Consider the following 115,343-nt stretch of genomic DNA (forward strand, 5'->3'; position numbering starts at 1 on the left):
CCCAAGCTCACTTTGAAAGGCTGGCGAGCGTAAAATATCAATCACGGTGGCGATCCATTGCTCATGCTCCGGTTTCTTAAGCATCACTAGATCGTAAGACTCCTGAATCAGGGGAATGAAATCAATGCCATCGACAATCTTAGCAGCTTTCTCGGTACCGATGGCCACATCAGCTTCCCCTCGTGCCACTTTACCGGCGACCGCTAAATGGCTATTCTCCACCTGCTCATATCCAGATAGGCTTGCAGCAGGAATGCCGTGCAATCGGAGTTGCTCATCCAATAACACACGTGCACCAGCGCCACGTTCTCTATTAATCAGTGTAAGTCCAACCTGTTGCAGATGAGACCATTCATGAAGACCTCTAGGATTTCCCTTTTGAACATACAATCCTGCACTTCGGGTCAACAGACGGACTACAACATAAGAGAAGCCTACAAGGATTTTACGAATATAAGGAAGGTTATATTCTCCAGTATCCCCATCGAGCAGATGCGTACTGACGATGTCCGATTCGCCCTGATACATGGCTATCAGACTATCTAGACTGCCAGCGTAAGAACGAAGAGGACGCTCAGTGGGCAGGCAACGCTCCAAATAGGTGGCTAGAATATCGAGTGACATATCCTGACCCGTAATCACGAGGCTGTGTCCTGTAGCTTTACTATTAAATTGGCCAGAATGTGTGGCAACTTGTGTTAGATTTGCTCCAGTAAAAGTCAGCGGCGATGTCGATTGGGTCATGCCACTTCGAGCATTCTGTTTGTAGGCTTCTAAATCGGATTGATCCACACGCATCTGTTTTCCTACACGGTAGGAGGGAAGCTCCCCTTTTTTAATCAGATCATATACTTTTAATTTCGAGATCTTCAGTAAACGGGCAATTTCCTCAGTCGTATAGGATGTGTTATCAGACATGACAAAAGCCTCCAGAACTTCATAATAGGACAAGACTACCTTATTTTGAAGTCCTGTGCAATTAGGCTATTGTGCTTTACCTGCCTGCTGTGTATTGGATAATTTGATTAATTCTGAAACAGTGACAAATCGAAAACCTTGCTTTTCTAATTCCGGCAAAATAATTTTGAGCGCTTCTCTGGTTTGAGATTGTCCATGCACATGATCATGAAACAGGACGATATCACCATTATGTGCATTTCGAATAACCTTGTTCGCGATACTCTGCACGCCAGGGCGATTCCAGTCGCGTGTATCCTGATGCCAGGACCATAAAATAGGCTTTAGGCCCATATTGTTTGAAGTATCAACTAGTGTCTCGTCATACATGCCACCCGGGGGTCTGAACAAAGCACTATGCTTTCCAGAAACCTTTATGATTTCTTCTTCGGTTAAATTAAGCTCCCGCTCAAACTGGGCTTTATTAATAGGTTTTCTAAAATAGACGTGATTGTAGGTATGGTTAGCTAATTCATGTCCTTCGGAAATGACTCGTTTCGCCACATCTGGATACGCTGCAATTCTTTTTCCTATGGCAAAGAAGGTGCATTTCGCATGATATTGACTCAATACCTTTAATATTTGATCGGTTTCAGAAGGGTCAGGACCATCATCAAACGTTAATGCAATCACTTTTTGGTTAGTATGTACTTCCCAAATCATGTCTCCTCTTTTTTCGTAGTAGTCGCGGTTCTTACTCGGGCTACCAAGAGCGGAGTTCGTGAAGCATAACAAGAGAGAGAGGGTAGTCATCATAATTTTGCTGCTAGTTTTCATGAATTCACCTGTTTTTTTTATTTTAGAATGCTCCTTTGAAGGGTCAAAATATTCATAGTTTTAGTTTTGTAAAAAATGATCAGTCTTTTTCCTGCGAGTTTGAGTCAGTACAACTGGCAGTGGTTATAGTGATGAATGTTAAGATTAATGAATGTTAAGATTAATGAATGTATCCATTTTCAGAAGCCGAAGAAGCAACGGATAGCATTAAGCAAGTTGATAGAAGTGCTACGGACAATTTCTTCATTATCATTTAGTAGATTCCTCCTAGATGTTTTTTCCCTACGAAGATTAATATCTCCATTTCAATTGCTTTTAGATTGGTGGATTGCTTCCATTGCAGTTTGGGATTGGGATAACGTTGTATTTTGATGTGAAAATTGTTATGAAAATGCCTTATAATGAAGTTCAATATATAGACATTTGGTTAGGGGTGGGAATATGACACTTATTGAAAAAAGAGAACACCGGCAATATCCGGAAATTACCCGCCTAGAAACGTCGAGAGCTGCTTATGAGCGTGATTATTCACGCTTGATTCATTCGCCTACTTTTCGTAGGCTGCAAGGCAAATCTCAAGTGTTCGGGGCTGGCACGGGTGATTATTACCGGACGCGTCTAACTCATTCACTTGAAGTCGCTCAGATTGCACGTGAGGCAGCGAAAAGTCTGCTTAGATCTTATCCAGAGGTGGAGACAAGTAAAGCTGAGAACCCAGGACTTGTAATAGATCCAGAGGTTGTAGAATGCGCGGCCATTGCTCATGATTTTGGTCATCCTCCTTTCGGGCATAAAGGGGAAGAGGTACTGGATAACATTCTGGACCAGCTTATTGAAAAGAAGACGAATGAGGCTGCCCTGCAATCAGGAGCAACGGGAGCAGATAGGCTGCTCATTCATGAGCAGATGAAGCAGCGCTATGAGCATTTTGAAGGCAATGCTCATAATTATCGGCTGATTATGTTTCTGGAGAAGCGTGAGAACATTGATGGACTAAATCTGTCGGATGCAGTGCTTCTCGGAATAAATAAATATCCGTTTCCCGGTACCTCACTTAAGAAGGGAATGTACCTTCACGAATGGGCATATATTTCGGAGATTCGCAAAGAGTGGGGAATACCAGCAGGTAAGAAAACGTTGGAAGCTCAGCTGATGGACCTTTGCGACGATATCGCTTATTCTGCACATGATTTGGAGGATGGAATTAAGGCTGGAAAGATTGAAGTGCATGAACACTTTATGCATGATTCTTATATTCAGCGGCTGATCGTAGAGAAAATTACAACGTTAGAGGATTTCTTCTGGAAGGGTTGGGAGGAGGAAGGTATCCGCGCTAAGGTCGAAGAGGTGCTTAGTTCATTTCTTCGAGTATGGATGGAAAAAATGCCAACCTGCGAGAACGACTATTCCAGAACTCGGCGTGAAGTTAAGGCTTATTGGGTTAGCACCTTTGTCGCAAGTCTTGGGGTGATTCCTGATGGAGACTGGAAGAAGGTCACCTTTATAAAGGAAGGAAAAGAAGATGAGGATATGCTACGGACCGTAAGTGTGCTGAAAAGCTTCGCTTGGGTCACGATGATTCGTGATTTACGAGTACAGCGGCTTCAGAAACGTAGTGAATGGATTCTGCGCCGTCTATGGGGAGCTTTTCTTGATCCGCAGACATCCAAAGCCATTATTCCATCGGACTGGCTGCAACGCTTTGAGAAGGATCAGAAACAAGCGAATCCTATTTGGACGTGGGAACATATGGTGATTGATTATATCGCAGGGATGACGGATGCCTTTGCTGAGAAAATATACAATGAGCTATACGGGTTGAAAGTCGGATCGATTTATGACTTGGATTAGATAAAAGAGAAGATTAAGTTAAGGCCAGCCTCCAATTCATTGGAGACTGGCCTTTTGTTTGTTTTTTATAGAACGGGGAATGTTTTGTTAGTATTTCGTTATTAATTATTCGACTATATTTATGCTTGTTAACCCTGATATTCAGTGTTTTTTCTAACAAAATAGCTATTTATTAAAATAAGTTATTGTTTGTATGCCACTTTAGTGCTAATATAATAACTAAATTGTTATTGGTAATAAATGGGGAGGTTGATAAAGAAGTCGAATCTTCTGCTTGAGTAATAATGAAAACCTTTACAAAACGGGAGGGTAAAACGAATGAAGAGGTTCAAAAAAAGCTTTGCTCTATTTCTTACAGCAGTAATGCTCGTTACAATGGCTGTGCCTGCGCTAGCTAACGGAAAAACAAATGAAAACCTCAAGGCGCACTGGGCTGGAGAAAGTGTAGAGAAGTGGCAGGGTAATGGTGTTATTCAAGGTTATCCGGACGGCTCTTTTAAGCCGGATCATAAAGTAACGCGTGCTGAGCTTGTAAGTATTATTAATAAGCTATTTGGATTTAGCACTCTTTCGGAAATGTCATTCTCGGATGTACCTGCTAAAGCTTGGTATGCAAGCGCTTTATCTATAGCGAAGCAAGCTGGCTATTACAAAGGTTTTCCTGATAATAAAGCGAAAGCGGATACTGAAGTAACTCGTCAAGATGCTGCAACATTAATTGCTTCTGTTTTTTCACTGGAGCCAGGCACTAAAGCGAGTGCCTTTACAGACCAAGCATCCATCAGCGCTTACGCTAAAGAGGCTACCCTAGCATTGAGTGGAATTCTATCCGGCTATCCAGATGGTACATTTCGTCCGAACGAACCAATTACAAGGGCAGAGGTAGTCACTATCGTTGACAGATTGGTTAGCGGCTACTACAACACAGCCGGTACATTCACTGGGGGAGATATCCATGGGAATATTGTCATTAACCAAAGTGGGGTTGAACTAAAGAATGTAGCTGCATCAGGCAACCTTTATCTTACCTCCGGTATTGGTGATGGTGAGGGTGTCTTGGAGAATGTAACAGTACAAGGTAATGTACTTATATCTGGTGGTGGCGAGCATTCGATTCATTTAAAAAATTCTAAATTGGCTGTTGTAAAAGTGAATCGTCCTGAAGGAAAAGTTCGGGTCGTTATAGAGGATCGTACGGTCATCACTCAACTGACTATTGATAGTGCTTCTATTATAGAAGTAGGCTCAGGTTCTACAATCGATCAGCTTGTGATTGGTAACGGTGCAACGGGAACGTTGATTACAACAAAAGGTACCATTAGCAAGCTTGTAGTAAGTGCTTCCTCTGTAGTCTTAAATGGAGTGACTATAGTAGAAGGAACATACACTGTGAAGGATGGAGTTCTTGTAGGACAGGGAACAAGCACACCGGCGCCTGGGGGCTCAGGTGGAACTAGTGTAGAGCCTACAGCAACGCCAGTACCGACGGCTACTCCGGAACCTACAGCAACGGCTGCTCCAACGGCAACACCAGAAGCTGGGGTTCATATCGTTGACGTAGATGCATCGACTGCTACCAAATCATTATTTGCTTATCTGGATAGCATGAGCGGTAAACAAGTTATGTTCGGTCATCAGCATGATACTACCGTCTCTTTTGCCGGAAAGGATAAGAACGGAAATGTTATTTCTGACGTATACAGCTCCACTGGTGATTATCCTGGGGTTTTTGGTTGGGACACCCTTAGTTTAGATGGATATGAGAATCCTCCTGGAGTTAGCGGAGATTATGAAGCGAGTAGATTAGGATTATCTGCTGCCATGAAGCAGGCTCATGATTTGGGTGGTATTGTAACGCTAAGTACACATCCGTACAATTTTGTTACGGGTGGAAGCTTTAACGATACAGGGAATTCCAAAGGAGCAACGCGCTCGGTAGTATCACGTATTTTGCCGGGCGGAGATAAGAATGGAGAGTTTAATAAATATCTGGATCGCATCTCTGATTTTGCGAACAATCTTAAGGATGACGATGGCAACCTGATTCCAGTTCTGTTCCGTCCTTTCCACGAACAAAATGGAGGTTGGTTCTGGTGGGGTGCGGCTACAACGACAAAGAGTGAATACGCGGAACTGTACAGATATACAGTTGAATACCTACGTGATGTTAAAGGCGTTCATAACTTCCTTTATGTATTCTCACCAAACGGATCTTTTAATGGAAATGAAAGTGAATATTTAACGACTTATCCAGGTGATCAATTTGTTGATATTCTTGGAATGGATCAGTATGACAACAAGGAGAATGCGGGTTCGGAGGCTTTCCTCAATGGTCTTGTTAAAGACCTTAAGATGATTTCTCAGCTTGCTCAAGACAAAGGTAAGATTGTTACCCTATCTGAGTATGGTTATAGTGCTGCTGGTATGAAAACAACAGGAAATAATGAGCTGGAATGGTTCACTAAAGTATTGAATGCGATCAAGGCTGACCCTGATGCGGCAAAAATATCTTATATGCTGACTTGGGCGAACTTTGGTGAAGGTAATAATCTGTATGTTCCTTATAAGAATGTTCCTAACAAAGCAAATCATGAGTTGCTTCCTGATTTCGTGAATTTCTATAAAGATGATTTCACGGCTTTTGCGAGCGATGTGAAAGATGATAATAAGTACAATCTCGAGGTTGAAGTGGCAGGAAAGAAACCTTTCCTCCACATCGTAACTCCGAATAATATCAGTACAATAACAGATGCCGTAACCGTTATTCGGGCCAAGGTATTAAATGCAGTGCCTAGCAAAGTGACTTATACTGTGGGTGATTCTGGAGTAGAGGTGGAAATGACGCTCGGTGCGGACGGTTACTATAGCGCTTCATGGCAGCCAGACGCTAGTCTGAATGGCAGTTCAGCAGAGATTACAGTGAGGGCATATGGAACTGGAGATGCTACACTTACACAGACTAATTCTGTATTCTTAAAAATCAATGAAGCGCCAATAAAGGTACTTAATTTTGATACTGACAAGGATTTGGAGCAAATCCAAAACAATGGTACTTGGTCAGGGCTCGCCAATAACGCAGAGATGATCAAGACGGTCTTGCAGCATGCGTCACTAGATGCTAACGGTAAGCTTGTTATTAACATTACTGAAGGGCTGTCTGCTGAGGATACTTGGCAGGAACTGAAGCTGCAATTGAATGATCTTGCACTGGATGGAGTGGATCTGACTCAAGTTACACGTGTGAAGTTCTCCGTGTTAATTCCGGAGGCTGCTCAGAATGAGGCTAACAATGCTGCGGTACGCAGTGTGATTCAGTTGCCACCAGTTTGGGATACAAAGTATGGCATGGACTCATCCTATAAATCTTTGTCCGATCTTGAGAAAGTTAACGTGGGTGGTGGATCACAGTATTATAAATTTGATGTTTCGATTGATCTGGATAATGCCGCTAAATCAGCCGAAGCCACTGGTCTAGCGATATCTCTGGTTGGCAGTGGTTTGGAAGTGGAAGGTGAATTGCCAATCTATGTAGATAATATCGGTCTTTATAATACGTATACTGCACCTGTTGCTGACAAAGCACTGGTAGATAATTTTGAATCTTATGGCTCAAGCGATGAAGCACTGGTAGCCAAATATCCTAAGGCTGGCGGAGATGATGTGAGCGTATCTTTAAGCTCCGAACATAAGGCATCCGGGGATTACGGAATGAAACTGCACTATACGATTAATAATGCAGGTTATACCGGAGTAGGTAAAAGTCTGGGTTCGATGGACTGGTCCGACTATAATGCACTCAGTATGTGGGTAGCTTCCGATGGAGACAACGCTTATGCTGAGAAAGGTGAGCCGCTTAAGCTAGTGGTGCAGCTTGTCATTGATGGAGGATATTTCGAAGCCTATCCGGTCATTAATCCAGACAAGAACGGTAAAATAGTATTAAGTTTGAAGAATTTGACGGAGATGAGCTGGGGAAAAGCCGGAGAACTTACACAGGAAAGATTGAAGCAAGTTCAGAGCTTTAATTTGTATGTGAATGCGATGGACGGACAGAGCCACGAAGGTTCGCTCTACTTTGACGATATTCAAGCGGTCTATGACGGGACACTTCCGGATATGTCGGAAGAAGGAAATGGAGGTTCGCAGGGACATGCGCCTGGCGTGTTGTACGCCTTCGCTACAGAAGCTGATATTGCAGGATGGGCTGCAACAAACGGTTCGTCTGCCAACGCTCAACCTCCAGCATTTGATGCCAATGAAGAAGCGGCAAGTGTACAATTTGATTTGATTAATACTGGCAATGATGCAAATGGCAGCTCCAAAGAATCCTTTGAACTTGCTATTAATCCTGAGAAGCTGAATATTATAGGGCTGGATACGATCAGCGCTAAGGTTAAGCTCTCGAGTGGTGCAGCTAAAGCGCGTCTATTCATCAAGACAGGTGCGGACTGGAAATGGAGCGACAGCGGTGATCCTGTGCCTGTAGATTCTAAGGGTTATATGACCTTATCTATTTCACTGCCGACTGCAGCAGCAGGGGTGGGCGTAGATTTGGCTGCTGTAAAGACGATTGGGATTAAAATTGAGGATGTTTCCAATGATGGAGGAACTGCGAAGCTTTATTTGAAGGAAGTATCCCTGGAGAAAGCTGTCCCGGATGTTCACTATGGCTTCGAGACGGGTAACGACGGTTGGGCTATCAATTCTGGTACAGCCACAGTAACTTCTGATGTATATGCTGAAGGTAATCAATCTTTGAAGCTTGATTTCGCATGGAATGGAGAGGATAAAGATCCTTTTATAGCAGCATCAAAAGTAGCTGCACTTGATCTGAGCTCATTCTCCAAGCTTACTGCTAAAGTTAGAATCGTCTCTGACCAGCCTGATGTTCAAGCGAAGCTGTTTCTTCAATTAGGTGGCTATGCAGTATGGGTAGATTCGGGTGCGAAGATAGCTGCTCAGGATGGATTCACGGAGTTCACGATTGATCTCAGCAACAATTCCAATCTATCACCTGAGAATTTGAAGAAAGTGGATGCCATTGGCATTCAGTTTGTTACACCTTCTACGGCTGGAACCGCTACAGCTTATATTGACGAGATTATAGCTTCTAATTAAGAGCGCTGCGATCCAGGTGTGAAATAAGGGTCCCTGCATGTCCATTAGGATTGTCTAATAGACATGCAGGGACTATTTTGTATGATCAGTTTATAGTTAAAGTTGAATAGTATTCAAGCGCTGTTCTTTCTAGTTCGGTGACAAATGCTTCTTTCCCACCCATATAAGCTTCAATGTCCTTCGGAAATTGATTCGCAAGATCCTCTTTTAGATTACCGTATTGTTCTGCTGCCTCGCCACTCATACCGAACTCGCCCATACATTCGTAACCGAGCTCTGTCGTTTGCGCGTTGAAGTCATCAATGACTTCGATATTTCGTACAACAGGCATCATATCAATGATTGGTTTAGCTTTTAGCCCAGGAACAGAAGTGCTGCCAATATGGTGAATATCAATAAGTGCCTCAGCGAAGATCTCTTTAATCTTACGAGATTCTTCTTGGAAGATAAGATTCCATTTCTCATTGTATTGTGTGACAGTAACATCCATTTCGCTAACCTCTCTTTATGTTTGATTCCTGGATTTTTTATTATAGAACAAGTGTTCTTAATAATCAAATGCTAAATTTAATATTGGCGGGCATAATCAACGAGATTTAGGGATGGAGTGCCAGTAGATAAATAGGAATTTATATTTTCGGTAAAAATATTTACGATTCGATTAGCGTATTGATCGGTTATGCCAGCAGAATGAGGAGTGATGACTACCTGCTCCATAGTCCAAAGTGGATGATCCTGCGGGAGGGGTTCGGTTTCGAATACATCCAATCCCGCACCACGAAGCTGACCGCGATTCAGTGCATGGATTAGAGCCTCAGTATCAGTAGTCGCTCCACGTCCAACGTTAATGTAATAAGAGCCTTGTTTAAAGGCAGAGAAGATAGCAGTATTAAATAATTGCTTAGTTTCATCGGTGATAGGGAGAATATTGATGATGAAGTCGCCTTGGCTCACAGCTTCTGGCAGATGGTCAGTGGTATATACTTGATCAAAATCAGCGAGTGGCTTGCCTGAGCGACTTACTCCGATCGTCTTCATCCGGAAAGCTTTAGCGATTCTGGCAGTTTCGCTGCCGATGGCTCCAGTTCCAACAATAACGGCTGTCTTTCCGAACAATTCACTCTCACTTCCGTCAGAATTCCAGTAGCGGTTCATCTGATTGCGAACGGCTGTATGCAAATTACGTGTGAAGAGAAGCATGAAGCCAAAGATTACCGCAGAAATAGGCTCGGCATGCACTCCGCTCCCACTAGTCAATAGGATTCCACGTTCCTTAAAACGCTCTAACGGGAGCTTCTCAATTCCAGCAGACCAGGATTGGACCCAGCGAAGGGGCGAATCTGGACGAAGAAGCGTATCGGCGATACCTTTAGCCCAGCCAATTACGATTTCAGCATCAGCTAGCAGCTGTAAATCTGGATTTTTGCCGTCACCTTGTATGAATGTATAACCGGGGGCTGCTGCTTTGATCCTTTCTTGTTGCTCGGCTGTAAGTGGTTGTAGACATACTATGGACTTAGTCATGATGTATTCCTCCTGCTCTAAGGTTTGATGGAAATGGATAATGTTATAGGATAAGGATACCAAATCTATAGGAGAAGGTGAAATTGATATGGATGCTAACGTGTCAGAAAAAGATTCAGAACGATTATTTATTGCTGTGAAATTACCCTCAGAACTTGGGCAAGTTGTGGCGGAAGAGTGCTCTAACCTATCTCAAAAGTTTCATTTTGCAAAATGGACTCATCCAGAGGATTATCATATTACCCTGCAATTTTTAGGAGACACCCCAAAGACGAAAATCCCGGATTTAATCATGTCGTTGAAGCAGATGTCAGAGCAATGCCGCCCCTTCAAACTATCCTTAGACAAATGGAATACATTTGGTCTGCCAAAGGCTCCAAAAGTTTTATGGGTAGGGGTTTCTGGCGAACTAGAAGAGCTGAATTTACTGGCTGCGAGAGTACACACTGCTACACTTCCTTTAGGTTTTTCGGCCGAATCCAGGGAGTACAAACCACATCTCACAGTGGCTCGAAAGTACCTTGGAAAAATTTCATTTGATGATAAATTGCTGGAAAATTTACTGAAATTGGATGATGAAAAAAGATCAAAAATCTTTCATAGAGACTGGACGATTGATAGTTTTGTGTTGTATGCTACCAGAATGTATGCCATTCCTATGTATGAAATGATTGAAAATATTACATTTTAAAATCGGTATTTAAGTTTTCAAAGCTTCCGTTTTCGGTTACATACAATAGGAATGTGCCGTGAAATAGGAGGAATATCATGTTAATCTTTAAACAAAACCGCTGTATCGCGTTGCTTGTTGGCGTTATACTAGTGTGTTTCTCTGCCATAAGCTTAATGCAGCCTAATCAGGTTGCCGAGGGGAAAATAGATAATCTGCAGATGGATAAGCTGCAATCCACCAGCCGAGCATCGGTAATTAATTATTTGCAAGAAGAATCAAAATCTAGTAAGACGAGGGGCACTACAAAAGTTTCACAAACGAATAAGCTTTACAGCACAGTTAACCTGTTCAGTTCCACTTGGAAACCAGAGCAGAGTGTAGAATGGCTTAGTAAGAATAAAATAAAGCCACAAAATACATCGCAGGCTTCCATAGTTCGGGTAAAGGCTGATGTAGCACAATCTAATTCAGCTGCGCAGAAAGCGACAGCGAAAAAGAGCGCTCAGACTGTAGTTAAGACAGTCTCGGCATCTCAGAAAAATCCCCTCACAACATTATACTTCTCTCGGACCGAGCTATTAAGCCAGGAGCAGCAAAGTAAAGCAACCCGGCGCTACGCAGTATCCGAAGAAGAACTGCTTCTGCTACAAAAAATTGTAATGGCAGAGGCGGAAGGTGAACCGTACCAGGGCAAGGTGGCAGTTGCCAACGTTGTTCTGAATAGGCTACGGTCAGCCAATTTCCCCGACACGATATATAAGGTCATTTATCAAAAGCATCAATTCAGTCCTGTAGCTAACGGGCGTCTTAAACGTGTCAAGCCTAATGATGATAGTATTAAAGCGGTGAACGCGGCGCTCTCTGGGGTGAAGGAAGTTCCCGATAGTACTTATTTTTTCCTATCGCTTAAGCTTGCGCAGGATCTTACCGTACATCATTCGCAGGAGTATGTGAAGACCATTGGTAATCATACGTTTTATAAATAATTGACCTTATCTGTGAACCTCAGCTATTTATAGGGTAAACTAGACTATATAACCCTGGAGGTGGAAGAATTGTCATGAAGATCACTTATTACGGACACTCAGCGCTGCTGGTAGAAACAGAGCAAGCGAAAGTTATTATTGACCCTTTTTTGTCAGGAAATCCGAACTCCGGTATTTCACCTGATGACATTACTGTAGATGCTGTCCTGCTGACTCACGGTCACTCGGATCATTTAGGTGATGCTGTGCAAATTGCCAAACAGAATGATTGTCCGATCTTTGCAGTTTTTGAGCTTGCAGAATACTGCCGAATGAAGGGTGCCAAGGTTAAACATATGAATATAGGCGGCAGTCATATTTATGATGCCATTACCGTTAAATATACTCAGGCGTTTCATTCCTCATCGATTCAGGAAGGCGACGTTTGGATTTATGCTGGACAACCCGCAGGTATTTTATTGACGATTGAGGGGAAGACGTTATTCCATGCAGGTGATACCGCACTATTCAGCGATCTGCGTCTGATTGGTGAAAGAACTGCGATTGATTTGGCGGCTCTGCCAATTGGCGATATGCTGACCATGGGACCGGATGATGCGCTCCTTGCTGCGCGCTGGCTTCAAGCGGACAAGGTCATACCACTTCATTACAATACATTTCCGGATATTGCTCAGGATGCTATGGATTTCTGTGATCGTCTGCGACAAGAGGGGATAGAGGGATTCCCGCTTAAAGCTGGTGAAAGTATAGAAATTTAATAAATCCTGATTACATGTCTATACAAAAAAAGCAGATAGCCGGGAATTTCCCTGGCTACCTGCTTTTCTTTATGGTGTAATGCACACAGGCTCTTCGCCTCGGGCTTGAGATCTTGCTCCTCTGATATCAGCTGTTTTGTCTGCGGGGTTGCCTAACATCTGCAGAACGGTAGTCGCGCAACTTTGCGGTTGATGTTTATCAGGGGCTAGACGGCGTTTACGCTGCTCTTCGAGAACAGAATACTCACGAAGCATCATAGAGAACCATTTGTTCACTACCTCACAGTCAAGTACCTCTGCTAGTCCTAGCTCTACGAAATATTGGCAGTTTTTCTCTTCCTGACCTGGAATAGCTTTATAGAAGAGCATTGGAATTCCCTTAGCCTGACCTTCGGTACAGGTCATACCGCCAGGCTTTGTGATTAGAAGGTCGGAAGCATCCATCAGTTTATTGATTTCACTGGTGTATCCAAGAATCCTGACGTTAGGATGATTAAGCCTTGGATTGGACTTCATTTTGGCTATAAGCTTCTCGTTACTGCCCATACAGAAGATGAGTTGGATGTTATCCATTCTGGCTGTGAGTGAATTCATAATCTCTTTGCCGAACATCAGTCCCCAGCCTCCACCCATTATGAGAACAGTAGGGATATCGGCTAGACCTAGTTCCTTGCGGAGCAGCGTCTTGTTGGATCGTTCCCAGAACTTCGGATGCACAGGAATGCCTGTGACCGTTACAAGCTCAGGAGCAATCCCTCGGCCTGTTAGAATTGATTTGACGCGTGGGGTAGAGACGAGATATCGATTGACCTCGGAATTTACCCAGCTACCATGTGCATCATAATCTGTAATTAACGTATACAGCGGAACCTCCAATCCACGACGCTTTAGTCTGGAAATGACAGCGGCCGGAATGGGGTGTGTGCAAATAATCAAATCAGGCTTTAGCTGTTCGATCACTTGAGAGGCATGTGTATAAAAAATCCGGTGAAGTGCCATCTTAGTCAACGGGTTCAATGATTTATGATATTGTGTCTTATACATCATGCCGACCAGCTTAGGCTGGCTGCTAACTGTTTTTCGGTAAGCGGAAAGAATCCATGGGGCGACCATCGGGTTAAGAAATTTACCTAGCTCGATGACTCGGCACTGGACATCCGGATTCAGCAGCTTTATTCCTTCGGCCAGAGCATAGGCTGCTCCTGTGTGGCCCGTACCGAAGCCTTCCGAAAACAGCAGTACTCTTTTCTTTCGCATAAGTTCACCTGCTACTTTCCTTTTCAATAGAAATGCGGAATTTCTTCTTAAATAGATGAGGGAAAACTGTTCTCTACTCACATTATACAAATAAGACGTAAATAGAAAGTTAAAACCCTGCAATAAATAAAAAAATAAAAGATTTTCTAAAGTATTGCAAACTGCAAAGCTACATGTTAAAGTAATGAATGACCAATTGACCGGATTAGTAAAGTGGTCAGATAGTCAGCGGTAATGATATTTTCTGGAGAAAGGAAGTGGGCACAGGTGGCAGTGGTGGATCGAAGACAGCAGGTGCTTCAGGCCGCAGCAAAATCATTTTCATTATTCGGATATAAGGCGACTACCATGGATCAGGTTGCTAAGATCGCAAATGTCGGGAAAGGAACCATCTACACCTTTTTTACAAACAAAGAGCAATTGTTTGATGAGATCCTGCGCGATATGATGGTAGAAATGAAGATGATTGCTGATCGCGAGATCAGGCGAGACAGACCTTTCTTTGATAACCTGCATCGTGTGCTGGATGCCCTGCTGGAATTTCGAAGTGAGCAGGAGCTATTCATCAAGCTTTCCCAGGAGAGTCGCGAATTCGGAACGCCGCAGGCAGGAGAAGGGCTCGAGAAGATCGAGAACTTAGTTTTAGAATATTTAGAACGGGAGGTGCAACAAGCCCTTGAAAAGGGAGAAATCAAACCTTGCGATCCTAAAATCGTATCTGTAGTCATGTTCAGGCTATATATTGTATTGACTGCTGAACTGAATAAAACACATACTCCCTTGGACAAGGAACAGATCAAGATGTACTTTCATTTGTTTCTCGCCGAAGGACTGGCACAGTAAGCGTTGATTCAGGATAGGGATGGCGTGATTAGATTGCTTTCCCTTAACAATTTCCAAGCTGTTTTAGGCATTGAAGAAGAGCCGAAAGGCGTTTTTTTATCCCCTAAATTGACCGAATGGGGAAAACGGTCACCTAGTGTTACGTAATATTTCGCAAACAAAGCATTTTAAAGAGAGCATAAGCTCATAAGGAGAGAACCAGAATGAAATCATTATCCGTATTTACCAAGGATCTTGGCGCAGCACTGAGAAATCCAAAGGTGCTGATTCCGATGATTGCCATCCTATTTATTCCGGTGATGTATAGCGGATTCTTCCTAAAGGCATTCTGGGATCCGTATGGCAAGATGAATGAGTTACCGGTTGCTGTGGTCAACCAAGACGTCGGTGCTAATTATGAAGGAAAACAACTTCAGGCCGGAGATGATCTGGTTGAGGAGCTTAAGGTAACCGATGGCTTTCAATGGAACTTTGTTTCACTAGAAGAAGCGCAAGCAGGAATGGAGGACAATACCTATTATATGGCGATTATTGTTCCAGAAGACTTCTCTGCTAAAGCAACAACGCTTTTGGATGATGAACCACAACCGGCAAAAATTATTTATGAGCCAAATGAAGGCTACAACTTCCTGGCCGGACAGATCGGTGGAACGGCTGTATCAGAAATTAAATCTAAAGTATCCGCTAAGGTAACAGAGGCTTATGTGGAGTCTGTATTCAATCAGATTACAGAAGTTTCTGATGGATTGGGCGAGGCGGGAGATGGAGCTTCCAAGATCGCAGATGGCGCTGGTAAGCTAGATGACGGAGCCTTGAAGCTGAAAGATAATCTTCTTGTACTGACAGATGGTACAGGTAAACTTCAAAATGGTGTAGAACCACTTACTAAAGGTGTGTCTGATTTAAATTCAGGTGCTACTGCAATTCAAACGGGTTCTAGCACTTTGGCAGGCGGTTTGCAACAATTGTCGGCTGCTCATACACAGCTTCAAGATGGCGTTGCACAAAGCGCTGCCGGCAGTAAACAGCTTAGTGACGGCTTGAAGCAAGCTGTAACAGGTGCCACACAGCTTCAAGCAGGTACGAAGTCTGCTGTAGATGGTACTACTAAATTACAAGCAGGAACACAATCTTTAGTTGACGGCAGCGCGAAGCTGGAAGCAGGTTTAACCTCTTCCGTGGATGGCAGCGCGAAGCTAGAGGCAGGCTTGCAGGCTTCCGCAGAAGGTAGCACAAAGGTTACTGAGGGCGCTAAAGCGGTCGCTCAAGGCTTGCAGCAATTGGCACAGGCTAGTCCTGAGTTGGCACAGAATCCGGCCGTACAGAAGCTCCTAGCAGCTAGTGCAGCTGTTGCACAAGGTAGTGAGCAACTGCAACAAAGTCAAGAGCAGCTGGCACAGGGTGCTACTGCACTCCACAGTGGGCAAGAGCAACTGGCACAAGGTGCAACTCAACTGCACTCAGGTTCACAGCAGGTAGCTGCTGGTGTAACTCAGTTGCATGATGGAGCGCAACAATTAAATGCTGGTAGCACACAGCTTTTGACAGGACAGCAAAAACTGGCACAAGGCGCATCTGCACTTGTAACAGGTGGCAATAAGCTGAATGCAGGGATGCAACAATTTGGTGCGAAGCTTAAAGAAGCTGCAGCTGGAGGCAGCAAGCTGGCTGAAGGCGGTAAAGCGCTTGGCGATGGTACCTCAAAACTGCTAAGTGGTGTAGGCGAACTAGGTTCCGGTATCAGTGCTGTAGCAGATGGTTCGAAAAAACTGGCTGACGGTGCAGGCGAGCTGAAAGATGGTATGGATGATCTGAAATCTGGATCAACAGAACTGGCAACTAAGCTTAGCGATGCTGCTGAAAAAACAGGCAGCGTGAATAAGTCAGATAAAATGATGGAAATGTTCGCACAACCGGTTGTGATTGAGGATCAAGTTGTAAATCATGTACCGAACTACGGCACAGGGTTTGCTCCTTACTTCTTATCTCTTGGTTTGTTCGTAGGTGCACTGATTTCTACAATTGTTATTCCAATGCGTGAATCAGCTGTAATAGGCGCAAGCCGTATGAATCGTTTTATCAGCCGTACGCTTACGTTCTCAATCATGAGCTTTATCCAGTCTATGCTGGCTGCTGTGGTTGTATTGTACGGACTTGGACTAGAAGTACAAAGTGTACCGCTATTCTTCCTATTTACATTCTTGACTAGTCTAGTTTACACATGGGTAGTTCAATCCATTGTTACTTGGTTGGATCAACCGGGACGTTTTGTTGTTATCGTTATTCTTATTTTCCAATTAACAACTAGTGCCGGAACATTCCCACTTGAATTGATCCCGAACTGGATGAAATTCTTTAACCCACTGCTTCCTATGACTTACACAGTTAGTGGTCTTAAATCAGTAATTTCTACAGGGGACTTCAGTGCAATGTGGAGTGACGTAGGTGTGCTTGCAATCTTCGGTCTTGGGTTCCTTGCTCTTACTTTCGCTTACTTCATGACCCGCAGTCGGGACAATGAAGCTGGAATGAACAGTGAACAAGCTATGACTGTATAATTTGAAAAAAAGTAATTAAAAAGCGTCTCCTCCGGGAGGCGCTTTTTTTTGAGTTTAAATCATAGAACCCTTTTTCTTGCAAACATTCAAGGGTGATGAAAATTCTTGAAACGCTTTCATTGCATAAGTTCTTATGCGTCATTTATGCATAATTATACATAGATGAGTTTTTTTAAACTTTTGTCCACTAAAGCTGTGTCGCAAAAAGAAATGTTAATCAGCATCATAAAAAAGTTTAAATTGCGCTGTTGTCACCCCGGTGATAAAATAATAGCACTAATCTGGCTTGAATAATTATTAAAATTTTAATCTGAAAAATTTTCCAAAGATTACGCCATACTTTATAATAGAAAGGTTGCGTTCGATGAGACACACTGAACTGCCCGGAAAACAGGGCCTGTATGATCCCCAGTTCGAAAAAGATGCTTGCGGCATGGGATTTGTAGCCCATATTAAAGGCAAACCGTCCCATGATATTGTTAGTAACGCTTTAACAATGCTCTTTAATATGGAGCATCGTGGCGGACAAGGTAGCGAACCCAACTCTGGTGACGGAGCAGGTATCATGCTTCAAATTCCGCACCGTTTCTTTGCTAGTGAAGCCCAGAAGCTTGGCTTTGCTTTGCCGGAACAAGGCCATTATGGTGTAGGTATGATTTTTCTATCTCATAACGAGAAAGTTCGGGCTCAACATGAGGCTCTCTTAAGCAAAATTATTGCTGAAGAAGGTCAGGAAGTACTCGGCTATCGTGATGTACCTACCTATGATGAAATGCTTGGCAAAACTGCGAAGGCTGCAAAGCCTTTTGTGCGCCAAGTGTTTATCGGTCGCTCGGCCTCGGTTACGAACGAATTGTCTTTTGAGCGTAAGCTTTATGTCATCCGCAAACGTGCAGAGCTTGCGATTCGCTACGGTGGTGTAGAAGAGGCTGAAGCCTTCTATATCCCAAGCTTGTCATGTCGTAAGATCGTGTACAAAGGCATGCTGACTACAGAACAAGTCGGACAATTCTACCTGGATTTGCAGAACGAAGAGCTGGAATCAGCAATCGCGTTAGTTCACTCCCGTTTCAGTACGAATACCTTCCCAAGCTGGGAACGTGCGCATCCCTACCGCTTTATGATCCACAATGGTGAGATCAATACCTTGCGCGGAAATGTGAACTGGATGCATGCTCGCCAGTCGCTGTTCAAGAGTGAAGTGTTCGGCGAAGATCTGAGTAAGATCAAACCTGTTATAAACCCGGATGGATCGGACACTGCAATGTTCGATAATACCTTTGAGTTTCTTTATTTGAGCGGACGCTCCTTGACACAAGTAGCCATGATGATGGTTCCTGAACCATGGAGCAATCATGACAGTATGGACGCCGACAAGAAAGCTTTTTACGAATACCACAGCACTTTGATGGAGCCATGGGACGGACCTGCTGCAATGGGCTTTACAGATGGTGTGCAAATCGGCGCTATTCTGGACCGTAATGGCTTGCGACCTGCTCGTTATTATGTAACAAAGGACGACATGATTATTCTATCCTCCGAAGCGGGTGTACTGGACATTCCAGCAGAGGACATCTTATATAAAGACCGCCTGAAGCCTGGACGCATGCTGCTCGTGGATACGAAGGAAGGCCGTATTATCTCCGATGAGGAAGTCAAATCGGCTATCGCCACTGAGAAGCCTTACCGCCAGTGGCTGGATGAGCATTTGATTAGTCTCGAAGAGCTTCCAGATGCTCCTGAGCTACCAAATCCTAAGCATGACAATGTTCAGCAGCTGCAGCAAGCGTTCGGCTATACTTTTGAGGACTTGCGCAAGGTGCTTGAACCAATGGCATCTACTGGCGCTGAAGCTGTAGGTTCCATGGGGTATGATGCGCCGCTCGCTGTGCTTTCAGACCGTCCGCAGCGTCTATATAATTATTTCAAACAAATGTTTGCTCAGGTAACGAATCCACCAATCGATGCTATTCGCGAAGAGCTGGTTACCTCTACTACGACTACAATTGGACCAGAGCGTAACTTGCTTAAACCAGAACCAGAAAGCTGTCGCCAAATCTCGCTGCACACACCGATTCTTTCGAATGAAGATTTTGCTAAAATTCGTCATGTTCGTCGTGCAGGCTTCAAGTCGATGTCTATTCCGATTCTTTTCCCGGCTGAGCTCGGAGCAGAAGGAATGCGTATCGCGCTTGACCGTATGAACGAGGCTGCTGATCGCGTTATGGCTAAAGGTCATAACATTCTGATTCTGACGGACCGCGGTGTGGACCGTGAGAATGCTGCGATTCCTGCTCTACTTGCGGTATCGAGTTTGCATCACCATCTGATCCGGCAAGGAACACGGACAAAAGTTAGTATTTTGCTTGAATCCGGTGAACCTCGTGAAGTCCATCATTATGCACTTCTGCTTGGTTATGGTGTGAGTGCAGTCAATCCGTATCTGGCCTTTGAAAGCTTGGATGATATGATCGGCCAAGGCTTACTGCGGGGAATCTCGCATGAGAAGGCTGTGAAGAACTATATTAAAGCTGCCACTAAGAGCGTAGTTAAGATTCTTTCCAAAATGGGGATTTCGACTATTCAATCCTACCGGGGCGCGCAGATCTTTGAAGCTGTGGGTCTGAACTCGGAATTCGTGGATCGTTACTTTACTTGGACACCTTCCCGCATTGGCGGTATTGGTCTGGAGGAAGTAGCAACCGAGGCACTTATCCATCATAACCGTGCTTTCACGGAAAAAGACGGAAATGATAAAGTGCTTGATTCCGGTGGTGATTATCAATGGCGAAACGATGGGGAAGATCATTTGTTCAACCCACAGACCATTCATCTGCTTCAGCACTCCGTGCGTAGTGGAGATTATAAGATGTACAAGAAATATGCTGCACTTGTTCAAGGTGAAAGTGAGAAGCATCTGACGATTCGTTCCTTATTACAGTTCAAGTCAGCTTATGAACCGATTCCATTAGAGGAAGTAGAGCCAGTGGAGTCCATTATGAAACGGTTCAAGACGGGTGCGATGTCCTTTGGTTCCATTAGTAAGGAAGCGCATGAGACCCTCGCTATTGCAATGAACCGGATCGGTGGTAAGAGTAATACTGGTGAGGGTGGAGAAGATCCAGCCCGCTATATCCCGGACAGCAACGGCGATTCCCGTCGCAGTGCGATTAAACAAGTAGCTTCCGGACGTTTTGGAGTTACATCTAACTACCTTGTTAACGCTGATGAGATCCAGATTAAGATGGCTCAGGGTGCTAAACCAGGGGAAGGCGGACAGCTTCCAGGACGTAAAGTTTATCCATGGGTGGCTGAAGTGCGCGGTTCAACAGCTGGTGTAGGCTTGATTTCACCTCCGCCGCATCATGATATTTATTCGATTGAGGATTTGGCAGAGCTGATCTACGATCTGAAGAATGCCAATCCACGTGCAAACATTAATGTTAAGCTCGTCTCTGAAGTCGGAGTAGGTACGATTGCTGCTGGCGTAGCCAAAGGGCGCGCTGATATTATCCTGGTAAGTGGCTATGACGGGGGGACAGGTGCATCTCCGATGAACTCCATTCGTCATGCAGGTCTTCCATGGGAACTTGGCTTGGCCGAAACGCATCAGACGTTGATGCTGAACAATCTGCGTGACCGCGTTGTACTGGAAACAGACGGAAAAATGCTTAGCGGACGCGATCTAGCCGTAGCTGTATTACTGGGTGCTGAAGAGTATGGTTTCGCTACTGCTCCGTTAGTAGCTGTGGGTTGTATCATGATGCGTGTCTGCCAAATGGATACTTGTCCGGTTGGTGTAGCGACACAAAATCCAGATCTTCGTAAGAACTTTACGGGTGATCCACAGCATGTAGTTAACTTTATGACCTTTGTGGCACAGGATTTACGCGAAATTATGGCGAGTCTTGGCTTCCGTACGATTCAAGAGATGGTTGGCCGTACAGATTGCTTAGACGCTGCTCAAGCTTCGCAGCATTGGAAGAAGAAGGGCGTAGATTTGAGTAGTCTGCTGCATGTACCGGAAATGCCAGAGGGAAGCACACGCTTCTGCAGTAAACGTCAGAATCATGGTCTGGAAGAGACGCTTGATGTCTCTAAACTGCTGGATCTGGCTGCACCTGCACTGGAATCTGGAACGGCTGTAGAAGCATCGTTACCGATTACGAACGTTAATCGTGCCGTTGGAACCATCCTTGGTAGCGAACTGACACGTAAATACGGGGCAGCCGGCTTGCCTGATGATACAATTCGTCTTCATTTCACCGGTTCTGCTGGTCAAAGCTTGGGTGCATTCGTTCCTAAGGGGATCACACTTACGGTGGAAGGCGATTCCAATGACTACGTTGGTAAGGGACTGTCGGGTGGTAAGATTATTATCAAACCATCTCCAAAAGCTACCTTTGCAGCTGAGGACAATATCATTATCGGAAATACTGCATTCTACGGAGCAACAGCTGGAGAAGCTTATATCAACGGTATCGCCGGTGAACGCTTTGCCGTTCGTAATTCTGGAGCGAAGGTTGTTGTAGAAGGTGTGGGTGACCACGGTTGTGAATACATGACTGGAGGCCGTGTGGTTGTTCTTGGTGAAACAGGCCGTAACTTTGCGGCAGGGATGTCAGGTGGTATCGCTTATGTTTACGATCCAGAGAGATCCTTCATCGGCCGCTGCAATCTCGAGATGGTACTTCTCGAGAGAGTGGAAGAGCCAGAAGAGATCGAAGAGCTGCGCGAGCTGATTAGCCGTCATGTAGAGCTTACAGGCAGTAAGGCGGGAGCGCGGGTATTGGATCAGTGGGCAGATAGCTTGCCGAAGTTTGTTCGTGTCATTCCGAAGGATTACAAACGGATGATGGAGCAGATTCGCAAAGTGGAGCAAACCGGATTGACCGGCGAGGCTGCTTTGATGGCCGCATTTGAAGCGAATATGCGGGAGCTTGCACGTGTAGGTGGCTAAATACCTGCATTCTGAAAAAAACAGGTAATATTGAATGAAGTGATATAAGGGACTTGGACTCTTTCGTTTGCGGGAGGCCAGGTCCCTTTTTGTTCAAATCGAATCGAATCCTCGGTCTAAACAACGTTAGACTGTTTCTTTTTTGTAATTTTCTGAAAAAAACGGTATGGTAAACTTGTTTGTAAATGAAAGGGAGTGATACTGTGTCAAATACAGAAATACTGTCTGAACCTGTTGCCCGTCTGCAGGGAGTTACCAAGAAAATAGGCTCTAAGACGCTGGTGAGCGATTTAACGCTGGATATCCCACCGGGTCAAATATTCGGGTTTTTGGGACCAAACGGAGCAGGGAAGACGACAACAATACGAATGATGGTGGGATTAATTTCCATTAGCAGTGGGGACGTCCTGATTAGTGGTCATAGTATTAAAAATAATTATAAAGAGGCTATTGCAAGTGTTGGGGCTATTGTTGAGAATCCTGAAATGTACAAGTTTCTGTCCGGGTATCAGAATCTTAGACAATTTGCACGGATGGTACCGGGAGTCAATAAGCAACGGATTGATGAGGTTGTGGAGCTGGTCGGGCTTGGTCAAAGAATTCATGACAAAGTGAAGACTTATTCGCTAGGTATGCGTCAGAGACTTGGAGTAGCTCAGGCGCTACTAAACCGACCAAAGCTACTGGTTCTTGATGAGCCAACCAATGGGCTTGATCCACAAGGCATACGTGAGCTTCGTGACTATCTGCGCCTACTCTGTCGTGAAGAAGGAACAACCGTATTTGTCTCCAGCCATTTACTTTCCGAAATGGAGCTCATGTGTGACAGTGTAGCCATTATTCAGAATGGGCAACTGCTTGAGGTAAAACAGCTAAAAGAGGTAGGCAATGTTACAATGCCTATCGGAGAAACCTTGTTTGAGGTTGACGATGCCGAAGCTGCACTTGCTCTCATTGGACAAGGAACATTAAAGAGCGGTGGGCTTGTAGTTGAGGCGGCACGTGAAGAAATTGCTGAGTTTAATGCCAGACTAGTGGCTGGTGGGATTAAAGTGTACAGTATCAAATCACTTGCCCGTACGCTAGAGGATCAATTCTTAGAGGTTACAGGAGGTGAAGGAATTGAGTAATTTTACAGCGTTGATACATAATGAGAACATCAAGATATATAGTCGTGCTCGCACATGGATTATGCTGATTATTCTAGCAGTGTTTAGTGCGTTTCTTCCGGCTCTTATGTATTTCACAACGGATAACCCTGCATCACGCTTAGGCGTTTGGGACAGCTTCCAAATGATAGTGAGTGTTGTATTCTTCCTGAATACGATCTTCGTTGTTGTTATAGCTGCTGACTCCGTAGCGGGCGAATTTACCTGGGGAACCATCAAAATGCTGCTGATTCGCCCGTGGAGCCGTTCCCAGATCTTGCTCTCGAAATACATTAGCATTGTGTTGTTTAGCTTGCTTTGTACTGCAGTATTGATTGTTTTTGGTTTAGCTTCATCGTTTATTTTCGCCTCTCCAACTGGAGACACACTGTCTTCCATTACAGCTTGGAGTCCTGCTGAGTATTCCTTTATAGATCTCCTATGCCGCTATGTCACTCTTTTCTTGACGGTTACGCTTGCTTTTATGATCTCTTCCGTATTCCGTGCAAGTGGATTGGCGATAGGGTTATCTATGTTTATCATGTTTGCCCAAGGTATTTTCGCTGCTTTGCTTAATCCGGATGTGTTCGAATGGGCCAGATATTTAATTTTCACTCATATGGATCTAAGGCTCTACATGGGATCTGATATTGGTCCAGGTGGTGCTACACTAGGCTTCTCCATTGCTGTGCTGGCAGTGTATTATGTTATATTCTTAGCAGTTTCCTGGTTTGTCTTCCGTAAACGGGACGTTGCTGGATAAAAATAGGATTAACCGGCTTCAAGCGTTTCTTCTGCTTTGGAGGAACGTTTTGCTGTCTTGTCCTTTTTCGTATTACTTTTGAGCTCACCTGCTTGTTCAGAGGTGGGCTGTTCTTGCATGGCGATGGACCCATTAAGCAGGCTGCCTTCCATAATACTGAGTGCTCCTGCAGAAATATTACCGTGCAGCTCGCCAGTACCAGTCATAATGAGCCTACGGTCTGCGGTAACATCTCCATATACTTTACCAGCGATAACGATCTCTTCTGCTCTAATACTGGAGCGCACCGTGCCTTCCTCACCTACAGTGACTACACCACTGCATATAATTTCTCCGCTAAAGGTACCTTCAATCCTCAGGTTCGTATCGCAATGTACTTTACCCTCGAGCGTACCCCCATGCCCAATCAGAGAGTCAGTAGACTTGATAGAGGCACGCTGCTGCCGCTTATTCCACATGTATAAATTCCTCCTATTTCATATATTTTTACATTAACGTTTAGGGTTTAACATAATCCAATGGATCCACAGTTTTATTCTGCTTTACTACCTGGAAATGAAGATGAGGTCCTGTGCTTCGACCAGTGTTTCCAAGCAAACCGATCTTCTGCCCCTTATTAACCATGTCTCCCGCAGATACATTCATTGCCTGCAGATGCATATACCAGGTTTCAAGCCCGTTCGAATGCTTGATCACGACATACTTGCCTCTCGCACCCATCTGCTCGGAGGTAACGACCTCCCCGTCTAAGGCGGCATATACAGGATCGCCTAAGTTCCCGGCAATATCGACACCTGAATGGAACGCGGATAAGCCTTTGAAAGGATCTGTTCGGTAGCCGAAGCTTGAGGAGATGACCCTAGAATCTGTAGGCCAGAGTACCGCTGCATTTAGTCTGGCTTTTTCAGCTTGAGCTTTTTTTGCCTGTTGATTTGCTTGAACGTTATTCGCATGCTCCGCCAGAGTGATAGTTTGAGTAATACTTTCCACCATTTCATCGAGCATACCGTGGATCTCTTCGAAATCGTCTTTTGTTTCCTCCACTAGATTCAGCGATTCGTTCTGATAAGACGCGATATATTCTCCGCCTACCTGTGATGTGATTGTAGCTTTAAAAGATGTCTCATTTGGGATTGGCACAGCGTTACGGCTCGATAAGCCTAAGGTTGAGTTTGAAGCGGTTGATCCCGTTTTTGATTCTTTTGTTTCAGCGGCGGAGCCTTTGCTTTTGTTAATCAAAGACTGCAACTCCTGTTCCAGCGCATTTACACTCTTCAGCTTGTCTTTAATATTATCTGCCTCTTCTGATAGCTCGCTGACTTGAGTACGAAGCTGCATTAGATCCTTATCCTTGTCAGCGACCTTCATTTCCATGCGGAGATTGGTTAGTGATAGTGCGGCTGCCTCAGCTTCCAGTTGTGAGATCGACTGCGAGGCATGGAAATGCATAGAGGTGACCAGACTGGAGAGGGACAGGGCTGCTGCTGCCGGCAGGGCGAACGCAAGTGGCTTGGAGATCTGGAGTTGTTTGACTGGGCGTCCGGCATCCCTTACGACGAGCAGCGTAATCCGGTTATGATCTGGCTGACTCTTCATGGCTTCTCCTTTCTGCGGCATATGGCAGCCGCCTTACGATACACGAAGCTAACGACCTTACTTGCATTAGGCTCATCCCGAATTGTCTTACTACTCTATGTATTCCATATCTTTCAGGAACATGACAACGGTTTGTTTGAATAAAGAAAGAGAGTTACGGCAAAACCAGTAATAGAATCGTCGCAGCGAGTCTATTGGTAACTGTTTTATTAATGAAGGGGGTAGGGAATTGAAGATTTTTGCGATAATTCTAAGTCTTTTTATTATTCAGGTCGCAGTAATTGTATTTATGGAGTTTCGTCGCCCGCAAAGGGCTTTGGCGTGGTTGTTCATTTCATTCTGTTGTCCGCCGCTGGGTCTGGCATTCTATTATTTTCTGGGCCGTGATTATAGACAGAATCGAAAATTAAACAAAAGATGTACTACACTATTTCGTGAAATTCGTTCGCATGTCTCTGGCAATATTAAGGTAGTAAAGGATGTTACTGAGAGTGGGAACACTCAGTTTGAGAATAATAAGGGTCTATTGGATTTGCTTTCTAAGATCGCAGAAGGACCAATTACTGGTCATAACAAGAGCAGGGTATTATCATCTGCGAGAGAAGCGTATGATGCTATGCTGGAAGCTATGGAAGAAGCGAAAGAACATATACATATGGAATTTTATATTTATCGTGATGATGAGATCGGTGAGCAATTTCAAGATGTTATGATTCGGAAGGCGCGACAGGGCGTTAAGGTACGCTTGCTTTGTGATGGTCTGGGCAGTCATAAATTAAGTCGTAGGTTTATTCGAACGATGAGAAATGCTGGGGTGGAGTTCCACTTTTTTTTACCTCCGATTAGTTCTCTGTTAGACCGTCGTTTTAATTTCCGTAATCATCGGAAGATCCTGGTGGTAGATGGCCTCGTTGGCTTCACGGGTGGAATGAATATAGGGGATGATTATTTGGGGAAGGATCTCAAAATGGGATACTGGCGTGATACCCATCTGCGTCTCGAAGGAGACTCAGTATATTATATTCAGTATGTCTTCTTAAAGGATTGGAGATTGGCCTCTGGCGAAAGCACAAGCCATCCGCGTCTGTTCCCAAAACATAATTGTGAGTCACAAGAAGCAGTGCAGATTGTAGGGAGTGGTCCGGATGCTGCAATGGACGCCTCTCAAGAGATGTATTTTGCCGCCTTATGTGCAGCTAAACAGCGGATTTGGATTACTTCACCGTATTTTATTCCTGATCCTGCCATCTGCCGGGCCTTGAAAAGTGCAGTACTTCGTGGAGTGGATGTAAGAATTATCATTCCGGCGAAGCCTGATAATGTGCTTGTCTATCATGCTTCTTTGTCTTATTTAGAAAATTTACAAGACGCTGGAGTTAAATTCTACCGCTATACTAAAGGATTTATGCATGCCAAAATCATGATTATCGATAATCTGCTCGCTACAGTGGGGAGTGCAAATCTGGATATGCGCAGCTTTTATTCTAACTTTGAATTGACTGCTGTGCTGATACATCCTGATGCTATATCCCCTCTAGTCACAGGGTTTGAGAAGGATCAAAAGCACAGTGAATTTATTGATCCTGTAAAGTTTAAGGAGAGAGGGAGAATTGTCAAACTCGGTGAAGGGCTGTGTCAGTTGTTATCTCCGCTATTATGAGCGGAAAGAGGACTAAATCTGAATTTTTCGAAGGATATAACGTGTTCCATTCATTATTAGGGCTTATTTTGTGATATAATAATTGTATAAGAAGAAATGTAAGAAAGTATAGATTATAATTATACTTCCGAATGTTTCAACACTATACTGTTAAATTGTAGGGGGAGTTCTATGAATGTGAGTCCACAAATGATTGCCAAAGAGGAAAAGAACAAGCTGCAGAAGACCGGAACACATAAAATGGCTAAGTTCGCGCAGCGAATGATCATGTTATCCATTGGGGCAGCAATGATGGCTGTTGCACTTGAGATATTCCTCGTACCGAATCAAATGATTGATGGTGGGATTACCGGTATCTCCATTATTTTATCACATCTATTCGACATTCCTCTGGGGATTTTATTGACGCTGTTAAACCTTCCGTTCTTGTTAATCGGTTATAAGCAAATCGGTAAGACCTTTGCCTTATCTACCTTATATGCAATTGTGCTTATGTCTATTGGTACTTCAATGTTGCATCATGTGAATGCCTTTACGGTTGAGCCTATGCTTGCTGCCGTTTTTGGGGGGATCATTCTTGGTGTAGGTGTAGGGCTAGTTGTACGTTTTGGCGGATCTCTAGATGGTACAGAAATTGTTGCGATTCTTGTAGCCAAGAAGCTTCCCTTCTCTGTAGGTGAAGTTGTTATGTTCTTCAACCTATTCATCTTATCCGGAGCTGGATTTGTGTTCGGTTGGAATAATGCGATGTTCTCACTAATTGCTTATTACATTGCATTCAAGGTAATTGACATTACACTTGAGGGTCTGGATCAGTCGAAATCGGTATGGATTATTAGTGATAAATTCCGTGATATCGGTGAAGCCTTGACGGAACGTCTTGGACGTGGTGTTACTTATTTAGATGGAGAAGGCGGATTTTCCGGGGAGAATAAGAAAGTGATCTTCGTGGTTATTACCCGTTTGGAAGAAGCTAAGCTTAAATCCATTGTTGAGGATTGGGATACTGGTGCATTCATCGCAATAGGTAACATTCATGATGTTAAAGGTGGCCGTTTCAAGAAGAAAGCAATTCATTAGCTTACCATCCTAAAAGGACGCCGCAGGCGTTTTAGCTTGGCACTTTAGTACTATTAACTGAAAGAAGGTATTTTTACGAATAATGGAGCAATAAATACGGTGAACAAGACTCGATATGCCGTATTCTTATACAATATACCTTCTGTCCTTGAGTGGGACGCCTGATAAGCCCGTAGCATGAAATGATGCTGCGGGCTTATTGCTGTTTTTGGGCTCATTATTCGTGGCATTCCATCCCTATGGAAGCTTAGCAATGAGTTGTTTGACGGGCTGCGGTGGCACTTTTTCCAAAAGATCTCCCATCTGTTGCAGGCGTTCCTCAATATTGAGCAGATGAAAATCAGTAGGAGATACGTTTTGCTGAACCTCTTTCCAGAGCAATGGTGTGGATACTGTAGCAAGCGGCCTGGCACGTGGTGTGTAAGGTGCAGCTAATGTTTTGCCACTGTAATGCTGGAGGTAGTCAAAATAGATTTTCTCTCCCCGATTCTTCTTCAGACGCTCCAAGGTGAATAAATCGGGGTGCTTTTCAGTGACATAACGACCCACAAAGTGTCCGATTTTTCGCAATCCATCAAAAGTAACGCCAGTCTCGATAGGAACGATGATCTGCACCCCGGTAGCCCCGGAGGTTTTGGGCACAGAGGATAAACCAAGGGAGGTTAGGACCGTCCCTACGATTGCAGTTGCTTCCATGATACGGGGCTCGACCTCACGCGACGGATCTAGATCAATCATCCATTCACAAGGCAGCTCGCTACCTACATAATGCAAAGAAGGATGAAACTCCAAAGCAGCCAGATTACCCAGCCAGATCAGCTCAGGTAAACCTTGCAGCTTGATATAGTTAATATTCTCGTGAACAGCGGTCTGGACAAAGGCTGGAAGAGGATCAGGTGCATTTTTCTGATAAAAGGACATTCCAGAGATACCATGCGGATAACGTATTACGGTTAGCAGCCGATCTCGACAATAACGCAGCAGGTAGGGAGAGAGGGCGGCGAGCTTTTCCAGATAGATCCGCTTCGTAATCCCGCAATTCGGCCATAGCAGCTTCTCTGGGTTGGTGATGGTTATCTCTTGGCCGTCTACAGTAATTGTGCCTTTGATGGCTGCTGGCATCCTGAACCTCCTCTCTGTTATAGGAATGAGGGTATTATGTGCCAGTCTGTTCCTTTTCATGAAAAAAATATTTCCAAAGTGTCCCTTTTGGATGATCATAAGAGTTATAAGGTTATACGGTTATGTGAAAGGGGAGTTTGCTGATTTTGGACGGGATCGAACACACCGTCGTTCGGGTACAGGCAGGCGAGGTAGAGTCCTATGCCCTTATCGTCGAAGCTTTTCAAAAGCCGATTTACCGCTATTGCTGCCGGCTGCTTGGGAGCCGTACGGAAGCGGAGGATGCGGTACAGGATATTCTAGTGAAGGCATATCAGCATATAGGCACATATCGCCCTATCGCGAGCTTTTCTTCCTGGCTATATAAAATTGCCTATCATCATTGCCTCAGTCTGATCCGCAAACGCCAAAGACATTTGAAGATTATGGCGCTTTTTCAACCGGATCCGCCTGCAGAAAGCCCGGAACAGTTGATGGACCGTTACATATTTAACGAGCATCTGACTTTTGCCCTCGCGAAGCTGAAGACAGAGGAGCGAAACTTGTTAGTGCTGCGAATTTTTGAGGAACAGAGCTTCCCGGAAATTGCGGAGATCCTCGATAAGAATACTGATGCTGTGAAGAAGAAATACAGGCGTACGATTACGAAGCTTGGCAAAATGATGAATGCTCAGAAAGGGGGGACGGAATGGTGGGGCAACGAAGCTGTGTTGAAGAGAAAATGATAAAGAAAATGGACGCATTGGGGAACTGCGACGAACTAGATGTAAAAGCAGTAGTTATGAAGCGGGTAAGGGCGATTCATGAACAACAGAAAACGATGGACGGAGAAATGGCGAATCTCAGAGACGAGCTGGAGTCATTCTCAGAGCCGAGAGATCCTGTTATGCAGAAGCAAGAGAAGACAATCCCGCATCCATCTAAATTTAGAAAGAGACTTCTCTCAGGAGTCTCCGCAGCTATATTGCTGGGGATGATCGGGTTTGGTGCCCTTCAGCTGTCTGGCCTTGGAAGTTTAACGGAACTTGATAGCCAGTCTGCAATTGATATCACCAAGCCTTCGGATGGAGCTATTACACTAGTGAACAGCGGAGGGAAGGCTGTTGTGAAGACGGTGCACTATAATACCCCTGTTCCTTCGACCTCTCCTGCGATAGAGAAGTATCTGAGTTTATTAGCGACTTATAAAGAGCAGGCGCTTGTTCACTTGAATGCTGGAGAAATGGCTGCTTATTATGTGAATGATGCTGAGTTTACAAAGTTAGCCAAAGGTTTAGGCTATGGAAATCAATTGCAGTTCGCTTTCAGTTCTCCGGTGTATTCTAAATATCAAGAATTCGTAAAAGAATTAAAAGGGACTGGCGATTTCTGGCCCGAGCTGCCTTCCATACTTGCTAATGGTTATGAATTTGAGCAAGCCACTTTTAAGGCCGCTTCTCCTTACATGTCGATAAGCACAGAATATAAAGAAATGCTTGAACAATTTCAAAAAAAAGCAAAGGTCGATAAAACAGGCCAAAAGCTGTTTATGGAGAAGATCGCTGTGAATGCCATAGAGAGTGCTGAGGTTACCTACCATAAGGGGGATCAAAGAATTACACTATCCTTAATGCAGAGCGCTTTTAGGGGTTATCCAACGCAAGTGTCTATCTTGGAAGGTCAGACTGCCGAAAAATGGTCTATGACAGGTACTGGTAAAGAAGCAGTTTTTATCGCAGCGAGTACAGAGAAGGGGGAGCAGACTTGGTCTTCCCAGAATCGTTTGTATTGGTATGATGAATCCAGCCAGACGATTCGTAGTCTAAATGATGGATTGAATAACAGTTTAACCCGTGAACAATGGCAAGTGATTGCCAATAGTTTTATTCGCTAGCTACTGTTGTTCTATCCGTACAATATGAGAAGCTGTCTCAAAAGTAGTGAAATCTACTTGGGAGGCAGCTTTTTTTTATGGAATAGGAAAAGTAATGGATTTTACTGTGCCATGTGACGATATGCCACGCGTAGTGTTCTATGCTACTGGTTGGGGCGGTGGGCGATGTGCTATGTGTGATTTACGTGCTTTAAACTAATTAGGGAAAAACTCCCTAAAAATAACCGATATTCGCTCTAAATGAACGAAATCAGGGAATTCCTCCCTAATAATCATAGGAATTTCTTTATTCATTGCCGAATAGGCCAAATTTCAGGGAAGTTTTCCCTAATTATAAGTCCGATGAACAGAAATCGCTGAATTTTAGGGAGAAATTCCCCAATTACTCTATAGGTGCTTCACATATTGCATCACTTGGCGCGTCATTTGTAATGTTAAGAACAAAAAAGAGGCTGTCCCAAAAGCCATGATGGTTGCTTGGGGCGGCCTCTTTTTTTGTGAGAAAAAGTCCCTTTTTCTCATGCTGGAGTGTTATAGAAGTGTAGTTGAAAACAGGGTGAGCTTACATTCACCCTATTAGAAGGAGAGGATGTTAGAAATTGAAGCTAAATGATGAACTCAAAAAAACACTGATCGCGCTCTCGGCAGCAACCTTGTTAGGAACAGGAGTAGTTGTAAGTGGGGTTGCGCCTGGCTTGTTTCTTTCGGTCGCAGCTGCATCTGGGCAGCAGACTGCAGTACCAACCGATCAGAAGCTCCAGAAGGAACTGCAGGCCCTGGTAGCGGGATTGAAGGAAGGTACGAACTTGGCCTACTACGTACGTGACAAAGTCTCTAACCCTCAGGATACGATCAGCTTCTCTGGCAAAGGATTTGTTTTTAAAGACTACAAATCCTTTGCTGCTAAATTCAAAGCGTTGAAGGGTCCAGCTACACCACAGCCTGGAAATCTTCCTAAGGGCTTTGCTCTGGCGACAGCCATCATTTATCCACCGTCTGTAGCAAACGATTCAGAGCTGTATTTACAATTAGAGCAGGAACTAAAGGCAGCAGCGGCGGCAGGTGATCCCAACAAACAGTTGTTTAGTAAGATCATCAGCTGGAGCCAGACGAACTTGTCTATGCAGCTGTATGCCAAAGGAAAAGCCAATTTTAGCATTGTAACTGGAGTGCCGCCCGCCAAACTTCCCGAAGGAGCGGTGCCTTTTGTACGAGCTTCGGAAACTAAGAAAGAACTGACGGTCAACGGTAGGAAAGTAATTCTTACAACCGATTCGGCTAAAGAAGCAAGTTTCAACACTAAGCTAGTGTGGCTGGATAAATCAGGCGCAATACAATATACCCTTTCAGACAATCGGGTCAGTAAGCTGACGACAAATGAAATGTTGGCTGTAGCTAAAAGCATGATCAAATAACCAAGGGTTAAGGGAGGATATTATAATGATGATTAAAAAAAGTGCGGCCATCACGGCTTTGAGCCTGATAGTGTTAATGAGTGCGGTAAGTGGAACAGCAGGCGCAGTGCCTGCGGGGAGTAATAATAAAAGCAAAGGTACGGTTCCGGTTGAGCAGAAATCACCACCGGTATCGCCAACGATTAAGGATTTGATTGCCAAAGAATATGCTGTTCCCCTACAAGCGGGAGAAATTAAGGCTCTCTATGTTAATGACAAAAAATCTAATCCAGAGGAAGATTTGAGTGTAAGCTATATGCCATACAGATTCAGTTCTACAAATGAAGCAGCGCAGAAGTTATCTTCATTAAGCGGAAAGTCACTCTTGATACCAGCTTCTCTCCCGGAGGATTATAAGCTGCAGGATGTCGTTTTAAATCCAGCGCTTCCGAAGTTTTTCAGTACAGAGTATAAAACCCTCAGAGATCAGGTAAAAGCTAAAGCACAAGCTGCTGGTAAAAAGGTGATCTCACAAAGCTTAAAGTGGAGCGATACAGAAACTTCTATCACTTATCTGCGAAATGGGGAGAGATTGAATCTAAAATCAGCTCCAGCATATACGCTTCCGGAAGGGGTTACTTTAGCGCAGCTGCCTGGTGACCAGGATGAAAATTTGACCATCAACGGGGTTGAAGCAGTTTACACGGTGTTTGGTCCTCACCATGGAGATCTAAAAGTCCAGCTTGTATGGTCCAGTGCGGATGGAAGTATTGATTATACGCTTACGAATACGAAAAATACTGCGCAGACAAAAGCAGAGCTGGAGACCATTGTAACGAGTCTTACAGCGCAATAAGAAACGTCCTCTCGATAAATTCGGGAGGACGTTTTTTTGGAAAGAGTTTATCCTTTTTGCTCCATAGTACATGATTCGGGAGGAAGATCTACCCTAGCTTGAGTAACCGGCTGACGAAGAGTGCCTGAGGTATTCCATTCCAAAAAATGAACTTTGAAGACAAGCTTCGGTTTTATCCAAAAAGCACCCTTCCCTCGCTGGGGATCAGCTGTAAAGGGCATTTGATCTATTTTTAAATGCTGTACCTCTGCAGTTAAGTCGCGTTTATCCTGTACAGTCAATTTTCCTGGCCCGGCATGTCCGATATAATGCAAATTCCCTTTATCATCATACAGCCCAAGAAGTAACGCATTGACGATGCCGTCTCGGAACGTTACACCCCCGGCTACTGCCGTAAGATCAGAAATGATTTTGCGTTTCTGCCAGCGTTTATCTTTTCCACCGGGAGCATAAGTACTGTTGATATCCTTGCAGACGATTCCCTCTAAGCTCTGAATCTGAGCGGCGGCGAATAATTCTGTGGGATCGGTATAACTGGGTACGGCCTGTACGTGGGGATGCGGCAGCAGAATATCGTTTAGCAGCTGCTGCCGTGAGAATAAAGGCTGATCCATCGTCGATTGGCCATTATAAAACAGAATATCAAAAATCATATAAATGACAGGAACCTGATACCTAACGACGGAAATGGTGGAGCCATTCTTTAAGCTATCCCTCCGCATAACTTCGTGAAATGAGGGCTTGCCGTCCCCCAGTGCAATGATCTCACCATCAAGAATAACGGAATCAGCCTTGCAATAAGTATTTACATCAGTAAGCTCAGGGTATTGCGCTGTACGGTAATTTCCACGTCTGTTAATAAGCTGAGTAGTGCTTCCGTCGTAATAGGACAACATGCGAACGCCATCCCATTTAATCTGTGCAATCCACTGGTTGCCTGCTGGAAGCTGCCCAGCCAGTATAGGTTCAAAAGGAATAATAGGCTGAAGCTTCATCAGCAGAGCCTCCTAAGATACGGTTGTTTTGCTTTTTGCGCTGCGGCGTTTCGGTTTTGGTGCGATGACTGGAATCGGCCCGGAAGCTTCGTTTTGCTGATCGGCAGGCTCAGCTGCTGCTTTAGACTTGGCTGTTTTTCTTTTGGCAGCCGGAGCCGCTTTAGTTTTTGTTTTCTTAGTACCTGTTAATGAAGGACCCGGATCTGTAGGAATATGCTGTACAGCCTGAATACTGGCCTGCAATGCTGCCATTAGATCAATTACATTGCTCTCCTGTTTGGCAGGAGCGATATGAAATTCCTCGCCTGCAATTTTATGTGAGATTAGATCAAGCATACGCTGGCGATAATCATCGGTATATTTTGCCGGATCAAAAGGCGTGGATAGCTGTGAAATGAGCAGCTTGGCCATATCCAGCTCTTTATCATTCACCGTCCCTGCTTCGGGCAGGCCAGGCACTTGCGAGACCGGTCGCACTTCATCAGGATAAAAAATAGTCTCGATGGCGAGGCAATCCTCCAGCACACGAATAGCAGCCAGACTGCTTTTGGAACGAATCGATATTTTGGCGATGCCAATTTTTCCAGTTTGACGCATGGCCTCCATAAGAAGCCGATATGCATTTGTCCCAGCCTGATCCGGAGATAAGTAATAGGTTTTTTGAAAATAAATTGGATCGATCTCCGTCAGATCAACAAAGTCGAGTATGGTAATGCTTTTGCTGCTTTCGTCGGTCAATTGATCCAGTTCCTCTTTGTCGAATAGAACAAACTTCCCTTTTTCATATTCATAACCCTTGCCGATTTCTTCCCAAGCCACCTCTTTGTCACACACCGGACATTTACGTACATACGACAGTGGGCTGCCGCATTCCTTATGGATATAACGCAGAGAAATGTCCTTGTCTTCCGTAGCGGAGAACATTTTAACCGGAACATGCACTAGCCCGAAGCTGATGGCTCCTTTCCAAACGGTATGCATGAGAAACGCCTCCTGATCTAAGTTATTTGCTTTGGGTTAGTATGAGGCAGGAAAGGCTTTTCTAGCCGGGTGCATTTTTTGTGAAGCATGGGAAAATATAAAATCAGGCTAATAAAGCTGAGGAGGAGAATACTAAGTCATGGAACCGCGTGGAAACGAGTGGATCGATGCGCTGAGCGAGCAGGATATCCCAGCGACAGTTGTGGATTGGGACAGCATTATAGCTCCACCGGAAGCAAGTCAGGTCTCGGACTCGGAGAAGCTTGATGCGGAATCAACCCTCGAAGAAACTTCGCCATTAGAATCGTGAGATTTAGGTAAAATAAAGGAGGAGAACAGTGGTGGACGTCAAACGAGCACAGGATATTTATGCTTCTAAAGAGACGGTAAGTGTACATTTGGATGGAGAACCTGTATGGATTGAGCATGTGGATGCACAGAACGGAATGGCTACGGTTCAAGTGGGCTCTCGACCAACGAATACGCATACGGTAGGCGTTGAACGGTTAGAAGAGCAAGATCATTAACAAGGTTTGTTCAAAAAGCTGAGATAAGCTAAATTACACTTTTATAAAAGAGACTCTTTATGCTTATTTTTGCGTAGAGGTCTCTTTTTCTATTGTTGGCATACTGGCATGGGAGATTGAATTGGGACAGTTGTTGCGATGGATGGAGCATACCGATATAATTAATAGTAATGGTTTTTGGCAGGTATATTTTAAAAGGTGGTAGTTGTAGTTGGACAATACAGACGAAACGGTGTTCACTTACCGTTCTTACAGCCTCCAGGATACGGAGTTGCTTGCAGCTGCTCTAGCTACTGCTTCAACGCCAGGGATGATTATCGGCTTGGACGGCGATCTGGGCGCAGGAAAAACAGCATTCTCGCAAGGGTACGCTCGGCATCTCGGCGTAAAGGGGATCGTAAACAGTCCTACTTTTACAATTATTAAAGAGTACGAGGGCCGTCTGCCCCTATATCATATGGATGTATATCGGATTTCGCTTCAGGAAGCGGACGAGCTTGGACTTGATGAGTATTTCTACGGGCAAGGGGTCTGCTTGGTGGAATGGAGCAGTATTATTACGGATTTAATGCCGCCGCGGCATATGCATATATACATGGAAACAGTGGGGCCAGATGAAAGAATGATTACGGTGACCGGAATCGGGGAGCCGTATGGTGAGCTTTGCCGGCAGCTGATCCAGAAGTGGGGTTAAGGAATATGACGAATCAGAATACAGAGCCGCGCAAGCGGCTTTTAGCGCTGGATACATCAACTGCAGTATTAGGCGTGGCAGTTACAGAGAATGGGGAACTACTGCATGAAATAAATGCTTCCGGAGAACGGAATCATTCGGTGCATTTACTCCCGATCATTGAGCAGGCGCTGCAAGCAACAGGAACTACTGCTGCAATGCTGGGCGGGATTTCTGTTGGTGTGGGTCCTGGATCGTATACGGGGACACGTATCGCAGTTACCGCTGCCAAAACGCTGGCATGGGCATGGGATGTCCCAGTTGTCGGTATTTCGAGTCTACATGCAGTGGCGTGGGGCGGATATCAAACAGCCCTCAAGAATAACGTGATGACCAAAGCGTCGGAACAAACTACCGAGAATAACAGCTACGGGCCTGATTGGATCATTCCACTAATGGATGCGCGCCGAGGACAGGTGTATACAGGATTATTCGCAGCTGAGGGAAATAATGCTCCTAGCCGTCTTGAACCTGATGCCATCCGCCTGATGGCAGATTGGGTGGAGTACTTAACTGAACGTTTAGGACAGGCTTCAGTCGAAGGCAATAAGCCCGCTGTTCTTTGGTTTGTTGGGGAGACTGCAGTTCATGGCAGTGAGGATTCGCTTCGTCCATTGAAGGATCTTGGTGTTCCTATTGCAGTTCCTTATGAAATGGAAGGCCGCTGGACAGGATTTCTTGGAGAAGCGCGGCTTCAGGTAGAGAAAGATGATATCCATAGCTTGATCCCTAACTATACTCAGATCTCAGAAGCGGAGGCCAATCTGCGGTTAAGCAGAGAAGGGGGCTTAAAGAAACCATGACGGAAGCGGAATCAATGATAGCTCAAGAGGCTGAACTTGTTTTTCGTTTGATGAAGCTTACGGATATTCCTGACATTCTTATCATTGAACGGGAAGCCTTCACGATGCCTTGGACAGAGGAAGCTTTTCGCAACGAGCTGACGCATAATCATTTTGCAAAATATATGGTTATGGAGCTGGCTGGTCATATTATCGGTTATGCCGGTATGTGGGCCATCGTGGATGAGGCGCATGTGACGAATATAGCCCTGCTTGAAGCCTATCGTGGACGTAAATGGGGCGAGCGTTTGCTCGAAGAGCTGATGAAGACGGCATCTTATGTGGGGATGAAGTCTATTACACTTGAGGTACGGGTATCGAACGAGGTAGCACAGAATTTATATCGTAAAAAAGGCTTTCGATCTGCTGGCACACGCAAAGGATATTATTCCGATAATCGCGAGGATGCGCTCATTATGTGGGCGGATCTGCCAGAGTACGAGGAGCATGGGAATATGGAAGGAAGCGTGGACTTGAAATGAAGACAGAAACGGGCGCAGCTCAGCCTGTACTAATACTTGCTATTGAGACGAGTTGTGATGAAACGTCGGTCGCTGTAGTCAAAGATGGCTCTGAAGTGTTATCCAATATCATCTCGAGTCAGATTGAGACACATCGCGCCTTCGGCGGCGTGGTACCAGAAGTAGCTTCCCGTAAGCATGTGGAAGTAATTACACTGGTGATAGAAGAAGCACTCGCTACAGCAGGGGTTACACCAGATCAGTTGTCGGCGGTGGCGGTTACACAAGGCCCAGGTTTGGTGGGGGCTTTACTTGTCGGGGTAGTAGCTGCCAAGAGCCTTGCCCTCGCATGGGGTAAGCCGCTAATTGGCACACATCATATTGCAGGACATATTTATGCTAACCGTTTAGTGGCAGAGTTACAGTATCCATGCATGACACTAGTGGTGTCCGGCGGACATACTGAACTGGTTCATATGGAGCGGGAGGGTGAGTTCCTAATTATCGGACGCACCCGTGATGATGCCGTAGGCGAAGCATATGATAAAGTGGCACGAGCACTAGGATTCCCTTATCCCGGTGGACCTCATGTGGATCGTCTGGCCCGCGGGGCGACTGAGGTTGTACCGTTACCAAGAGTATGGCTGGAGCCGGGTTCTTATGATTTCAGCTTCAGTGGCTTAAAGTCGGCTGTGCTGAACGTTGTGAATCAGAGCAAGATGAAGGGTCTCACGCCAGATGTCGCAGGCATTGCCCGCGGGTTCCAAGAATCTGTGGTTGAGGTGCTGGTGGAAAAAGCGGTACGCGCTGTTAAAGCTACTAGCTCCAAGCAGTTATTGCTGTGTGGAGGTGTTGCTGCTAATGCTGGCCTGCGCTCGGCTTTGATCTCACGCTGTGAAGCGGAGGGCATTGAGCTTATTATTCCACCTCCGGTATACTGCACGGATAATGCAGCTATGATTGGAGCTGCTGCATACGTGAAGTGGCAGCATGATGGCGGTACTCCGCTGGATATGGTAGCAGACCCTGGATTCTCATTGGAACAATGGTCTGTATCCGCCTATTGACATCATTTGGAGCTAACGAGTATAATCAGTTCAATTATACAAGGAAACGCGATGAGCGGAAGTAGTAAGGATACTCTGGGATAAGAGAGCTGCGGGTAGGTGCGACGCAGTCGAAGGGGACCTGAACTCGTCTGGGAGCGGAACGGTGGAAGCATTACCGGCAATTGTCGCCGGAACGTTCGTACACCGTCTACGGGTAACCTCCGTGAAAGGGTGGTCGAGTATCTAACATACTGGACCGTAGAGTGGATGTTCAATTGGAATCGGCAGTAACTTAACCGGTACAGAGCATCAACAAGAGTGGTACCGCGAAGGTTAACAGCCTGTCGTCTCTTGAATGAGATGGCAGGCTTTTTTGTATGGATTTTGAGTAGTGAGAATGTATATAATACACGCTAAGAACGGGAGTAGTAGGGAATGACGGTGAACAGAGAGCTGCGGGGTGGTGCGACGCAGTCACCGAAAGTCTTGAATCTCGCCCGGGAGCGGAGCGGCGGAAATAAGAGTACGCTGCCTACGGCTGTCCCCGTTATCGGACCTTTCCAGATATCCTGACTCCCTCAGGATGGACCGGGAAGAAGAGCTGGACGCAGCTTAACGGCTTGATTATATGAATAGCCTATGCGTCAAAAAGAGTGGTACCGCGGAGGGGTAACCCGCCGTCTCTTTATTAGAGACGGCGGGTTTTTGCGTTCTTATTGCAAGCGACTCAGGTTATGGACTCAGGCGCTATATAAGACGCCAAGAGTGAACCTTCTGCACATTCCAAATTGTGCAGAGGATTCATTCGTATCAGCTGCCGGCAGCAGTGGGTGGGGAATTTAGCAGGGCCACAAGTCGACGTGTGGATCTGCACTGAAGCATAGGTTAGGGTAAGGAATCCAATAAGAGGAAAACAGGAGGAATTCAGATGATTATTCCAGTAAAGAAACGTATACAAATTTTCGATACGACTCTGCGAGATGGTGAACAGGCTCCGGGTGCAAGTCTAACCCCAGAGCAAAAAATACTGCTGGCCTATAAGCTTGCGGATCTGGGTGTTGATGTGATGGAGCCTGGATTTCCGATATCGAGCCCTGGTGATTTTGCAGCAGTACAGACGATTTCTCGTAAGGTGCGAAATGTGGAAATTTGCGGTTTTGCACGGGCGGTTAAAGGGGATATTGACGCGGCAGTCCGGGCAACCCAAGATGCTGAACGCCGGCGGATCCACCTGTTCATCTCCTCTTCTGATATTCATTTGCAGCATCAATTGCGTATGAGCAGAGCTGAAGTCGTAGCCAAAGCCCGCGAGATGACGGCTTATGCGCGTCAATTCTCTGATGTCGTTGAATTCACGGCGATGGATGCTGCGCGAACAGGAATCGATGATCTGATTGAAATGATTGAAGCTGTTATTGAGGAAGGCGCTTCTATTATCAATCTGCCCGATACGGTCGGTTACGCATTGCCACATGAATATGGGGAAATGTTCCGACGTGTGCGGCTAGGAGCAAGAGGTGGAGAAACGGTAAGCTACAGTGCCCACTGTCACAATGATTTGGGGCTGGCTGTAGCCAACAGTCTGGCAGCAATTGATGGAGGTGCGACGCAGATCGAAGTCACTGTGAACGGAGTCGGCGAGCGTACCGGGAACTGCGCACTGGAAGAGCTTGTGATGGCGCTCGAAACCCGCGGGGATGCGATTGGAGCAGAAACAGGCATTGTGCTTGATAAGCTGTATGATACTTCGCGGCTGATCAGCGGAGCGATGCATTTTCCAATCGCCTATAACAAACCAGTCGTCGGAAGAAATGCCTTCCAGCATGAGTCAGGGATTCATCAGGATGGTTTGCTGAAGGATCGTAGCACCTATGAGATTATGGACCCAGAGCGGCTGGGTATCCCGCGTAGCATGATCATTCTGGGCAAGCATTCTGGCAGACATGCGCTGAAGGACCGGGCGGCGAAGTATGGTATTACGCTGGAGCCTGCGGAGCTGGATGCACTTTATGAATCGTTTAAAGAGACCGCTGACCGCCAAAAGGTAGTCAGTGATGACCAGTTGCTGCAAATGGTGAGCAGTACAACTGGACAGCAAGCTCAGGTCTATGAACTGGGTGAGGTTCAGGTATTGGCAGGCAGTGCCCAGCGCCGGGTAGCCGCGGTTACGGTTCGCCATTTGAAATCTGGACAGGAAACTTCTCATACTAGTACTGGAGATGGTCCGCTTGAAGCCATTATCGCTGCTATTGGGCAAGGCATCTCAGAGGACATCGATTTTGCGGGACTTGAGCTGCATTCACTTGGAAGTGGAGAGAACGCCCAGGCGGAGGCGGCTGTGATGGTAGAGTGGGAAGGTCTTAAATTTAGAGGCACAGCTACGCATCAAGATATTATCATGGCAGCAGGGATTGCCTATATTGCAGCCTGTAACGCTGCCTTGCTCTCTACACAAATCGTTTAATATACATCGACCCGCTGTCTGATTTAGAGATAGCGGGTTCTTTTTTAGCTTATGATGACAGGTTTTAGGTGGGGTTATGTCTTTTGTCAAGTTGTGGACAACGTTATCCACATATTCTCTACGAATTGTGTAAAAAGTGCGTAAAATCAGCAATGTCAGCTCTTTTTAAAATGGCCTTATAACCATTTTTGTTAGCAATGAAACCTTGTGAGAATTGTGGATAATGTGGATAATTCGGTGGATAATAATTCCTGTAATTCGAAAATACCGATTTAACGCATAAAAAAAGCCCCTAAGGGGCTTTTTTAGTAGGGAGTTATACACGAAACCTGTGCATAGAGCTGTGGATAACTCTTTATGAACAAAATAAGAAATATGAAAAAATATTTATGAAGCGGATTTTACATTATTCGTCAGCAAGGATTTCCCATTCGTTAAATAAATCGGTAAGCTGAGTTTTTTTGTTCTTCAGATCCTCTTCATGACCTTGAAGTGCTAAATAATCCTGATAAACTTCAGGTTTAGTCATTTCATTCTCTATAAAAGCGATCGACTCTTCTAGTGAGGCAATGCCTTCCTCTAGCTCAGCAATGCGCCGCTTCCGGTTACGCTCTTCACGCTTGGCTTGCTTGTCCGCTTCGAAGGAGGAAACAGCGTTTTTTTCAGGAACTGCAGCATCCTTGTTGACGTTTTTGGCGGCTAATTCGGCGGCATCTTTCGCAATCTCTTCTAATTCTCGTTTTTTCTCGATATAGTCATCGTAGTTGCCAAGGTATTGATCGATCCCCTCGGGATGAAGCTCAAGCACCCGTTCAGCCATTTTATTGAGGAAATAACGGTCATGAGAAATGAAGAGTAATGTGCCCTCGAAATCAATTAAAGCTGATTCTAAAACCTCACGACTGACTAAATCCAAATGGTTGGTTGGCTCATCTAGGATGAGCATATTTGCGCCGCGCAGCATGAGCTTTGATAATGCAACGCGTGCTTTTTCGCCGCCGCTCAGCGCGGATATCTTCTTAAGAACATCTTCACCGCTGAAGAGGAAGTTGCCAAGGATCGTACGGATTCTGGCTTCCTCAATCATTGGATATTCACTCCATAGCTCTTCCATTACTGTGTTCTTTGGATTGAGGCGGGTCTGTTCCTGATCATAATAAGCGACCTTTACCTTAGTCCCCCAATTCACAGTTCCAGTTGAAGGCTCGCGGGTTCCGGTCATACACTGCAGCAGTGTAGATTTGCCGATACCATTGGGACCGATGAGTGCAGCAGTTTCTCCCCGGCGCAGTTCGAAAGAAGCGTCCTTGAACAAAGGTGGACCATCATTAAAGGCAACCGCAACATTACGGACTTGCAGCACTTCTTTACCAGACATGAAGTCCGGCTCGAAGGAGAAGCTGGCTTTCTTCAGATCGCCCATCGGTCGATCAATACGGTCCATCTTCTCAAGCGCTTTGCGTCTGCTCTGCGCACGTTTCGTGGTAGATGCTCGCACAATATTTTTCTGAACGAAATCTTCCATTCTTGTGATTTCATCTTGCTGTTTCTCATACTGCTTCATCCGTGCTTCATATTCGGCAGCCTTCAAATCTACATATCGGCTGTAATTGCCTGTATAACGCCGAGATTGATGACGCTCGATCTCTACAATAGTAGTTACAAGCCGATCAAGGAAATAACGGTCATGAGATACGACCAGAATTCCGCCAGCATAACTGCGAAGATAATCCTCAAGCCATGTTAATGTTTCGATATCCAGATGGTTCGTCGGCTCATCCAGCATTAGAAGATCGGGAGCCTGAAGCAAAATGCGGGCTAATGCGAGTCTAGTCTTCTGGCCACCACTAAGTGTGGAGATAGGTGTATCCGGTGGGAACTCGCCGAAGCCCATGCCGTGCAGGACACTGCGGATTCGTGTATTCATTTCATAACCGCCGTGGTCCTTGAACCAATCTGATCGGCGGGCATATCTTTCGAGCAGTTCTTCGTACCGTTTTGGGTCCTCTGCCAGCTTAGGATCGGCAATGCTTACTTCCATCTCTCTTAGCTCAGCCTCGGCTTCGATCAAAGGTGCGAAAACTGCCATCATTTCTTCATGAATGGTTTTGTCAGATTGAAGTCCGCTATTTTGAGCTAAATACCCGATAGTAGTTTCTTTTGATTTATGAATTTGACCGCTGTCATAGGACATTTCACCAGCCAGAATTTGCAGAAAAGTTGATTTGCCGGCACCATTAACACCCACGAGTCCGACACGTTCCTTTTCATTTACCTGAAGGCTTATGCCGTCTAGTACGTTCTGTATACCATATGATTTTGTAATTCCTGTCGCTTGAAGAAGCATAACGATGAAACCTCCACCCTTGCATATTTCGCCTTGGCATTTATACCTCAGCCGTATGAACAACTTATTCTATAGTTTACATGAAAAGCGTTTCCCAAGCGAGAGCTCGATATATCGGAAGCAGAGAATAACGACCTGGCCCAGAAACACAGTCCTATCCACCTTGGCGAACCGGGGAGAAGAGTGGTAAACTGGATTTACAAACAAGGATAAGCTTGGGATAAATATATGGGGGTGGCCGACGATGTCAAGCAAGGAGTCGGTGATCTCCAAAGCAAAGCAACAACTAAGAACTGAGAAGACCATCGCCCGAAACGAGCTCTCCTCGGACCAGAGAAGGGAATTGTCTTTTCTGGTCTGCAAGCATGCATCAGAGTGGCTGAAGACGAAAGACATAGCCTCACTGATGGCCTATGTATCTTTCCGTTCTGAACTCGATACCAACGCGCTTCTTACACAGGCGTGGAAGGACCAGCGCAGGGTACTGCTGCCGCGTGTCATTCCGGCAAGTGGTGCAATGAGTGTCCATATGGTAAACGCTTGGAGTGAGCTTGAGCCGGGGGCGTATGGTATCCATGAACCTATTGTATCCGGCAAAGATTCACAAGAGATTGAAGTTGTTACACTACCGGATGTTGTGTTTGTTCCGGGGCTGGCTTTTGATCTTCAGGGAGGCAGGCTTGGTTACGGCCGAGGATACTATGATCGATTGCGTGCGTCATGGGAGACGGAAGAGTATGCTGCTGCGAAGCCCCCTGTCTGGATCGGGCTAGCCTTTGGTATGCAACTGGTTCCGAAAGTGCCCATGGATGAGCATGATGCCTTTATGGACATGCTGATTACTGAAAATGGCATAGTGCACTGCCGAAAAGGAGAGTGAGCCGTGGAATTGACCCATTTTAACGAGCAGGGAAGAGCTCGTATGGTGGATGTGAGCGAAAAGGAGATTACGAAGCGGACAGCTGTCGCGCGGAGTAAGATCAAGATGGCAACTGAGACGCTTAGTGCCATCAAGGAAGGCAAGATCAGTAAAGGAGACGTACTTGCCGTTGCGCAGATCGCTGGAATTATGGCGGCCAAGAAGACGTCTGACTGGATTCCGATGTGCCATCCGCTCCCACTTACCGGTATTGACATCCGCTTCTCCGATAACAGCGAAGATGAACTTTATATAGAAGCAACAGTCCATACTACCGGAAAGACCGGAGTTGAAATGGAGGCATTGACCGCTGTTTCTGCCTCAGCACTAACGGTGTACGACATGTGCAAGGCTCTTCAGAAGGACATGATTATCGGACCAACGCTCTTAGTGACTAAAAGTGGGGGCAAGAATGGAGATTACGCGCTTGAACCATGATCAGAGCTGACGTTCGATGCGCTGAAGCAAGTGGGCTGCACTGTACAGCCAATTATACATAGAGAGGGAGGACAAACCTATGGCGTGGAAAACAGCAATCCTAACGGCCAGCGATAAAGGGGCCAGGGGCGAACGGGAAGACACGAGCGCCCAGGTTATTCGGGAGCTGGTGGAAGAGGAACTTGGAGGCGAGATCGTTGAATATCGGATCGTGCCCGATGAACAAGATGAGATTATCGCAGCTTTGATAGAACTCACAGATTATTTTCAAGCAGATCTGGTATTGACTACCGGAGGTACGGATTTAGCGATACGTGATGTGACTCCAGAGGCAACCCGGCGTGTAATCGAACGGGAAGTGCCTGGACTTTCTGAGGCGATGCGAAGTACGGTGATGCAAAAAAACCGTGCGGTGATGCTGTTCCGCGGGATATGCGGCATTCGTGGACGCACGTTGATTGTCAACTTACCGGGCACACCGAAGGGTGTTCATGAGAATTTAGCAGCCATTATGGATCAACTACCTGAAGCGTTACTCATGGTAACTGGCCAATACCGCCAATAACATTGTCATATTCTTGTCACGTCACAAGGATAAACTATTTATAGAAGATAGTGGATGTAACTGTGACATAAGTTATGGTATTATTAGATTATCGTAATCGATACCATGATCGGATAGACGGACAAGGAGGAATAATAATGTTTAGTGGAATTGGTACTCCGGGTATTATCTTGTTGGTTATACTGGCACTGCTCCTCTTTGGACCGAATAAACTGCCAGAGTTAGGCCGCGCAGTTGGACGAACCTTCCGTGAATTTAAGGAAGGCGCACGTGAAATCATTGGTGATGGTGATCCGGTGAAGAAGAGCGAAGCTCCTGTGCCGACGGCCCCGCAGACGGTCGCTGCAGATATTCCTCAGGACAAACGCCTGCCGGAATAATAAATGATTTAACAATGGGGCAATCTCTCAAGTCTAATAGACTTAGGAGATGTCCCTTTTTCAATTTGGTTGCTGCTTTCTGCAGAAACGGGCACAGCTATACATAAAGTCGGTGTGGCGTTTCTATTCTTGTCATGGGATGGTGTCAGGATGTCTCTCGAATCGGAAGAAATGTCGGTGGTGGATCATCTCACCGAGCTGCGTAAACGGATTATTTATGTGCTGATTGTATTTGTTTTGGGATTGGTAGGGGGGCTGTTCTGTGCCAAGCCAATCTACGATTATTTAATTAGTACAGATCTAGCGCAAGGGTTTGTTCTGCATGCGTTCTCATTCTGGGATGGTATCGGAATGTATATGAAGATCGCAATGGCGGTTTCATTAGTCATTTCAGTTCCTTTTATTGCTTATCAGTTGTGGGCGTTTATTAGTCCGGGCTTACGACCGGAAGAGCGTAGTGCAACACTACGTTATGTACCCTATGTTTTTGTTCTTTTTCTAATCGGACTTTCTTTTGCTTATTATGTTGTATTTCCAATGGCGCTTTCGTTCACAATCTCTATCACCCGGAGTATGGGACTGGAAGAGACCTACGGAATTGCGCAATATTTCAACTTCATGTTCAGTCTGGTGCTACCTTTAGCGCTGTTGTTTGAGCTACCGCTGTTGGTGATGTTTCTGACCAAACTGAGGGTTCTTAACCCGATACGCTTGCGTAAAATGCGTCGATACGCTTATTTCACGCTTGTCTTTATTGCTGTAGTCATCACTCCTCCGGACTTCATCTCAGACTTTCTGGTGACGATTCCACTGCTTGTGTTGTATGAGTTTAGCGTATTCCTGTCCGCCTTCGTCTATCGCAAACAGCTTGCTGCGGATGCGGCAAGGGAAGCTCAGTACACCAAGAGTGAGGAATGATGATAAGAGGGCTGTCACTAAGTAGATTTTTCTACGAAAGAGACAGTTCTTTTGTTTTAAACCCCCGTTTTTTGAAATGTTCGGGCGTAGGTGGTACAGTTGAGACTACTGAAATCATACGCATATTTTCACACCCTGTGGATAGAATGTATAGAGTGTGTGCCTAGGACAACCAGTGAAACGTTATTTTTTACGAAAACAAATGCGAATTTGTGTAAAAGGACTTGAAATCCGGGCTCAAGTTGAGTATCATAAAAATTGTTGTTAGCACTACAAGCTGTCGAGTGCTAATGCTTATGGAAAATATGAGATGGACCAGATATTCATAGCGTCCAATTGATATTTTTCATAAACACCAGAGATTTTGAAGTAAGACAGGTAAGTTCTAAACTATGTTTTGAAGCAAAATAACATAATTTTAAAGGAGGCTATTTTTTCATGATCAAACCTTTAGGTGAACGCGTATTGGTGCTACCGAGCGAGCAGGAGGAAACCACTTCATTCGGGATTGTGCTTCCGGACTCCTCGAAAGAAAAGCCACAAGAAGGAACTATTATTGCAGTAGGTAGCGGAGCTTTGAAAGATGGAGTACGTGTAGCGCTCGAAGTAAAAGAAGGCGACCGTGTTCTTTTCTCTAAATATGCAGGAACAGAAATCAAATACGAAGGTAAAGAATATTTGATTATGAAAGAAAGCGACATTCACGCGATTCTTGACTAAGCGAGAGTCGATTATAAGCTAAATCTAAACTACTTAAAGTAACGTGATATACAAAAAATTCTAGGAGGTAATTACACAATGGCTAAAGAAATTAAATTTAGTGAAGAAGCACGCCGCTCTATGTTGCGCGGTGTAGATGCTTTGGCAAATGCGGTAAAAGTTACACTTGGACCAAAAGGTCGCAACGTGGTACTTGAGAAGAAATTTGGTAGCCCGCTTATCACTAACGATGGTGTAACTATCGCTAAAGAAATCGAACTTGAAGATGCATTCGAGAACATGGGTGCTCAACTGGTTAAAGAAGTTGCTACTAAGACTAACGATGTAGCCGGTGACGGTACTACAACTGCAACGGTTCTGGCACAAGCTATGATCCGTGAAGGTCTGAAGAACGTAACTGCAGGCGCTAACCCAATGGTTATTCGCAAAGGGATCGACAAAGCAGTTCGTGCAGCAGTTGAAGAATTGCAAAAAATCGCTAAGCCAATCGAAGATTCCCAAGCTATCGCTCAAGTAGCTGCTATCTCTGCTGCTGACGAAGAAGTGGGCCAATTGATTGCTGAAGCTATGGAAAAAGTAGGTAAAGACGGTGTTATCACTGTTGAAGAATCCCGTGGATTCGCTACTGAACTTGAAGTCGTAGAAGGTATGCAGTTCGACCGCGGTTACATTTCCCCGTACATGATTACTGATACGGACAAAATGGAAGCTGTTCTGGAGAACCCATACATCTTGATCACTGATAAAAAAATCAGCAGCACTCAAGAAATCCTTCCATTGCTTGAAAAAATCGTTCAACAAGCTAGACCGCTTGTTATTATCGCTGAAGATATCGAAGGCGAAGCACAAGCAATGTTGATCGTGAACAAACTGCGTGGAACATTCAACGCTGTCGCTGTTAAAGCTCCTGGCTTTGGCGACCGTCGCGAAGCTATGCTGCAAGATATCGCTGCCCTGACTGGTGGTCAAGTGATCACTGAGAAGCTCGGTCTTGATCTGAAGAGCACTTCCATTGAACAACTGGGTAACGCACGTCAAGTACGCGTAACTAAAGAAAACACAACAATCGTAGACGGAAGCGGCGACAAAGCGGACATCAATGCTCGTGTAAGCCAAATTCGTGCTCAACTGGAAGAAACAACTTCCGAGTTCGACAAAGAAAAATTGCAAGAGCGTTTGGCTAAATTGGCTGGCGGCGTAGCCGTTGTCAAAGTTGGCGCTGCAACTGAAACTGAATTGAAAGAGCGTAAACTTCGCATCGAAGACGCCCTGAACGCAACTCGCGCTGCGGTTGAAGAAGGTATCGTTTCTGGTGGTGGTACAGCTCTTGTGAACGTATATAATGCTGTTGCTGCTGTAGATGTAACAGGCGACGAGAAAACAGGTGTTAACATCGTGCTTCGCGCGCTCGAAGAACCAGTTCGTACCATTGCAGCTAACGCTGGTCAAGAAGGATCCGTTATCGTGGATCGCTTGAAAAAAGAAGCTATCGGCATCGGCTACAACGCTGCTACTGGCGAGTGGGTGAACATGTTCGAAGCAGGTATCGTTGACCCTGCTAAAGTAACTCGTTCCGCGCTTCAAAATGCTGCATCCGTAGCTGCTATGTTCTTGACTACTGAAGCAGTAATTGCTGACAAGCCAGAACCAGAAAAACCAGGTATGCCTGATATGGGCGGCATGGGTGGTATGGGCGGCATGATGTAATAAGGCTGATTAAGCCTTGAAATAGGATTGATTAGAAGCCTTTCGTGAGTTCATTGAACTCATGAGAGGCTTCTTTTTGTGGTGTATCCAAATGCACGCACTAGCTGGTGATATTAAGATAGAGAACAGATAAATTTAAGGAAGTTAAATAAATACACTTGAACGTTCACTACAGTGAATATATAATAAATTCAAGAGGTCAGTGCTGACCTGATTTTTTTGATTAATTATTTAACTTCATTTATTAATTATATTAATAATATTAATAATATAACGAGGAGGACATATGAAATCATTTTTGCCCAATGATATTAAAGATGAGAATAGAAAAATAGTCTTCGATATTTTGCTTCAATATCCTGAACTGGCGAAAGTCGAGATCACAGAAAAAACGGCAATGAGCTTTGTTACTGTAAGCAAGATAGTTACCTTTTTTGAACAGATTGGTTTATTGACCGTCACTGGTGAAAGTCGAGAAGGATCTGGCGGCTTGGGAAGAAAGCGTACGGTTTACAGATTTAATGAAAACAGCTATACGACAATCGGGATACAGATTATTGGCAACACGATTACAGCGGTACTTATTAATCTGCACGGCAAGGTCATAGATTCGTATTCGATTGAAACAGATATTCCGTTCTATAGCCAGCAGTTCACTTCGATATTTATAGAGATTGTAGAACATTTGAAGAGTAAAGCGAAGGAAACGGATAGTGTTGTATTGGGGATTGGTATTGGCGTTGATGGTGCGATCAATACAAGAAAGAAAACGATCCGGATGAGAACGCATCACAATAAAGAAAACGACTTTAAGTATGAAACGATTATTGAAACTCTCAAGAGCGAAGTGAACTTGCCCATTCTTCTGGAGAATGATGTGAACGCAGCGACTGTGGCGGAATTTCGGAATCTTGAAAACTCGGATCAAGCACTGACGAGTCTCGTTCATGTTGCTGCAGGTGATGGGGTCGGGGGCGGCTTGATTATTAACAAAGAGCTTCACCGCGGCGTTAATGCAAGTGCGGGTGAGCTGGAGTATATGTGCTTTGATTCAGAATATAAAAGGACTCCATCTTCAGTCGGTTGGCTGGAAAGCAAATTAGCTATTAAGTATTTGTTAAGCAAATATGATTTGAATTCAACGAATGACGTAGAAGCTTGCATTGATTATGTTTCGAAGAATCTGGCATTAACGATTACCAATATGATCAGCATCTTGGATATCGACCAGGTCATTATTAGCGGTAAAACGGTAGCGCTGTTTCCGGAACGTATATTGGACCGCACGAAAAGCTATGTCGAGCAATATACGGAGTGGACTCCTCAAATTTCGGTGAGTAAGTTACATCAATCAACAGCAATGGGAGCAGCTATACTTATTCTCCAGCAAGAGATGATTAATGTCATTTCGGAGTAAACAAGAAGGAAGTGAACAACATGATCAAAATCTTTGAGAATGAAGAGGAAGTAGCAAACGAAATTGCCAGAGAGATGAAAGATCATTTATTTACCGATCAGCATCCCGTGTTCTGCCTGGCTTCAGGGAGTACTCCACAAAAAAGCTATCAGAAATTTTCCAATGATGCGGACCTCCAATTGAAAATCAAGAGGCTTAACATCGTTAGCTTGGATGAGTGGGTTGGCATTGACAAAAGCTCTGAAGGAAGCTGCTATCAGATGTTGAATCAAGATCTGTTCTCGCAGATTTCACTGGATAGCAGACAGATTGTGTTTTTTGATGGAACATCGCCGGATATGAAGCAGGAATGCTTGCGAATTGATCACTTTATCGAGCAACACCCAATTACATTCAGCTTGATGGGCGTAGGTATGAATGGGCATATCGGATTAAATGAACCGGGTAGCCCAGTATTAAATTACAGCAGTGTTGTGGAGCTGTCGGAAACAACAAAGACTGTCGCTCAAAAATATTTTCATGAGCAGACTGAATTAAAGCAAGGCATTACATTAGGTTTGGAACAGATTGCAAGTAGTAAAAGAGTGGTTGTCGTCATAACTGGAGAACGCAAAGCTGAAATCGTGAAGGAGATTTTCACAAACTCTGACGCACGGCTGCCTGCTCAGCAATTGCTCGGCTATGATCATATAGATTTCTTTTTAGATGCTGCAGCCGCCAAATATATGGATCAGTCATCATAGTTGAGGAGCGTAATATGGGTAACTTCGTTATTGGTGTTGATATTGGAGGTACAAATATAAGGGTTGGATTAGTGAATGAGCACCTTGAACTTGTTCGGAAGGAGTCGGCATTAACAAGAGATTTCCAAAATGCTGACGAAATTTTCAAAACCGTCAAGGAAATGACAGCGAAAGTCGATCATGAACAGCTAGCAAGCAAGATAGGTATTGTATTGCCGATTCCTTGGAATGATCAAACACAGTTTATTCGAGATATAACCAATATCCCTTGCCTAGAGAATGTTAGTATCGAAACTATCAGGGCGTTTTTTCCGAATTATGAAGTGTTTTTTGAGAATGATGTAAACGTGATCACAGTGCTTGAATCGGATCATGGAGCTGCCAAGCCGTATAATCAATCCATTTATATAACGGTTAGTTCAGGAATTGGATGCGGTATCATACTTGATAAGAAAATTATTCAAGGGGCTCATGGATATGCGGGCGAGATCGGAAGCATGATTATTTCCGACAGCAAAAGAAACCACTCAACGTTGTATAACGGCACTTTGGAATCCCTATGCAGCGGCATTGCTCTTGAAGCGGAAAGTAAGTTTTTATATGGCATTGATGCCACGTCGGGTTTGTTGTTTGAAAGATATCATATGGGAGATCGGCAAGCAATTGAAGTGATCGACAGGTGGGTTGAGTACTTTTCCAACGCAATTGTTTCTTTGATGCAAACAATTGATCCGAATATTTTTGTTATCGGAGGAGCGGTCATTCATCACAACCAGTGGCTGATTGATAGAGTGATAGAAAGCGCTAAAAAGAAAGTCCTTCCACATTTAAAAGAGAACATTAAAATCGTGTTAACTGAATTTGGCCCTGATGCTGGAATTATTGGTGCTGGATATAACATATACAAAAAGACAAAAGGAGCTTGAAGATCATGAAAAAGTTGAAGGTTGCGTTAATCGGAGCAGGAAGTGTTTCCTTTGGACTAGGAGCACTTCAAGATCTCGTGTTATCAGAACGTTTGAGAAATCAAGTAGAACTCGAAATCGCGCTTATGGACATTGTAGAAGAAAACGTGAATAGAACATACAAGTATGCAACCGAAATGTTTACGGCATTTTCTCATCCTGCGAAGATTTGGCAAACGACGAATTTGGATGATGCATTAAGAGATGCTGATTTCTCTATCGTTGCGATTGAGGTAGAGAGATATCACTACTGGTCACAAGACTTTCACATTCCACGGCGTTATGGTAGCAAACAGCTATATGGTGAGAACGGCGGTCCAGGATCTATGTTCCATACATTGAGAAATCTAGGTCCAATGCTGGAAATTGCAAAGACGATGGAAAAGGTCTGTTCAAATGCCTGGCTAATTAACTATACGAATCCGGAAGCAAAGCTAGTGGAAGCCATTTCCAAATTAACTTCAATCAAAGTGGTGGGCTTGTGCCATGGTTTAGACATGGGTATTCATCAGCTAGCTGAATTTCTGGAGATGGATAGTAAAGATATAGCGATTGAAGGCGGCGGATTGAACCACTTTGGCTTCTTCACGAAGATATGGAACAAGAACACGGGAGAAGATTTATATCCTCTATTCCACGAGAAAGAAAAGCTAGCTAACCGTTTGGCACATTTCGATCATATTGGATTATCCAGAACGTTGTACCATACGTACGGATACTATCCTTACCCAGGTACTAACCATTGCGGTGAGTATATCTCATGGGCTGAAGATTTCTATGCTGGACTACCCTTGCAGTTCCGTTACGACCCAATGAGTGAGCAGCTGTGGAAGAAGGACTCCAGAACACCTGAATTTGTATACTGTGCAAGTGGCAGTACTTTGGATAAAGGCTTATTCGAGAATACGCTGAATCAAGAGCAGTGGTCTGAGCAGGCTTATCTATTTGATAAAGATAAGGTTCAAATCAGTAATGAATATGCAGTGCCAATTATCGAAGCGATCTTCTTCGACGATGAAATCGAGCTGAATGCTGTTAATATGCCAAACCATGGTGCGATTAAAGGACTTCCAGAGGATATGGTCGTTGAAACACAAGCGATCGTTAACAAAAACGGTATCGCATTTAAACCAATGACGGTAGAACTGCCAACTGCCATTCTCGGCATGATCCATATCCAAGGTACAATCCATAAGCTGTTACTTGAGGCGTTTGTTGAAGAGTCGAGAACAAAATTGCTGCAAGCGATTCTGCTTGATCCGCAAGCTCCAACCTATTATCAAGCTTGTGCGATGATCGATGAGATGTGTGAGCTGCAAAAAGAATTGCTGCCAAAGCTTGAGTGGAATTAGGTTATCTTTAATAAAAAAGGCCTCCGTCTGATGAAATTTAGAACTGAGGCCATTATTTTTTATTACGAATTACTCTAATTCTTTATCTAAGAAAGGTTGCACCAATCGCCGCACCTCATCGGTTGAATTCGTCTCCATCAATTGATTTCTTAGTTCGTCGGCACCATCAAATCCACGAATATAGATTTTGAAGAAGCTCCGAAGTGGATTAAATAGACGTGGTTCATGTTCTTTTGAATATTTATCGTGAAGATCTAAATGAAAAAGTAGTAAATGAAGAAGTTCCTCCACACTATGTTCTTTAGATTCTAGTTCAAAAGCGTATGGATTCTTGAAAATACCTCGGCCAATCATGACACCATCCACGCCGTATTGTTCGACTAATTTCAAGCCTGTTGCACGGTCAGGAATATCTCCGTTAATCGTTAACAACGTATTTGGAGCAATTTCATCGCGTAATTGTTTGATTTCAGGGATAAGCTCCCAGTGTGCATCTACTTTACTCATCTCTTTTTTTGTACGAAGGTGAATGGAAAGATTCGCAATATCTTGTTTGAATATATGTGTTAGCCACTCGCGCCACTCATCAATCTCAGTGTAACCTAATCTTGTTTTCACACTAACCGGCAATCCACCAACTTTTGCTGCCTGGATAATTTCTGCCGCTACTTTAGGATGTCGAATTAATCCAGCACCTTTTCCATTGGTTGCGACGTTTTTTACTGGGCATCCCATGTTAATATCGATACCACGAAAACCAAGCTTTTTCATATCCATGCACATCTGTTCAAAATACTCCGGTTTATTACCCCAAATATGAGCGACCATCGGTTGTTCATCTTCTGTGAACTTTAATCGACTAAGTACACTTTCTTTTACTTTTACTTTAGGGTGACAGTAATATTCTGTATTTGCGAATTCCGTGAAAAACACATCTGGTTTTGCAGCTGCACTAACCACGTGACGAAATACAACATCTGTGACATCTTCCATAGGTGCCAATATAAAAAACGGCTTTGGTAAATCAAGCCAAAAATTTTGTTCGTTACTCATTAAGTTCTCCTTCTTTTACAACATTTTGCCCATCATACATAGTATCATTTTTTTTCGCTTGCTGCACAAAATTGTAGAGGATCTCTTTTTTTTCTATAATCGCTCGGGGTTATACCAGTACTGTTCTTAAATAAACGATAAAAATACGAACTACTAGTAAATCCAGTTTTTTCTGCGATATCAACAATGGTACATTCAGAGGTCTTTAGTAGCTCTTTGGCTTTATTCAACCGCATTTCACTAATTATATCGGGTAGTGCTTTTGTAGTTAATTGTTTATATAACCGGCTCAAATAGATTGGAGACATCGAGAGCTCGTCTGCAATTGAATTTATGCACAGGTTGGAATTGCTATAATCTCGCTCAATAATTTGATGTACTTTTCTAATGAGATCTTCTTGTTTTGTACTTCTTTTTTCTTCGAGTTTTTCACTTATTTCTTCAAACATCTTGAAATATGGAGTGTTGATTTCTTCCATGGTTTCAACATGATTTGGTAGTAAGAACGTTGTATCGAATTCGGGTAATGTTAAAATCGCATTGTTCTTTTTTAATGTTCGCAAGACGTTATTAACAGTAAGTGCTAAATGCGATACGACAAGTTGAACAACGGTAAAAGAATATTCTGATATTTCTCCTACGATATCAATATAGATGCTCCGTGCCTTTTCCGCATTTCCTGACATCAAGGATTCAATGAACTGTTTTTCTTTGTGAACTGGAAACATATATTCTTTGGTTTTTAAGTTCATAATGTCAACCGAAAAGAGGATGCTGCCGTATCCTTTGAATAATCGATGGTAAGAAGCCTCAAGTACTTGCTTGTAGACTAAGATGCATTGCTCAATGGATTCCTTCACAGGACTAAAGGTAATCGTGATGGATAATTTTAAATGTTTGGTGATTGACAATTGCATAAGCTCTGCCATTTCAATCAGCGAATCCCGTTCCGTTATATAAAGCGGATCATGAAAGTTTAGCAAAAGTAAAAGACTATCATCCCCCATATCAATGGCTTCGACTTGAAAGATCGGTGAGGAAATTTCTGTACAAATGTTCATTATGGCATATTTGAGCAATTTTATATCTTCTTTGTATTTCTCGAGGACTGTGGGGAATTGATCGATCCTTATCAAAACAATCAGTGATTTATTATTAACCATAAGCTCTGAATTGAAGTAATGTAATTTCTGTTGTAACACCTCAGCATTATTCGTTTCTCTACCTAAAATCGTATTTCTAAGGAAATCCTGCTTGAGAATATGTTGATGGTTACGTCTTTCTGTTTCCAGGGTTTTGAACTTGCGTATGACTTTGTCAATCGGGCGATATACGCTATGGGATAAAGTTAACGAAATCAACAATCCTAAGAGAAGAATGCCAATACAGATAAATAATATTCGATACCTCATTTCATTTATTTCTTGAGTGATATTGCTATAAGGGGTAATCCGAACATATTTCCAGCCTAATGAATCGGGTGTAGTAAACGTTATTAAAGATTTAACTCCATCCACAGTGTCTACAAAATATGTAGATTCTGAAGTATCCTGAATAATTTTCTGTATATAGGTTTTATCAGATATATCAGTTAGCATCTCTTGCTTATCACTACTGGAATATAATATTCCATCCTGATTAATGATAAACGTGTTATTCTCCGAGATCTCTTTCTCCGACTGATCCATTCGCAGGCCTAACCATGATGCCGAGATATTGACAACAACAGCTGTATTTAAATCTTTATTATCATCAATGACGCTATAACATAAGTAAGTGTAGCTTGATACTGGAGTGGTCTGAACCGAACCAATGTTATAGGTTCTGGGAATCGGTTGAAAGGGACGATGTTCTTTGAATTTCATAAAAAGGTCTAGAATTCCATCATCATCCAGTTCGGACTTCGGTTGAATTCCGCTTCGTGAATTATTGGAACTAATATAGAACTGATTGGATTTCGCATTATATACATAAATGGATTCAATGAATGGTAAGGATGCGCGATAGTTATCAAGTTGTTGCTGTGCAAAAATGACATCATAGATATTCAAGTCCGCATAATACAACAACTTAGATACCGCAGAATCATAGTAAATCTGGGAGGACAGTGAGGTAACAGTCTCTGTCATAGTAGATAATTGCGTTTTAATTTGATTTAGACTATTTGAATCGGAACGATAAACTTGTTTAAGTGCGATGCTTGTAAAGTTCATATAAAGAATAGTTGAAGTTATCAAAAGGGTAATAACAACACATCCAATAGAGCCAAGGAGTATTCGGCTGTAAACTTTTTTATGCTCTTTAGACCAATGTTTTATCATTTGTTGAAACCCCTTTCATCGCTGGTCTGAGTATAAATCATCAGTCTGGTGCTTTCAATCAAATTTATAAATCCAGCAGCCGAAATTAGGTTAAATGTAGTGAATATTCACAAAAGTACAGAAATTTCATACTTCACAAATACCGAGATTACAGCAATGTGTGTCATTGTACAGTATATTATCGAATCCGCTTCTTCTATGATTTGGAAGTAAGATTCACGAGCAATTCTATTCAGGAGGAGGTCAGTCATGTTTAAGAAGAAAGGTTTTTTTTATGAATTAAATAAGAATAAAATCATGTTTTTGATGATAGCACCGACACTGCTTTTTTTCTTAATAAATTCTTATGCTCCAATGGTCGGCATCTATTATGCATTCACAAGTTATGATTTTGCAGGTGGTTTATTTGGAAGTCCGTTTGTAGGATTAGACAATTTTAAATTTTTAACGCAATCTGGAATTCTGTTGAAGTTGACAATCAATACGCTTGGATACAACGTGGTTTTTATCATATTAGGTAACGTGGTATCTATAGGGGCAGCAATCCTATTAAGTGAAGTCCGAGGGAAGCTATTTAAAAAGTTATCACAATCCATTATGTTTCTACCCTACTTCGTTTCGTTTGTTCTGATTAGTGTTTTAGCGTTTAACATGTTTAATGCTGATTCCGGTTTTGTTAATCAGTTACTCAAATCGTTCGGATTGGATCCAGTAGACATATACAATACACCATGGCTCTGGCCATTTCTGATTACAGCATTTTATTTATGGAAGAACCTGGGGTATTCCATGGTCATTTATCTTGCATCCATCATGGGAATTAGCGATGAGTATTACGAAGCTGCCAAAATTGATGGTGCAAATATTTTTCAGCGAATCTGGTATATTACCATACCTATGCTGAAGTCAACATTTATCATTCTGCTCTTATTTGCACTCGGAAGCATTATGAAAGGTCAATTCGATCTGTTCTATCAGCTTGTCGGGAACAACGGAGTGCTCTTCAACGTTACGGATATTGTAGATACTTACGTTTATCGATCTTTGAAAGTTAATTTTGATATTGGTATGGCAACTGCTGCTGGTTTGTATCAGTCTATCTTCGGATTTGTAATGATTATGACAGTGAATTATATCATCAAGAAAATTAATGATGACTACGCATTGTTCTAAAGTAGGGAGGAGGGATTACATTGGATGACAACATTCTAAGTTCTAGAGTTTTCCGCATGATGGCTTACCTGATTATTATGATTTTTTCTTTGCTCTGTCTCTTTCCTTTCCTTCTGATCATTTCTGGCTCATTGACAGCCAATGAATCCATTATTCGCGACGGTTTTCACTTGATTCCTAAAGTGTTCTCGCTGGAAGGTTATGAAATGGTATTTATCTTTCCAACTCAGCTAATCAAGGCTTATGGTGTAACGATTTTTGTAACTGTGATTGGAACGTTGGTGGGATTGTTTCTTATTACGATGGCGGGTTACGTTCTGCAGAGGAAAGATTTCAAGTATCGCAATCATTTGTCCTTCTTCATTTATTTCACAACGCTGTTTGGAGGGGGGCTTGTGCCCTGGTACATCATGCTGACTACATACTTTGGGCTGGCAGACACCTATGCCGTACTGATATTACCTGGTCTTATGACACCTTTTCTCATTATTTTAATGAAAAACTTTATCAAATCTGCGATTCCGGAAGAATTATTCGAATCGGCCAAAATCGATGGCGCGAACGACTTTAGGATCTACTACAGTATCGTGCTGAAGCTTGCTATGCCTGGCATAGCGACTGTCGGTCTGTTCCTTGCTCTGACGTACTGGAACGACTGGTTCATGTCTTCTTTGTTCATTAATGACGTTAGCATGTATCAGCTTCAATACTACTTGTATAACACGATCAATACCATGATGTTCGTTTCTCAAATGGCCACTGGAACCGGTGTAACCCTAGGGCGTGACATTCCGACAGAGTCGACCAAGATGGCAATGGCGATCGTCGTTACTGGACCCATTATTTTCTTATATCCGTTTGTGCAGCGATATTTTGTGAAGGGATTAACGATTGGTGCAGTGAAGGGTTAGTACCGAAAGCAAACGAAAGGAACTCGTATGCGATCGGCTGACATAGATCATTTAATTAAGGGGAGGGTTAGTATGAGAAAAGGAAAAAAGAAATTGTTAACGATCGGCACTTCTTTATTCTTAACTGCAAGTTTGTTTGCTGGCTGCAGTAGTAATAGCACGAATACTAAGGAGGCATCGTCAGAATCAACAACGAATTCGAATTCGAATACCAGTACTCCAGCACCAGAAGCATCAGAAGCGACTGGAATCGACACATCCAAGAAAGTAGAGCTTCAGTTCTATATGCTGGGCGATGCCCCAAAGGATTTAAATCTCATTCAGGATGAAGTTAACAAAATGGCATTAGAAGATTTGAATGCAACCGTCAAATTCAACTTCACAACCTGGACAGACTGGGAGTCGAAGTATAAGCTTCTGTTGTCCTCAGGGCAGCCGATTGACCTGATCTTTACGGCAGAATGGACAAATTACCAGTCATATGCGGTGAAAGGGGCTTTCCTTCCGCTAGATGATCTCCTACCGAAGGCTGCACCTAAGCTACAAGCATATGTACCACAGGATTTCTGGGAAGCAGTCAAGGTTGATAAGAAAATTTACACCGTTCCAGCTATCTGGAAGGAGTATGTAAATGATGGTATTGCCTATCGGGAAGATTTGCGTAAAAAGTATAATTTGCCAAAGCCGGAATCACTCGAAACGCTAGAGCAGTATTTGGATGGCATACGCAAGAATGAACCGGATATGCTACCTCTGGCGGATACTGAGGTTAGTCATGTAGATTCCATCCGTCAAATGACTACTACGACTGTGAATACCAACGATAAAGTTCCATATGGACTTAATATCATGTATGACACTCCAAGAGACGTAACGAGCTATTGGGGTTCTCCACAGCATTTGGAAGATTTAAAAATGTTCAGGAGCTGGCAAGAAAAAGGCTACTTTATGAAAAATATGCTGAACATTAAAGATAGTGGTAGTGATATATTTGCCGCCGGTAAAGCCGCAGCGATTTTGGGAAGTGAGAATCCAAACCGCTTTGGTGATGCTGTTGTCAAAGTGAAATCACTGCACCCGGATTGGGAGCTAGGCTATTCCCCATATCCCAATATGAAAGGGTTCTCTTCACCCGTTCACCCGATTCATAATGGCTTTGCAATTCCACGCAGCAGCAAAAACCCAGAGAGAGCGCTTGCTTTCTATGAGAAATTGGTCACGGATAAACGCTACAATTGGCTGACGCAATACGGTATTGAAGGCAAGCATTTTGAAATTGAAGATGGGAAATATTATAAAATGCTTGGTGATGCCCAATCAAATGGATTCACAAGAGAAGGTATGAATGGATGGGCATGGAGAAATCCGGAGTTCATGTTGTTTGATAAGAGCTATCAAGCTGTGTTAGACATGTTCGATGAAATGGATAAGATAGCAAAACCGAATATTTTCCAAGGTTTCGGAGAGGATTGGACGTCTTATCAAGCAGAGAAGGCGGCCCTTCTACAAGTTGAAAAGCAATACTTATATCCTTTGAATGATGGTATGGTTAAGGATGTTGAAGCCGGCTTGAAGTTATTTATGGAAAAGGCGAAAAAAGCTGGTCTCGATAAAATTCAAGCGGAATACACGAAGCAATGGTTGCAGTATTTGGATGATGCAAATATTAAGTGAGTGAGCCAGTTTAGAGTGTTACTCGGAGAGAACAACAGGAATAACGTCTGTTGTTCTCTTACTATTAAGGGGGATAATATTTATGAAGGTTCTTTTTCATGGAACGGCTGCATTTGAAGGAATTCCCTCGTTATTCTGTCATTGCGAGACTTGTAAGAAAACCAAAATACTTGGTGGGAAAAATATTCGTACACGCACTTCGGTCTTGATTGATGAAATACTTAAGATTGATTTTCCGGCGGACACCTTACATCATTCCATTCGTGATTCTGTAGATATGGATAAGGTTCGCGATTTATTGTTTACACATTCACATTCCGATCATTTGTATCCTGAAGATTTACTGATTCGTGCGCTTGGTTATGCTCAATTTAATGAAGAGGAAGAACTTCATCTATACGGTCATGATTTGCCTATTAAGCACTGTAGTCAATTGCTTGCCACGGAAAGGCATCGCTTCCAATTTCACAACTTGAAGCCCTTTGAAACCGTACAAACACAAACAGCTACGATTACGCCATTGCTTGCCAATCATGATTCAAAAGAAACTTGTTTATTGTATTACATAGAAAAGGATGAAAAATCCATTTTCTATGGTCACGACAGCGGTTGGTTTCCCAAACAGACTTGGGACTGGTTGAAAGGAAAAAAACTGGATCTTGCTATTCTAGAATGTACGACTGGGAATGCCCCAAATTGTGAAGTTCACATGAATGTTGAGGATACTCTAAAAACACGGGAATGGTTAATCGAGAATTTTGTTATGAAAGCAGAAGGGCGAATCGTAGTCACTCATTTCTCTCACAATGCTCATCTGTTGCATGAAGATTTGGTTCATATTTTTGAGCCGAATGGGATTACAGTAGCATTTGATGGGATGCAACTGGACATATGAGTTAGCGCATAAGTGAAATGAGGATATTTCTATGATTTCAATGGCAGTCTTTTTAGTTTTATTTTCAGGTATTACCCATGCGGTATGGAACCTATTTACAAAGAGAAGTCTGAATAAATACGTATTTCTCTGGTCGATTCATATTGTTGGTGCACTTGCTCTATTACCTTATTTTATTATTGAGCTGCTCCAAGTTGAGCTTCATGCGGAGACACTTTGCTATATGGCGATATCTGCTTTATTTCAAGGGTCGTACTTCATTTTCCTCTCTAAATCGTATTCCTATGGTGATTTATCGCAGACCTATCCAATCATGCGAGGGACTGGTGTCATGCTGGTGACCTTGTTAAGTGTTGTGTTATTCGGGGATTCCTTAACTCTAGTAGGCTGGATAGGCTTTTGTTGTATCATAGTAGGGCTCTTTATTATTAGTGGAATCGTTAATCGTCATGCAAATCAAGGGAAAACGACTCATTCTATATCCATTCTTTATGCAATTGTAGTAGGGATGTGTGTTGCGGGCTATACATTAATGGACAAACTAATTGTCCAGCAATTATCTCCACTATCAACGCTTGAATTATCCAATATTAATTATGTAATCGTCGCTTTCTTCATGGTTATAAGAGCCGGTCGTGCACAAATTATAAGGGAATGGCAACAAAACTGGAAAATGATCTTGATTGGTTGTATTTGCTCGCCAGCTTCTTATTTTATGTTTCTGATGGCAATGAAGCTTGCTCCACTAGCTTCAATTGCGCCAATACGAGAAATTGGAACGGTTGTAGGTACGATTCTTGGCATACTTGTACTAAAAGAGAAGCAAGGAGTGCGAAGAATTATCATGTCGGCTGTGATTACCTGTGGGATCATCTCCATTGCCATATGGGGATAAGTTGATTTTACTAGAATTGAGGACTACGTTCTGACCGTATAGGGTAAAAATGAAAGGCCTCTCGTAGGAATACGAGAGGCCTTTCATTCTGTTAAGCATTAGATAGTTTTATACTGTCTAATTGACGGGGCAATTCACAGGTGAATATGCCTCATTCTAATTCTTGCTCTAAAACAGTTTTTACTAAACGACGTACTTCATCTGTTGATCTTGTATCCATTAATTGGTTTCTTAATTCGCTTGCGCCTCTAAATCCACGAACATAGATTTTGAAAAAGCGAAGAAGTGGTTTAAATGAACGTGGCTCGAGTTCATTTGAATATTTATCGTGAAGATCCAACTGTAATAGAAGTAAATTGAGAAAATCCTTTGGATTATGTTCTTTAGGTTCTTTTTCAAAAGCAAATGGATTGGTGAAAATGCCGCGGCCAATCATGACGCCATCAACGCCATATTGTTCTACTAATTTTAATCCTGTTGCGCGGTCAGGAATATCTCCATTAATAGTTAATAACGTATTTGGAGCAATTTCATCGCGTAATTTTTTTATTTCAGGGATTAGTTCCCAGTGTGCATCTACTTTACTCATCTCTTCTTTTGTACGAAGGTGAATGGAAAGGTTCGCAATATCTTGTTTCAATATATGTCCTAGCCAATCGCGCCACTCGTCAATATCAGAGTAACCCAATCTTGTTTTAACACTAACCGGCAATCCACCTGCTTTTGCTGCTTGAATAATTTCTGCTGCAACCTCAGGATGTAGTATTAATCCAGCACCTTTTCCATTGGATGCGACGTTTTGTGCGGGGCATCCCATGTTTAAATCGATACCGCGAAAACCAAGTTTTTTCATATCAATACTCATCTGTTCAAAAAATACAGGTTTATCACCCCAAATATGAGCGACAATTGGTTGCTCATCTTCTGTGAACGTTAATCGACCACGTACACTTTCTTTTCCTACAGGGTGACAATAGCTTTCTGTATTAGTGAATTCTGTGAAAAACACGTCGGGTTTGGCAGCTTCACTAATGACGTGACGAAATACAACATCTGTGACATCTTCCATTGGTGCTAATATAAAAAACGGCTTCGGTAAATCAAGCCAAAAGTTTTGTTCGTTACTCATATTATCTCCTCTTGTTGCGATATATAAAAACATATAAGTTATAGCAAAGACCTTTTACCCAACATACATATTATCATTTTTTTTCGTTTATTGCACAGAAGAAAGGAGAATACATACAGCGAAATCAATATACATAGCTTATAGCTTGAAGTGCTAAAATAAGATGTATAAAGCTTTATTAATGGCAACATGAGATAACAATACAGTAGAAGTGGTGAAGATATGGGGATAACTGTAAAAGATATGCTGCAACTTCCTTCCTTTCGAGGAGCAAAGGTGCTAACTGGAAATAATAATCTACATCGCACCATTTCTTCTTTATCCGTACTAGAGGTTTCAAATGCGGATTATTCTTCTCGAATTGTCCATTCCATTCAAGAAGAGTGGTATGCGGAAGAGATAGTGATCAGCTCTTTTTACTCCATTAAGGACAGTGTAGAGAAACAGTGTGAAACGATTGAGTACTTGCACGAGCTTGGAGAAGTAGGATTGATCTTATACTATGTAGGAATTATCATTCCTGAAGTAGCTGACGAGGTACTGCAATTAGCAGAGTCCAAAAATTTCATCATCATTTGTATGCCGGAAAATGATTTTTCACTTCGTTACAACGAAGTGATTTATGAAGTGATGGAAGCGATTGTTCTGAACAATCAGACGATCAATGATAATTTTGTAAATGAAGCGTTAGAGAAAGTATCCCTTTTGCCAGAACACTCACGGAGCGTCGAAATTACGCTGAAAATATTGTCTGATCGGCTGAAAGCGAACGTCATCCTGACGAACACCCAGTTAGATATCGTAAATCAAGTAATGTGGCCCCGTAATTCATCGTTAAACGTGGGGTATATTATTGAGACCTTCGCCCCCTATTTGATGAATATGACGAAAGGACAAACAGAGCCTGTTTCAAATTGCTATGTGGAATACAAGAGTATTCATCAAAAAAACGGAGAAGCGCTGCATTTATTTTTGATTAAAGAGAACTCAAAATTACCTGCGAAGACCATCGATAAAATCAGCGAGGTTGTACAAGTAGCGATCAATTTGTGGGGGGATAAGCATAACGAGGTTAGCGAATATGCCTTGGTAAAAGCAATTATTAATGATGAAAGCGAAAAAATGCGAAGACTGGCTCATTTTCTCCACATTGATGTCTCTTCCATTCAGATGATGTGGTTAGTATATATTCACGATTTATCGCAAGAGAAACAAATTCGTGAAGAGCTGGAAGAGCATTTGTTCAAATATTATAAAACGGCGGTCATTCAAACTATCGATCATTGTATAATAGCCCTTATGGGAAATTGCTCTTACAAGTACAATGAGTATGAAATTGCAGGGGAGTATATTGACACGACGAATTCAGCCCCGCTTATTTCCGAAATGGTCTATGCTCCCCGAATGAGAAATACACAAGATGTACGACGCATGTATCGGCTGGTGAACAGTGTGGGACGGAAAGTCCATCTGATGTATGAGCATCGTAAATTGTACACAGCAGCCGAGATGCGTTCTATGAAACAAGCTATTGAGTTAAGTGAACAGGGAGAAGAAATACTTGAAGAATGGATGTCTGTGATTGACCCCATTCTAGGTGATCCAGAGTCGATAAAAACACTCATAACCTTCTTGTTAGATGCAAAGGGGAATTTTGATAACTGTGGGAAAATGCTGTTTGTTCATAAAAATACAGTAAAATATCGTATTAGAAAGATCAGTGAATTAATTGGCTATGATGTAACCGTCAACTCCGAATCTTACGATGTGTATATCGCTTGCATGATTTATCGACTCACACATAGCTAGTATAATCCGTAGTTTTTGTCGAATAAGACAAAAATCACGGATTTTTTTTTATTTTAGAAAAAGACGTAATCTCATGGTTCCTTCTATAATAAGAAAAATTACTTTTCGAGGAGGAGAACTAACATGAGAAAGGACGGAGCACCTCAGTCTTGGTTCACTCTGGGGATGGTATGGGCCGGAGCGGTGATCAGTATACCTGGCCTCCTGGTTGGGAATACGTTGATATCTGGTATGAGCTTACCTATGACATTATTGATCGCTTTTTTAGGGTACGCCATTATCGTTGTCCTTATGATACTTCAGGGGATTCAGAGTACGGATCTTGGGAAAACAACCGTTCAAGTCGCAGCCCAAGTCTTTGGCAAAAAAGGCTCGCGAACGATTTTATCCATTATTCTCGCTATTGCTTGCCTCGGTTGGTTCGGGATTCAGGCTAATGTATGCGGGGCGGCACTGGCGAACCTGCTGGCGGAGTATGGAGTGATAGTCCCAGTTCCCCTTGCTTCTTTAATTAGCGGTTTGGTTATGGTGATCTCAGCAATGTACGGAATGAAAGTGCTGAGAGTACTTAGTTATATTGCAGTACCTTTATTAATCGTGATTTGCATATATGGTTTAGTTCAAGTGTTCACTATGGATTCCGTGCAGAACATTTGGAGCTACCAGCCTGAGAAGCATATGAATTTCATGGATGGCTTAGCTGTAACAATAGGCTCATTTGCCTTAGGGGCTGTCATTGCAGGCGACTACTCTCAGTTCTCAAGAAAACGTTCTGACGTATTAAAAGCAGCGTTAATCGGAATTGTTCCTTCTGGCGTACTGATGATTAGTGTGGGTGCTATTTTATCGATTGCTTACCAGACTAGCGATATTGCGGCCGTCTTTATAAATATTACAACGCCTTTTATTGGGGGTACTGTTTTGATTCTGGCTGCTTGGAAAACGAATATGGTCAACGCAATCTCGGGTGGATTTGCGCTTACCAATGTATTGCATATTTCCAAAGAAAAAGAGAAATGGGCAGTAGGGATTGCTGGACTCATCGGGACTGTACTCGCTGTGATCGGTATCTTGAATTATTTCACGCCAGTGATGTCGATCTTGTCAGCTATGGTTCCGCCGGTAGCAGGGGTAATGATTGCATCCTATTGGATCATGAATAAAGGCGATAAGAATCGTTGGAAGGAAACAGAGGGCGTTAATCGTCTAGGGGTATTTTCTTGGCTGGTCGGATCCATTATTGCTTGTATGCCCGTTGTGCTGTCCTTTTTCCCAAGCTTACCTCAATTATCAAATCAGCCATTACTCGGTATCGTCATTTCATTTGTCTTATATATTGTCTGCTACCGATTTACTGCCTCAAAAACTGTCATATTGGAGGGAAATAAATGAGATATTTAGATAAACAATCGATTGAACATATTGCCGTAGGCGCTGCATTTTTAGGCACAGGTGGAGGAGGAGATCCTTACATCGGTAAACTCATGGCTCTTTCGGCTATTGAAAAGTACGGACCTGTAAGACTTTACTCTGTGGATGAAATCGAGGATGAAGACTTTTTCATTCCTTCCGCCATGATGGGTGCGCCTTCTGTATTAGTGGAGAAATTTCCGAAAGGCGATGAGTTTGTTAAGGTATTTCAGATGCTGGCCAAATATTTGGGCCGAGAAAAAATTACAGGCACATTTCCGATGGAAGCAGGCGGAGTCAATTCGATGATTCCGATCGTCGTTGCAGCACAGCTGAATTTACCGCTTATTGATTGCGATGGGATGGGTAGGGCATTTCCTGAATTGCAGATGGTGACGTTTAACCTGGATGGCATTTCGGCTGCGCCGCTCGCAATTTCGGATGAAAAAGGGAACATTGGTATTTTTGAGACGATCGATAATAAATGGACCGAACGGTTAGCCCGTACAGCTACTGTGGAGATGGGAGCTAGTGCTTTGGTAAGTCTGTATCCAACGACTGGGGCTCAAATCAAGAACAGCGGTGTCCATAACATCGTGACGCTATCTGAGCAGATTGGAGAGATCATTTCTTCAAACAACAGAGATGCAAAAGACAAGCTTGAAGAGCTTCTAAACCTGACATCCGGTTACGAGCTGTTTCAAGGGAAAATAACAGATGTCATCCGGGAAACCAAAGGCGGCTTCAATTTTGGGGAAATGAACCTAGAGGGCATTGAAGGAAATAAAGAGGAGCAGATGGAGGTGTATTTTCAAAATGAGAATCTGCTTGCCAAGAAAAATGGCCAGGTTGTAGCCATGACCCCGGATTTAATATGCTTAGTCGATTATGAAACTTTATTGCCTGTTACAACAGAGAGCTTGAAATATGGAAAACGCGTACGCGTCATTGGCTTACCGGCACATCCTAAATGGAGAACGGAAAAAGGAATCGAAACGGTAGGACCGAGATACTTTGGGTATGATTACGATTATGCTCCTATTGAAGAATTGGTGAGTAAGGCGGTGGCTAAACATGTTTAGAATTGGAATAGATGTAGGTGGCACGAATACCGATGCTATTATTTTGGACGAGCAAAGCCGATTAATTCATAGCGTTAAATCCCCAACGACACTGGATATAAAAACGGGGATTGAGACGTCACTGCGTAATATATTGAAGGAAGCGAGCATTGATAAAACGAAAATCACACATGCAATGCTTGGGACAACACAGTGTACTAATGCCATTGTGGAACGGAAAAAATTAGCCAAAGTTGGTGTGATTCGGTTAGGATTCCCTGCTACCGCTTCTGTTCTGCCATATACGGCTTGGCCTAAAGACATGGTGGAAAAACTATCAGGAAACTATGCATTAGTTCATGGTGGGTATGAATATGATGGTAAGTTGCTCAGTGAGCTTGATGAGGGGGAGATTAAAGAGCTTCTAGTCGAATGGCGAAATAAAGTAGAATCTATTGCGATCATTGGTGTGTTCTCATCCATCAAAAATGATCAGGAGCTCAAGGTTCGAGACTTAATCTGGGAAGCATACGGGAAAACTTATCCGGTTTCTTGCTCCTCCTTGATCGGGTCTGTTGGCCTGATTGAACGTGAGAATGCAACTATACTGAATGCGGCTTTATGCAAAGTCATCGAGATCACTAGCACAGGTTTTGAAAATGCGTTAGAAGCAGAAGGGATTCAAGGCGCGGAGGTGTACTTATGCCAAAATGACGGTACACTTATGTCGATTGAATATGCAAAGCAATTTCCGATCCTTACGATTGCCTGTGGACCAACAAATAGCATCCGGGGAGCTTCTTATTTAGCGAACATTAAAAATACGATGGTACTCGATGTTGGTGGCACCACATCGGATATCGGTGTCTTACAGGATGGATTTCCAAGAGAGTCTTCTGTAGCAGTGGAAGTAGGAGATATTCGCACGAACTTTAGAATGCCAGACATTATCTCTGTAGGACTTGGCGGCGGAAGTATTGTTCGCGTAGACAATGGAAAGATTACAGTTGGGCCGGATAGCGTGGGCTATAAGATCACAGAAGAAGCACTCGTATTTGGTGGAAGCACCCTGACTACGACGGATATTGCGGTTCGCCTTGGGCTAGCTGATGTGGGAGATAAAAGCTTAGTAAGTCACATCGATGAACAATTTTCCAAACAAGTCCTATCCGTAATTTCTTCGATCATAGCCAAGGCGATTGATAAGATGAAAACTTCTTCCGAGGATGTACAGATTGTACTCGTAGGCGGGGGCGGTGTTATTATTCCAGATGAGATTCCAGGCGTAGCCAGCATTATTAAAGTAGAGAACGGTGGAGTTGCCAATGCCATCGGTGCATCAATTTCTCAAATTAGCGGACAGTATGAACAAATATATATTTATTCACGAGAGCCGCGAGAGCAGTCATTAAGAGATGCTGAGGAAAAAGCGGTGAAACAAGCGGTAATGGCAGGAGCCGATCCAACGACGATTAAATTGGTTGAGGTTGAAGAGACACCACTTGCTTATCATCCGGAAAATGCAACCCGATTAAGAGTTAAAGTTGTAGGTGAAATGAGTTAGAGACCTTTTGAACAGCTCTTTGAAGCAAAATAATTCTATGATGTAAAGCTAGAAGCTTCTCATGAGTTCTTTGAACTTGTGTGAAGCTTCTTTTTTTATGAAAATAGGATTGCTCAATATAGTCTAAATGAGTATTATGAGTAAGTATGTTCATATAAAAATAGAGATAAATAGGATGGAGAGCACCATGACAACATCACGACAGAACGCATTGATTTTTTCGTTTACTTTTATGGCGTTTATTTTGGGTACGACGGAGTATATTATTGTTGGTTTACTCTCGGAAATATCCTCGAGCCTAGGAGTAACGCTTGCGACAGCTGGGGGGTTAGTATCTGGTTTCGCAATCGCTTATGCCATTGGCACACCCATTATGATGTCTTTGTTCAGCCGTATCCCGAAACGGATTACGATTCTTGTATCGCTTGTATTGATTCTGCTGTTGAATTTGTGGAGTGCTATAACTGGAACCTACAGTATGCTGCTAGTGACTAGAATAGTTACTGCCGTACTATGTGGTTTTGTTCTTTCTGTAGCCATTACGGTAGCGAATGAAGCGGTGGACCCGGAGAAAAGAGGCAAAGCGATCGCTACAATTTTGAGCGGTTTCGCTGTTGCGAATGTATTTGGTGTACCGATCGGCACTTTTGTAGGGCAGTATTTCAACTGGCCTGCAGCATTTGTACTAAATGGGGTATTAGCCGGAATTGCCATAGCGCTAAATTATGCCTATATTCCACGCAAACTACCGAAGCCTGTACCTAGCTCACTTAAGGATCAGATCGAACTGCTCACGAATGGACGCATTATTCTTGCGTTTCTCATTCCAGTTACGGCAGTGGGAGCGGTGTTTGTGATGTACACGTACATTACACCATTGCTGGAGCAAGTGATGAATATTCCTAAGAGCTCGGTTAGTGGCGTACTGTTTGTATACGGGATTGCCACGATTGTCAGCAACTGGATTGGAGGCAAGGTTGCAACCGGAAATGCGGTAAGTAAGCTTAGATTCGTATTTCTTATCCAAGCTGTGGTCTATATCGTCTTTAGTTTGACCGCATCGATCTCGATTCTAGGAATGATCGTACTAATGATGCTCGCCGTAATGTCGAGTATTGTTAGCGCACCAGCCCAGCTCTATTTGATAGATTTGGCCAAGCAGTATTCACCAAGATCGAAGGACCTAGCTGCATCATTGAATCCAGTAGCGTCTAACCTGGGAATCGCAGGAGGATCCGCAATTGGTGGAGTGGTTGCCCAGCATGGAGGATTAATCTCCCTTCCTATAGCTGCTTCCATCCTAGCGATATCAGCATGCGTGATTGCTTTGATATGTTATAAGTTGGATCAGCAAACTCAAGAAGGGGTTATTGCTCAGCATCATAACTTAACCTGAAGAGAAGTTATAGAGGTCGTCGGAAATCATCCGGCGGCCTTTTCGTATATCAACAAGTAATCTAGTAAAACAACACAAAAAATCCGTCGGAAGGAAAAATCCCATAGACGGATCGTGAGTTATTATATGCAAATCCAACCAAGGCCGGGGATTTCTTTCCAAGTGCAGTTACCAGGGCCGCTGCCAGAACCACTACCAGAACCACTACCAGGTCCCCCGCCAGATCCACTACCAGGAGTAGCTGGCATTGTGGGAAACGGCCCTTCAGCCATGGATATCATTTTTACGTCAATGACAGCACTTTTGCCATCTGCAAATAGCACACTAATTGAATCAGCATTAACTGTATTGACATAGGCTACAACCTTTTGACCACTACTTAAGGTGAAAATGCCCCATTTTCCGAGGAAAGGTTGAATATCAGTGATGGTTAGATATGCAAATACTGGGCCACCACTAGAATGCGTCTGCATTCCTGGTAGTTGGGTGCCGCTTCCAGGATATATGGGCATGGGTCCGCCTGATTGCATGCCACCTGGAGTCATTGGTTGGAATGGGGGGAAACTACGACCTGGGCACACATAGTACGGATTTCTGAAGTAAAAATATCCCACTTATTAACCTCCTTAGATACCTCTAATTAACAGATACCTAAAGTCTATGCTCCTGCCTATGTATTGGTGTATGACACGAATAAGGGCTTCAACTTTACTTTAATTGACTATATTCATAATTGTGTTATAATTCAAACATATGTTATTAATATAACAATATATATTGGTAATGTAACAAATGAAATATCCTGGAGTTATTAGAAGGAGGAGTGTGATTCAGAACAGTAGTTGTTCCTGTGAGTTATTGGGGGAAAACCTGATTTGTAGCGGAAACTGAGGAATTGCAACTTAAACCGATACATATTAGGAGCACTTATTAGTTGCAGTTGCACGCACCTAGAGCTCGGTTCTTCACCTTCAATGGCTATGGAAAAACTAGTTACATGTAGTGCAATAACAATTGTTAGAATATTAACATTTTAAACGTTTTATAATTAATTATTAAGGGAGAAGTGAACAGAATGGACGTTAAAGATATATTAGGAAAAGTAGATCATACCCTCCTTGATGTTACTGCTACATGGGATGATATAAAGAATTTATGTGATGATGCGATGAAATACCAGACGGCCAGTGTTTGCATCCCAAGTGCTTATGTTAGAGAAGCTGCAAATTATGTAGAGGGCAAAATAGCAATATGTACAGTTATCGGATTTCCGAATGGTTATAGTACACAAGCCGTTAAAGTATTTGAAGCAACAGATGCAATTACAAATGGAGCATCGGAAATTGATATGGTAATCAATGTGGGCTTCTTAAAAAGTGGACGTTATGAGGAAGTTTGCGACGAAATACGTGCCATTAAAAATGCATGTGGAAGTAGAGTATTAAAGGTTATTGTTGAAACCTGTTTGCTCACCCAAGAGGAAAAAGTGAAAGTATGTGAGCTTGTTACAAAAGCTGGTGCTGATTATATCAAAACATCCACTGGATTTTCAAAAGCTGGAGCAACTAAAGAGGATGTCAGCCTGTTTGCACAGAACATAGGTCAGAATGTGAAGATTAAAGCAGCTGGAGGCATTCGCTCTTTGGATGATGCTAAAGCATTTATCGATTTGGGTGCAGACCGTTTAGGAACTAGTGCCATCGTTAAAATTGTAAAAGGGCAGGAAGTATTGGGGTATTAGATATGGTATAATTCTGATAATTATACTTTATTATTAGTAGTTAGGATGAACCGGCATGGATAAGCAAGAGAGAGTAAATACAATTGTATCAATCCTAAAAAATAAAAGTGGCGCATCCATCAAAGAACTTTCACATCAACTTGATGTCACAGAAATGACTGTTCGCCGAGATATTAAATATCTAAAAGAAAATAAAATCGTTCAAGTTGTTTCAGGTGCGGTTATTTATAATGGTTCTGACCCTAATGAGAATAAACAAGATGAATATGATTTGACAACTCAAAAAAATAATCGAGCATCAGAAAAATATAATATAGGTAAGTTAGCAGCTTCACTAATCGAGCCTAACGATATTATTTTTATTGATATTGGTACAACAACTGCTCAAATCATCGAACATATTCCGTCAAATCATTCTGTGGAAATTGTTTGCTGTACTATGAACGCATTAATTGAGATTCATAAAAAAGGATTTAAGGATTTTATTCTTATTGGTGGTCATTACCGTCCAGAACTTCAAATGTTTGAAAGCAGAGAAGGGTTGGATTTAATAAGTAGAACACGAACAACAAAAGCATTTATTTCTGCTGCTGGAGTTAATGCTAAATTAGGCATTACTTGCACGAACAGTTGTGAAGTGGACACAAAGAATGCGGCAATTAATTGTGCTCTTGAGAAAATTTTAGTGATTGATTCCTCTAAGTTTGATATGGTTAAATCCACTTACTTTGCTTCGTTAAATGATTTTGATGCGATTGTAACCGATAGAGGTTTATCAGAAGAGTGGAATGAGAAAATCAAACAATTAAATATTTCTCTTTATCTAGCTTAGAAATTCAGCGCGTGCCGGTACTCAATCGGTGCGCGCTGTTCCATGAGGGATATAAATTTTTTGTTTGGATTTTCAGGATTTTTTCGCGGAATTATTAAACAATTCTACGCCCGTCATTGAACTCGTCTCTTGGTCTGAAGTCGGTAATCGCGTGGAGTTAGATTACAGCTTCGGCGGAAGCTTTGTGAGAAATAGCTTTGGGAAGAAAAACCAGTAGATTCCGCAATTTGAGAGATGGAGAGATCCGTGGTTTCTAGTAACTCCTTACTGGCACGAAGCCTGACATCAATTAAATAATTGATGGGTGACATCCCATAATATTTTGCAAAGGTATGCACCAGATAATACTTGCTGAAATGTGCTTTTTCTGCCAGATAGTCAAGTGAAATCTCCTCTGAATAGTTAGAGTCAATATAACGTTTGATCCTGCTACATACCTTGTTAGCCTTTTGAGTAGCCACGACGGAAAATGGATGGCCAGAGTTTCTCATTAATATAGTGACTACAACCTCTAGTAAGTTTTGACAAATGGCCTCATAGTTTGCATCTTTATTTTCCGTTTCCCGAAGCATGGCGTTGAAATAGAAGAATAACTCATCCCTCTGATTACGATAATTGATGATCTCATGATTACGGCTAGCACTTCGATCGCCAAAGTCAAAGCTCATCCCCTCAACCGCAAGCACGACATATTCAAGTGGATCACTACTAACCGATAGCTCGGTATGCTCCACATTCGGGTTCACAATAACTAGATCGTCTTGCTTCACTGGATAGATTTCATCCTCTACAATGAAGTTTCCCCGCCCGCTTCGGACATAAAAAAGCTCGGAAAAATTATGAGAATGACGCATGCTGTACCAATCACCTTCATAAATAGAGGAACTGACATAGATTAACTTGGCGGGAATTTCTCCACGTCCTTTACCAGGTAGCGAATAACGTACATTTCCCAAATAAGGTCAGTCCTTTGCGTTGATATAAGCTTACTTTACCACAATTACTAGACTGCATAACAATAAATTGAAATAGTCAATAATTTATAAAAAAATTCTAATAAAGCAAGATATATAAAATGAACGGCAACATGTTTGTTGAAAGAAACTCGAACGATCGGATAAGATGAATGAGTAAGAAAGCTCCTATGTATGCGGTTTACAGCATCAATAAAAAGATAAATATGGAGGGTTATTATGAGAAAAGTTCTTAGCCTTGCACTTACAGCTGCACTGTCTCTAAGTCTTGCGGCCTGTGGTGGTAATACTGAAAGTAATTCTAGTTCCACATCTACAGATGCCACCAACACATCGAAGAACTCTAATTCGACTGCCGAAACTCGTACTCTTAAGCTAGCCGCTTTAGAAACCGCTTACGGATCTGATGTATGGAAAGAGGTAATTTCTGGATTCGAAAAAGCTAACCCTGGTGTGAAAGTTGAATCAACGATCGACAAAAGCCTTGAAGATGTTATCGGACCTGGTATGAAATCAGGAGATTTTCCTGACGTCATCCATCTTGCCGTAGGTCAGCCTAAAGGTTTGACAGAAACCTTCATTAAGGACAATAACCTCACTGATCTTACAGACGTACTTTCAATGACTGTTCCCGGTGAGAGTGCTACCGTAAAGGACAAGCTTATTCCTGGGTTTACGGATACAACTATTACGAACCCTTATGGTGATGGGAAAACCTTCCTAATGCCAATGTTCTATAGCCCAACGGGTCTGTTCTACAATGCTGACTTACTTGAGAAGAAAGGCTGGGCGGTCCCTACGACTTGGGATGAAATGTGGGCATTAGGAGACAAAGCTAAGGCTGATGGAATTGCATTGTTCTCCTATCCAACGACCGGTTATTTCGATTCATTCTTCTATGCTTTGCTTAACGAAGTTGGGGGTCCTGATTTCTTCACCAAAGCGACGCATTACACAGAAGGAATATGGCAAACACCAGAAGCAACACAAGCATTTGATATTATTAATAAGTTAGCTTCCTATACTGAAAAAACAGTTCCGGCGAATGGAAATAAAGACAACTTCACTAAGAATCAACAGCTTATTCTTGATAACAAAGCTATCTTCATGCCAAACGGTACATGGGTTGTTGGTGAAATGGGTCAAGCACCTCGTGCTGAAGGATTTAAATGGGGATTCACTGCTCTACCAGCTGTAAAAGCTGGTGGTGATAGATACTCCTACACCTTCTTTGAACAAATCTGGGTTCCTGCGAAAGCTAAAAATGCAGATCTTGCAAAACAATTTATTGCTTATCTTTATTCAGATGAAGCAGCAGGCATTTTTGCTAAAGTAGGTGCAGTCCAACCTATTAACGGTATGGCAGGCAAATTGGAAGGTGACAATAAACTCTTCTATAGCATCTATGATGGTGGTGCAAAGGCAGCTATGGGGGCATTTGCTACAACAGATCCGGTTGAAGGGGTAAGTATTTCGGATACCGTATTTGGTACCGTGGATTCCCTTGTGACTAAGGCTAAGACACAAGCACAGTGGGTTGAAGCGATTACGAAAGCAAGCGATCAGTTACGTGGAGCGTTGAAATAATTAAAGGCAATGCTGGATACCAATTCAATCTGTGAACAATGGTGGCATGCGCGAAGCTGCCACCATTATTTTTACCTTAAGAAGGAGATGGACCAATGGAAATCAAGAAAGGACAAGGGCGTTTTATTTTCTTCTGTATTGCTCCCGCCATAATCCTATTCGTTGTTTTTCTAATTATACCTACAATCAATGTATTCCGTATGTCCACGTACAAATGGGGTGGATACACAGATGACAAAACCTTTGTAGGGCTGCAAAATTTCGAGAAGCTTTTTCAAAGTGATAAATTTTATCAAGCGTTTCAGAACAGTCTTCTACTTATCATTTTAGTTACGATCATTACGTTTGCTTTTGCTCTAGTGTTCGCGTCCATGCTTTCACGAGAAAATCTAAAAGGACAAAATGTATTACGAGTTATCTTCTACATCCCGAACATTCTATCTGTTGTTGTTATCAGTGCAATATTCTCTGCAATTTATGATCCAAATAGCGGACTGCTAAATGCATTCTTAAATTTATTCCGCGAAGCAACATCAGACCCAACACTTTGGTTGGGTGATCAGAAAATCGTTATTTTCTCACTCGCAGGCGCTATGATCTGGCAGGCTATCGGTTATTACATGGTTATGTATATGGCAAGTATGGCAAATATCCCTGAAAGCTTATATGAATCCGCTGACCTTGAAGGTGCAAGTAGGATACATCAATTCTTCACTATTACGATCCCTTTAATCTGGACAAATATCCGTACAACCCTTACCTTTTTCGTCATCAGCACAATCAATATGAGCTTCCTATTTGTTGTGGCGATGACCGGAGGCGGGCCTGACGGTTCTACTGAGGTATTCTTGAGCTATATGTACAAAGAGGCGTATACCAACTCTTCGTATGGTTACGGTATGGCAATCGGTGTAATTGTGTTCCTGTTCTCATTCGCACTAGCTGCTATCCTAAACGCAGTCACTAGACGTGAACATTTGGAATATTAAGGAGGGGACAACTTGAATAATAATAAACTCACACATCATGGAGCCGGCGATAAGTTGTATAAGGTCCTCATCTATGTTGTGCTGATCCTACTAGCAATTATCATCATCGTCCCTGTAGCTTGGGCGTTTATGGCCTCCATCAAACAGAATGTAGAGTTTTATGCTAATCCTTGGGCTCTTCCAAAAGGAATTTATCTACAAAACTTCGCGGATGCTTGGCAGAAAGCTAAGATGGGCAGTTACATGTTCAACTCCGTAATCGTAACTGTGATTGCGATCGCGCTTCTGCTGGTCATTGCCTTACCTGCTGCATATGTGCTTGCACGTTATAAATTCAAGGGAAGCGTCATCTTGAATTTGATGTTTATGGCAGGATTATTTATCAATGTGAATTATATTGTTGTTCCGATCTTCCTTATGCTCAATAACGGTGACAAGGTCGCTCGCAATTTATTTGGACAGCCGATACTCCTGAATAATTTATTCATTCTGGCACTTGTCTATGCTGCAATGGCGCTTCCGTTCACGATTTATCTATTGGGGGGCTACTTTAAATCATTACCTAGGGAATTTGAAGAAGCTGCTTCTGTAGATGGTGCAAGCTATTTCCGAACGATGGTGCAGGTTATTATGCCAATGGCTAAACCTAGCATTGTAACGGTTATCTTGTTTAATTTCCTCTCCTTCTGGAACGAATATATCATTTCGATGACTTTACTGACGAAGCCAGGACTTCGAACATTACCAGTTGGTTTAATGAATCTCATGGCTGCTCAGAAATCAGCTGTCGAATATGGACAAATGTATGCAGGTCTAGTAATAGTCATGCTGCCAACCCTTATTCTTTATATGTTAGTACAAAAGAAGCTTACCCAAGGCATGACCATGGGCGGGTTGAAAGGTTAAGGTGATACCATGAGTAATCCGTTACGCAATTTGTTGATGCTGATTGTCTTCATCTTCGCGCTAGTACTCGTTATTATTGGGCAAAAAAATATTGGTGCACCCGGGCTCGGAATTATGCTACTGGGGCTGGCACTTCTAATAGGTCTTCTCTGGTTCTATAATCGGAAATTTAAGTAAAGGGAGAGTTATGAAAGATGAACAAAGGACGGGTCACGATACCCACAGATCTGGATGTTATTCCTGAAACGATAGAAGTTATGAAGCGCTGGGGCGCGGATGCAGTACGTGATTGCGATGGTACTGACTTTCCCGCAGAATTACGGGATATCGATGCTAAGGTGTATTCCACTTACTATACCACTCGTAAAGAAAATGGATGGGCAAAAGCAAATTCGGATGAAATCCAGCAGATGTATCTTATGACGCCTTTTTATACAGCTGAAGGCTCTAGTCTAATTATCCCTTTAATGAAGGGACTTTATCCAGATATGCTGAAAGTGAATACTCGTGACGATATCAAGCGCTGGTGGGAAGTTATCGATCGTACCACAGGAGATGTGCTATCGACTGAGCAATGGAGCTATAACGAAGAAACGGGCAGTGTTATTATTCAAGCAAGTCCCTTCCACGATTACACGGTTAGTTTTCTAGCCTATATTATGTGGGATCCCGTTCATATGTACAATGCGGTCACGAATGGTTGGGAAAATGTTGAGCCTCAGATCACCTTTGATGTTCGCCAACCGAAGTCGCGTGAGTTCACAATGCAACGACTACGTCAATTTATTGATGAACATCCATATGTCAATGTCATTCGATTTACGACTTTCTTCCACCAATTCACACTCGTCTTCGATGAGCTTGCACGTGAGAAATATGTGGATTGGTATGGTTATTCAGCATCGGTTAGTCCTTATATTCTTGAACAATTTGAACAAGAGATGGGCTATCGGTTTAGAGCAGAATATATCATTGATCAGGGCTACTATAATAATAACTATCGCATTCCGACCAAGGAGTTCCAAGACTTTCAGGCATTTCAGCGGCGTGAGGTCGCCGTGCTTGCTAAGGAATTAGTCGATATTACTCACGAATATGGAAAGACAGCCATGATGTTTCTTGGTGATCACTGGATTGGTACCGAGCCATTTATGGAAGAGTTCTCATCGATTGGGGTAGATGCTGTTGTCGGTAGTGTAGGCAATGGTTCCACCCTTCGGCTGATTAGCGATATACCTGGTGTGAATTATACAGAGGGACGTTTCCTACCGTATTTCTTCCCGGATACGTTCTATGAGGGTGGAGATCCTGTACGTGAAGCCAAAGTAAACTGGGTCACAGCAAGACGAGCGATCCTTCGTAAGCCGATTGACCGAATTGGTTATGGTGGATATTTGAAGCTGGCACTGGATTTTCCGGATTTCATGAGCTACATCGAGAGTGTGTGTGATGAATTCCGTACTTTGTATGATAATGTACACGGAACAACACCGTACAGTGTCAAAACCGTTGCAGTACTCAACTGCTGGGGTAAAATGCGTGCATGGGGTAATCATATGGTTCATCATGCCCTTTATCAAAAACAAAATTATAGCTATGCAGGGATCATAGAGACGTTATCTGGTGCACCCTTTGATGTCAAATTCATTAGCTTTGATGATATTAAGAATGACCCCTCTATCCTTAAAGGAATCGATGTCATTTTGAATGTAGGGGATGGCGATACGGCCTACACAGGTGGGGATTGGTGGCTGGATACAGATATTGTAACAGCAGTGAAGCAATTTGTTCATGAGGGCGGAGGATTCATTGGAGTGGGCGAACCCGCAGCTCATCAAGCGAACGGAAGGTACTTCCAGCTTGCAAGCATCCTCGGTGTAGAGCAAGAAAAAGGATTCACTCTCGGTTATGATAAATATAACTGGGAAGAGCAGGATCATTTTATTACTGAAGACTTCGGAGTAGATGATAAAGGAAAGAAGATTATCGATTTCGGTGAAGGAAAGAAGAATATATTCGCTCTCGAAGGCACCACTGTCCTTCGTCAGGTTGATAAAGAAGTTCAACTTGCAGTGAATGAATTCGGTAGTGGACGATCTGTCTACATCAGTGGATTGCCTTATAGTTTTGAGAACAGTCGCTTACTTTACCGTGCAATTCTCTGGAGCACTCACAGCGACCACGAGCTAAATCGCTGGTTCAGTGAAAACTATAATGTTGAAGTTCATGCCTATGTTAAAAATGGTAAATACTGCGTCGTGAACAACACTTATGAGCCACAGGAAACTGTCGTTTATCGTGGTGATGGCTCTAGCTTCTCACTCAAGCTGGAAGCGAATGAGATCAAGTGGTACGAAATCTAAACATAAAATCAGCACAAAGAAGCTGTACCAAAGTCATGAAAATGGCTACTTGGTACAGCTTTGTCTTTTAATTAGGATTAACGTGTTCGCTTAGGTGAACGCTTCCGCTTTTATCTCTTTGTATGCGAAACGGGTACGCCTCCTTGCTACTTTATACTTTTAAACTACTTTCTTATATGTTATAACTAATGCTACATTCTGAAGATCATTTGGCATTTGATTAGTTGAGGGGAGATTTAGTTTTTGCATTCACCACAGACACAAGACAACAAGAGTTCGTTATATATCATTTTACTCATTTCGGGGATTGTTCTGATAGCCTTTAATTTACGCCCTGCGATTACATCGGTAGGTCCATTAGTAGGCGTTATTCAAGAAGATGTGGGGCTTGCACACTGGAGTGCAGGTTTATTAATGAGTATACCTTTGATATCCTTCGCTGTTATGTCGTCTCTCGTTCCTAGAATCGCTGCTCGTTTATCCAACGAGAAGACGCTATTGTTAGGTTTGGTTATTCTTTTGGTCGGAATTTGCATTCGTTCCATTTCAATGACACTCTTTATTTTCTTTGGTACGCTATTGATTGGAGTAGGGATAGCCATCGGAAATGTTCTATTGCCGGTAGTTGTGAAGGAGAAATTCCCACAAAAGTTCGGTCTAATGACAAGTATCTATTCCACTTCAATGGGATTGTTCGCATCGTTAGCATCAGGTATTAGTATTCCTCTAGCCCATGGTCTGAAGCTTGGGTGGGACGGAGCCTTAATCGTATGGGGAATTCCGACAATCATAGCGATCGTGGTATGGATCCTTCTAATTAGATTAAATCCAGCCAAAGATAATGCAGTGAAAAGTGTAAGGATCAGTGCTAAGCAAATCTGGCGTTCACCACTCGCTTGGAAAATAGCGCTATTCATGGGATTTCAGTCTTCATTATTTTATATAACGATGTCTTGGTTACCTGAAATCTTATATAACTATGGCATAAGTAGGGGTACAGCAGGCTGGTTATTATCCTTCACACAAATTGTTGGCGTACCTGTTAGTTTTCTTGTTCCGATTCTTGCAGGACGACTACGCTCTCAAGTATGGATTGCATTCGCATTAGGCATGTGCTCCATTGTTGGTTATGGTGGTCTAAGCATGGGCTCATCTTACCCCATAATGATCCTAAGTATTATCTTGATTGGTATCGCTTTGGGAGGGAATTTCCCATTGGCGCTAAGTTATATCGGAATTCGTGCCCGAAACGGAAATCAAGCTGCAGAATTATCTGGAATGGCTCAATCCACGGGATATATGCTTGCAGCCATAGGACCTATATTGATCGGTTATTTATACGATATGACCCAAGTGTGGACGATTCCACTGATCACACTGATCGTTATCTCTGGAGTAGTTACAACGTTTGGAATGTTGTCTGGCCGAGATAAGTATGTATAAAAAGACTCCCCATGTAGTAGACAGGTGTAATAATGAACCCTGCTGCTGTATGGGGAGTTTTTTTAAATCGTTTTATTTAAAATACTAAATATCTTTAGCGCTATTTGAATTCGTAGTAATTCTTCTGAATGCTTTAAGTCCAGATTTAGGATTTCCTTTATTTTCTCAATGCGATAGATAAGTGTGTTTCTGTGTAAAAACATAGCCTTTGAAGTTTCGGTGACATTCAGATTGTTAATAAAGTAATTTTCTAAAGTTAACATGTAGCTTGTACCATGTAATTGATCATGATCATACACTTTACCTAGACACTTCCGAAAAAATTCTTCTAAGGCAACGACTTTGATATTAGCTTCCAACAGATGGTAAACTGAATAATCTTCGAAATGTGAGACCTTGTTTTGAAGGTTTTTTTGTTGCATCAATTTAATCATTTCGTTCGCCTCAGAAAAGCTATTATGCAGCGAGCTGATTGTACTGTATTGCTGACCAATGCCTATTAAGAGTGTTTCCTTCGTTCTTTCAATAAGTACCTCAAGCAGTTCATTTGCATATAACTTGGCATCACTAATCGCAACAGGAGGTCTTTCTTCATTTTGCCCTACTAGAATGATGACTCTATTATTTCTATAAAAGCACTTTATTTCTCCAATCGCTTTATGCGACAAGTCATAAATGATGTCCACACATTTTTTTGCAATGGACTCCATTTTATACTTTCCGATAATCATATCTTCAAACTTGTCTGCTTCATTCATTTCAATATTTATCACCATACTGTAATACATATAGCCCGGATTTAATCCATGTAAATAACATAAGGTTTGCAGCGCTTCATGGGATGATATTTTCCCCGAAAGTAAATCATCAATGGAGTCCTGCTTAATTCTTATTTCAAGTTCGCTAATTTCCTTTGCTTTGATCAGCTCGAGTGCCATGATGGTGGAGGCTTGCTGCAAAATAATGTAATCAAATTCTGATAGCTCTTGCACTGTCTGCCAAATCACAATATAGCCATAAATATAGTTAGAAGCAGCGACAGGAATCACTCGACATTTTATTTCTGCACCTTCTGAATGATAGGTCCTCTTAATAGACTTTTTCATTTCATTTAGATTGGTAGGAATAGTATCGATGAACGCTTTATTAAAAACAGGCTGTCGATTTGAAAAATCAAGATAATACTCAAGAGGACTGTTGTTCTTCGCATGTTCAGTGTGATGCAATAATCGCCAATCCTTGTCTACGACAATAATAGGATTACTAATCGTTTCGGATAACATGGAAGTTATTTTGGCAATACCACCGCCTTCGAGGGTGATTTTGAAGAACAAGTTATGTATATCTAAAGTCTTTCTATTGAGCAAATCATATCTTCCGGAAACCTTCTCATTAATGATCGAGATCATGTTAGAGAGTGTGTATTCAAAGGGCAGTTCTAAAAGGGGCAACCCATACTTATTGGCTTCATCAATCATGTTCTGAGGAAGCTTGTCAAAGTACCGTTTCATTTTTACAACCAATCCTGAACAGTTCAGCTCCGCAAGTTCCTTAATAATTCGATTTTGTAGTTCTGCATTATTTTTAAAGATGTAGCCTGTAGATAAGAGTAGTTCGTTAGGTGAAAGCCAGTCAAAGGCGTCAGGATTCTCAATAATGTTAACGATGGATATGGATTTATCAATGCCTTGTTCTCCAGCAACAATTTTTATTCCCTCTATAGCCTTGATCTTCATTAAGTCTTTAACAGTTAGCAATTTTTGGCACGCTCCTCAGACACACTTTTAACACATTCGCTTGTATAACATGCACAAATAGGATGCACTCTTTTTGGTTCGCTTAAACGATGACGATCCCTACCAGTATATTATATATTAAGTGCGTAAGGTAGTTACGCTTGTCGTTGCCTTTGTACGATGTAACCAAATCATATTATTCAATGCATTCATCCATCTGTTGAAGTGAAAAGGAGGTCAATCACCTTTTTGAAAATATAAGGAATTAAAACAGAGGTGACTCTAGTGAGATTTGCGAAATCCGGTGATGGAGATTTTATTCAACGAATCATTCATCATAAGTTTCATGGTTTTGTTCATAGCACGTTTAATCGCACAATCAATATTCAATGTTTGGATCGTGGAGATTTGTATACTATTGCGTGTAAGGGAATCGATAATGCTCCTAATACACTTATTATTGACTTAGAACACTTTGAAGAAGCAGATATCAGGGTGAATGACATTGTAAGTTCGGGTCATTCCGTTTTATCAATTGCTAATAAGATGTCTATCACAATGAATGGTGTTAAGAGATGGAATTGTAAACTGCCTAAATATCCTTCAGAAGCTGATGTCTTAATAATGAATGTATCCACCATGAAGCAATATATCAAACTTCACGGAAATAACAGCAGAATTGAAAGGGCTTTCAAGAGCGGCAATCCTTTTGACGATGAAATGTCTAGAATGCTTCATGAACGGACGCAGTTACTTGTATCGGAATTGCAAAACAAGCGAATCTCTACTGCAATCACACATGCAACTTCGCTCATAGGCCTTGGACCAGGCTTAACGCCAGCCGGCGATGATTTCTTGGTGGGATTGTTTACCGTCATGGGCATCGAGAATCATCAATACTTTTCACACCAATCGTTTTGTGAAGAAGTCGTCTTACATGCGAAGGCTTTAACCAATGATATCAGCTATATGGCATTAGCTAAAGCAGCAGTTGGCCAGGTAAGAGAGTCTATAAGTGACTTAATGGAAGCTTTATTTAGAGGTAGCGAAGAGGAATTGCTATTGGCTTTAGATAGGGTACTGGCTATAGGGTCCACTTCGGGTACTGATATAGCTCTAGGAATTGTTGCAGGGCTGGAAATGAACAAGTAAATGGGAGGTACAAGTATGACTGTTCAAGTTTTAGTAAAACCAAACACTTATATCGATTCCGTATCTTTGATGTCACTCTCAACAAAAGCGAATCAGATCGAAATCGTAGAACAAGCCATTATTGCAATGGGTACTGAAATGAATAAAGAGGTCATTAGAAATGTGGGCTTGATGACACCTGAAGTAGAAAGTGCCAAAACAAGTGACTTAGTGATTATTGTGAAGGCTGCCTCTGAAGAACTATGTGAGGGTGCTTTCGAAAGCATCAATGATTTGTTAACGAAAAAGAAAGATTCCTCTAAAGGAAAGAGTGAGGTTAAATACTCAACAATTACCTCAGCTGTAAACGGTACTCCTGAAGCTAACTTAGCGATTATTGCCGTAAATGGGAGCTACGCTCCTAGAGAAGCAAGAAAAGCTCTTGAAAATAATCTTCACGTCATGCTGTTTAGCGACAATGTAAGTATTGAAGATGAAATTGAATTAAAGACTTTAGCCCAAGAAAAAGGCTTGCTAATGATGGGGCCAGACTGTGGTACTGCGATTATTGGTAATGTCGCTTTGTGCTTTGCGAATGCCGTGAGAAAAGGCAATATCGGGATCGTTGGCGCATCAGGAACAGGTAGCCAAGAGGTAACGGTTCGTATTCATGAATTTGGCGGTGGAATCACACAGTTGATCGGTACAGGCGGTAGAGATCTAAGTGAAGAGGTTGGCGGCATTATGATGCTGGCCGGAATTAAAGCGTTAGAAGAGGACGATGCAACAAAGGTTATTGTTCTCGTATCTAAACCACCAGCACCAAGTGTAGAAGAGAAAGTACTTGCACAAATTAAACAATGTAAGAAACCAGTCGTGGTTTGGTTTGTGGGTGGGAATGAAGAAAAGGTCACCCAAGCTGGCGGTCATTTTGCAAAAATGTCAAAAGAAGCGGCACTTAAAGCGGTACTTTTAGCTGGAGCAGACGAATCGAAGCTTAACAAACGTGCGTTAAATCTTCCGCTTATTGAAGAAGTACGAGCGAAGTTAAATCCTCAGCAAAAATATATCCGTGGACTATTTAGTGGCGGTACGCTCTGTGATGAAGCGATGCACATTGCTATGGAGAAATTCGATAATGTCTACAGTAACATTCAGAGAGATCCTGAATATCGCTTAAAAGATGTTAGAGTAAGCCAAGATCATACCTTTATTGACTTCGGAGACGACCAATTTACACAAGGTAAGCCACATCCAATGATAGATCCATCCACTCGGATTGAAAGATTTATTCAAGAAGCGAAAGATCCTTCTGTCGGTGTTATTGTGATGGACTTTGTTCTAGGCTTCGGAGCACACGAAGATCCTGTAGGCGCAATGCTTCCAGCGATTATCGAAGCGAAGCAAGCCGCTGAAGATGAAGGAAGACATCTAGAGATTATTGGATACATTCTTGGAACCGAGCTAGATAGTCAAAATATTGAAGGTCAAATAAATAAATTGTTAGCTTCTGGTGCTACACATGCTAGCAGCAGTCAGAACGCAGGTCTACTAGCAAGAGAATTCGTTGTGAAAGGAGAATAGTCATGAGTAAAATCAATGAACTTTTTACGAATAAACTAAATGTCATAAATGTAGGCATTGCGAACTTTAGAGATGATTTGTTAAAACAAAACGCGAATGTAACTCACTTGGAGTGGACGCCGCCAGGCAGAGGGAATCCAGAATTAATTGCTGCGCTGGATAAGCTTGAAGACCCAAGTGTTACAGATAAGATTGAAGCTGCTAACAAAGAGGCTGTTGAGCGAATTATTAACTCGCAACCGGTACTGATTGGCTTTGACCAAGCGATCAATGTGGTTCCTGGTATGACGAAAAATACGATTTTACATGCTGGCCCGCCAATCACTTGGGAACGAATGAATGGTCCGATGAAAGGTGCGATAACAGGGGCTATTGTATTTGAAGGACTTGCCCCCAATATTGAAGCAGCAGCTGTACTAGCCGCGTCTGGAGAGATTATTTTCTCGCCATGTCATGAACATAACTGTGTTGGTTCCATGGCTGGTGTAACATCGGCTTCCATGTTTATGCATATTGTTGAGAATAAAACTTATGGAAATATTGCCTATACAAATTTAAGTGAACAAATGTCCAAAATCCTTCGTATGGGTGCTAATGACGAGAGTGTTATCCAGCGTTTGATTTGGATGCGAGATGTATTGGGTCCTATTTTAAGAGATGCGATGAAACTTAATCCAAATGGGATTGACTTGCGCCTAATGCTCTCACAAGCCCTTCATATGGGGGACGAGTGTCATAACCGAAATGTAGCTGGAACAACCCTGCTCATTCAAGCACTAACGCCTTATATTATCCAAACCGATTTCACTGTTGAGCAGAAAAAAGAAGTGTTTGAATTCGTTAGCAGCAGCGATTATTTCTCGGGTCCGACATGGATGGCGCTATGTAAATGTGCCCTTGATGCTGCGCATGGCATTGAGAATAGTACCATTGTTACCACAATGGCTCGTAACGGAGTGGAATTCGGTATCCGTGTGAGTGGAATCGCTGGAAACGTGTGGTTTACAGGTCCTGCACAACAAGTAATTGGTCCTATGTTCGCTGGTTACAAACCTGAGGATTCTGGTCTTGATATTGGTGACAGTGCGATTACGGAGACCTATGGAATTGGCGGATTTGCTATGGCAACTGCACCGGCTATTGTTTCGCTTGTGGGGGGTACCGTTGATGATGCAATCAGTTACACCACAAAAATGGCAGAAATCACAACCACTGAAAATCCTAACGTGACGATTCCAATGCTTGACTTTATAGGGATTCCAACAGGTATTGATATTCAAAAAGTCATCCAAACAGGAATTATGCCGATTATCAATACAGCCATTGCACATAAAGATGCGGGGATTGGAATGATTGGTGCAGGTATCGTTAACCCTCCAATCGAAGCATTTGAACAAGCATTACTTGCATTAAGTGAAAATATTAAATAAGAAGAGGGCTAACTTGCTTAGCCCACCATTCTTATTTCGAACTAGACGAACATCTTCGTGCTAGGCTGTGAAGGAGTGAACAATTTTGGATAGTCTATCCTTGAATACAAAACTTATTGAGGCGAGTGAACAGGGAGAACTGGCTTCTGTTGAGAAACTATTAGGCGAAGGTGCCAGTGTTGAATATAAAGATGCTGCAGGGAGAACAGCGTTAATGGCGGCAACTCAAAACAATCAAATCGCGATTGCTAAAAGGTTAATAGAAGCAGGAAGTGACGTGAACACTAGAGATATTACACAACTCTCACCGTTTATTTGCTCAGCAGCAAATGGCTTTTATGAAATCCTGCGTCTCATGATTGCTGGTGGAGCTGATTTGAAGAGCGTGAATCGATTTGGAGGAACAGCGCTGTTACCATCGAGCGAAAAGGGCTATTTAAAAACAGTAGAAGTGTGTATTGATGCTGGGGTTCCAGTGAATCATGTCAACGACTTAGGCTGGTCAGCCCTACTTGAAGCAGTCATATTGGGGAATGGCGGACGACTATATTCTGACATTATTGAAGCGCTTGTTCATGCAGGGGCAGATGTGCATTTGCCTGATCGAGATGGGCTCTCATCCCTACAACGTGCCGAAGAGAACGGTCAGCATAAAGTCGTGAAGATTCTAGAACAAAGCTTCCAAGAAAATAACGAATATGTGAAGCAGGCAAAGGCTCTCGCTAACAACGATCAATATGAAGAAGCTATATCCATCATCAATAGAGCGCTAGAAGTGGATGCTGACAACCTGGATTTCATCTATTATAAAGGTTATTTCTTGCAGGAATTAAAGAGATACGAAGAGGCACTTCAATGCTATGAAAGCGTTTTATCTATGGATTCTGCTAATTTAGAATTTTATTTCTACACAGCGAATTGTTTAAGACTGTGGAAAAAACCGGAGGAGGCTCTTCAGGAATATGATAAAGCCTGTGAGCTGGCACCTAATGAAACGTTCTATCGCTACCACAAATCCAATTATTTAAGAGAACTTGGGCGACACCAAGAAGCAGTTATCGAGATGGATAAGCTGCTAGCGCTTCAGCCGAATAGATATGACTTCTCCTTTCATAAGGCGAACAGTCTAAGATCGCTTGGTAAGCATAAAGAGGCCATTGAGGCTATCGAGAACGCAATTAAGAATGATCCAACGAATCCGTTATACCACTCACACAAAAAGCAATCTCTTGAGTTACTCGGTTAGCGAATAAGAATTGCAACATAGGAGGCATCAGATGAAAGAGACTGTAATCGTTGCTATTGGCGGGAACTCATTGGTCAAGGAAAATGGGCTGGATTCGATTCATGACCAATCTGAAGCAGTAAAAGAAGTTGTCGTCAATATTGTTGATATGGTGCAAGAAGGCTACAATGTCGTCGTTACTCATGGTAACGGACCACAGGTAGGGTTTGGACTAAGAAGATCTGAGATTGCACATGAAATTGCCGGCATGTCTCCTGTTCCACTAGTGAATTGTGGAGCCGATACACAAGGTGGAATCGGTTATTTAATTCAACAAGCTTTAATTAATGAATTTGCAGTTAGAGGGATCCACAAGAATGTAGCTACGGTGATTACACAAGTCGAAGTAAGCTCAGAAGACCCTAATTTCAAGAATCCAACGAAACCAGTAGGATCCTTCTTTTCCAAAGAGCAAGCGGAAGAAATGAAAAAAGAACATCCGGAATGGAGCTTTGTAGAAGACTCTGGCAGAGGATACCGTAGAGTAGTTCCATCCCCAAGACCTATAGATATTGTGGAGAAAGACGCGATTAAGTCATTAATCAACGGGGGCTTTGTCGTTGTCGCTGCAGGCGGTGGAGGTATCGCAGTCGTGAAGTCTGATGATAACACGTACAAAGGTGTTGATGCAGTCATCGATAAGGATTTTGCAACGAGTCTTTTAGCAGAACAAATTCATGCGGAGACCTTAATTATTACAACGGGAGTGTCTAGAGTATGCATCAACTATGGTAAGCCGAATCAACAGGAGCTATCCAAAATGACGGTTGATGAGACCAGACAATATGTGCTAGAAAATCACTTCCCAGCAGGAAGTATGCTGCCTAAAATCGAGGCGAGTTTAAGCTTCTTAGAGAAAAGCGGAACGCGAGTTATTATTACGAATCCGGAAAGCTTGAAGGATGCGATGAATGAACAAGCAGGCACTCATATCGTGAAGTAATTTAAGCGAGGGGAAGTGTAGATATGGATCAAGCAAAGTTGGAACGAAATTATGATAGGTACAAATCATACGGTTACGGTGAGGAGTTACTGCCTAAAAAGCCTGAGCAAAGAGACTGGGGAATGTCCAACTATATAACCCTTTGGATGGGTGCTGTTCATAATATTATGTCGTATATGACAGTTGCAGGCTTCTTCGTCTTAGGATTGGATACAACACAGGTGCTCTTTGCCGTTATGCTTTCGGCCATTATTGTCTCCGCATTTTATGCTTTAAACGGATATTCTGCCTCCAAATATGGGCTGCCATTCGCGATGTTGCTTCGTGATTCATTTGGGGTAAAAGGAGCAATTATACCGGCATTGATACGAGGACTTGTTGCCGGATTAGTATTCTTTGGAACCACTACCGTTGTTGGTGCAGAATCATTAAATGTTATATTTGCTAGATTTATTCCGAATTATATGGATTTAGGCGGTGGCTTCACACTATTCGGGTTAGCATTCCCGACAATGATCTCCTATGCGATTCTTTGGACAGCAACGGTTCTGTTGTTCTTAGGTGGAATGAAAACATTAGGTAAGTTCGGTAACTGGTCTTCCCCAGTAGTGTATGTGTTTATTATTGGTGCTGCTGTTTGGGCGATCAAGATTGCTGGAGGGTTTGGTCCGATTTTAGAGTATGTACCAGCGAACCCAAGCTCAAGTCCATTAGTCTTTATTGCTTGCGTGAGTGCATTGGTATCTAACTGGGCGGGTCCTGTTGTGAATATGTCGGACTTCACACATCGTGCGAAATCACCAAAAGCGGCTATGATTGGATTGCCAGTAGGGTTTATCTTGTCTTATATTCTTTTTGCTATCACTTGTGTGGCCTTAATCGCGGGTACAGAAATTGCGTTTGGTGAACCGATTTTCAATATCGTTCATGCCATTGATAAAATTGAAAACACTTTCGCTGTTGTTGTATTGATTCTAGCGCTAAACGTAGGAGCAATCGCCTTCGTAGTGTTTGCAAACCTATTGCCAGCTGGCTTGCAAATGTCATCTCTTTTCCCGAAAAAATTCACTGTAAAGACTGCAGGTGTCTTAACAGCCGTTGTTGGAACTTTGATTTTGCCATGGAAGCTTGTAGAAAGTACAACGACCTTATTCTACTTCTATAGCTTTATTGGGTCCATCTTTGGTCCAATTGCGGGCATTATGCTTTCAAGCTTCTTTATTCATCGGAAAAGAGTATTAAATCTTGATAATATCTATGTCCCAGCAGGCAGCAATGGTGAATATAAGAATGGTTACAATCCTGTTGCGATGGCTGTTCTAGCAGTCAGCTTCATCCTTCCTATGTCAGGTGCATTTCTTAAGGGTATCCCCTTCCTAGTTAGGATGAATGATTTTGCTTTCTTTAGTGGCTTAATTGTTTCTTTTGTTCTATACACCATCTTTAGCAAAACACTAAAATCATCCCAATTAAACTAGAGGAGGAATTTTGAAATGGATTACATGAAATTGGCCGTAGATGCAACGATCGAGGGTATGAACAAGAAATTTGGAGGCCCGTTTGGTGCAACGATTGTCCGAGGCGATGAGGTGATTGCAGCGGTTAGCAATACAATGATGAGAGACACGGATCCTTCCGCACATGCGGAAATGGTAGCTATCCGAGAAGCTTGCAAAAAGCTAGACACGATGGACTTATCGGATTGTGTAATTTATGCCACATGTGAACCGTGTCCGATGTGTATGGGCGCTATTATTTGGTCAGGTGTTAAGGAAGTTCATTATTGCAGCACAAGAGATGATGCGAAAGAGCATGGCTTCTCTGACATTCACCTTCGCGAATATTTTGTGGGTCATGATGAGAGTGTTGTTAATATGATTAAAGTGGAAGCTAGAGAAGATTGCGATCATTTATGGACGCATTTCCACGAATTAAACAAGAAATAATTCATGCGGTCTCCTATATTTTCCGGCACTATTTTAGTGCCGGATTTTCCTGTTCTTCTACAGACCTACTCAGCAAGATGAAGCTGAAGGAAATCAATCACCTGATGAAGAGCTTTTTGCACAACAGGGTTATCGAAATCTTTTTCAAATACATGCTCTCCGTTTGGAATAGTAATAAGCTTTGCCGGTACTCCTTTTTTCACTAGCGCAGCTCTCATGAATACCGATTGTTCATACGGCACATCTACATCGTTCGTTCCGTGCAGTAACAATGTAGGAGGAAATTCCTTAGTTACATGATGAATAGGACAGAATTTGAGAAGTTCTTCCTTATGTAGAGAAGGATTCAAGCCCGTAACTTCTTCAATCCAACGACCGGATTGTCTTGCATATAAATAGAGAAGAAAACGCTCGTCTACGCTTGCGCTCGTAATGATTTGATCGGACACTGAACCTTTTGCAATCTCCATGGAGACGATATCCTTTTCACAATAGAATTTACTTGGTTCGAGTGCCCATGGAGCGCTAATATCGCCATATCCATAGAAGGAGACAATCGCACGTGGCTTATGGGTAAACATTCCTGTGCTTAGTGCAAGGAAACCACCTGCTGAGCTTCCCACTACAGCGATCCTCGAGGGGTCAATGGAGAATTGTTTTGGTCCTTCATTCACTAACCATAGAAGGCCATCTTGGACATCTTCAAGGATGTCAGAAAGTGTTGATCTAGGAGCTAATCTATAATCAATTGAAAATAGCGCAAAGCCATTATTAGTGTAAAGTTGTATCATTTCCTCGGATAGATCTTCTCGATCACCCCAAAGTAGGCCGCCTCCGTGAATGTAAACAATAGCAGGGGCTTGGGGACGTTTTGTTTCATAAAAATCAGCTTTAATTGTAAATGAGTCATTTTCTTTAAAAATAATGGTCTTCTTCATAGCTATCCATTACACCTCATCAAGTAAGTAATTTTTAAAGACTAGCAATACCTCTATTGTATATCATTCACGAATTTTGATGAAACCATAATCATGAATACCCAGGATTGGAGATACTGTCATGGATAGAAAGAGAAGATATCAGGCTTTATTTGATAATATTAATCAATATAACTCGGGTGAGAAGGGCATCACTAGAATTGCCTATACAAATGAAGAGCAGACATGTACGAGTGCTTTTATGCGGATGTGTAAGGCTGAAAATTTAGATATCCGGATGGATCATTGCGGGAATGTGATTGCTAGAAGGAATGGGAAGATAGAAGGGCTCCCACCCGTTGTAATGGGCTCTCACTTGGATACGGTATATCAAGGTGGGAAGTACGATGGGGTAGTAGGTGTAACGGCTGCTTTGGAAGTGATCAAACGTCTAAACGAAAAAGGGATTGAAACGGATCATCCGATCGAAATTATCTCATTTGCCTGTGAAGAATCCTCGCGTTTTGGTATTTCAACAGTAGGCAGCAAAATAATGTCAGGGTTATTTCAGAAGGAGAAATATAGATCTTTGAAGGACAAAGACGGTATTACCATGGAAAAGGCATTTTCGCTATGTGCACTGGATTATAACAGTATTGATCAGGCGAGTAGAGAGAATGAAGAATTAAAAGCGTTTTTTGAATTACATATTGAGCAAGGTCCTGTCTTAATAAACAATAATAAAAGAATTGGAATTGTGACTGGAATTGCTGCACCCGTGAGGCTTCATATTCAAATATCAGGGAAGGCATCCCACTCAGGAACGACACCTATGAATATGAGAAAAGATGCTTTTCTGGGTGCCTCAGAAATAGCACTTGAGCTTGAGAAAGCAGCCAAACTCGAACAAGAATTTGGAACGGTTGCGACGCTAGGGGTGATAGATATCTTGAATGGCGCTATGAACGTGGTTCCGGGAGAGGTAGAAATTAAAATTGATATCAGATCTACTTCAGTGGCATCCAGGCAACGTGTGTTAGACCATTTGTATCAAACAATATCCTTAGTACAAGAAAATAGACAACTTGTAATTGAGAGTACGGAAATTATTTCGGAGGAACCCGTCCTATTATCTGATGAGATCAGTCAGGTTCTAGAATCCATTTGTGAAGAGAAAGGGATATCGAGTCAACGGATGATTAGTGGGGCAGGGCATGATGCCATGAACATGAACAAACTTTGCCCAGTAGGGCTTATCTTTGTTCCTTCTATAGATGGACTTAGTCATCATCCTAATGAATATACAGACTTGGATGATATCATTATGGGGATTGATATTTTAGAAGAAGCTGTTCTTCGTTATGCGTTTGTAAGATAAACATAATTCGTGTTGAGAAGTAAGTCCCAATGTGACATATTTAAATGTTGCATTGGGCTTTAGTATCTAATTTTATAATTGTTCGCAGAATTGTTGCTTTACATTAATAAATATTATATTAAAGTTAACATTGATATTTGTGAAAATTTTCCCATGGGAAAATTGAAATTTACTACGGAAATAGGTCTTTTGGAGGCAACCTATTATTAATAGAGTATTTATGACTAATAATAGTTAAAACAGAATATTGGTAAACCTATTGAAAAGTAGGGACACAAAGCCATAGGGTCTAAATCTACATATAGATATGACAGCCGGTTGCATGCAGTTGGAGTTTCTTGATCTTATTTTTTGATGCATATGCAGCCGTTATCATTCTGATAGCGGCTTTTTTTAATTCGTTTTCTAATAAAAACGTAATAAATCGGAAAAAGGATGATAGTACATGGATCAAACACAACCACTGAGAGTATGGAGAATGATAGGCCTCGTCATAATGGCAACGTTGATATTTTGGGGGTGCTCTTACTATTTCATAAAATGTACTGCTAACTCTTATGAGCAAGAAGCGGTTGCTGCTACATCAGAAGCTACGATACATGCGAGTAGATCGATTGGAAATATGATACAGGGTGGATTAGATTCATTAGATGGAATTGCTGATTCTATTTCGGAAATCAATTATATGGATTGGGATAAGACCAAAAAATATCTGCATCACTTTGATAAAAAATATAATTTTATTCGAATTAGCATCAACAGCCCAGATGGTAAAGCTTATGCATCAGATGGGACGATGTTTGATGTATCAGATGAAGTAGGATTCCAAAAAGCTCTGCAGGGTATTAGCAGTATTTCTGATCCATTCTTAGATAAGATCTCCAATAAAGAAATTATCACGATCAATAGTCCACTTAAGTTTAAAGGTGAAGTGAAGGGTGCTTTATCTGCCAGCAAATATACACAGGATCTTTATGATGCTCTTGCAGTTTCCTTCTTTAAAGGTCATGGTTATTCTCAAATCATTGATCAAAAGGGACAAGTCATTATCAAATCGAAGAATCTCGAAGAGGATAAGTCAATTGATAACATATTCGAAAGTATAAGTATTGATTCTAGAAATAAGAAACAACTGCAAATCTTTAAAGAGAACATAACCGCAAAAAAATCTGGAGTAGGAATATTTTGGATTAACGGAGATAGCAAAATGGTTGGCTATTCTGGCATCCAGGGGGTTGAGGACTGGTATATTCTCTCCGTGATACCGAAAGATGTGATCATGGCCAAAGCGTCTCAAATGAGTCAGGCGACTTTTTTATTATGTGTAATCATGTTTGTCTTATTATTGATCATATTTGTTAACATTCTATTAAATAAGAGCAAAATTAGGAAACAGATGGAGAGGATTGCCTTTGAGGATGAGTTAACACATCTTCCTAGAACGAATAAATTTGTTATAGATGCTCAGTATTTACTTAAAGAGAAACCGAATACAAAGTTTGCTGTGTTGCAATTTGATATTGAACAATTTAAATACATAAATGAAATTGTCGGTTTTCATGAAGGAAATAGCATTTTGATTCAAGTGGCTAATAGCTTAACAGCAAACACATTAGACGAGGATGTCATTGGACGCTTAGGGGGTGATCGTTTTATTCTTTTCACTTCGTATGACAATAAGGCGGAATTATTCATCCGTATACAAGTACTTACTGAACAAATGAGCGACTATACGTTTGGAAATGAAGAAGGTTTTAGGCTAGTGATTAATTGTGGAATTTACTGTATAGATGATCGTCAGAGCGATATCCTCACATGTATTGACCGAGCAGGAATCGCTTGTAAGTCCATTAAAGGTGGATACAAGAGCTCATGCACTTTCTTTGACGAACAATTGCTATTGCAGATACACGAAGAGCAAGACATCGTAAGAAAGATGGATGCTGCCATGACAAATGGTGAATTTATAGTATATTTACAACCGAAAATGGATCTGCGAGTGAACAGTTTTCATGGCGCTGAGGCATTGGTTCGATGGAATGATCCTCAGAAGGGACTTATATCTCCTGCAGTATTTATCCCCATATTTGAGAGGAATCGCTTTATCGTGAAATTAGATTTAATGGTGTTTAAATCAGTATGTATCATGTTGAGTAAATGGATCCAGGAAGGAATCCAGCCACTTCCGATTTCAGTGAATATATCGCTTATAACCCTATATCATAATGATTTCCTGCTCCATTTGACGAATATTATTAACAGGTACCAGGTACCTGCTAGATTGATAGAGTTAGAGCTGACCGAGTCTATTGTATTCCAAAATTTAGAGTTTGTTAGAGATATTTTGTTGGAGTTGAAACGTAAAGGATTTTCCATAGCTATCGATGATTTTGGGACAGGTTATAGTTCCTTAAATGTATTGCAATATTTCCCTGCTGATGTCATTAAGTTAGACAGGGCTTTTCTGATGAGTAAGTCAAATGATGAGACAGGGAAGATAGTAATTGCCAGTATGGTCAAGCTAGCTAGGGATTTAAATATGAAAGTTGTGGCAGAGGGAGTTGAGACAGAGGCGCAAATTGATTTTTTGAAACAAATAGATTGTGAAATCGCTCAAGGTTATTATTTCGCGAAACCAATGCCAGTAGCAGAATATGAAAGCTTAATTAAAAGTACATAGGGAGTGCAAAGCATGAGGAAAATGAGAAATTGGACTATCGTAGGCAAAATTACTGTTACAAATACAATATTATTGTTGGGTGCTCTGATCATTGCGATCGTTGGTAGTGTGTATTTCAGCAATATGTATGCGAACTCTAGAAGTATGTATAAGAACGATCTTACGTCAGTTTATGCACTTGGGAAATTCGAATCTAATAATCATGAAATAGTAACCTTAACGAATAAGATGATCGTTAGTCATGATCCAAGCGAACTTCAAGAGAGTTATCAGAAAGTTGTTGAGCTTCAAGCTGAAAACAATGAAATCTTGAATAAGTATGAAGAAACACGTTCCCTCCCAAACGAAAAGGAGATTTATGCTGAAGTTTTATCATTAACGAAACAGTATAGGCAAATTCAGCTTCCAATGCTTGAACAGATGCTAAATACCCCTACATATGATCCTGCTGAAGATATCATCTCTGATCTTGAAGCGTTAAATATGAAACGAAATGAAGACCTTGGAAAATTAGTTGAAATGAACTTAGGAAGTGCCCAATATGCAGATGTTCAGAATAAGAAGCTATTTCAAAAAGGACTTACGGTCAATATCATTGTTGCTTTTCTCGTTATCCTGATTTCAATCGGTTCATATTTGTCCTTGAGAAGATATTTCTCACGAGCAGTAACCATTATCCTGAACTTTTCAGAGGCGTTTGGTCGAGGAGATCTGACTCAAAGAGCTAAGTTTGATGCTGAAGATGAATTTGGTCGAATCGTGAAGTCTCTTAATCATTCGGCAGAGCAAGTACAAACCATCGTAACTAGTGCTTCTTCCTCAGCACAAGAGTTAGGTGCACTTAGCGAAGAATTATCTGCAACAGTTGAGGAAGTAAATGCTACAATGGATCAAATTTATAATTCCTCGCAAGAGGTTGCTTCTGGAAGTGAATCTTTAAGTGCTACAACAGAAGAAGTAAATGCAACAGTACAAGAGATTATCTCCAATGCAGATCTGCTAAGTGATAAGGCGGGAGTCGCACTAAATACCTCCGAAGAAATTCTGGTACAGGCAGCTTCCGCGAAGGAAAAGGCTGTAGCATCGATTCAATATGCGACAAGTTTGTATGCTGAGAAACAGAATTCCATTATGCACGCGATCGAGGCAGGGAAAGTTGTTAATGAAGTAAGAGAGATAGCTGGGTACATTTCAGAGATTGCAGCCCAAACGAATCTATTGTCCTTGAATGCTTCCATTGAAGCAGCAAGAGCTGGGGATGAGGGAAGAGGATTCGCTGTAGTTGCTAATGAAGTACGCAAACTTGCTCTACAGTCGGAGGAGTCGGTGGGGAAGATTCAGAAAATGACACTGCTAGTGGAAGATGCTTTTGAGAATGTGTCCTTTCAATCACAAGCGCTGCTGGATTTTATCGATTCGACGGTGATAAGTGATTATGAGAGTTTCGAGCAAGTAAGTATGCAATATAAAAATGATGCCGATATGTTTCATGAGATCACAGGTGAAATGGTATCTTCAATGCACGGACTGAAGCTATCAATGGCAGAGGTAGATCAAGCGATGACGAATGTTGCCGCAGTATCTCAACAGTCTGCGGACAATGTAAGTGGCATTCGAAATCACATTTCAGATACATTACAAGCGTTTGAAGATGTGGCTGCTTCTTCTGAGCACCAGGCGAATATTGCGGAAATGATGAATGAGACGGTTGGTAAATTTGTGATCGAGTAAGCACCAAAACAAAACAGCCTTGTTCAGGATATCTATTTACATACTGAACAAGGCTGTTATCTTTTATAGTGTTTTGTTGACAACAACAAAGGAGTGTGTTAAATTTATCTTAAGTTAAAGATAATTAATGTAAAGATAATTTGTGAGATACATGTAATCGAATGTTGGAAAGATATTTTTTTTGGTAGATATCTTAACATTAAGATAATTCAATTAATCTTTCTTGATCTAGGGAATTATATTACAAAATCAAACTAAACTTTAGGAGTGTATAATCATGAGAAATTTAAAAGGGATTCACCACGTAACAGCCATCACAAGCAGCGCAGAGAAAAACTACGAGTTCTTCACTTACGTATTGGGAATGCGTCTAGTGAAGAAAACCGTCAATCAAGACGATATCCAAACGTATCACTTGTTTTTTGCAGATGATAAGGGCAGTGCCGGAACGGATATGACGTTCTTTGACTTCCCTAACATACCTAAAGGTGTTCACGGAACCAATGAGATCGCCAAGACATCCTTCCGAGTACCAACGGATGCTGCATTAGACTACTGGGTAAAACGTTTTGATCGCCTGGATGTGAAGCATACCGGAATTAAAGAGCAGTTTGGCAAAAAGACTTTATCCTTCGTAGATTTTGATGATCAACAATATCAACTTATCTCCGATGAATTTAATGAAGGGGTCGCATCAGGTACACCATGGCAAAAAGGACCGATTCCTTTAGAGTTTGCGATCACTGGTTTGGGACCGATCTTTGTACGTATAGCTGACTTCAGCTATTTTAAAGAAATGTTGGAAAGAGTCATGCTGTTTAATGAAATCGCTCAGGATGATGTTTATCATTTGTTTGAAGTCGGCGAAGGCGGAAACGGGGCGCAAATTATTGTTGAGCATAACGAGGACTTACCGAATTCGCGTCAAGGCTTTGGTACGGTTCACCATGCGGCTTTCCGAGTAGAAGATCGGGCCATGCTGGATGAGTGGACTAAGCATTTTGAAGACTTTGGGTTCCGTACCTCAGGTTATGTGGATCGTCATTTCTTCGAGTCGCTGTATACACGAGTTGCTCCACAAATCCTGTTTGAGCTTGCAACAGATGGACCTGGATTTATGGGAGACGAGGAATATGAAACGGTTGGAGAAAAGCTTTCATTGCCACCATTCTTGGAACCTAAACGTGAGCAAATTGAGAAGTTAGTACGCCCTATTGATACCGTTAGAAGCACGATCGATTTCGTGAAAGAGTGAAGAAGGAGCTGGGGAGATTGATTTCGATTGATCCGAAGCAAAATAGTGAGCGGGAAAATTATAAGTTATTAATTGGTACTGTTATTCCTAGGCCCATTGCTTTTGTCACTACTCAATCAGAAGATGGCATTTTGAATGGTGCGCCGTTTAGCTATTTTAATATCGTCTCGTCTAATCCTCCGATGGTTTCACTGTCTATTCAAAGACCAGCGGGGCGATTAAAAGATACAGCCCGTAATATCTATAACAATCATCAGTTTGTTGTGCATATTGTAGATGATGAGAATGTTGGGAAAATCAATCAAACCGCTGCCTCATTGCCAAGAGCAGAAAGTGAAATTGAGCTAGCGAATCTTACACCGGTCCCAAGTAAAAATGTAGCTGTACCTGGAGTATTGGAAGCAAAGGTTCGAATGGAATGTAAGCTTGTACAAGCGATACCTCTAGGAGCAGAAGAACCTGGGAGTGATTTGTTCATCGGCGAAATTGTTCAGTTTCATATCGATGAATCGATTTATCAGGAGGGGCGAATTGACCCTAGAGCCTTAAATGCAGTAAGTCGTTTAGCGGGAGCTAATTACGCTACGATTGGTGAGATTTTTGAAATTGAGAGACCGGAATAATAAACTAAGACCTGTTCGTAAGCGATGAAGCCTACCGAGCAGGTCTTTTTGTGGGCTAATTATAGTTCATCAGCTATGCCAAGCAAACCGTAAGGTTTTCTCTCGAAGTTTATCTGGACTGATCGTTCCAGATATGTTATATTGCCATTACAGGAGGTGTTACTCATGGCAAGGACAAGAGAGTTTAACGAGGATCAAGCACTACATCAAGCGATGCTGTTGTTTTGGAAAAAGGGTTATGAGGCAACAAGCATACCGGACTTGCTGCAGGTTATGGGCATTAGCCGATCTAGTCTTTACGATACTTTTTCTGACAAGCAAACGTTGTACATTGCCGCACTGGAACATTACAAAAAGGTAAGCTTCAATAGACAGGTCATTCTTGAACAGGCGTCAAGCGTTAGAGCAGGGATTCAACAATTTTTTGAGCAACATATTACTTCAGCGTACGATACGAGCCTACCCGGCGGGTGTTTTGTAACGAATGCAGCTACAACACTAGAGTCGCGGGATGAAAAAATAAATGAATTGATAAAGACTAGTTTTTTGAATTTAGAACAGGCTTTTTGCGAGCTTTTGGAAAAAGGCCGACAATCAGGCGAACTTGATAAAACCACTGATGTCAAAGCTTGGTCTTATTTATTGCTGAATTTACATCAAAGCATAAATATTATGGCAAAAGCAGATCAAGATCAGCAACGTGCCAAAGAGATGATAAGCTTTGTAATTGCAGCAATATAAATTTTTTTTGGTTATTCTGGAACGATCGTTCCGTTATTGTAAATCATCCTTAATGCGGAGAAGAGACTTATGAAAATATCATTTATCGGGCTTGGGAAAATGGGCTTTCCAATGGCCCAAAATTTGTTGAAAGCTGGTAATGAATTAATCGTTTTTAATCGTACTCGTGAAAAAGCGCAACCCCTAATAGATCAGGGAGCGCATTATGCCGAGACACCATTGGAGGCAGCACAAAAGAGCGATATGGTCATAACCATGCTTTCTGACGATGCCGCTTTGGAGGAGATTGTTGAGGGCCCAAATGGAATTTTGAATGGATTATCAGAAAAAGGAATTCACATATCTGCCAGTACGATCAGTGTAGATCTGGCTCGGAAATTGTCCGCGGCGCATGCGGAGAGAAAGCAATACTTTGTGTCTGCCACAGTGCTAGGGCGTCCGGATGCCGCTAAAGCAGCTAAATTACGCATCATTTTGGCAGGTCCGGAGCAAGCCAGACAACAGTTAATTCCTGTTTTAGAACAATTAGGTCAGGAAATATTCGAGATTGGGGATTATAGCGAAGAAGGAAATGTTGTGAAAATAGGCGTAAACTTTTTAATTGCTTCTATGCTGGAAGCTTTATCAGAAACGCAGCTGATGGTAGAAAAGTATGGCATAGAGCCAGCCCGTTTTATGGATGTGGTGAATGCTCTTTTTCAATCTCCCTTATATCAGAACTATGGGGCGATAATGACAGAGCAGCGGTTTGAACCAGCTGGTTTTAAAATGAAGCTAGGGCTGAAGGATGTTGCACTGGCTATAGAGGCAGCGCAGTCCGTCCAAGCTCCTCTACCTTTGGGCCAACTTATCCATCATCATTTATCTGAAGGAATAGCCCATGGTTATGGTGAGATGGATTGGACCGCTTTAATCCGTTGTCTAGAGCATTCTTCTTAAAAAAATAGGGTTGCCCCAAATATCTGTTGGTTGTAGTGCAGGAGAAAAATAAAAAGAGGTGTGATAAATCATGGAAATAGGTGTTACTTCGTTCGTAGAAACAAAGCCTGATATTGAGACTGGAATTGTGATGAGTCATGCACAGCGATTACGAGAAGTAGTTGAAGAAATCGTCCTTGCGGATCAGGTGGGACTTGATGTTTTTGGTATTGGTGAGCATCATCGTGAAGATTATGCAGCTTCTTCACCAGCAATCGTGTTGTCCGCTGCTGCGTCCTTAACTAAACGGATTCGCCTGACTAGTGCTGTGACGGTCCTTTCATCTGCCGATCCTGTACGTGTGTTTCAGGATTTCGCTATGCTTGATGGCATCTCCAATGGACGAGCCGAGATTATAGCGGGCCGGGGTTCATTCGTTGAATCCTTTCCGTTGTTTGGTTATGGCTTACATGACTATGATGAGCTATTTAATGAAAATATCGAACTGCTTATGAAAATACGGAGTTCCGAGAAAGTAACTTGGAAGGGAGGCCATCGGCCAGCAATTCATAATTTGGGCGTATACCCGCGGCCCGTCCAAAGCTCTTTACCAATATGGATTGGCAGCGGAGGTACGCAAAGCTCTGCCGTTCGTGCAGGACTTTTGGGTCTGCCATTGATGTTGGCGATCATTGGTGGGAATCCAATGAATTTTGCTCCGCTTGTAGAGCTGTACAAGAAGGCGGCGGCCCGCGCTGGACATGATGTATCGCAGCTTCAGGTGGGATCTCATTCGATTGGATTCGTCGCAGAAGATACGGAACGGGCAGCAGATATCTTTTTTCCATCTACCCAGTACGGCATGAACAAGCTCGGGAAAGAACGAGGATGGTCGTATTATGACCGTTCCAGCTATGATGCGGCCCGAAGCTTTGATGGCGCATTGTACGTTGGAGATCCAGAAACAGTTGCTCAGAAGATCATTCATCTACGGAAGCATGTAGGTATTACACGCTTTATGATGTATGTTCCACTAAGCACGATGCCACATGAGCAGGTGTTGCGGGCTATAGAACTGCTCGGAACGGAGGTTGCACCACGAGTACGAGAGGAAATTGCCAAGTGGGAAGCTGAGAAGGAATAGGAATTATACAAGCAATCATTATTGTATTGGAGGATTTTCATGAGTATCGATAAACGTATACTACCAGAATTAAGAGAGGCATATTCACAATTTCCAGGGTTTCAATTGGAAGAGAATTTAGAGTGGAGCAGAAGTTTAGTGTCGGCTCCGTCACTGAAGAGGTCAGAGCATGTAAACACAACCAGTCGAAAAATTCCGGGTGTTGCAGGGGAGATACTGGTAAAAATTTATGAACCTGCTGGGCGAAATGCTGACAAGCTTCCAGCTATGCTGTGGATTCACGGGGGCGGATACGTGTTAGGACATCCTGATATGGACGACGAGTTGTGTGAACGCTTTGTTCAGACGGCTAGATGTGTTGTCGTGTCGGTTGATTATAGGCTGGCACCCGAGCACCCCTATCCAGCTGCAATCGAAGATTGTTATGCTGGCTTAGTATGGATGACGGAGGAAGCGGAATCACTTGGAATTGATGAGAATCGGGTTGCGATTGCTGGTGCAAGCGGTGGCGGCGGGCTGACAGCAGCACTTGCGCTGATGGCACGAGATAAAGGTGGACCCTCCATTATCTTTCAGATGCCGTTGTACCCAATGCTCGACAACCGTAACATTACGCCATCAAGCCATGAGATTACGGAAGAAGGTGCAATCTGGAACCGGACGGACAACTTAACGGCTTGGAACATGTACCTGGGCGAGGAGAACGATACCAGCAGGATATCTTCCTATGCGGTACCAATGAGAGCGGAGAATTTAGCTGGACTGCCACCAACCTATACCTGTGTAGGTCAGCTTGATCTATTCCGAGATGAGACGATCGAATATGTAACACGACTTGCGCAAGCAGGTGTAGATATCGAATTTAACCTGTATCCCGGATGTTTTCATCTTTTCGAAATATTCGTTCCAGAAGCGGAAGTGAGTCAGCGCGCCGTTCAGAGCTATATGGATGCGATGGCCCGGGCACTTCACCCCAAACACTCTCCATCCCCAAACGAGAGCTGTTAAGAATGCAAGCACAAACCATATGATCATTGCTCCTTGTTGTAGATTGAAATCCTCGCCGATTATGCGAGAAAAGATTCTATACAAGGTGGTCATTTCATCACACACAAAAAATACACCCTTAGAATAGACCGGACAAACCATAGGTTTATCAATGTCTATTCCAAGAGGTGTATTTCATAATATTAAAGCGGGTGATCTTAACGAAGCGTCTTGAGCGCACCGCTCCAAGCCAATACTTGATCAAGCATGCCATTTACATTGGTCAGGTGAAGATCCGCTGGTTTGAACACAGAACCGTTCTCGAAATCAGTGAACAGGGACAGGGCTGGATGTACACGAACATCTGCTACAGACAGTTCTCCCAAGATTCCACGTAAATGCTCAGCTGCACGAGCGCCACCTACAGAACCATAACTCACGATACCCGCTGCTTTGTTGTTCCAAGCTTCACGCGCGTAATCGAGTGCATTTTTCAGTGATGCGGAAATACTGTGGTTGTATTCTTGAACGATAAATACGAAACCGTCTAACGTAGCAAGCTTTGTATTCCAAGCAGTTGCTTGTTCAGTAGCATCAACTTCTCCCATTAGTGGAAGTTTGAAGTCCGCGATATCTACGATCTCATAATTAGCATCTCCACGTGCATCTGCTACCTTTTTAACCCATTCCCCTACTTGTGGGCTTAAACGACCTTGACGAGTACTTCCCAGAATGATTCCGATGTTTAATTTAGACATTGTTTGTTCCTCCTCGATTTTTGTTCTACCAAATAGTTTGTCTAGAAATCCCATGAATTACACAACCTTCAAATAAATAATATTAAGCGTGTTACGCTCTAGTTGTCTTTAAGTTAAGTATCTTTAACATGAGATAATAATACCGTGTTTAGTTTACTTTGTCAAGCAACTTAATAATAGTTAGTTTATAATTTTGTCTCACCTTTACAAATTTAGTTGTCTAGAATATAATTGTTTAAGCAACTATTAAAAAGAAGATGAAATGAGAAGAGGTCTGATCATGACGACAAAGCATAACCAATCCGAACTTACGTTAGGATTTATGATGGGAACGACCTATCGTAAATTAAGCGCGTTATTCCAAAATGGGCTAAAGGAATATGATATAACACCTGAGCAATGGTCAGTGCTTTTTCAAGTCGACAGAACGGAAGGGCTGATTCAGAAGGATATCGCGAAGCGTTCGGGTAAGGATAAACCAACTACGACGCGAATTCTGGATCACTTGGAGGGAAAAGGACTGGTCTATAAAAGAACCGGGGAGAATGATCGGCGTTCTTTTAAGGTTTATATTACGGAAAAAGGAAGAGCTCTGATTAAGGAGACCTTTCCTATTGAGGATCAAGTCACAGATGAGATTATGAACTGTATTTCCAGTGATGAATATGAGCTGCTCATGGGGTTGCTGCTAAGAATAAACAATCATATTGATCAAATAAATGATGGAGAGTAGGAACGTAAGTTATGCCAGAACAACAAGAACTACGTACGAAACTATGGACCAAGTCTTTTATTGCTTTAACGTTTAGTGCTTTATTTTTATTTATGAATTTACAGATGCTGCTATCTTCATTTCCGTCTTATGTTAAAAGTGAATTTCAAGCCGGAGATATTATGGTCAGCTTGGTTACAAGTGTATTTGCGCTAACTGCGATTGCTTCACGTTTTATGACTGCTTTTCTGATGCGGAGGGTTAGCCGCAATGTACTACTATATATTGGTTTAGCCATCGCGGCCGCCATAACCGGTCTTTATGTGGTAGCAGACTCAATCGGGTCACTATTGCTGATGCGGGTAGGCTATGGCATTGGGTTTGGGATAGCCAGTACAATTATTCCCACGATTGTTTCACAGATTATTCCTAGCAAAAGAATGGGCGAAGGGATCGGCTATTTCGGCTTATCAACCAGTCTTGCAATGTCCATTGGTCCTATGATTGGTTTGAACGTAATGAAGCAATCGGGGTTCGGAACACTGGCGATGATCGGAACATTCACCTTGCTTCTTGCCTTTCCAGTCCTATTGTTCTCACGTTCACTTCCAGCTGTACCGAAAAAACAGCCTATTGAGCGATCCATTGCACCATCCAAACCAATCAAGGTTCCTTTTAATACAAAGTTAGTATTGCCTGCAATACTGAATGTCTTACTCGCGATCACTTATGGTGGATTGCTTAGCTTTATCGCTTTGTTCGGCGAAGCGGTACATTTAGAGCAAGTGGGTTTGTTCTTTTTATTTAACGCGATAACAATCATTATTATTAGACCTATCTCCGGCAGATTATTTGATAAAAGAGGTCCGGCTGCTGTTCTGATTCCAGCAGCGGTTTGTGTCGTCGCGAGCTTAACAGTGCTCTCGTATACAACATCCATGCCCATGCTCATTATATCCGCATTGCTCTATGGACTCGGCTTTGGAGCTATTCAGCCAACTATACAGGCATGGATGCTTCGGACGTCTACACCTGCACAGTATGGCATGGCGAACAGTATGTTTTATAACTCAACAGATTTAGGGGTAGCCAGTGGGGCCATTATTCTTGGGGCAATCTCGGCGGCATCCGATTATGGGATGATGTATCGTTATTCTGCTGGGTTCATGGTGCTGTTCCTTATGATATATATTGGGATTCAGATTACTAAGGCCAGAAATAACCCTTCAGCTTTAAGCCAATAAGGGATGATTTCAGATTAAGCTAATCTTTAGGTACTATTCATATCGTTTTAAGCTAAGGGGGTTATAGTAATCACATAACCCCCTTAAATATAGACCTTGACCCTGCCGGACGTTGGCAGGGTCCTTTTTTTGTTGATGAAGAGGACAGAGATCTGTAGATTAAGCCAATCTTTATCTACTATTCATATTCTTTTAAGCTAAGAGGGTTATAGTAATCACATAACCCCCTTATAATATAGACCTTGACCCTGCCATACGTTGGCAGGGTCCTTTTTTTTATGTTCTTGCGCCATCCCGAAAACATAGGTAGTATACAGATTTTATCCACTAAGGACGGTATAATGAAGAAATCAGGGATGGCCAAAGAAGTAGAGGAGAGGTTCACAAATGAATATGACATGGAATCTGGATAGCTTATATCCTTCCTTTGAGTCAGAGAAGTTAAAAGGCGATCGTGAGCTACTCGGTCAACTTATTATAGATTTAAAAGCCTGGGCTGAGGGCAATCTAAAGCTTGAGGGTGTTTCCGTCGCAGCGATCGAGGACTTTCTAAGACTCTACAACGATTATAAAAGCGTATATGTATGTTTATTAGCCTATGCAGAGTTAACGCTTAGCGCAGACAGCAGTTCTGAGGAAGCCATGAATCTTGCTGATGATATTGAACATTTGAGCTCAGAGATTGCTGGGGTAGTTGCGGGTTTTAAACGATGGATTAGCACTTGTGAACACATAGATGAGCTTATCGTTAGCTCAACTTATCTTCTGAAACATCAATTTTATTTAAAGGAGCTTCTTCTGCAATCCCGTTATGTGTTAAATGAGGAAGTGGAAGTTGCGATTGCCAGAATGCAGAGCACGGGTTCCAAAGCGTGGGGAAGGCTCTACATGGAGAGCGTATCGAGTACACTTGCAGATGTGGTAGTACATGGGGAAACTAAGAAAGTAACGCTTGCGGAACTAAGGAGTATGGCCTATGAGAATAACGCTAAATTAAGAAAAGCGGCTTATGAAGCCGAGGCTGAAGCTTGCAGTCGTATTGCTGGGGTTTGTGCAGCTTGCATGAATGGAATAAGTGGTGAGGCGCTAACGATTTATGGCATGCGTGGATATCAATCTTCTCTGGAAAAGGTGTTAGTGGCATCGCGAATGGACAGTGAAACTTTATCGGCAATGCTCGCCGCTCTTCAGGAGAGTTTGCCAGCTTTTCATACCTATTATCAAAAGAAAGCCGAACTGCTGGGACATTCCACAAAGCTGCCTTTTTACGATATTTTTGCACCAATTGGCGAAGAAAGTGTAAAAATCTCTTACGAAGATGCTCAAAAAACAATTGTCTCTAGCTTCGGAACGTATAGCAAGGAATTGGCCAATTTAGCTCAAAAGGCTTTTGATCAGCAATGGATTGATGCAGAACCTAGAGCGGGTAAGGGTGGATATGGGCTCTGCATTGATATTTTTCCGATAGGCGAGAGCAGAATCATGACACAGTTCACTGGAAATGCTATAGATATTAGTATTCTTGCCCATGAGCTCGGTCATGCATATCATAGCTCCTGTCTGGGAGAAGAAACGATGCTGAACACAGATTATCCGATACCGATTGCCGAAACGGCTTCGATCTTTTGCGAGACGATCATAAATCAGGCACTACTCACTAGTTCGACCAAGAAGGAAGCGCAGCTTCTATTGGAGAGAAGTATTTCTGATGCTGGGTATTATCTTGTAGACTTCTATGCCCGTTATTTATTTGAGCTTAAACTATATGAGAGAAGAACCTCGGGTCCGCTTCCAGTTCAAGAGCTGAACGAATTGATGATTGCTTGTATGGTGGAAGCTTACGGTGAGAGCATTGATCCTGATACGATCCATCCTTACATGTGGATGAACAAGGCCGGATATTTTATGGCTGGTTATGAATTTATGAACTTCCCGTATTCTTTCGGACTGTTATTCGCTAAAGGACTCTACGCAGAATATTTAAAAAAGGGCGAGGAGTTCGTCGCTCGGTATCGTCAGTTCCTTAGTGCTACCAGCAAGCATAATATTGCAGATGTAGCAAAGTTTATGGATATTGATGTACACTCCATTGATTTTTGGAGAGGTGCTTTAATGCTGATTGAAACCGATATTGAGGCATTCATCAGTACGACCTAAACAACTCTCCAGTTGTGATCACAGGTAGCTTCAATTTGGCCGCGTTTTTCAATGTAATTCGTGACAATTTCAGACATGTCGATCAGTACTTCTTTGACAATCGGCTTGCCCTTATACATCTCATAATCTCCACCGCCGCTTGCTCTATAGTTGTTCATAACAACATCATATTCCTTAGAGTCCTCCACAGGCTGCCCACGATGCAGCAGATGGAGGACTCTTTTGCCTACAGGTTTATTGACATGAAGCTCGTAGTGGATGCCTTCCCACATATCATAATTGTAATGTTGCGATTTAGGTTCTACATAAGCAGGGTTAACAATTACATTTCCCTCTAGATCCTTTTGAAAATAGTTGGCGGTTTGTTCCAGTGCCTCTTTTATATCTTGTCCGGTCAGTCTTAGCACAGTTAGCGTGTTTGGATAAATGAAGTTGGAAAGAATATCTCTCCGAGTAATGGTGTTACTGAAGCCCTTGCAATCGTTGCTGAGTAAAGCTGCTGTCGAGATCTCTACACCTGTAGCTTCCATTTGTACCTTATTTACAAATTCTATAAAGGGATGGTCAGCCAATCGGCATTCATCTGCACTAGAAATAGAAAGGTCACCGATAACTGTACCTATTCTCTCATCCAACCAGGCTTCTGTTTCTGATTCAAGCGTGCTGCTAAGCTCTAGAATTGTATCATCTACAGCGGTCTTGTCGTCTACAGCAAGGAGTTCCGCTTGTTTACTCTTAATCTTCCAACGTTCGTTTTCTTTTTGAAAGACTACTGAAATCTTACCGAGGGAATGTCCATTACAACCAGGCTGTATGATCGTCACACCATTTAGCTCACTAGCTATGAAGCGATGCTGATGTCCGGTAATTAATACATCTAAGCCTTCAACCTCTGTGCACATTGCATAGGCTTGATTCTCTCCAGTTAGTCTCTCTACAGGTTCACCACTAAGGAGGTCGCGCTCGAACCCGCCATGATAAGCTACAACGAGTAAATCGGGCTGTTCTTCTTCTCTAATAGTGGCACACCAAAGCTTAACAGTCTCTAACGAATCCTTAAATTGAAGTCCTTCTATATGGACAGGATTCTCCCAGTGGGGAATGTAATGTGTGGTAACTCCTAGAATGGCTACTTTGATTTTTTTGTCTACCCATTTGATGATATAGGGTCTACCAAATGCAGGTTTACATGTCGCGCGATTTATAATTCCAGCAGATAACCAAGGGAATTTGGAATCCTGAATGGCTTTATTAAGTAGTGGCTTACCAAAATTAAATTCATGGTTACCAATAATTGCAGCGTCATATTTCAATTCATTCAATGCAGCTATGCCTGGATTTAGTTCGTCACTGTACTGTGTGGCTGCATAATAAGCTAGCGGTGTACCTTGAATAAGATCACCGTTATCGAGAAGTATTAGCTCTGGACAATGGGATCTTTCTTGTTTAATAAGGCTAGCAATGGTTGCTAAGCCTTTTTGTCGTTTCTCACCCGTGCGGTAATCAATGGGCCCTAAATGCCCATGTAGATCACTTGTTATGAGGATTTCGCAGGTTAAGGTGTTGTCTTTATTCATGGGTAGCCTCCTACGGATAATAAGTTCAGACCTCATTCTATCAGATAATTTGGAAATTTTAAGAGATTAAAATAAATTTTACATATATTTAATAGTTAGAGGCCTTAGATTTAATACAAAATATTTATAGTCTAGAAGTACTAAAAAAAAGAGAACAGTGGAGGTCTTTCGTTTGAGAAAAATAAGTAAATTCGTATTGCCGCTAATGATGTCTATTACTTTGCTTAGTGGTTGTGGTGCTAACAATACTACCAATACTGCAAACCAAGGATCGACGGATGGAGCAAATGCACCGAAGGAAACGGCAGCTCCTGTAGCAGAGGGTTATGTTCCAGAGAAGCTCACAGTACAATTTGTCCCTTCTCAAAATGCGGATACGCTCGAAGCTAAGGCGAAACCTCTTGAAAAATTACTGGGTGATAAACTCGGTATTCCTGTAGAAGTAAGTGTCTCTACTGATTACAACACTGTTATCGAAGCTATGGCTTCCAAAAAAGTAGATTTAGGTTTCCTTCCTCCAACAGCTTACGTATTGGCAAAAGAAAAAGGAGCTGCTGAAGTTATTCTTCAAGCTCAACGTTTTGGTGTAAATGATGAAACGGGTGCTCCGACAGATGAATTGGCTGACTTCTATAAATCTATGATTATCGTTAAGAAAGATTCTGCGATCCAATCCGTTGCCGATTTGAAAGGCAAAAAAATCGCTTATCAAAACGTTACATCCTCAGCAGGTTTTGTATGGCCGGCTGCAACACTAATGGATGCAGGACTTGATCCGTTGAAGGATGTACAAGCTATCACGGTTAAGGGACATGACCAAGGCGTACTTGCTGTACTGAACGGTGATGTAGATGCCGCAGCTATTTTCCAGGATGCACGTAATATAGTCGTTAAGGATTATCCGAAAGTATTTGAAGATACTCGTGTTCTCGCCTTTACTGATAAAATCCCTAACGACACGATTTCGGTCCGTTCAGATATGAATAAGGAATGGATTGAGAAGATTCAGCAGGCGTTTATTGATATCGCTGCTGACAAAGAAGGACATGAGATTATCAAAGATATTTACTCGCATGAAGGTTATGTGAAGTCACAAGATAGCAACTTTGACATTGTTCGTGAATACAACAATAAAGTAAAAACAGAGTAGTTCAGGCCGTTCAAGGATACAACGATGTTGGTGTATAACAGGAACTAAGGATAGCCAGCTCCGGATTCCCCCCCGGACTGGCTATCTCTTTTATACGAATATACGAAAACACAAAAAGGAATGATTTTCATGATAGAGCTTCGTAATGTGTCCAAGACGTATCTAAACGGAACCAAAGGCTTAAACAACATTAACCTGACTATTCCAGCTGGAGAATTTGTAGCTATTGTTGGTCTTTCGGGTGCTGGAAAGTCAACCCTGCTACGTTCCATTAACCGACTTCATGATATTTCAGAAGGCGATATTCTTATAAATGGGAAATCCATCACGAAGGCAAAGGGGAGCCAGCTCCGAATGATCCGTAGAAATATCGGAATGATCTTCCAAAGCTTCAACTTGGTGAAACGTACGACTGTGCTTCGTAATGTATTGGCAGGGCGGGTCGGCTATCATTCCACAATACGGACGATAATTGGCAAATTCCCACAGAAGGATATTGATTTAGCCTTTGAGTCTCTCGATCGGGTCAATATTGCTGAGAAGGCCTACACACGTGCAGATCAACTATCTGGAGGTCAGCAGCAGCGCGTGGCTATTGCTCGTGTTCTTGCGCAGGAGGCGCAAATTATCCTTGCAGATGAACCTGTCGCTTCACTGGATCCACTGACGACCAAGCAGGTTATGGATGATTTGAAAAAGATTAATATGGAGCTTGGGATTACGACCATCGTCAATTTGCATTTTATCGACCTCGCTAGAGAATATGCCACTCGGATTATTGGGCTCCGGGCAGGAGAAGTGGTCTTCGATGGTCCTGTATCCGAGGCAACCGATGAGAAATTTGCTGAGATTTACGGCAGACCGATTCATCAGGATGAGTTGTTAGGTGAGCCTGTAAGCGGAGGCATGTGATATGAGTGTGAATGCAGAGAAGCTACATCCCAAACCGCCAAGGAAGATAAAGCATTATTTTACAGCCATTATATTAGTAGTATTACTGTGGAGAAGTGCGGTCTTGACCGATTCATCCATTGGAGAGCTGATCTCCGGTCTGCCAAATATGCTGGATCTGCTTAAGGAAATGTTCCCTCCAAACTGGGGGTATTTTGACAATATTATAGATGCGATGCTGGAAACGATCCGGATGGCATTGGTCGGTACAACGTTTGGTGCCATTCTGGCGGTTCCCATTGCCTTGCTGTGTGCAAGCAATATTACGCAAAGCCGATGGCTTCATTATCCGGTACGTATGCTGCTGAATTTGATCCGTACAATTCCCGATCTACTGCTGGCTTCTATTTTTGTCGCCATTTTTGGCCTCGGTGCGCTTCCGGGAATATTTGCTTTGACGGTATTTTCGCTAGGGCTGATCGCCAAGCTTACCTATGAATCGTTGGAGACGATTGAACAGGGACCTTTGGAAGCAATGACTTCGGTCGGAGCGAATAAGACTCAACGAATTATGTTCGGCGTCATTCCGCAGGTACAGGCTCATTTCATGTCTTATGTGCTGTATGCCTTTGAGATTAATGTCCGTGCTGCAGCAGTTTTAGGTTTGGTAGGCGCGGGTGGAATCGGCCATTACTATGAAGTGACATTAGGCTTTTTAGAATACGATAAGACTTGCACCATCATTTTGTTCACATTAGCAGTAGTCTTGATTATTGATTATGTAAGCACTAAGCTGCGGGAGAAATTAATATGAGTAAATCATGGAATACCCTAGTCCCCAAACCTCGTAAAAATCGTTTCCGATGGCTGATTTATGTAGCATTAGCGGCAGTGTACATCTGGGCTTTTTCGGGAGTGCCGTTTAATGGATTTAAAGAAACCGCTGGGATCATTACTAAGGCCATCTTTGCCGGGATATTCTCTCCTGACTGGGCCTTCGTTTATTTACCAGATGGGGAGGATCTGCTTCGAGGATTACTTGAGACGTTAGCTATTTCAATTTTAGGGACTTTTATCTCGACCTTCATATGTATCCCCTTTGCTTTTTGGGCTGCGGTCAACATGAGCAAGGGAAAGGCGATTTCGGGCTCCGGCAAGCTAATATTAAGCTTTATACGGACATTCCCTGAGATCATTATGGCTTTGCTGTTCATCAAGGCTGTTGGGCCGGGTTCATTTGCGGGTGTACTGGCTCTAGGACTGCATTCCGTCGGCATGCTCGGCAAATTGTTCGCGGATGAGATTGAGAATATTGATAACGGTCCACTCGAAGCCTTAATCTCTTCTGGTGCCAGCCGCATGCAGGTGTTATGGTTTGCTGTTGTGCCGCAGGTATTGCCAGGCTTTCTATCCTACACTTTATACAGATTCGAAATTAACGTTCGCTCAGCTACGATTCTGGGTGTGATTGGAGCAGGCGGGATTGGCACACCGTTAATCTTCGCCCTTAGTTCACGAAATTGGGACCGTGTTGGAATTATACTACTAGGCATCATTGCGATGATTACGATTATTGATCTGATTTCCGGCATGATTCGGAAGAAGCTAGTGTAACTGAACCGCATAATTACATGTTAGACAAAGACCTCCTTAGGTATGAATCGAGCCTATGGGGGTCTTTTATGATTAGCGTATCATTCGGAAAAGCTATATAGAAGTAATAATACTTTTTGTGTTAACATATGTTGGTCTATCCGAACTTGTACCAAAGGAGTTGAAAGCTTGGAAACAGCGCTTATTGGCAGCTTTGTATCAGCAATGGCTACGGTCCTTGGAGCGTTTCCGATCCTGTTCGTGAAGAGGTTATCTGAGAAATGGAAGGACGTTCTCGTTGCTTTTACTGCAGGTATAATGGTATCGGCTTCTACATTTGGACTTATGCCGCAAGCGATTAAAGAATCGGGGATTATCGCATTAACCTTGGGCCTGATTACAGGAGTTCTACTGCTTGATTTAATTGAA

Annotated in this window: 97 protein-coding genes, 1 riboswitch and 1 other annotated feature (2 of these 99 cut by a window edge); of the genes, 77 read left to right on the plus strand and 20 right to left on the minus strand. The window is 42.6% G+C overall.

The genetic code is table 11. The annotated features are described in order from the left end of the window. Both MKX35_RS26550 and MKX35_RS26555 read right to left on the minus strand, forming a co-directional pair. Positions 1 to 918, minus strand: partial view of a substrate-binding domain-containing protein gene (locus MKX35_RS26550; protein WP_076299148.1) — the 5' portion only. 54 nt of this gene lie to the left of the window's left edge; the window shows 918 of its 972 coding nt (coding positions 1-918); its start codon is at positions 916 to 918; its stop codon lies off the left edge, out of view. A gap of 66 nt (positions 919 to 984) precedes the next feature. Beyond that, positions 985 to 1,734, minus strand: a complete 750-nt coding sequence (locus MKX35_RS26555; RefSeq protein WP_052404165.1) for a polysaccharide deacetylase family protein — start codon at positions 1,732 to 1,734, stop codon at positions 985 to 987. A 441-nt stretch (positions 1,735 to 2,175) separates the two neighbouring features. Here MKX35_RS26555 and MKX35_RS26560 point away from each other — a divergent pair, with 441 nt between their 5' ends. After that, a complete protein-coding gene (locus MKX35_RS26560; RefSeq protein WP_076283910.1) occupies positions 2,176 to 3,585 on the plus strand; it encodes a deoxyguanosinetriphosphate triphosphohydrolase family protein in 1,410 nt (469 codons plus the stop codon). 318 nt (positions 3,586 to 3,903) lie between these two features. Beyond that, positions 3,904 to 8,703, plus strand: coding sequence for a glycosyl hydrolase (locus MKX35_RS26565; protein WP_076299149.1), 4,800 nt, complete (start codon positions 3,904 to 3,906; stop codon positions 8,701 to 8,703). Positions 8,704 to 8,788: 85 nt separating this feature from the next. On the opposite strand, the gene MKX35_RS26570 is transcribed toward MKX35_RS26565, so the two are convergent. Both MKX35_RS26570 and MKX35_RS26575 read right to left on the minus strand, forming a co-directional pair. Continuing rightward, the gene (locus tag MKX35_RS26570; protein WP_076299150.1) at positions 8,789 to 9,193 is read right to left on the minus strand and encodes a GrpB family protein; all 405 of its coding nucleotides are present in this window, start codon (positions 9,191 to 9,193) and stop codon (positions 8,789 to 8,791) included. Positions 9,194 to 9,270: 77 nt separating this feature from the next. Continuing rightward, the gene (locus tag MKX35_RS26575) at positions 9,271 to 10,227 is read right to left on the minus strand and encodes a D-2-hydroxyacid dehydrogenase (RefSeq protein WP_042185224.1); all 957 of its coding nucleotides are present in this window, start codon (positions 10,225 to 10,227) and stop codon (positions 9,271 to 9,273) included. A gap of 88 nt (positions 10,228 to 10,315) precedes the next feature. On the opposite strand from MKX35_RS26575, the gene thpR reads away from it, so the two are divergent. The 3 genes from thpR to MKX35_RS26590 all read left to right on the plus strand — a co-directional run bounded on the left by thpR (position 10,316) and on the right by MKX35_RS26590 (position 12,644). Next, positions 10,316 to 10,918, plus strand: coding sequence for an RNA 2',3'-cyclic phosphodiesterase (thpR, locus tag MKX35_RS26580; RefSeq protein ID WP_076299151.1), 603 nt, complete (start codon positions 10,316 to 10,318; stop codon positions 10,916 to 10,918). A gap of 77 nt (positions 10,919 to 10,995) precedes the next feature. Further along, entirely contained in the window at positions 10,996 to 11,886 is an 891-nt protein-coding gene (locus tag MKX35_RS26585; RefSeq protein WP_076283914.1) for a cell wall hydrolase, read from the plus strand. 74 nt (positions 11,887 to 11,960) lie between these two features. Next, positions 11,961 to 12,644 carry a metal-dependent hydrolase gene (locus MKX35_RS26590; protein ID WP_042185230.1) on the plus strand — a complete coding sequence of 228 codons (684 nt, stop codon included), beginning with the start codon at positions 11,961 to 11,963 and terminating at the stop codon, positions 12,642 to 12,644. Positions 12,645 to 12,713: 69 nt separating this feature from the next. Here the strand turns inward: MKX35_RS26590 and MKX35_RS26595 are convergent, their stop codons facing one another. Further along, on the minus strand, positions 12,714 to 13,901 hold the full coding sequence (locus MKX35_RS26595; RefSeq protein ID WP_076299152.1) for an MGDG synthase family glycosyltransferase: 1,188 nt from the start codon (positions 13,899 to 13,901) through the stop codon (positions 12,714 to 12,716). 267 nt (positions 13,902 to 14,168) lie between these two features. On the opposite strand from MKX35_RS26595, the gene MKX35_RS26600 reads away from it, so the two are divergent. The 5 genes from MKX35_RS26600 to MKX35_RS26620 all read left to right on the plus strand — a co-directional run bounded on the left by MKX35_RS26600 (position 14,169) and on the right by MKX35_RS26620 (position 24,173). Further along, on the plus strand, positions 14,169 to 14,744 hold the full coding sequence (locus tag MKX35_RS26600; protein ID WP_179085738.1) for a TetR/AcrR family transcriptional regulator: 576 nt from the start codon (positions 14,169 to 14,171) through the stop codon (positions 14,742 to 14,744). Between the two features lie 203 nt (positions 14,745 to 14,947). Next, entirely contained in the window at positions 14,948 to 17,302 is a 2,355-nt protein-coding gene (locus MKX35_RS26605) for a YhgE/Pip domain-containing protein (RefSeq protein ID WP_076299153.1), read from the plus strand. Positions 17,303 to 17,666: 364 nt separating this feature from the next. Then, positions 17,667 to 22,262 carry a glutamate synthase large subunit gene (gene gltB / locus MKX35_RS26610; protein WP_076299154.1) on the plus strand — a complete coding sequence of 1,532 codons (4,596 nt, stop codon included), beginning with the start codon at positions 17,667 to 17,669 and terminating at the stop codon, positions 22,260 to 22,262. A gap of 218 nt (positions 22,263 to 22,480) precedes the next feature. After that, a complete protein-coding gene (locus tag MKX35_RS26615; protein ID WP_256716276.1) occupies positions 22,481 to 23,392 on the plus strand; it encodes an ABC transporter ATP-binding protein in 912 nt (303 codons plus the stop codon). After that, positions 23,385 to 24,173 (plus strand): ABC transporter permease, encoded by a 789-nt coding sequence (locus tag MKX35_RS26620; protein WP_076299156.1) that lies wholly within the window; start codon positions 23,385 to 23,387, stop codon positions 24,171 to 24,173. Before MKX35_RS26615 ends, MKX35_RS26620 begins: the two co-directional genes overlap by 8 nt. 8 nt (positions 24,174 to 24,181) lie before the next feature. On the opposite strand, the gene MKX35_RS26625 is transcribed toward MKX35_RS26620, so the two are convergent. Both MKX35_RS26625 and MKX35_RS26630 read right to left on the minus strand, forming a co-directional pair. Next, a complete protein-coding gene (locus MKX35_RS26625; RefSeq protein WP_076283918.1) occupies positions 24,182 to 24,631 on the minus strand; it encodes a bactofilin family protein in 450 nt (149 codons plus the stop codon). A gap of 40 nt (positions 24,632 to 24,671) precedes the next feature. Next, complete coding sequence (locus tag MKX35_RS26630; protein ID WP_256716271.1) at positions 24,672 to 25,790, minus strand: peptidoglycan DD-metalloendopeptidase family protein; 1,119 nt, start codon at positions 25,788 to 25,790, stop codon at positions 24,672 to 24,674. Between the two features lie 208 nt (positions 25,791 to 25,998). Here MKX35_RS26630 and cls point away from each other — a divergent pair, with 208 nt between their 5' ends. Beyond that, entirely contained in the window at positions 25,999 to 27,429 is a 1,431-nt protein-coding gene (gene cls / locus MKX35_RS26635) for a cardiolipin synthase (protein WP_076299157.1), read from the plus strand. A gap of 240 nt (positions 27,430 to 27,669) precedes the next feature. Further along, positions 27,670 to 28,509 (plus strand): YitT family protein, encoded by an 840-nt coding sequence (locus MKX35_RS26640; RefSeq protein WP_231573468.1) that lies wholly within the window; start codon positions 27,670 to 27,672, stop codon positions 28,507 to 28,509. Between the two features lie 237 nt (positions 28,510 to 28,746). On the opposite strand, the gene ligD is transcribed toward MKX35_RS26640, so the two are convergent. After that, on the minus strand, positions 28,747 to 29,631 hold the full coding sequence (gene ligD / locus MKX35_RS26645; protein WP_076283920.1) for a non-homologous end-joining DNA ligase: 885 nt from the start codon (positions 29,629 to 29,631) through the stop codon (positions 28,747 to 28,749). A 146-nt stretch (positions 29,632 to 29,777) separates the two neighbouring features. On the opposite strand from ligD, the gene MKX35_RS26650 reads away from it, so the two are divergent. The 5 genes from MKX35_RS26650 to MKX35_RS26670 all read left to right on the plus strand — a co-directional run bounded on the left by MKX35_RS26650 (position 29,778) and on the right by MKX35_RS26670 (position 33,754). Continuing rightward, positions 29,778 to 30,356 (plus strand): RNA polymerase sigma factor, encoded by a 579-nt coding sequence (locus tag MKX35_RS26650; protein ID WP_076299158.1) that lies wholly within the window; start codon positions 29,778 to 29,780, stop codon positions 30,354 to 30,356. Next, positions 30,320 to 31,504 (plus strand): hypothetical protein, encoded by a 1,185-nt coding sequence (locus tag MKX35_RS26655; RefSeq protein WP_076283922.1) that lies wholly within the window; start codon positions 30,320 to 30,322, stop codon positions 31,502 to 31,504. Before MKX35_RS26650 ends, MKX35_RS26655 begins: the two co-directional genes overlap by 37 nt. A gap of 46 nt (positions 31,505 to 31,550) precedes the next feature. Then, the gene (locus MKX35_RS26660) at positions 31,551 to 31,703 is read left to right on the plus strand and encodes a hypothetical protein (protein WP_341044487.1); all 153 of its coding nucleotides are present in this window, start codon (positions 31,551 to 31,553) and stop codon (positions 31,701 to 31,703) included. A 400-nt stretch (positions 31,704 to 32,103) separates the two neighbouring features. Continuing rightward, entirely contained in the window at positions 32,104 to 32,919 is an 816-nt protein-coding gene (locus MKX35_RS26665) for a hypothetical protein (RefSeq protein WP_076299159.1), read from the plus strand. A gap of 25 nt (positions 32,920 to 32,944) precedes the next feature. Next, positions 32,945 to 33,754, plus strand: coding sequence for a hypothetical protein (locus MKX35_RS26670; protein ID WP_076299160.1), 810 nt, complete (start codon positions 32,945 to 32,947; stop codon positions 33,752 to 33,754). Positions 33,755 to 33,801: 47 nt separating this feature from the next. Here MKX35_RS26670 and MKX35_RS26675 read toward each other — a convergent pair whose 3' ends face one another. Both MKX35_RS26675 and ku read right to left on the minus strand, forming a co-directional pair. Beyond that, complete coding sequence (locus MKX35_RS26675; RefSeq protein ID WP_076299161.1) at positions 33,802 to 34,749, minus strand: ATP-dependent DNA ligase; 948 nt, start codon at positions 34,747 to 34,749, stop codon at positions 33,802 to 33,804. A gap of 12 nt (positions 34,750 to 34,761) precedes the next feature. After that, positions 34,762 to 35,730 carry a non-homologous end joining protein Ku gene (gene ku, locus MKX35_RS26680; RefSeq protein WP_076299162.1) on the minus strand — a complete coding sequence of 323 codons (969 nt, stop codon included), beginning with the start codon at positions 35,728 to 35,730 and terminating at the stop codon, positions 34,762 to 34,764. 139 nt (positions 35,731 to 35,869) lie between these two features. Here ku and MKX35_RS26685 point away from each other — a divergent pair, with 139 nt between their 5' ends. From MKX35_RS26685 to MKX35_RS26715, 7 genes are all read left to right on the plus strand, one after another. Beyond that, positions 35,870 to 36,040, plus strand: a complete 171-nt coding sequence (locus tag MKX35_RS26685) for a hypothetical protein (protein ID WP_156113056.1) — start codon at positions 35,870 to 35,872, stop codon at positions 36,038 to 36,040. A gap of 31 nt (positions 36,041 to 36,071) precedes the next feature. Then, positions 36,072 to 36,257 (plus strand): H-type small acid-soluble spore protein, encoded by a 186-nt coding sequence (locus MKX35_RS26690; protein WP_042193364.1) that lies wholly within the window; start codon positions 36,072 to 36,074, stop codon positions 36,255 to 36,257. A 211-nt stretch (positions 36,258 to 36,468) separates the two neighbouring features. Then, entirely contained in the window at positions 36,469 to 36,951 is a 483-nt protein-coding gene (tsaE, locus tag MKX35_RS26695) for a tRNA (adenosine(37)-N6)-threonylcarbamoyltransferase complex ATPase subunit type 1 TsaE (RefSeq protein ID WP_042185258.1), read from the plus strand. A gap of 5 nt (positions 36,952 to 36,956) precedes the next feature. Further along, positions 36,957 to 37,793, plus strand: coding sequence for a tRNA (adenosine(37)-N6)-threonylcarbamoyltransferase complex dimerization subunit type 1 TsaB (gene tsaB, locus MKX35_RS26700; RefSeq protein WP_076299163.1), 837 nt, complete (start codon positions 36,957 to 36,959; stop codon positions 37,791 to 37,793). Then, positions 37,790 to 38,314: a ribosomal protein S18-alanine N-acetyltransferase gene (gene rimI, locus MKX35_RS26705; protein WP_042185263.1), complete on the plus strand. Its 525-nt coding sequence runs from the start codon at positions 37,790 to 37,792 to the stop codon at positions 38,312 to 38,314. The genes tsaB and rimI overlap by 4 nt, the downstream gene beginning before the upstream one ends. Next, on the plus strand, positions 38,311 to 39,360 hold the full coding sequence (gene tsaD / locus MKX35_RS26710; protein WP_076299164.1) for a tRNA (adenosine(37)-N6)-threonylcarbamoyltransferase complex transferase subunit TsaD: 1,050 nt from the start codon (positions 38,311 to 38,313) through the stop codon (positions 39,358 to 39,360). The genes rimI and tsaD overlap by 4 nt, the downstream gene beginning before the upstream one ends. A gap of 388 nt (positions 39,361 to 39,748) precedes the next feature. Further along, positions 39,749 to 40,030, plus strand: a binding site (T-box leader). Positions 40,031 to 40,270: 240 nt separating this feature from the next. After that, positions 40,271 to 41,806 (plus strand): 2-isopropylmalate synthase, encoded by a 1,536-nt coding sequence (locus MKX35_RS26715; RefSeq protein ID WP_042185267.1) that lies wholly within the window; start codon positions 40,271 to 40,273, stop codon positions 41,804 to 41,806. A gap of 406 nt (positions 41,807 to 42,212) precedes the next feature. Here MKX35_RS26715 and MKX35_RS26720 read toward each other — a convergent pair whose 3' ends face one another. Beyond that, entirely contained in the window at positions 42,213 to 44,153 is a 1,941-nt protein-coding gene (locus tag MKX35_RS26720; RefSeq protein WP_076299165.1) for an ABC-F family ATP-binding cassette domain-containing protein, read from the minus strand. A 244-nt stretch (positions 44,154 to 44,397) separates the two neighbouring features. Here MKX35_RS26720 and MKX35_RS26725 point away from each other — a divergent pair, with 244 nt between their 5' ends. From MKX35_RS26725 to MKX35_RS26775, 11 genes are all read left to right on the plus strand, one after another. Continuing rightward, positions 44,398 to 45,033 carry a 5-formyltetrahydrofolate cyclo-ligase gene (locus MKX35_RS26725; RefSeq protein ID WP_042185271.1) on the plus strand — a complete coding sequence of 212 codons (636 nt, stop codon included), beginning with the start codon at positions 44,398 to 44,400 and terminating at the stop codon, positions 45,031 to 45,033. A 3-nt stretch (positions 45,034 to 45,036) separates the two neighbouring features. Then, complete coding sequence (gene moaC, locus MKX35_RS26730) at positions 45,037 to 45,510, plus strand: cyclic pyranopterin monophosphate synthase MoaC (RefSeq protein WP_076299166.1); 474 nt, start codon at positions 45,037 to 45,039, stop codon at positions 45,508 to 45,510. 79 nt (positions 45,511 to 45,589) lie between these two features. Further along, positions 45,590 to 46,075 (plus strand): MogA/MoaB family molybdenum cofactor biosynthesis protein, encoded by a 486-nt coding sequence (locus tag MKX35_RS26735; RefSeq protein ID WP_020429419.1) that lies wholly within the window; start codon positions 45,590 to 45,592, stop codon positions 46,073 to 46,075. A gap of 137 nt (positions 46,076 to 46,212) precedes the next feature. Next, positions 46,213 to 46,455, plus strand: a complete 243-nt coding sequence (locus MKX35_RS26740; RefSeq protein WP_042185275.1) for a twin-arginine translocase TatA/TatE family subunit — start codon at positions 46,213 to 46,215, stop codon at positions 46,453 to 46,455. A gap of 150 nt (positions 46,456 to 46,605) precedes the next feature. Beyond that, positions 46,606 to 47,373, plus strand: a complete 768-nt coding sequence (gene tatC, locus MKX35_RS26745) for a twin-arginine translocase subunit TatC (RefSeq protein ID WP_042193366.1) — start codon at positions 46,606 to 46,608, stop codon at positions 47,371 to 47,373. 438 nt (positions 47,374 to 47,811) lie between these two features. Continuing rightward, positions 47,812 to 48,093 carry a co-chaperone GroES gene (gene groES, locus MKX35_RS26750; protein WP_036676506.1) on the plus strand — a complete coding sequence of 94 codons (282 nt, stop codon included), beginning with the start codon at positions 47,812 to 47,814 and terminating at the stop codon, positions 48,091 to 48,093. 78 nt (positions 48,094 to 48,171) lie between these two features. Continuing rightward, positions 48,172 to 49,800, plus strand: coding sequence for a chaperonin GroEL (groL, locus tag MKX35_RS26755; protein ID WP_042185277.1), 1,629 nt, complete (start codon positions 48,172 to 48,174; stop codon positions 49,798 to 49,800). A 286-nt stretch (positions 49,801 to 50,086) separates the two neighbouring features. Next, positions 50,087 to 51,217, plus strand: coding sequence for an ROK family protein (locus tag MKX35_RS26760; protein ID WP_076299167.1), 1,131 nt, complete (start codon positions 50,087 to 50,089; stop codon positions 51,215 to 51,217). A 20-nt stretch (positions 51,218 to 51,237) separates the two neighbouring features. Continuing rightward, on the plus strand, positions 51,238 to 51,960 hold the full coding sequence (locus MKX35_RS26765; RefSeq protein ID WP_076299168.1) for a 6-phosphogluconolactonase: 723 nt from the start codon (positions 51,238 to 51,240) through the stop codon (positions 51,958 to 51,960). A gap of 14 nt (positions 51,961 to 51,974) precedes the next feature. Further along, positions 51,975 to 52,886: an ROK family protein gene (locus tag MKX35_RS26770; RefSeq protein WP_076299169.1), complete on the plus strand. Its 912-nt coding sequence runs from the start codon at positions 51,975 to 51,977 to the stop codon at positions 52,884 to 52,886. A 5-nt stretch (positions 52,887 to 52,891) separates the two neighbouring features. Further along, positions 52,892 to 54,277, plus strand: coding sequence for a family 4 glycosyl hydrolase (locus MKX35_RS26775; RefSeq protein ID WP_076299170.1), 1,386 nt, complete (start codon positions 52,892 to 52,894; stop codon positions 54,275 to 54,277). A 69-nt stretch (positions 54,278 to 54,346) separates the two neighbouring features. Here MKX35_RS26775 and MKX35_RS26780 read toward each other — a convergent pair whose 3' ends face one another. Then, the gene (locus MKX35_RS26780; protein ID WP_076299171.1) at positions 54,347 to 55,330 is read right to left on the minus strand and encodes a tRNA dihydrouridine synthase; all 984 of its coding nucleotides are present in this window, start codon (positions 55,328 to 55,330) and stop codon (positions 54,347 to 54,349) included. 44 nt (positions 55,331 to 55,374) lie between these two features. Beyond that, positions 55,375 to 57,651, minus strand: coding sequence for an AraC family transcriptional regulator (locus MKX35_RS26785; RefSeq protein WP_076283936.1), 2,277 nt, complete (start codon positions 57,649 to 57,651; stop codon positions 55,375 to 55,377). Positions 57,652 to 57,900: 249 nt separating this feature from the next. Between MKX35_RS26785 and MKX35_RS26790 the strand changes: the two genes are divergently transcribed. The 5 genes from MKX35_RS26790 (at position 57,901) to MKX35_RS26810 (ending at position 63,199) form a co-directional block, all read left to right on the plus strand. Beyond that, positions 57,901 to 58,824, plus strand: coding sequence for an ABC transporter permease (locus MKX35_RS26790; RefSeq protein WP_081382824.1), 924 nt, complete (start codon positions 57,901 to 57,903; stop codon positions 58,822 to 58,824). Between the two features lie 56 nt (positions 58,825 to 58,880). After that, a complete protein-coding gene (locus MKX35_RS26795) occupies positions 58,881 to 59,735 on the plus strand; it encodes a carbohydrate ABC transporter permease (RefSeq protein WP_371915721.1) in 855 nt (284 codons plus the stop codon). A 72-nt stretch (positions 59,736 to 59,807) separates the two neighbouring features. Beyond that, complete coding sequence (locus MKX35_RS26800; RefSeq protein WP_076283938.1) at positions 59,808 to 61,409, plus strand: extracellular solute-binding protein; 1,602 nt, start codon at positions 59,808 to 59,810, stop codon at positions 61,407 to 61,409. Positions 61,410 to 61,491: 82 nt separating this feature from the next. Continuing rightward, positions 61,492 to 62,304, plus strand: a complete 813-nt coding sequence (locus tag MKX35_RS26805; RefSeq protein ID WP_076283939.1) for an MBL fold metallo-hydrolase — start codon at positions 61,492 to 61,494, stop codon at positions 62,302 to 62,304. 31 nt (positions 62,305 to 62,335) lie between these two features. Then, on the plus strand, positions 62,336 to 63,199 hold the full coding sequence (locus tag MKX35_RS26810; RefSeq protein ID WP_076283940.1) for a DMT family transporter: 864 nt from the start codon (positions 62,336 to 62,338) through the stop codon (positions 63,197 to 63,199). 151 nt (positions 63,200 to 63,350) lie between these two features. Here MKX35_RS26810 and MKX35_RS26815 read toward each other — a convergent pair whose 3' ends face one another. Continuing rightward, positions 63,351 to 64,328, minus strand: coding sequence for a tRNA dihydrouridine synthase (locus MKX35_RS26815; protein ID WP_076283941.1), 978 nt, complete (start codon positions 64,326 to 64,328; stop codon positions 63,351 to 63,353). Positions 64,329 to 64,550: 222 nt separating this feature from the next. On the opposite strand from MKX35_RS26815, the gene MKX35_RS26820 reads away from it, so the two are divergent. From MKX35_RS26820 to MKX35_RS26840, 5 genes are all read left to right on the plus strand, one after another. Then, on the plus strand, positions 64,551 to 66,137 hold the full coding sequence (locus MKX35_RS26820; protein WP_076283942.1) for a PucR family transcriptional regulator: 1,587 nt from the start codon (positions 64,551 to 64,553) through the stop codon (positions 66,135 to 66,137). Positions 66,138 to 66,260: 123 nt separating this feature from the next. After that, positions 66,261 to 67,529 (plus strand): cytosine permease, encoded by a 1,269-nt coding sequence (locus MKX35_RS26825; RefSeq protein ID WP_076283943.1) that lies wholly within the window; start codon positions 66,261 to 66,263, stop codon positions 67,527 to 67,529. Next, positions 67,526 to 68,629: a DUF917 domain-containing protein gene (locus MKX35_RS26830; protein WP_076283944.1), complete on the plus strand. Its 1,104-nt coding sequence runs from the start codon at positions 67,526 to 67,528 to the stop codon at positions 68,627 to 68,629. Before MKX35_RS26825 ends, MKX35_RS26830 begins: the two co-directional genes overlap by 4 nt. Next, entirely contained in the window at positions 68,622 to 70,172 is a 1,551-nt protein-coding gene (locus tag MKX35_RS26835; RefSeq protein WP_076299173.1) for a hydantoinase/oxoprolinase N-terminal domain-containing protein, read from the plus strand. The genes MKX35_RS26830 and MKX35_RS26835 overlap by 8 nt, the downstream gene beginning before the upstream one ends. A 187-nt stretch (positions 70,173 to 70,359) precedes the next feature. After that, positions 70,360 to 71,568 carry an MFS transporter gene (locus MKX35_RS26840; protein WP_076283946.1) on the plus strand — a complete coding sequence of 403 codons (1,209 nt, stop codon included), beginning with the start codon at positions 70,360 to 70,362 and terminating at the stop codon, positions 71,566 to 71,568. 122 nt (positions 71,569 to 71,690) lie between these two features. Here the strand turns inward: MKX35_RS26840 and MKX35_RS26845 are convergent, their stop codons facing one another. Next, positions 71,691 to 72,182, minus strand: a complete 492-nt coding sequence (locus MKX35_RS26845) for a hypothetical protein (RefSeq protein ID WP_076283947.1) — start codon at positions 72,180 to 72,182, stop codon at positions 71,691 to 71,693. Between the two features lie 461 nt (positions 72,183 to 72,643). Here MKX35_RS26845 and deoC point away from each other — a divergent pair, with 461 nt between their 5' ends. Both deoC and MKX35_RS26855 read left to right on the plus strand, forming a co-directional pair. Beyond that, complete coding sequence (gene deoC / locus MKX35_RS26850; protein WP_076283948.1) at positions 72,644 to 73,309, plus strand: deoxyribose-phosphate aldolase; 666 nt, start codon at positions 72,644 to 72,646, stop codon at positions 73,307 to 73,309. 55 nt (positions 73,310 to 73,364) lie between these two features. Next, a complete protein-coding gene (locus tag MKX35_RS26855; protein WP_076299174.1) occupies positions 73,365 to 74,141 on the plus strand; it encodes a DeoR/GlpR family DNA-binding transcription regulator in 777 nt (258 codons plus the stop codon). Between the two features lie 113 nt (positions 74,142 to 74,254). Here the strand turns inward: MKX35_RS26855 and MKX35_RS26860 are convergent, their stop codons facing one another. Beyond that, a complete protein-coding gene (locus tag MKX35_RS26860; RefSeq protein ID WP_076283949.1) occupies positions 74,255 to 75,097 on the minus strand; it encodes an AraC family transcriptional regulator in 843 nt (280 codons plus the stop codon). Positions 75,098 to 75,334: 237 nt separating this feature from the next. On the opposite strand from MKX35_RS26860, the gene MKX35_RS26865 reads away from it, so the two are divergent. The 6 genes from MKX35_RS26865 to MKX35_RS26890 all read left to right on the plus strand — a co-directional run bounded on the left by MKX35_RS26865 (position 75,335) and on the right by MKX35_RS26890 (position 82,403). Then, a complete protein-coding gene (locus tag MKX35_RS26865; RefSeq protein ID WP_076283950.1) occupies positions 75,335 to 76,702 on the plus strand; it encodes a carbohydrate ABC transporter substrate-binding protein in 1,368 nt (455 codons plus the stop codon). A 95-nt stretch (positions 76,703 to 76,797) separates the two neighbouring features. After that, positions 76,798 to 77,691: a carbohydrate ABC transporter permease gene (locus tag MKX35_RS26870; RefSeq protein ID WP_076283951.1), complete on the plus strand. Its 894-nt coding sequence runs from the start codon at positions 76,798 to 76,800 to the stop codon at positions 77,689 to 77,691. A gap of 12 nt (positions 77,692 to 77,703) precedes the next feature. Then, positions 77,704 to 78,597 carry a carbohydrate ABC transporter permease gene (locus MKX35_RS26875; protein ID WP_042124581.1) on the plus strand — a complete coding sequence of 298 codons (894 nt, stop codon included), beginning with the start codon at positions 77,704 to 77,706 and terminating at the stop codon, positions 78,595 to 78,597. 9 nt (positions 78,598 to 78,606) lie between these two features. Then, entirely contained in the window at positions 78,607 to 78,774 is a 168-nt protein-coding gene (locus MKX35_RS26880; RefSeq protein WP_170880250.1) for a DUF6903 family protein, read from the plus strand. Positions 78,775 to 78,791: 17 nt separating this feature from the next. Then, complete coding sequence (gene gnpA / locus MKX35_RS26885; RefSeq protein ID WP_076299175.1) at positions 78,792 to 80,960, plus strand: 1,3-beta-galactosyl-N-acetylhexosamine phosphorylase; 2,169 nt, start codon at positions 78,792 to 78,794, stop codon at positions 80,958 to 80,960. A 243-nt stretch (positions 80,961 to 81,203) separates the two neighbouring features. Then, positions 81,204 to 82,403, plus strand: a complete 1,200-nt coding sequence (locus MKX35_RS26890) for a CynX/NimT family MFS transporter (RefSeq protein ID WP_076299176.1) — start codon at positions 81,204 to 81,206, stop codon at positions 82,401 to 82,403. Between the two features lie 62 nt (positions 82,404 to 82,465). On the opposite strand, the gene MKX35_RS26895 is transcribed toward MKX35_RS26890, so the two are convergent. Continuing rightward, complete coding sequence (locus tag MKX35_RS26895) at positions 82,466 to 84,160, minus strand: PucR family transcriptional regulator (protein ID WP_076299177.1); 1,695 nt, start codon at positions 84,158 to 84,160, stop codon at positions 82,466 to 82,468. Between the two features lie 264 nt (positions 84,161 to 84,424). Here MKX35_RS26895 and MKX35_RS26900 point away from each other — a divergent pair, with 264 nt between their 5' ends. From MKX35_RS26900 to MKX35_RS26930, 7 genes are all read left to right on the plus strand, one after another. Next, entirely contained in the window at positions 84,425 to 85,291 is an 867-nt protein-coding gene (locus tag MKX35_RS26900) for a DUF2877 domain-containing protein (RefSeq protein WP_076299178.1), read from the plus strand. A 15-nt stretch (positions 85,292 to 85,306) separates the two neighbouring features. Continuing rightward, a complete protein-coding gene (gene fdrA / locus MKX35_RS26905) occupies positions 85,307 to 86,854 on the plus strand; it encodes an acyl-CoA synthetase FdrA (RefSeq protein WP_076283956.1) in 1,548 nt (515 codons plus the stop codon). A 2-nt stretch (positions 86,855 to 86,856) separates the two neighbouring features. Then, positions 86,857 to 88,284, plus strand: coding sequence for a YlbE family protein (locus MKX35_RS26910; RefSeq protein WP_076283957.1), 1,428 nt, complete (start codon positions 86,857 to 86,859; stop codon positions 88,282 to 88,284). Positions 88,285 to 88,384: 100 nt separating this feature from the next. Further along, positions 88,385 to 89,530 (plus strand): ankyrin repeat domain-containing protein, encoded by a 1,146-nt coding sequence (locus MKX35_RS26915; protein WP_218641856.1) that lies wholly within the window; start codon positions 88,385 to 88,387, stop codon positions 89,528 to 89,530. Between the two features lie 31 nt (positions 89,531 to 89,561). Beyond that, on the plus strand, positions 89,562 to 90,512 hold the full coding sequence (gene arcC / locus MKX35_RS26920; protein ID WP_076299180.1) for a carbamate kinase: 951 nt from the start codon (positions 89,562 to 89,564) through the stop codon (positions 90,510 to 90,512). A 23-nt stretch (positions 90,513 to 90,535) separates the two neighbouring features. Next, positions 90,536 to 91,990 carry a cytosine permease gene (locus MKX35_RS26925; RefSeq protein WP_076299181.1) on the plus strand — a complete coding sequence of 485 codons (1,455 nt, stop codon included), beginning with the start codon at positions 90,536 to 90,538 and terminating at the stop codon, positions 91,988 to 91,990. Positions 91,991 to 92,005: 15 nt separating this feature from the next. Further along, positions 92,006 to 92,458, plus strand: a complete 453-nt coding sequence (locus tag MKX35_RS26930; protein ID WP_042124600.1) for a nucleoside deaminase — start codon at positions 92,006 to 92,008, stop codon at positions 92,456 to 92,458. 65 nt (positions 92,459 to 92,523) lie between these two features. Here MKX35_RS26930 and MKX35_RS26935 read toward each other — a convergent pair whose 3' ends face one another. Further along, positions 92,524 to 93,396 carry an alpha/beta hydrolase gene (locus tag MKX35_RS26935; RefSeq protein ID WP_076299182.1) on the minus strand — a complete coding sequence of 291 codons (873 nt, stop codon included), beginning with the start codon at positions 93,394 to 93,396 and terminating at the stop codon, positions 92,524 to 92,526. Between the two features lie 121 nt (positions 93,397 to 93,517). Between MKX35_RS26935 and MKX35_RS26940 the strand changes: the two genes are divergently transcribed. The 9 genes from MKX35_RS26940 to MKX35_RS26980 all read left to right on the plus strand — a co-directional run bounded on the left by MKX35_RS26940 (position 93,518) and on the right by MKX35_RS26980 (position 104,853). After that, positions 93,518 to 94,753, plus strand: coding sequence for a M20 family metallo-hydrolase (locus tag MKX35_RS26940; protein ID WP_076299183.1), 1,236 nt, complete (start codon positions 93,518 to 93,520; stop codon positions 94,751 to 94,753). A gap of 239 nt (positions 94,754 to 94,992) precedes the next feature. Continuing rightward, positions 94,993 to 95,079: riboswitch (cyclic di-GMP riboswitch) on the plus strand. A 119-nt stretch (positions 95,080 to 95,198) separates the two neighbouring features. Further along, complete coding sequence (locus tag MKX35_RS26945; RefSeq protein WP_081382826.1) at positions 95,199 to 97,433, plus strand: bifunctional diguanylate cyclase/phosphodiesterase; 2,235 nt, start codon at positions 95,199 to 95,201, stop codon at positions 97,431 to 97,433. A 12-nt stretch (positions 97,434 to 97,445) separates the two neighbouring features. After that, the gene (locus tag MKX35_RS26950) at positions 97,446 to 99,164 is read left to right on the plus strand and encodes a methyl-accepting chemotaxis protein (RefSeq protein WP_076299184.1); all 1,719 of its coding nucleotides are present in this window, start codon (positions 97,446 to 97,448) and stop codon (positions 99,162 to 99,164) included. A 277-nt stretch (positions 99,165 to 99,441) separates the two neighbouring features. Then, positions 99,442 to 100,419 (plus strand): ring-cleaving dioxygenase, encoded by a 978-nt coding sequence (locus MKX35_RS26955; protein ID WP_076299185.1) that lies wholly within the window; start codon positions 99,442 to 99,444, stop codon positions 100,417 to 100,419. A gap of 17 nt (positions 100,420 to 100,436) precedes the next feature. Then, positions 100,437 to 101,042: a flavin reductase family protein gene (locus MKX35_RS26960; RefSeq protein WP_076299186.1), complete on the plus strand. Its 606-nt coding sequence runs from the start codon at positions 100,437 to 100,439 to the stop codon at positions 101,040 to 101,042. Between the two features lie 165 nt (positions 101,043 to 101,207). Then, the gene (locus MKX35_RS26965; RefSeq protein WP_076283966.1) at positions 101,208 to 101,783 is read left to right on the plus strand and encodes a TetR/AcrR family transcriptional regulator; all 576 of its coding nucleotides are present in this window, start codon (positions 101,208 to 101,210) and stop codon (positions 101,781 to 101,783) included. 69 nt (positions 101,784 to 101,852) lie between these two features. Further along, positions 101,853 to 102,722: an NAD(P)-dependent oxidoreductase gene (locus MKX35_RS26970; protein WP_076299187.1), complete on the plus strand. Its 870-nt coding sequence runs from the start codon at positions 101,853 to 101,855 to the stop codon at positions 102,720 to 102,722. 70 nt (positions 102,723 to 102,792) lie between these two features. After that, positions 102,793 to 103,845: an LLM class flavin-dependent oxidoreductase gene (locus MKX35_RS26975; RefSeq protein ID WP_076299188.1), complete on the plus strand. Its 1,053-nt coding sequence runs from the start codon at positions 102,793 to 102,795 to the stop codon at positions 103,843 to 103,845. A 39-nt stretch (positions 103,846 to 103,884) separates the two neighbouring features. Further along, complete coding sequence (locus MKX35_RS26980; protein ID WP_076299189.1) at positions 103,885 to 104,853, plus strand: alpha/beta hydrolase; 969 nt, start codon at positions 103,885 to 103,887, stop codon at positions 104,851 to 104,853. 197 nt (positions 104,854 to 105,050) lie between these two features. Here the strand turns inward: MKX35_RS26980 and MKX35_RS26985 are convergent, their stop codons facing one another. Further along, positions 105,051 to 105,590, minus strand: a complete 540-nt coding sequence (locus tag MKX35_RS26985) for an NADPH-dependent FMN reductase (protein ID WP_042124617.1) — start codon at positions 105,588 to 105,590, stop codon at positions 105,051 to 105,053. 280 nt (positions 105,591 to 105,870) lie between these two features. On the opposite strand from MKX35_RS26985, the gene MKX35_RS26990 reads away from it, so the two are divergent. The 3 genes from MKX35_RS26990 (at position 105,871) to MKX35_RS27000 (ending at position 109,703) form a co-directional block, all read left to right on the plus strand. Further along, on the plus strand, positions 105,871 to 106,323 hold the full coding sequence (locus tag MKX35_RS26990) for a MarR family winged helix-turn-helix transcriptional regulator (protein ID WP_042185346.1): 453 nt from the start codon (positions 105,871 to 105,873) through the stop codon (positions 106,321 to 106,323). A gap of 11 nt (positions 106,324 to 106,334) precedes the next feature. Further along, complete coding sequence (locus MKX35_RS26995) at positions 106,335 to 107,546, plus strand: MFS transporter (protein WP_076299190.1); 1,212 nt, start codon at positions 106,335 to 106,337, stop codon at positions 107,544 to 107,546. A gap of 387 nt (positions 107,547 to 107,933) precedes the next feature. Next, positions 107,934 to 109,703 carry a M3 family oligoendopeptidase gene (locus MKX35_RS27000; protein ID WP_076299191.1) on the plus strand — a complete coding sequence of 590 codons (1,770 nt, stop codon included), beginning with the start codon at positions 107,934 to 107,936 and terminating at the stop codon, positions 109,701 to 109,703. Here MKX35_RS27000 and MKX35_RS27005 read toward each other — a convergent pair. Continuing rightward, positions 109,700 to 111,280: a bifunctional metallophosphatase/5'-nucleotidase gene (locus MKX35_RS27005; RefSeq protein WP_076299192.1), complete on the minus strand. Its 1,581-nt coding sequence runs from the start codon at positions 111,278 to 111,280 to the stop codon at positions 109,700 to 109,702. The genes MKX35_RS27000 and MKX35_RS27005 overlap by 4 nt on opposite strands. A 172-nt stretch (positions 111,281 to 111,452) precedes the next feature. On the opposite strand from MKX35_RS27005, the gene MKX35_RS27010 reads away from it, so the two are divergent. The 5 genes from MKX35_RS27010 to MKX35_RS27030 form a co-directional block, all read left to right on the plus strand. Further along, the gene (locus MKX35_RS27010; RefSeq protein ID WP_076283973.1) at positions 111,453 to 112,430 is read left to right on the plus strand and encodes a phosphate/phosphite/phosphonate ABC transporter substrate-binding protein; all 978 of its coding nucleotides are present in this window, start codon (positions 111,453 to 111,455) and stop codon (positions 112,428 to 112,430) included. 129 nt (positions 112,431 to 112,559) lie between these two features. Further along, complete coding sequence (gene phnC, locus MKX35_RS27015; RefSeq protein WP_076283974.1) at positions 112,560 to 113,342, plus strand: phosphonate ABC transporter ATP-binding protein; 783 nt, start codon at positions 112,560 to 112,562, stop codon at positions 113,340 to 113,342. Between the two features lies 1 nt (position 113,343). Beyond that, positions 113,344 to 114,135, plus strand: a complete 792-nt coding sequence (gene phnE / locus MKX35_RS27020; RefSeq protein ID WP_042185358.1) for a phosphonate ABC transporter, permease protein PhnE — start codon at positions 113,344 to 113,346, stop codon at positions 114,133 to 114,135. Next, the gene (gene phnE / locus MKX35_RS27025) at positions 114,132 to 114,935 is read left to right on the plus strand and encodes a phosphonate ABC transporter, permease protein PhnE (RefSeq protein ID WP_042185360.1); all 804 of its coding nucleotides are present in this window, start codon (positions 114,132 to 114,134) and stop codon (positions 114,933 to 114,935) included. The genes phnE (MKX35_RS27020) and phnE (MKX35_RS27025) overlap by 4 nt, the downstream gene beginning before the upstream one ends. 168 nt (positions 114,936 to 115,103) lie before the next feature. Further along, positions 115,104 to 115,343 carry the beginning of a ZIP family metal transporter gene (locus tag MKX35_RS27030; RefSeq protein ID WP_076299193.1) on the plus strand. 492 nt of this gene lie beyond the right edge of the window, so 240 of the gene's 732 nt are visible here — the first part of the coding sequence; the start codon lies at positions 115,104 to 115,106; its stop codon lies off the right edge, out of view.

This window comes from Paenibacillus sp. FSL R5-0923 (genome assembly GCF_038009145.1).
Lineage (GTDB): Bacteria > Bacillota > Bacilli > Paenibacillales > Paenibacillaceae > Paenibacillus_AQ.

Coding starts and splice junctions, on each gene's coding strand:
- rimI (WP_042185263.1), top strand. CDS start 37,790: ATGACGGAAGCGGAATCAATGATAGCTCAAGAGGCTGAACTTGTTTTT.
- MKX35_RS26880 (WP_170880250.1), top strand. CDS start 78,607: ATGAGTAATCCGTTACGCAATTTGTTGATGCTGATTGTCTTCATCTTC.
- MKX35_RS26935 (WP_076299182.1), bottom strand. CDS start 93,396: ATGAAGAAGACCATTATTTTTAAAGAAAATGACTCATTTACAATTAAA.
- MKX35_RS26925 (WP_076299181.1), top strand. CDS start 90,536: ATGGATCAAGCAAAGTTGGAACGAAATTATGATAGGTACAAATCATAC.
- MKX35_RS26775 (WP_076299170.1), top strand. CDS start 52,892: ATGAAAAAGTTGAAGGTTGCGTTAATCGGAGCAGGAAGTGTTTCCTTT.
- MKX35_RS26995 (WP_076299190.1), top strand. CDS start 106,335: ATGCCAGAACAACAAGAACTACGTACGAAACTATGGACCAAGTCTTTT.
- tsaD (WP_076299164.1), top strand. CDS start 38,311: ATGAAGACAGAAACGGGCGCAGCTCAGCCTGTACTAATACTTGCTATT.
- MKX35_RS26640 (WP_231573468.1), top strand. CDS start 27,670: ATGGCTAAGTTCGCGCAGCGAATGATCATGTTATCCATTGGGGCAGCA.
- MKX35_RS26740 (WP_042185275.1), top strand. CDS start 46,213: ATGTTTAGTGGAATTGGTACTCCGGGTATTATCTTGTTGGTTATACTG.
- MKX35_RS26685 (WP_156113056.1), top strand. CDS start 35,870: ATGGAACCGCGTGGAAACGAGTGGATCGATGCGCTGAGCGAGCAGGAT.
- ligD (WP_076283920.1), bottom strand. CDS start 29,631: ATGCCAGCAGCCATCAAAGGCACAATTACTGTAGACGGCCAAGAGATA.
- MKX35_RS26805 (WP_076283939.1), top strand. CDS start 61,492: ATGAAGGTTCTTTTTCATGGAACGGCTGCATTTGAAGGAATTCCCTCG.
- MKX35_RS26565 (WP_076299149.1), top strand. CDS start 3,904: ATGAAGAGGTTCAAAAAAAGCTTTGCTCTATTTCTTACAGCAGTAATG.
- MKX35_RS26570 (WP_076299150.1), bottom strand. CDS start 9,193: ATGGATGTTACTGTCACACAATACAATGAGAAATGGAATCTTATCTTC.
- tatC (WP_042193366.1), top strand. CDS start 46,606: ATGTCTCTCGAATCGGAAGAAATGTCGGTGGTGGATCATCTCACCGAG.
- MKX35_RS26980 (WP_076299189.1), top strand. CDS start 103,885: ATGAGTATCGATAAACGTATACTACCAGAATTAAGAGAGGCATATTCA.
- MKX35_RS26855 (WP_076299174.1), top strand. CDS start 73,365: ATGGATAAGCAAGAGAGAGTAAATACAATTGTATCAATCCTAAAAAAT.
- MKX35_RS26955 (WP_076299185.1), top strand. CDS start 99,442: ATGAGAAATTTAAAAGGGATTCACCACGTAACAGCCATCACAAGCAGC.
- MKX35_RS26625 (WP_076283918.1), bottom strand. CDS start 24,631: ATGTGGAATAAGCGGCAGCAGCGTGCCTCTATCAAGTCTACTGACTCT.
- MKX35_RS26785 (WP_076283936.1), bottom strand. CDS start 57,651: ATGATAAAACATTGGTCTAAAGAGCATAAAAAAGTTTACAGCCGAATA.
- MKX35_RS26585 (WP_076283914.1), top strand. CDS start 10,996: ATGTTAATCTTTAAACAAAACCGCTGTATCGCGTTGCTTGTTGGCGTT.
- MKX35_RS26930 (WP_042124600.1), top strand. CDS start 92,006: ATGGATTACATGAAATTGGCCGTAGATGCAACGATCGAGGGTATGAAC.
- MKX35_RS26560 (WP_076283910.1), top strand. CDS start 2,176: ATGACACTTATTGAAAAAAGAGAACACCGGCAATATCCGGAAATTACC.
- MKX35_RS26655 (WP_076283922.1), top strand. CDS start 30,320: ATGGTGGGGCAACGAAGCTGTGTTGAAGAGAAAATGATAAAGAAAATG.
- MKX35_RS26670 (WP_076299160.1), top strand. CDS start 32,945: ATGATGATTAAAAAAAGTGCGGCCATCACGGCTTTGAGCCTGATAGTG.
- MKX35_RS26950 (WP_076299184.1), top strand. CDS start 97,446: ATGAGGAAAATGAGAAATTGGACTATCGTAGGCAAAATTACTGTTACA.
- phnE (WP_042185360.1), top strand. CDS start 114,132: ATGAGTAAATCATGGAATACCCTAGTCCCCAAACCTCGTAAAAATCGT.
- MKX35_RS27000 (WP_076299191.1), top strand. CDS start 107,934: ATGAATATGACATGGAATCTGGATAGCTTATATCCTTCCTTTGAGTCA.
- MKX35_RS26630 (WP_256716271.1), bottom strand. CDS start 25,790: ATGCCGCAGAAAGGAGAAGCCATGAAGAGTCAGCCAGATCATAACCGG.
- MKX35_RS26780 (WP_076299171.1), bottom strand. CDS start 55,330: ATGAGTAACGAACAAAATTTTTGGCTTGATTTACCAAAGCCGTTTTTT.
- MKX35_RS26825 (WP_076283943.1), top strand. CDS start 66,261: ATGAGAAAGGACGGAGCACCTCAGTCTTGGTTCACTCTGGGGATGGTA.
- arcC (WP_076299180.1), top strand. CDS start 89,562: ATGAAAGAGACTGTAATCGTTGCTATTGGCGGGAACTCATTGGTCAAG.
- MKX35_RS26720 (WP_076299165.1), bottom strand. CDS start 44,153: ATGCTTCTTCAAGCGACAGGAATTACAAAATCATATGGTATACAGAAC.
- MKX35_RS27005 (WP_076299192.1), bottom strand. CDS start 111,280: ATGAATAAAGACAACACCTTAACCTGCGAAATCCTCATAACAAGTGAT.
- MKX35_RS26940 (WP_076299183.1), top strand. CDS start 93,518: ATGGATAGAAAGAGAAGATATCAGGCTTTATTTGATAATATTAATCAA.
- MKX35_RS26815 (WP_076283941.1), bottom strand. CDS start 64,328: ATGAGTAACGAACAAAACTTTTGGCTTGATTTACCGAAGCCGTTTTTT.
- MKX35_RS26795 (WP_371915721.1), top strand. CDS start 58,881: ATGATGGCTTACCTGATTATTATGATTTTTTCTTTGCTCTGTCTCTTT.
- MKX35_RS26840 (WP_076283946.1), top strand. CDS start 70,360: ATGACAACATCACGACAGAACGCATTGATTTTTTCGTTTACTTTTATG.
- MKX35_RS26965 (WP_076283966.1), top strand. CDS start 101,208: ATGGCAAGGACAAGAGAGTTTAACGAGGATCAAGCACTACATCAAGCG.
- MKX35_RS26595 (WP_076299152.1), bottom strand. CDS start 13,901: ATGCGAAAGAAAAGAGTACTGCTGTTTTCGGAAGGCTTCGGTACGGGC.
- MKX35_RS26810 (WP_076283940.1), top strand. CDS start 62,336: ATGATTTCAATGGCAGTCTTTTTAGTTTTATTTTCAGGTATTACCCAT.
- MKX35_RS26820 (WP_076283942.1), top strand. CDS start 64,551: ATGGGGATAACTGTAAAAGATATGCTGCAACTTCCTTCCTTTCGAGGA.
- MKX35_RS26870 (WP_076283951.1), top strand. CDS start 76,798: ATGGAAATCAAGAAAGGACAAGGGCGTTTTATTTTCTTCTGTATTGCT.
- MKX35_RS26865 (WP_076283950.1), top strand. CDS start 75,335: ATGAGAAAAGTTCTTAGCCTTGCACTTACAGCTGCACTGTCTCTAAGT.
- thpR (WP_076299151.1), top strand. CDS start 10,316: ATGGATGCTAACGTGTCAGAAAAAGATTCAGAACGATTATTTATTGCT.
- MKX35_RS26975 (WP_076299188.1), top strand. CDS start 102,793: ATGGAAATAGGTGTTACTTCGTTCGTAGAAACAAAGCCTGATATTGAG.
- MKX35_RS26575 (WP_042185224.1), bottom strand. CDS start 10,227: ATGACTAAGTCCATAGTATGTCTACAACCACTTACAGCCGAGCAACAA.
- MKX35_RS26590 (WP_042185230.1), top strand. CDS start 11,961: ATGAAGATCACTTATTACGGACACTCAGCGCTGCTGGTAGAAACAGAG.
- gnpA (WP_076299175.1), top strand. CDS start 78,792: ATGAACAAAGGACGGGTCACGATACCCACAGATCTGGATGTTATTCCT.
- groES (WP_036676506.1), top strand. CDS start 47,812: ATGATCAAACCTTTAGGTGAACGCGTATTGGTGCTACCGAGCGAGCAG.
- MKX35_RS26735 (WP_020429419.1), top strand. CDS start 45,590: ATGGCGTGGAAAACAGCAATCCTAACGGCCAGCGATAAAGGGGCCAGG.
- MKX35_RS26910 (WP_076283957.1), top strand. CDS start 86,857: ATGAGTAAAATCAATGAACTTTTTACGAATAAACTAAATGTCATAAAT.
- MKX35_RS26800 (WP_076283938.1), top strand. CDS start 59,808: ATGAGAAAAGGAAAAAAGAAATTGTTAACGATCGGCACTTCTTTATTC.
- MKX35_RS26725 (WP_042185271.1), top strand. CDS start 44,398: ATGTCAAGCAAGGAGTCGGTGATCTCCAAAGCAAAGCAACAACTAAGA.
- MKX35_RS26835 (WP_076299173.1), top strand. CDS start 68,622: ATGTTTAGAATTGGAATAGATGTAGGTGGCACGAATACCGATGCTATT.
- MKX35_RS26945 (WP_081382826.1), top strand. CDS start 95,199: ATGGATCAAACACAACCACTGAGAGTATGGAGAATGATAGGCCTCGTC.
- MKX35_RS26830 (WP_076283944.1), top strand. CDS start 67,526: ATGAGATATTTAGATAAACAATCGATTGAACATATTGCCGTAGGCGCT.
- MKX35_RS26790 (WP_081382824.1), top strand. CDS start 57,901: ATGTTTAAGAAGAAAGGTTTTTTTTATGAATTAAATAAGAATAAAATC.
- deoC (WP_076283948.1), top strand. CDS start 72,644: ATGGACGTTAAAGATATATTAGGAAAAGTAGATCATACCCTCCTTGAT.
- MKX35_RS26760 (WP_076299167.1), top strand. CDS start 50,087: ATGAAATCATTTTTGCCCAATGATATTAAAGATGAGAATAGAAAAATA.
- phnC (WP_076283974.1), top strand. CDS start 112,560: ATGATAGAGCTTCGTAATGTGTCCAAGACGTATCTAAACGGAACCAAA.
- MKX35_RS26990 (WP_042185346.1), top strand. CDS start 105,871: ATGACGACAAAGCATAACCAATCCGAACTTACGTTAGGATTTATGATG.
- fdrA (WP_076283956.1), top strand. CDS start 85,307: ATGACTGTTCAAGTTTTAGTAAAACCAAACACTTATATCGATTCCGTA.
- MKX35_RS26675 (WP_076299161.1), bottom strand. CDS start 34,749: ATGAAGCTTCAGCCTATTATTCCTTTTGAACCTATACTGGCTGGGCAG.
- MKX35_RS26770 (WP_076299169.1), top strand. CDS start 51,975: ATGGGTAACTTCGTTATTGGTGTTGATATTGGAGGTACAAATATAAGG.
- MKX35_RS26715 (WP_042185267.1), top strand. CDS start 40,271: ATGATTATTCCAGTAAAGAAACGTATACAAATTTTCGATACGACTCTG.
- MKX35_RS26765 (WP_076299168.1), top strand. CDS start 51,238: ATGATCAAAATCTTTGAGAATGAAGAGGAAGTAGCAAACGAAATTGCC.
- MKX35_RS26555 (WP_052404165.1), bottom strand. CDS start 1,734: ATGAAAACTAGCAGCAAAATTATGATGACTACCCTCTCTCTCTTGTTA.
- gltB (WP_076299154.1), top strand. CDS start 17,667: ATGAGACACACTGAACTGCCCGGAAAACAGGGCCTGTATGATCCCCAG.
- MKX35_RS26985 (WP_042124617.1), bottom strand. CDS start 105,590: ATGTCTAAATTAAACATCGGAATCATTCTGGGAAGTACTCGTCAAGGT.
- ku (WP_076299162.1), bottom strand. CDS start 35,730: ATGCATACCGTTTGGAAAGGAGCCATCAGCTTCGGGCTAGTGCATGTT.
- MKX35_RS26605 (WP_076299153.1), top strand. CDS start 14,948: ATGAAATCATTATCCGTATTTACCAAGGATCTTGGCGCAGCACTGAGA.
- phnE (WP_042185358.1), top strand. CDS start 113,344: ATGAGTGTGAATGCAGAGAAGCTACATCCCAAACCGCCAAGGAAGATA.
- groL (WP_042185277.1), top strand. CDS start 48,172: ATGGCTAAAGAAATTAAATTTAGTGAAGAAGCACGCCGCTCTATGTTG.
- tsaB (WP_076299163.1), top strand. CDS start 36,957: ATGACGAATCAGAATACAGAGCCGCGCAAGCGGCTTTTAGCGCTGGAT.
- MKX35_RS26970 (WP_076299187.1), top strand. CDS start 101,853: ATGAAAATATCATTTATCGGGCTTGGGAAAATGGGCTTTCCAATGGCC.